Annotated in this window: 103 protein-coding genes, 1 tRNA gene and 1 pseudogene (1 of these 105 only partly in view); 49 read left to right on the top strand and 56 right to left on the bottom strand. The window is 61.2% G+C overall.

Annotated elements, in window-relative coordinates; all coding sequences use genetic code 11:
* Positions 1–642: 642 nt before the first annotated feature.
* From NL123_RS28985 to NL123_RS28925, 13 genes are all read right to left on the bottom strand, one after another.
* On the bottom strand, positions 643–2,439 hold the full coding sequence (locus NL123_RS28985) for a DUF927 domain-containing protein (protein ID WP_177074525.1): 1,797 nt from the start codon (positions 2,437–2,439) through the stop codon (positions 643–645).
* Positions 2,426–3,307, bottom strand: a complete 882-nt coding sequence (locus tag NL123_RS28980) for a toprim domain-containing protein (RefSeq protein WP_494356834.1) — start codon at positions 3,305–3,307, stop codon at positions 2,426–2,428. Before NL123_RS28980 ends, NL123_RS28985 begins: the two co-directional genes overlap by 14 nt.
* A complete protein-coding gene (locus NL123_RS28975) occupies positions 3,304–3,522 on the bottom strand; it encodes a hypothetical protein (protein WP_494356833.1) in 219 nt (72 codons plus the stop codon). Before NL123_RS28975 ends, NL123_RS28980 begins: the two co-directional genes overlap by 4 nt.
* Before the next feature lie 302 nt (positions 3,523–3,824).
* A complete protein-coding gene (locus tag NL123_RS28970; protein WP_177074528.1) occupies positions 3,825–4,157 on the bottom strand; it encodes a hypothetical protein in 333 nt (110 codons plus the stop codon).
* Positions 4,154–4,459, bottom strand: coding sequence for a hypothetical protein (locus NL123_RS28965; protein WP_177074529.1), 306 nt, complete (start codon positions 4,457–4,459; stop codon positions 4,154–4,156). The genes NL123_RS28970 and NL123_RS28965 overlap by 4 nt, the downstream gene beginning before the upstream one ends.
* On the bottom strand, positions 4,437–4,769 hold the full coding sequence (locus NL123_RS28960; protein ID WP_494356832.1) for a hypothetical protein: 333 nt from the start codon (positions 4,767–4,769) through the stop codon (positions 4,437–4,439). The genes NL123_RS28965 and NL123_RS28960 overlap by 23 nt, the downstream gene beginning before the upstream one ends.
* A gap of 451 nt (positions 4,770–5,220) precedes the next feature.
* Positions 5,221–5,442, bottom strand: coding sequence for a helix-turn-helix transcriptional regulator (locus tag NL123_RS28955; protein WP_177074532.1), 222 nt, complete (start codon positions 5,440–5,442; stop codon positions 5,221–5,223).
* 115 nt (positions 5,443–5,557) lie between these two features.
* A complete protein-coding gene (locus NL123_RS28950) occupies positions 5,558–7,015 on the bottom strand; it encodes a hypothetical protein (protein WP_494356831.1) in 1,458 nt (485 codons plus the stop codon).
* Positions 7,012–8,223: a tyrosine-type recombinase/integrase gene (locus NL123_RS28945; protein ID WP_494356830.1), complete on the bottom strand. Its 1,212-nt coding sequence runs from the start codon at positions 8,221–8,223 to the stop codon at positions 7,012–7,014. Before NL123_RS28945 ends, NL123_RS28950 begins: the two co-directional genes overlap by 4 nt.
* A 209-nt stretch (positions 8,224–8,432) precedes the next feature.
* Positions 8,433–8,508, bottom strand: a tRNA-Phe gene (locus NL123_RS28940).
* A 103-nt stretch (positions 8,509–8,611) separates the two neighbouring features.
* A complete protein-coding gene (locus NL123_RS28935; protein ID WP_028615361.1) occupies positions 8,612–8,884 on the bottom strand; it encodes an oxidative damage protection protein in 273 nt (90 codons plus the stop codon).
* Positions 8,881–9,948, bottom strand: coding sequence for an A/G-specific adenine glycosylase (gene mutY / locus NL123_RS28930; protein ID WP_248485717.1), 1,068 nt, complete (start codon positions 9,946–9,948; stop codon positions 8,881–8,883). The genes NL123_RS28935 and mutY overlap by 4 nt, the downstream gene beginning before the upstream one ends.
* Complete coding sequence (locus NL123_RS28925; RefSeq protein ID WP_494356829.1) at positions 9,945–12,155, bottom strand: AsmA family protein; 2,211 nt, start codon at positions 12,153–12,155, stop codon at positions 9,945–9,947. The genes mutY and NL123_RS28925 overlap by 4 nt, the downstream gene beginning before the upstream one ends.
* A 325-nt stretch (positions 12,156–12,480) precedes the next feature.
* Here NL123_RS28925 and NL123_RS28920 point away from each other — a divergent pair, with 325 nt between their 5' ends.
* The 7 genes from NL123_RS28920 to NL123_RS28890 all read left to right on the top strand — a co-directional run bounded on the left by NL123_RS28920 (position 12,481) and on the right by NL123_RS28890 (position 18,317).
* On the top strand, positions 12,481–14,142 hold the full coding sequence (locus tag NL123_RS28920) for an OFA family MFS transporter (protein ID WP_248485719.1): 1,662 nt from the start codon (positions 12,481–12,483) through the stop codon (positions 14,140–14,142).
* Positions 14,143–14,448: 306 nt separating this feature from the next.
* Positions 14,449–15,042 carry an imidazoleglycerol-phosphate dehydratase HisB gene (hisB, locus tag NL123_RS28915; RefSeq protein WP_017849940.1) on the top strand — a complete coding sequence of 198 codons (594 nt, stop codon included), beginning with the start codon at positions 14,449–14,451 and terminating at the stop codon, positions 15,040–15,042.
* A complete protein-coding gene (gene hisH, locus NL123_RS28910; RefSeq protein WP_248485720.1) occupies positions 15,042–15,680 on the top strand; it encodes an imidazole glycerol phosphate synthase subunit HisH in 639 nt (212 codons plus the stop codon). Before hisB ends, hisH begins: the two co-directional genes overlap by 1 nt.
* Entirely contained in the window at positions 15,681–15,938 is a 258-nt protein-coding gene (locus NL123_RS28905) for a DUF2164 domain-containing protein (protein WP_012721747.1), read from the top strand.
* Between the two features lie 39 nt (positions 15,939–15,977).
* The gene (gene hisA, locus NL123_RS28900; protein WP_003187784.1) at positions 15,978–16,715 is read left to right on the top strand and encodes a 1-(5-phosphoribosyl)-5-[(5-phosphoribosylamino)methylideneamino]imidazole-4-carboxamide isomerase; all 738 of its coding nucleotides are present in this window, start codon (positions 15,978–15,980) and stop codon (positions 16,713–16,715) included.
* Positions 16,716–16,724: 9 nt separating this feature from the next.
* Positions 16,725–17,495: an imidazole glycerol phosphate synthase subunit HisF gene (hisF, locus tag NL123_RS28895; RefSeq protein WP_003171107.1), complete on the top strand. Its 771-nt coding sequence runs from the start codon at positions 16,725–16,727 to the stop codon at positions 17,493–17,495.
* 66 nt (positions 17,496–17,561) lie between these two features.
* Positions 17,562–18,317 carry a substrate-binding periplasmic protein gene (locus tag NL123_RS28890; RefSeq protein ID WP_248485722.1) on the top strand — a complete coding sequence of 252 codons (756 nt, stop codon included), beginning with the start codon at positions 17,562–17,564 and terminating at the stop codon, positions 18,315–18,317.
* A gap of 3 nt (positions 18,318–18,320) precedes the next feature.
* On the opposite strand, the gene NL123_RS28885 is transcribed toward NL123_RS28890, so the two are convergent.
* The 5 genes from NL123_RS28885 to gpmI all read right to left on the bottom strand — a co-directional run bounded on the left by NL123_RS28885 (position 18,321) and on the right by gpmI (position 25,187).
* Positions 18,321–19,907 (bottom strand): serine protease, encoded by a 1,587-nt coding sequence (locus tag NL123_RS28885; RefSeq protein ID WP_494356828.1) that lies wholly within the window; start codon positions 19,905–19,907, stop codon positions 18,321–18,323.
* Positions 19,908–19,972: 65 nt separating this feature from the next.
* A complete protein-coding gene (locus tag NL123_RS28880; RefSeq protein ID WP_494356827.1) occupies positions 19,973–20,758 on the bottom strand; it encodes a divergent polysaccharide deacetylase family protein in 786 nt (261 codons plus the stop codon).
* 1 nt (position 20,759) lies between these two features.
* On the bottom strand, positions 20,760–22,076 hold the full coding sequence (locus NL123_RS28875; RefSeq protein ID WP_248485725.1) for a S41 family peptidase: 1,317 nt from the start codon (positions 22,074–22,076) through the stop codon (positions 20,760–20,762).
* 30 nt (positions 22,077–22,106) lie between these two features.
* Positions 22,107–23,402: a murein hydrolase activator EnvC family protein gene (locus NL123_RS28870; protein ID WP_494356826.1), complete on the bottom strand. Its 1,296-nt coding sequence runs from the start codon at positions 23,400–23,402 to the stop codon at positions 22,107–22,109.
* Between the two features lie 258 nt (positions 23,403–23,660).
* Positions 23,661–25,187, bottom strand: coding sequence for a 2,3-bisphosphoglycerate-independent phosphoglycerate mutase (gene gpmI, locus NL123_RS28865; protein WP_494356825.1), 1,527 nt, complete (start codon positions 25,185–25,187; stop codon positions 23,661–23,663).
* A 151-nt stretch (positions 25,188–25,338) separates the two neighbouring features.
* Here gpmI and NL123_RS28860 point away from each other — a divergent pair, with 151 nt between their 5' ends.
* From NL123_RS28860 to secB, 3 genes are read left to right on the top strand one after another with little or no spacing between them, the layout of a single operon-like run.
* Complete coding sequence (locus NL123_RS28860) at positions 25,339–25,752, top strand: rhodanese-like domain-containing protein (RefSeq protein WP_010213877.1); 414 nt, start codon at positions 25,339–25,341, stop codon at positions 25,750–25,752.
* Position 25,753: 1 nt separating this feature from the next.
* Positions 25,754–26,008, top strand: a complete 255-nt coding sequence (grxC, locus tag NL123_RS28855; RefSeq protein WP_494356824.1) for a glutaredoxin 3 — start codon at positions 25,754–25,756, stop codon at positions 26,006–26,008.
* Positions 26,009–26,050: 42 nt separating this feature from the next.
* On the top strand, positions 26,051–26,530 hold the full coding sequence (secB, locus tag NL123_RS28850; RefSeq protein WP_071497058.1) for a protein-export chaperone SecB: 480 nt from the start codon (positions 26,051–26,053) through the stop codon (positions 26,528–26,530).
* Between the two features lie 126 nt (positions 26,531–26,656).
* On the opposite strand, the gene NL123_RS28845 is transcribed toward secB, so the two are convergent.
* Positions 26,657–27,112: a tRNA (cytidine(34)-2'-O)-methyltransferase gene (locus NL123_RS28845; RefSeq protein WP_003171120.1), complete on the bottom strand. Its 456-nt coding sequence runs from the start codon at positions 27,110–27,112 to the stop codon at positions 26,657–26,659.
* On the opposite strand from NL123_RS28845, the gene NL123_RS28840 reads away from it, so the two are divergent.
* Positions 27,111–27,551, top strand: a complete 441-nt coding sequence (locus NL123_RS28840; protein ID WP_248485729.1) for a hypothetical protein — start codon at positions 27,111–27,113, stop codon at positions 27,549–27,551. The genes NL123_RS28845 and NL123_RS28840 overlap by 2 nt on opposite strands.
* Positions 27,552–27,946: 395 nt before the next feature.
* On the opposite strand, the gene ntrC is transcribed toward NL123_RS28840, so the two are convergent.
* The 4 genes from ntrC to NL123_RS28820 form a co-directional block, all read right to left on the bottom strand.
* Positions 27,947–29,383: a nitrogen regulation protein NR(I) gene (ntrC, locus tag NL123_RS28835; RefSeq protein ID WP_248485730.1), complete on the bottom strand. Its 1,437-nt coding sequence runs from the start codon at positions 29,381–29,383 to the stop codon at positions 27,947–27,949.
* On the bottom strand, positions 29,380–30,465 hold the full coding sequence (glnL, locus tag NL123_RS28830; RefSeq protein WP_056860661.1) for a nitrogen regulation protein NR(II): 1,086 nt from the start codon (positions 30,463–30,465) through the stop codon (positions 29,380–29,382). Before glnL ends, ntrC begins: the two co-directional genes overlap by 4 nt.
* Before the next feature lie 286 nt (positions 30,466–30,751).
* Positions 30,752–31,177 carry a cupin domain-containing protein gene (locus NL123_RS28825; RefSeq protein ID WP_248485731.1) on the bottom strand — a complete coding sequence of 142 codons (426 nt, stop codon included), beginning with the start codon at positions 31,175–31,177 and terminating at the stop codon, positions 30,752–30,754.
* 77 nt (positions 31,178–31,254) lie between these two features.
* Positions 31,255–31,791: a chorismate mutase gene (locus NL123_RS28820; RefSeq protein WP_248485732.1), complete on the bottom strand. Its 537-nt coding sequence runs from the start codon at positions 31,789–31,791 to the stop codon at positions 31,255–31,257.
* Positions 31,792–32,217: 426 nt separating this feature from the next.
* Here NL123_RS28820 and NL123_RS28815 point away from each other — a divergent pair, with 426 nt between their 5' ends.
* Positions 32,218–32,457, top strand: coding sequence for a DUF6124 family protein (locus NL123_RS28815; RefSeq protein ID WP_033897708.1), 240 nt, complete (start codon positions 32,218–32,220; stop codon positions 32,455–32,457).
* Positions 32,458–32,533: 76 nt separating this feature from the next.
* On the opposite strand, the gene glnA is transcribed toward NL123_RS28815, so the two are convergent.
* Complete coding sequence (glnA, locus tag NL123_RS28810; RefSeq protein WP_236411277.1) at positions 32,534–33,940, bottom strand: type I glutamate--ammonia ligase; 1,407 nt, start codon at positions 33,938–33,940, stop codon at positions 32,534–32,536.
* A 334-nt stretch (positions 33,941–34,274) separates the two neighbouring features.
* Here glnA and thiI point away from each other — a divergent pair, with 334 nt between their 5' ends.
* Complete coding sequence (gene thiI / locus NL123_RS28805; RefSeq protein WP_494356823.1) at positions 34,275–35,729, top strand: tRNA uracil 4-sulfurtransferase ThiI; 1,455 nt, start codon at positions 34,275–34,277, stop codon at positions 35,727–35,729.
* Between the two features lie 139 nt (positions 35,730–35,868).
* Positions 35,869–37,689, top strand: a complete 1,821-nt coding sequence (gene typA, locus NL123_RS28800) for a translational GTPase TypA (protein ID WP_058423717.1) — start codon at positions 35,869–35,871, stop codon at positions 37,687–37,689.
* Between the two features lie 193 nt (positions 37,690–37,882).
* Here the strand turns inward: typA and NL123_RS28795 are convergent, their stop codons facing one another.
* A complete protein-coding gene (locus NL123_RS28795) occupies positions 37,883–38,317 on the bottom strand; it encodes a YkgJ family cysteine cluster protein (RefSeq protein ID WP_017529542.1) in 435 nt (144 codons plus the stop codon).
* 228 nt (positions 38,318–38,545) lie between these two features.
* Between NL123_RS28795 and NL123_RS28790 the strand changes: the two genes are divergently transcribed.
* From NL123_RS28790 to NL123_RS28765, 6 genes are all read left to right on the top strand, one after another.
* The gene (locus NL123_RS28790; protein WP_494356822.1) at positions 38,546–40,996 is read left to right on the top strand and encodes a glycogen/starch/alpha-glucan phosphorylase; all 2,451 of its coding nucleotides are present in this window, start codon (positions 38,546–38,548) and stop codon (positions 40,994–40,996) included.
* Between the two features lie 159 nt (positions 40,997–41,155).
* Entirely contained in the window at positions 41,156–44,674 is a 3,519-nt protein-coding gene (locus NL123_RS28785; protein ID WP_494356821.1) for a DUF2339 domain-containing protein, read from the top strand.
* Positions 44,674–46,026 (top strand): DUF3999 domain-containing protein, encoded by a 1,353-nt coding sequence (locus NL123_RS28780; protein ID WP_494358352.1) that lies wholly within the window; start codon positions 44,674–44,676, stop codon positions 46,024–46,026. Before NL123_RS28785 ends, NL123_RS28780 begins: the two co-directional genes overlap by 1 nt.
* Before the next feature lie 109 nt (positions 46,027–46,135).
* A complete protein-coding gene (locus NL123_RS28775) occupies positions 46,136–47,146 on the top strand; it encodes a class 1 fructose-bisphosphatase (RefSeq protein WP_071497067.1) in 1,011 nt (336 codons plus the stop codon).
* A gap of 176 nt (positions 47,147–47,322) precedes the next feature.
* Positions 47,323–47,577, top strand: coding sequence for a lipoprotein (locus tag NL123_RS28770; RefSeq protein ID WP_033897714.1), 255 nt, complete (start codon positions 47,323–47,325; stop codon positions 47,575–47,577).
* A 30-nt stretch (positions 47,578–47,607) separates the two neighbouring features.
* Entirely contained in the window at positions 47,608–48,177 is a 570-nt protein-coding gene (locus NL123_RS28765; protein WP_058423714.1) for a lipocalin family protein, read from the top strand.
* A gap of 116 nt (positions 48,178–48,293) precedes the next feature.
* Here NL123_RS28765 and NL123_RS28760 read toward each other — a convergent pair whose 3' ends face one another.
* Positions 48,294–49,658 (bottom strand): formimidoylglutamate deiminase, encoded by a 1,365-nt coding sequence (locus tag NL123_RS28760; protein WP_494356820.1) that lies wholly within the window; start codon positions 49,656–49,658, stop codon positions 48,294–48,296.
* A 147-nt stretch (positions 49,659–49,805) separates the two neighbouring features.
* Here NL123_RS28760 and hutC point away from each other — a divergent pair, with 147 nt between their 5' ends.
* The 22 genes from hutC to NL123_RS28650 all read left to right on the top strand — a co-directional run bounded on the left by hutC (position 49,806) and on the right by NL123_RS28650 (position 76,117).
* Complete coding sequence (gene hutC, locus NL123_RS28755) at positions 49,806–50,516, top strand: histidine utilization transcriptional repressor HutC (RefSeq protein WP_248842640.1); 711 nt, start codon at positions 49,806–49,808, stop codon at positions 50,514–50,516.
* Positions 50,513–51,070, top strand: coding sequence for a HutD/Ves family protein (locus NL123_RS28750; protein WP_494356819.1), 558 nt, complete (start codon positions 50,513–50,515; stop codon positions 51,068–51,070). Before hutC ends, NL123_RS28750 begins: the two co-directional genes overlap by 4 nt.
* Positions 51,071–51,360: 290 nt before the next feature.
* Positions 51,361–53,031 carry a urocanate hydratase gene (gene hutU / locus NL123_RS28745; RefSeq protein ID WP_101265623.1) on the top strand — a complete coding sequence of 557 codons (1,671 nt, stop codon included), beginning with the start codon at positions 51,361–51,363 and terminating at the stop codon, positions 53,029–53,031.
* A 42-nt stretch (positions 53,032–53,073) separates the two neighbouring features.
* Complete coding sequence (locus NL123_RS28740) at positions 53,074–54,519, top strand: purine-cytosine permease family protein (RefSeq protein ID WP_494356818.1); 1,446 nt, start codon at positions 53,074–53,076, stop codon at positions 54,517–54,519.
* A gap of 69 nt (positions 54,520–54,588) precedes the next feature.
* Positions 54,589–55,554, top strand: a complete 966-nt coding sequence (locus NL123_RS28735; RefSeq protein ID WP_248485743.1) for an ABC transporter substrate-binding protein — start codon at positions 54,589–54,591, stop codon at positions 55,552–55,554.
* Between the two features lie 71 nt (positions 55,555–55,625).
* The gene (locus NL123_RS28730) at positions 55,626–56,477 is read left to right on the top strand and encodes an ABC transporter permease (protein WP_494356817.1); all 852 of its coding nucleotides are present in this window, start codon (positions 55,626–55,628) and stop codon (positions 56,475–56,477) included.
* Positions 56,474–57,298, top strand: a complete 825-nt coding sequence (locus tag NL123_RS28725; RefSeq protein ID WP_050572407.1) for a quaternary amine ABC transporter ATP-binding protein — start codon at positions 56,474–56,476, stop codon at positions 57,296–57,298. Before NL123_RS28730 ends, NL123_RS28725 begins: the two co-directional genes overlap by 4 nt.
* A 136-nt stretch (positions 57,299–57,434) precedes the next feature.
* Positions 57,435–58,946, top strand: a complete 1,512-nt coding sequence (gene hutH / locus NL123_RS28720) for a histidine ammonia-lyase (protein WP_494356816.1) — start codon at positions 57,435–57,437, stop codon at positions 58,944–58,946.
* A gap of 20 nt (positions 58,947–58,966) precedes the next feature.
* Positions 58,967–60,505, top strand: coding sequence for a histidine ammonia-lyase (gene hutH / locus NL123_RS28715; protein WP_494356815.1), 1,539 nt, complete (start codon positions 58,967–58,969; stop codon positions 60,503–60,505).
* A gap of 202 nt (positions 60,506–60,707) precedes the next feature.
* Positions 60,708–62,117, top strand: a complete 1,410-nt coding sequence (locus NL123_RS28710) for an amino acid permease (RefSeq protein WP_071497071.1) — start codon at positions 60,708–60,710, stop codon at positions 62,115–62,117.
* 15 nt (positions 62,118–62,132) lie between these two features.
* Positions 62,133–63,338 carry an imidazolonepropionase gene (hutI, locus tag NL123_RS28705; RefSeq protein WP_248485746.1) on the top strand — a complete coding sequence of 402 codons (1,206 nt, stop codon included), beginning with the start codon at positions 62,133–62,135 and terminating at the stop codon, positions 63,336–63,338.
* A 12-nt stretch (positions 63,339–63,350) separates the two neighbouring features.
* On the top strand, positions 63,351–64,151 hold the full coding sequence (hutG, locus tag NL123_RS28700; RefSeq protein WP_248485747.1) for an N-formylglutamate deformylase: 801 nt from the start codon (positions 63,351–63,353) through the stop codon (positions 64,149–64,151).
* Positions 64,152–64,355: 204 nt separating this feature from the next.
* Positions 64,356–65,288 (top strand): choline ABC transporter substrate-binding protein, encoded by a 933-nt coding sequence (locus NL123_RS28695; RefSeq protein ID WP_248485748.1) that lies wholly within the window; start codon positions 64,356–64,358, stop codon positions 65,286–65,288.
* A complete protein-coding gene (locus tag NL123_RS28690; RefSeq protein WP_494356814.1) occupies positions 65,285–66,220 on the top strand; it encodes an alpha/beta hydrolase in 936 nt (311 codons plus the stop codon). Before NL123_RS28695 ends, NL123_RS28690 begins: the two co-directional genes overlap by 4 nt.
* A gap of 103 nt (positions 66,221–66,323) precedes the next feature.
* On the top strand, positions 66,324–67,295 hold the full coding sequence (pip, locus tag NL123_RS28685; protein WP_494356813.1) for a prolyl aminopeptidase: 972 nt from the start codon (positions 66,324–66,326) through the stop codon (positions 67,293–67,295).
* Entirely contained in the window at positions 67,292–67,729 is a 438-nt protein-coding gene (gene dtd / locus NL123_RS28680) for a D-aminoacyl-tRNA deacylase (RefSeq protein ID WP_494356812.1), read from the top strand. The genes pip and dtd overlap by 4 nt, the downstream gene beginning before the upstream one ends.
* 267 nt (positions 67,730–67,996) lie before the next feature.
* Positions 67,997–69,733 carry a glucan biosynthesis protein G gene (locus NL123_RS28675; protein ID WP_071497236.1) on the top strand — a complete coding sequence of 579 codons (1,737 nt, stop codon included), beginning with the start codon at positions 67,997–67,999 and terminating at the stop codon, positions 69,731–69,733.
* Positions 69,726–72,296 (top strand): glucans biosynthesis glucosyltransferase MdoH, encoded by a 2,571-nt coding sequence (gene mdoH / locus NL123_RS28670; protein WP_494356811.1) that lies wholly within the window; start codon positions 69,726–69,728, stop codon positions 72,294–72,296. The genes NL123_RS28675 and mdoH overlap by 8 nt, the downstream gene beginning before the upstream one ends.
* A gap of 185 nt (positions 72,297–72,481) precedes the next feature.
* Positions 72,482–73,282: a transporter substrate-binding domain-containing protein gene (locus NL123_RS28665; protein ID WP_248485753.1), complete on the top strand. Its 801-nt coding sequence runs from the start codon at positions 72,482–72,484 to the stop codon at positions 73,280–73,282.
* 219 nt (positions 73,283–73,501) lie between these two features.
* Positions 73,502–74,299 (top strand): transporter substrate-binding domain-containing protein, encoded by a 798-nt coding sequence (locus tag NL123_RS28660; protein ID WP_058423699.1) that lies wholly within the window; start codon positions 73,502–73,504, stop codon positions 74,297–74,299.
* 131 nt (positions 74,300–74,430) lie between these two features.
* Positions 74,431–75,390, top strand: a complete 960-nt coding sequence (locus tag NL123_RS28655; protein WP_071492396.1) for an amino acid ABC transporter permease — start codon at positions 74,431–74,433, stop codon at positions 75,388–75,390.
* Positions 75,383–76,117, top strand: a complete 735-nt coding sequence (locus NL123_RS28650; protein WP_057724449.1) for an amino acid ABC transporter ATP-binding protein — start codon at positions 75,383–75,385, stop codon at positions 76,115–76,117. The genes NL123_RS28655 and NL123_RS28650 overlap by 8 nt, the downstream gene beginning before the upstream one ends.
* A gap of 3 nt (positions 76,118–76,120) precedes the next feature.
* Here NL123_RS28650 and NL123_RS28645 read toward each other — a convergent pair whose 3' ends face one another.
* The 12 genes and pseudogenes from NL123_RS28645 to ubiE all read right to left on the bottom strand — a co-directional run bounded on the left by NL123_RS28645 (position 76,121) and on the right by ubiE (position 86,213).
* Positions 76,121–78,028, bottom strand: coding sequence for a methyl-accepting chemotaxis protein (locus NL123_RS28645; protein WP_248485754.1), 1,908 nt, complete (start codon positions 78,026–78,028; stop codon positions 76,121–76,123).
* Between the two features lie 106 nt (positions 78,029–78,134).
* Positions 78,135–78,839, bottom strand: a complete 705-nt coding sequence (locus NL123_RS28640) for a methyl-accepting chemotaxis protein (RefSeq protein ID WP_494358351.1) — start codon at positions 78,837–78,839, stop codon at positions 78,135–78,137.
* Between the two features lie 201 nt (positions 78,840–79,040).
* Positions 79,041–79,961 (bottom strand): annotated as a pseudogene (locus NL123_RS28635) (methyl-accepting chemotaxis protein); the annotation flags it as partial.
* Positions 79,962–80,240: 279 nt separating this feature from the next.
* The gene (locus tag NL123_RS28630; protein WP_248485756.1) at positions 80,241–80,948 is read right to left on the bottom strand and encodes a 16S rRNA (uracil(1498)-N(3))-methyltransferase; all 708 of its coding nucleotides are present in this window, start codon (positions 80,946–80,948) and stop codon (positions 80,241–80,243) included.
* The gene (tatC, locus tag NL123_RS28625; RefSeq protein WP_494356810.1) at positions 80,945–81,733 is read right to left on the bottom strand and encodes a twin-arginine translocase subunit TatC; all 789 of its coding nucleotides are present in this window, start codon (positions 81,731–81,733) and stop codon (positions 80,945–80,947) included. Before tatC ends, NL123_RS28630 begins: the two co-directional genes overlap by 4 nt.
* Positions 81,730–82,134 carry a Sec-independent protein translocase protein TatB gene (gene tatB / locus NL123_RS28620; RefSeq protein WP_494356809.1) on the bottom strand — a complete coding sequence of 135 codons (405 nt, stop codon included), beginning with the start codon at positions 82,132–82,134 and terminating at the stop codon, positions 81,730–81,732. Before tatB ends, tatC begins: the two co-directional genes overlap by 4 nt.
* A 10-nt stretch (positions 82,135–82,144) precedes the next feature.
* Positions 82,145–82,423 carry a twin-arginine translocase TatA/TatE family subunit gene (locus tag NL123_RS28615; protein ID WP_016979166.1) on the bottom strand — a complete coding sequence of 93 codons (279 nt, stop codon included), beginning with the start codon at positions 82,421–82,423 and terminating at the stop codon, positions 82,145–82,147.
* Positions 82,424–82,449: 26 nt separating this feature from the next.
* Positions 82,450–82,782, bottom strand: coding sequence for a phosphoribosyl-ATP diphosphatase (locus NL123_RS28610; RefSeq protein ID WP_058423691.1), 333 nt, complete (start codon positions 82,780–82,782; stop codon positions 82,450–82,452).
* Positions 82,783–82,784: 2 nt separating this feature from the next.
* The gene (gene hisI, locus NL123_RS28605; RefSeq protein ID WP_058423690.1) at positions 82,785–83,177 is read right to left on the bottom strand and encodes a phosphoribosyl-AMP cyclohydrolase; all 393 of its coding nucleotides are present in this window, start codon (positions 83,175–83,177) and stop codon (positions 82,785–82,787) included.
* A gap of 41 nt (positions 83,178–83,218) precedes the next feature.
* Entirely contained in the window at positions 83,219–84,823 is a 1,605-nt protein-coding gene (ubiB, locus tag NL123_RS28600) for a ubiquinone biosynthesis regulatory protein kinase UbiB (RefSeq protein ID WP_248485759.1), read from the bottom strand.
* Complete coding sequence (locus tag NL123_RS28595) at positions 84,820–85,443, bottom strand: ubiquinone biosynthesis accessory factor UbiJ (protein ID WP_248485760.1); 624 nt, start codon at positions 85,441–85,443, stop codon at positions 84,820–84,822. The genes ubiB and NL123_RS28595 overlap by 4 nt, the downstream gene beginning before the upstream one ends.
* Complete coding sequence (ubiE, locus tag NL123_RS28590) at positions 85,443–86,213, bottom strand: bifunctional demethylmenaquinone methyltransferase/2-methoxy-6-polyprenyl-1,4-benzoquinol methylase UbiE (RefSeq protein ID WP_003171186.1); 771 nt, start codon at positions 86,211–86,213, stop codon at positions 85,443–85,445. Before ubiE ends, NL123_RS28595 begins: the two co-directional genes overlap by 1 nt.
* A gap of 144 nt (positions 86,214–86,357) precedes the next feature.
* Between ubiE and NL123_RS28585 the strand changes: the two genes are divergently transcribed.
* The 3 genes from NL123_RS28585 to NL123_RS28575 all read left to right on the top strand — a co-directional run bounded on the left by NL123_RS28585 (position 86,358) and on the right by NL123_RS28575 (position 88,148).
* Entirely contained in the window at positions 86,358–86,633 is a 276-nt protein-coding gene (locus NL123_RS28585; RefSeq protein ID WP_078046488.1) for a polyhydroxyalkanoic acid system family protein, read from the top strand.
* A gap of 105 nt (positions 86,634–86,738) precedes the next feature.
* A complete protein-coding gene (locus NL123_RS28580) occupies positions 86,739–87,161 on the top strand; it encodes a phasin family protein (RefSeq protein ID WP_248485761.1) in 423 nt (140 codons plus the stop codon).
* Positions 87,162–87,173: 12 nt separating this feature from the next.
* The gene (locus NL123_RS28575; protein WP_494356808.1) at positions 87,174–88,148 is read left to right on the top strand and encodes a phasin family protein; all 975 of its coding nucleotides are present in this window, start codon (positions 87,174–87,176) and stop codon (positions 88,146–88,148) included.
* Positions 88,149–88,216: 68 nt separating this feature from the next.
* Here the strand turns inward: NL123_RS28575 and NL123_RS28570 are convergent, their stop codons facing one another.
* The 7 genes from NL123_RS28570 to NL123_RS28540 form a co-directional block, all read right to left on the bottom strand.
* On the bottom strand, positions 88,217–88,750 hold the full coding sequence (locus NL123_RS28570; protein ID WP_248485763.1) for a fimbrial protein: 534 nt from the start codon (positions 88,748–88,750) through the stop codon (positions 88,217–88,219).
* An 18-nt stretch (positions 88,751–88,768) separates the two neighbouring features.
* Positions 88,769–89,698, bottom strand: a complete 930-nt coding sequence (locus NL123_RS28565; protein ID WP_494356807.1) for a fimbrial protein — start codon at positions 89,696–89,698, stop codon at positions 88,769–88,771.
* Positions 89,699–89,765: 67 nt separating this feature from the next.
* Complete coding sequence (locus NL123_RS28560) at positions 89,766–90,665, bottom strand: fimbrial protein (protein ID WP_494356806.1); 900 nt, start codon at positions 90,663–90,665, stop codon at positions 89,766–89,768.
* Positions 90,666–90,773: 108 nt separating this feature from the next.
* Positions 90,774–93,341 (bottom strand): fimbria/pilus outer membrane usher protein, encoded by a 2,568-nt coding sequence (locus NL123_RS28555; RefSeq protein WP_494356805.1) that lies wholly within the window; start codon positions 93,339–93,341, stop codon positions 90,774–90,776.
* Between the two features lie 146 nt (positions 93,342–93,487).
* Complete coding sequence (locus tag NL123_RS28550; RefSeq protein WP_248485766.1) at positions 93,488–94,252, bottom strand: fimbrial biogenesis chaperone; 765 nt, start codon at positions 94,250–94,252, stop codon at positions 93,488–93,490.
* Positions 94,253–94,260: 8 nt separating this feature from the next.
* Entirely contained in the window at positions 94,261–95,037 is a 777-nt protein-coding gene (locus NL123_RS28545) for a fimbrial biogenesis chaperone (protein ID WP_248485767.1), read from the bottom strand.
* A 93-nt stretch (positions 95,038–95,130) separates the two neighbouring features.
* The gene (locus tag NL123_RS28540; RefSeq protein WP_248485768.1) at positions 95,131–95,712 is read right to left on the bottom strand and encodes a fimbrial protein; all 582 of its coding nucleotides are present in this window, start codon (positions 95,710–95,712) and stop codon (positions 95,131–95,133) included.
* Between the two features lie 336 nt (positions 95,713–96,048).
* Here NL123_RS28540 and NL123_RS28535 point away from each other — a divergent pair, with 336 nt between their 5' ends.
* Positions 96,049–96,744 carry a response regulator transcription factor gene (locus tag NL123_RS28535; RefSeq protein WP_248485769.1) on the top strand — a complete coding sequence of 232 codons (696 nt, stop codon included), beginning with the start codon at positions 96,049–96,051 and terminating at the stop codon, positions 96,742–96,744.
* A gap of 37 nt (positions 96,745–96,781) precedes the next feature.
* Here NL123_RS28535 and NL123_RS28530 read toward each other — a convergent pair whose 3' ends face one another.
* From NL123_RS28530 to NL123_RS28485, 10 genes are all read right to left on the bottom strand, one after another.
* On the bottom strand, positions 96,782–97,402 hold the full coding sequence (locus tag NL123_RS28530) for a TetR/AcrR family transcriptional regulator (RefSeq protein ID WP_248485770.1): 621 nt from the start codon (positions 97,400–97,402) through the stop codon (positions 96,782–96,784).
* Between the two features lie 27 nt (positions 97,403–97,429).
* Positions 97,430–99,112: a class II poly(R)-hydroxyalkanoic acid synthase gene (gene phaC, locus NL123_RS28525; protein WP_494356804.1), complete on the bottom strand. Its 1,683-nt coding sequence runs from the start codon at positions 99,110–99,112 to the stop codon at positions 97,430–97,432.
* An 89-nt stretch (positions 99,113–99,201) separates the two neighbouring features.
* Positions 99,202–100,047, bottom strand: coding sequence for a poly(3-hydroxyalkanoate) depolymerase (phaZ, locus tag NL123_RS28520; RefSeq protein ID WP_016979176.1), 846 nt, complete (start codon positions 100,045–100,047; stop codon positions 99,202–99,204).
* An 81-nt stretch (positions 100,048–100,128) separates the two neighbouring features.
* A complete protein-coding gene (phaC, locus tag NL123_RS28515; protein ID WP_071492375.1) occupies positions 100,129–101,808 on the bottom strand; it encodes a class II poly(R)-hydroxyalkanoic acid synthase in 1,680 nt (559 codons plus the stop codon).
* A 249-nt stretch (positions 101,809–102,057) separates the two neighbouring features.
* Positions 102,058–102,435 (bottom strand): gamma-butyrobetaine hydroxylase family protein, encoded by a 378-nt coding sequence (locus NL123_RS28510; RefSeq protein WP_248485772.1) that lies wholly within the window; start codon positions 102,433–102,435, stop codon positions 102,058–102,060.
* Between the two features lie 148 nt (positions 102,436–102,583).
* The gene (hslU, locus tag NL123_RS28505) at positions 102,584–103,921 is read right to left on the bottom strand and encodes an ATP-dependent protease ATPase subunit HslU (RefSeq protein ID WP_248485773.1); all 1,338 of its coding nucleotides are present in this window, start codon (positions 103,919–103,921) and stop codon (positions 102,584–102,586) included.
* Positions 103,922–103,958: 37 nt separating this feature from the next.
* Positions 103,959–104,489: an ATP-dependent protease subunit HslV gene (gene hslV / locus NL123_RS28500; RefSeq protein ID WP_010563201.1), complete on the bottom strand. Its 531-nt coding sequence runs from the start codon at positions 104,487–104,489 to the stop codon at positions 103,959–103,961.
* A 258-nt stretch (positions 104,490–104,747) separates the two neighbouring features.
* On the bottom strand, positions 104,748–105,449 hold the full coding sequence (locus NL123_RS28495; protein ID WP_025858692.1) for an SPOR domain-containing protein: 702 nt from the start codon (positions 105,447–105,449) through the stop codon (positions 104,748–104,750).
* 1 nt (position 105,450) lies between these two features.
* On the bottom strand, positions 105,451–107,187 hold the full coding sequence (gene argS / locus NL123_RS28490; RefSeq protein ID WP_248485774.1) for an arginine--tRNA ligase: 1,737 nt from the start codon (positions 107,185–107,187) through the stop codon (positions 105,451–105,453).
* Between the two features lie 110 nt (positions 107,188–107,297).
* The gene (locus NL123_RS28485; protein WP_248485775.1) at positions 107,298–109,517 is read right to left on the bottom strand and encodes a primosomal protein N'; all 2,220 of its coding nucleotides are present in this window, start codon (positions 109,515–109,517) and stop codon (positions 107,298–107,300) included.
* 215 nt (positions 109,518–109,732) lie between these two features.
* Here NL123_RS28485 and rpmE point away from each other — a divergent pair, with 215 nt between their 5' ends.
* From rpmE to NL123_RS28470, 3 genes are all read left to right on the top strand, one after another.
* Positions 109,733–109,966, top strand: a complete 234-nt coding sequence (rpmE, locus tag NL123_RS28480; protein WP_005784030.1) for a 50S ribosomal protein L31 — start codon at positions 109,733–109,735, stop codon at positions 109,964–109,966.
* Positions 109,967–109,980: 14 nt separating this feature from the next.
* Complete coding sequence (locus NL123_RS28475) at positions 109,981–110,787, top strand: thermonuclease family protein (protein WP_248485776.1); 807 nt, start codon at positions 109,981–109,983, stop codon at positions 110,785–110,787.
* Between the two features lie 181 nt (positions 110,788–110,968).
* Positions 110,969–112,237, top strand: a complete 1,269-nt coding sequence (locus NL123_RS28470; protein ID WP_058423669.1) for a malic enzyme-like NAD(P)-binding protein — start codon at positions 110,969–110,971, stop codon at positions 112,235–112,237.
* A 111-nt stretch (positions 112,238–112,348) separates the two neighbouring features.
* Here NL123_RS28470 and NL123_RS28465 read toward each other — a convergent pair whose 3' ends face one another.
* A protein-coding gene (locus tag NL123_RS28465; RefSeq protein ID WP_371858609.1) for a penicillin-binding protein 1A crosses the window boundary here: on the bottom strand, positions 112,349–114,455 show its 3' portion. 353 nt of this gene lie beyond the right edge of the window; the window shows 2,107 of its 2,460 coding nt (coding positions 354–2,460); the start codon falls outside the window, past its right edge; the stop codon is at positions 112,349–112,351.

Here is a 114,455-nt window from a genome sequence, read left to right as displayed (position 1 = left end):
ACTTGTGGTTGAGGACGAGAGCTTGGCGTGAGTGGTGAGACGGGGCCTGGATCCGGTCGGATAACCTCGGCGTCTGGCCAGCGGTACCGGACTTCTTCCAAGGCCTGGGCTTCTGTCATGGGCTCTCCGATCATGCTGCAGAGCACTTTCCCGTCTCGAACCACGCACCAATGGGAATGGCTTGGCTCTATTGGCTCTGCGTATGCATCGGGCTGTATTTCGAGGTTTGGCTGTGTTTGTTCTGGCGGCGCCGCCGCACTCAACCGCTCAAACATGCCGCGCAGGACTGTCATGGCCGGTTCTCCAGAACAGATGTGTGTTCCCACCTGTTCACACTTCTTTGTTTTAGTGGGAACGCTCGCAGCCCACGGCCGCTCTGGCTGTTCCCACCGTTCCCACTGTTCCCACCACTTTTTCCCTTTGCCCAATGCAGTAGCTCGAAAGCGTGGGGCGCGAATCGAGTCTTCTCAGCACGATCACCACAATGTGTTTCTGTGATTCTGAAAACGGTGGGAACAGTGGGAACCGGGGGAACGAGCCCGGCCAGTAAGGGCTCCAGGCGTTCACACTTGTTCCCACTATGAGAATTGGTGGGAACAGAGCTGCTGCACGAATTTGGCTGGATGGGGGGGCGAAGACTGGTCATTGGCCGAGTGCCTCGCGATCCATGGCCTCTGAGTCGACTACGTACAGGCCGCTAGTGCCCCCTCCTGGAAGTCGGTATTTCTTGGTATGGCGCTTCTTGTCGGAGTCGCGTTTGGCAAGGGCTCCCGCGCCTTCAAGAGCTTTGACGACGCGGCTCAGTCCATAACCGTGCGCTGCTTCGATCAACGCGGACTTGTTGAATAGGTAAAGCCGCTTGGTGCCGGACATTTCCCAATAGCCGGCACGGTTGGAAACCTTCACCTCTGACTGACCTTCGGCTACATCGGAGAATCGGCTGCTACCGTGGCGGTCAATGAAGTCCAGGATGCCGGACAAGATCTGGCGGTCTTCAGCGTTGCCACTACCAACTCTGTTAAGCCATTCGCGGTACAGCAGTTGGCAGTCCGCCAGGGCGCTACCTTCAGGCCATGGGAGCAGTTCGTAGGCGACTGCCATTTCGCAAGCCAACGCGATGACCGCAAAGCGGTCAGCCACTCGTCCGGCTTGTGCATTGTCTTCCGCGAATGTGGCGCGCACCTTGGCGAAGTCTTCCAGTAACCCTGGACGATCATCGTTAGCCAGTAGCCGTTCAACGAACGCCGGCCCGACGTGGCCATGACTGCGAGTGACAGCGACAGTCAGTTGGCGGTGGAAGTCCGCACCCTCAAGTCCGTGCAGTTCGTCAAAGGCACGGTGGGTGCGAGTGCCCGCGTTCACGTCGACCATGCGCAACTCGGCACCGGCGTGGGCGGCATTGCCCGAGATCGCAGCGTGCTCGGACAGAGACCGCTCGCCGCTTGAGAGTGCAAGCAGGCGCCAATTCAGCCTGGCCCTGCCTTCACGCTCCCGGGTCATCGTGCCTTTGCCTTGCCCGTTCGCCAGTGCATAGGCCATTTCTTGAACGCGCTTGGGATCGGCGCGCTTGATTTCATCCAATGGAAGGAGGGTGTCGTTTCGTGATGACGCCTCAATTTCCAAACCACCCTTGGTCATGTCCCACGATGCCGCGAAGACACCGGGGTCACCCCATACTGATGATCCAACCAACTGAACCAATGACTTACCGCTTGAGCTGTCACCTACGAGGTGAACGCCACCGCCGAGTACGCCGACCAGGCTCAGCAGTGGCCCAGCAAGCGCGCAGCCGATGGAAAGTGTCAGTACCGGGTTGCCGGCACACTTGGCCGCGACTTCCAGTTGCCAGGTGGCCAGGTCGCCCTTCGTCTTGAACAGATTTTGCGCTTGGCTGCTGGCTTGGTAGCGAACCTTGTCACTCCCGATAGTTCGTCCAGGCAAAACAAACGCCCCCGACTCATGCCAGCCTGGCCGGCTCGTGGTGACGAAAACTTCGGTCGGGTGCTGCTCAAGCAGGTATTCCATGAAGTGGCTGCGCTTCTTGAGGGAAATGATCACCCCCATAGAAAACAGAGCTCGCCTGGCTTCCTCACCGCTACCGCCGAACACCTCCATGGCAATAATCCAGTCCTTCACCCCGTTGTCGGTGACCATGCGGAGCAAGCGGCCCTCACTACCGTCATCACTGTTGGTAGTGCGAGCTACGACTTTGACGGGGCTAGAGATCCACTCATCGGTGATTGCTCGGTCATCGCTGGCGCCATCAACGTCGTCCTGATCTGAGTCGCGCTTGAAGCCGTGCCAGTAAACGCCAGGCTTGAGCTTGCGGCCTTTCTCGTTGGTGACCCATTGGTCGTACACCGCCCAGCAGGGACGATTAGGCGCAATTACTGCTGCATCAGGCCGAAGGTTGATCACGTTGGTATCAGGCTTGGCCATTTGTGAGCTTCCAGTTGGCGAGGTCGTTGAAGTCTGTGAGGTCATCGGGTGCACCTTCCGGCCACTCTGGGAATGCCACTTGGCCGCCTACAGCCGCCGCCGCCGCATTTGCTGCTGAGCGACCTGGGTTGCCGTTTGTGAGTCGGTCGTCGTCGCCGGCTATAACGATTGGCTGGCCTGGGTAACGGGCGCGCAGCCCCATAGCTGCCGGGATCAAGTTCCCCGCGTTCATGGCTGCGGCGACGACGTAGCCACCGTGCTGGTGGAGACTGGCTGCCGTAGCCCATCCCTCGCAGATGCAGAGAACTGAACCTGGCTCGATGATGCCCAGCGGCGAATAGGTGCCCTTCACGCGGCCGCCAGGTAGGAAACGCTTGGCTCCGTCCGGGGCGATCCTTTGCAGGTTGATCAGGCGACCATCCAAGTACAGAGGGATGAGCAGGTCAGCACCTCGCTGGCGCAGGCCATGAGGGCGCACTGACTTGGCGGCCAGGTATGGATGATCTGGGTTAGCGCGCCGTGCATTTCGCCACCAACGGTCGGCGAGTTCTGTTGCCTTCTGCTGGCGCTGGAGTTGCTCTGCTTTGCGTTGGCGTCGTGCCTGGTCAACTCGCTCGCGGATCTGTGCGGCTTCGCGAGCGTCCACAGGCTCACGACTGCACCAGGTGCTGGCGCCGCCGGACTTCCAGCTACCGAATGCACCGGAAGCGATACCGTCCAGGTACAGGACATACCAACCGTTGAGAGTGCCGGGCTTGTCCTCTGGAACGCGGAACCGGTGAATGGCACCGTCTGGCTCGGGAAGCCAATCAAGTTGCCCATAGGTGGCTTGGAGTGCGTCACGGAATAGGACGATTGCGTCAGTCATGCGGCACCCATTGGTGGGGTGTGCCGTTCGACGACTGCGGTCAGCAATTCCACCATGCCTTCCAAGCAATGTTTGCCCAAAGGATCCTGCTCGCGATCACGCAGCTTGATCAGATGATTCAGGCCCACGTTGACCATGCTCAGGCTACGAGCGTCTATATGTGGGCGCTCTTTGGCTGACACGCTCATTGTCGGATCGAACGGGATCACGGACATGGCAGTGTCTCCACTGTGATTGGCTGTGAAGGTTCTGTGCCAGCGAACGTTCGGGCGATTGACCCATTGTTCATGCAGCGCCAATAGGTCGGCTCGTCCAAGGATTCAACCTGGCTCGATGTCACCAAGGCTCCAGGGCTACGCATAACTACGCGTCCACATTCGGCGTCAGACGCAGTCAGAAAGGGCCCCATGAGCGGTTTCGGTGCTTTGGGGTGCGTGACGAAAAACAGCTCAGTGACTTTTTTCAGGCAAGCCTTCGGCTTTCCCGCCAATTTGCAGGTTTGGTTGTTCATGATTGGTTAGGCCCCTTGAGACTTAGAGCGGTAGCCGATTAGGGTCAAGAACTCGTGTCCAGGCCTTTCCGCCTGCAATGAGGTCGCGAGCGCCTCCATCAACGCTGCATTGACTCGTTTCGCCTCGGGCAATTCTTTGAACTCAGCTGCCCACATGCTGATTCGTACCTTGGCTTCGGGGAACTCAGGAGCTATCAAGTTGGCCAGATCAATCGCCGCCGCCCTTTGTGTCAACTGAGCCACTTGGATGTTCAGGCCTGCCTCTGGTAAGTAGGCGTTTACTACATAGCGAACGAAACCACTGGGCACGTCGCTTGTGCAATGAGTGGCGCGGATCATTGGACGGCCCTCTTTGTTAGGTCTGTCAGCACTTCGGCGAGGTCGCCTCGAGCTTGGCAATAGAGCCAGTCCAGATCCTCAGCATTGTGATCGGCCGTGTATTGGGACGAGCCGATGCTTGATGTGCTGCCTGGATAGCGACGGTTCAAGAGTTCTACTGCCTCTGTTGCATCAGCCTCTGTCGCGAACGGGGCAATGATTCTGGCGATGAGGATGCCATTGCCTTGTTTAGCCGGCGTCATGACCATGAAGTAGCTGTCACCTCGTGCTGCCCCAGGATTAGTGATTGCGATGATCGACATTTGCCACCTCCTTGGCTTCCGCGAAGCGATCAGCCTCACGCCAGTGCTGAGCAAGGAAACCGGCCGAGTGAAGATGAATCTCGCCCAGCAGTGTTGTCAGTCGGACGCTCACCGGGTGGCGCGCACCTCCAATAGCAGGGAGAACAGCATCGGCAAGGAGCAGCCTTAATTCATCAAACATCGCTCGGGCATTACGCAGACCGATCAGCTCGGACGTAGAGAGCGAAACTGGGCCAATGACGGAGCCGTTAGCGTTTGTTGGGGCTTGGAGTTCACCATGCGTGATGGCGGTGGAGGCGACAGTGTTCATTGCGCACCTCCGAGATTATCTAGGGTGCGAGCGGCCGACATGTGGGCGTTGTAGCGATTCAAGCGAACAGCAAGGGACGAGTTTGCGCAGAGAGCGCTCAAGGCCAGACGGCGATGAACAAGGGCGCGAATTTTGGACGGAGTGAGGGCGTGCATAGGTGGAGCTCCTTCTGCTGAGGAGCTGCCACGATCCTTCCTACGGGATTGGGTGGCAGCTGTGTGCAGGGTAGGAATACCGGGGCAAAAGGAACCCGGCAGGGCCGAAGCCCTCCCACACACAGCCGCCATAAAACGATATTTCAGGCATAAAAAAACGCCTGAGATAGAGTTCTGGGCGCTGGGCGCCTTTTGCTTACTCGGGTTCCTACACCCGGCCACTGAATTTGCAGTGACAGGCGAACTGTAGTCGTCCTGAGAAGGCTTGGCAAGCGTCGGGAACTGCTGATAACGATTCATGCCGCTTCACCGCGACTCTCTGCAATGCGAGCATCTAGCCAGGCCAAAACCTCTGCCTCGATCCAGACAACGCACTTAGGGCCCAGGGTGACTTGCTTTGGGAATGTGCCGGCGGCAATACGCCGATAGACCTCAGACGTCGAAAGACTGGACAGCTCTTTGACGTGGATGATTTTGATGAACTTGCGGGACGGGGCTTGATTGGTTGCGCTTGCCATCGTCTGCGCCTCCTAGGGCGGTTTGGGTAATCGACGATGGCAATGTTGGGGTATGGGATATGGGTGTCAGCTAGGGGTGACATACTGACATGTCAGTATTCTTTTTTGATTTTGGTCAGTTTTTGGGCAGGTTGTCCGGTTTGATTGCATTGGCGAGCTCGGCGAGCTTCCTTGATTTATGTTTGGTTATGCTAGAGAGATAGTTCTGCACGTCTTTCTGAATTCCATAGGGTGCTGGTTTACTTGGATCATGGTTCTTCCAGTGCTTCACCGCTGCCTCGCGCATAGCCAGCAGAATCTTAGTTGGATATGGGAACACGACTTGCCCAGCAAACTCAGATACTTCTGTCACTCTGGCTGAAGCCTCATCCAGGAGCCGGGCCTGGGTTGCTACCAGTTCACGCAGTCTCGCAATCTCAGTTTCATCAGCTTGGCTGGCGCCATCCGTCCAATCAATGGGGTTGGCGGGCGCAGCGGCGGCCAAGGGAAGCAAGTTGGATCCTAGTTCGGCCAGAAGCTGGCCATCCTCGAACCTAACGCAGTAGCGAATTTGATCATGCAAATTATCGATTGTTATCTGCAGCTTCCCGAGGCGTTGAGCCAGTTCTGAGCCACTGTGTTCCGGGGCTTGCTCGCCAAACTGGTCGCACTCAATTTCCATGATCGGCGTTGTGCCCGACCAGCCGCCGCGCTCATTAACGATCTGGCCCATGTTCTCAATGTCAGATGGTCGGAAAAGCACATCGTAGTTTTCAAGGTTGTTTATCCACCAAGAGCGTTTTGGCACGACCTCCTGCAGACCATACATGTCGACGTGAATTGCAGGCCCACGGAGATGAAGAGGGGCGACCTCAGCTCTCACTGCGTTCATGATTTGGCAGATGCCCAGGCCGAACACCTTCCGGTGTTCATGTTCTCCTTCTGCTGCATGTGTCAGCCCCGAGACGGCTCGGCAGTCCATGAAGGCTCTACACATATTGAAGCCGATCATCCCCCAGAGCGTGTCCCATTCCACCTGGTGGCCAGATGTACGGCTCATCCAATCCAGCGCTTGATCTGCGGTCAGGTAATCAAGGTGGCGGTAAACCTCTTCAGGCTCGCCAAGTTGCAGGGTTGTAGGTGAGGGGATGGTGTCTGCCGGAACAAGGAAGCTCATTACAGGATCTGCAAGATGCTGGGCTTTGAGTCGAAGCTTCCGCTCATCCTCGAGCTGTTGCTCGAGTACCTTGATCCGGTCAGTAGCGCTTTCAGGGATTGGCCAGGGTGTGCCGGTGTCGCCGCACCAAGCTCTTAGTTTTTGGTGTGATAGTCGGTGGTGAAGTGGCTCCTTTTCGTTGTATCCAGACGGAGCGAGCAATTCATGAATGTTGGCTTTCAATGTGTCGACCCACTGGCTGATCGCAGCATTAGAGGCTGTATCTAAAGATCCAGGGTATTCCGGTTGCACATCCGCCAAAATGTAAGCCGCATCACAAAGCTCAAAAATGGATCGGTTAGCGTAAGACTCGTACCAGTCTGCGTCGGTATCGCCGCGTAGTGCCCAGGTGTTGAATTTTTTGGCTTGGTGAGTCATTGAGCACCTCGTCGCTGAATACTTACCACGTTCGCGCCTGCACACAGTGCGTCGATAGAATCGGCCCAGGCCTGCATCATTTCCCTGCGTTGTGGAACGTAAGCCGCATGGTTGTAAGTCCCGCGGATCTCATCGGTGTCACCGTGAGCGAGTTGCCGTTCGATCCAGTCCTTGTTGTAGCCGCGCCCGTTCAATTCGGTGCTGAGCAAGTGGCGGAATCCGTGGCCGGTCTGTCGCCCTTCGTAGCCCATCTGGCGCAAAGCCTTGTTGACTGTGTTTTCGCTCATGGGTCTTTCGGGATTGGCGCCAGCGAATACCAGTGAATAACGTCCTGTGATCTCTTGGAGTTGGCGCAGGATGGATACCGCTTGGCCGGGCAGAGGGACGATGTGAGGGCGCCGGGCCTTCATCCGCTCTTTCGGGATTGTCCAGGTGGCGTTGTCCAGATCGAACTCAGCCCATGGCGCTTGACGCAGTTCACCCGGACGAACAGCGGTTAGTACCAGAAGTTTGATCGCGTGGCGGGTAAGGGTGTGAATGTTCGCGGCTTCGCACTTGCTCAAAAGCTCGGGCAGCTCAGCGAAAGGGACGTGTGGATGGTGCCGAGCTGCCTTGGCTGGCGCTGCAACCACACTCAGATCGGTGGCAGGGTTCGCATCAACGACGCCCTTGGCCAGGCCATAGCGGAAGATCTGGTGAAGCCACTGGCGAATCTTGCCGGCGGCATTCAACGTGCCTCTAGCTTCGACCTTGCGAACAAGATCTACCAGTTCTGGTCGGGTAATGGATTTCAGAGCCCGTGATCCAATGCCGGGGATCAGATCATTCTCCAGATAAAGCTTGGCTTTGTAGGTGGTGCTTTCTGCCCAGCGCGGCGCGTTATAGGCGAACCACTCACGTGCGAGTGTCTCGAATGTGATCCCTTCGACCTTCTGCGCTTGCTTGGTGGCTTTCTTCTGCTCGCCGGGGTCAATGCCTTCAATCAGCATCTGACGGCTCTCATCGCGCATCTGGCGAGCTTTGAGCAGCGTTACAGCTGGGTACGTGCCGAGAGCCAGCATCTTCGCGCTACCGTTGAAGCGGTAGCGGTAGCGCCAGAGTTTTGAGCCCGTAGGGGTGACTTCAAGGCATAGACCGTTGGCATCGGTCAGGCGATAAAGCTTGTCCTTGGGCTTGGCGGTACGGATGGTGGTATCTGACAGTGGCAAAGCAGCCCCCTTGCAGGCCGCACCAGGCGGGCGTTCTGCCGGCGTGGTGTGAGTAGATTTTTAGACCGAACTGGATCTACTCACGAATCTACTCACATCTGTTTGGGCTTACAAGGGAACGGTGGGGAACCATAGAAAGCAAAAAGCCCGCACGAGGCGGGCTTCTTGTGTGTTTCCGGGTGTGCTTGGCATCACCTGAAAACGAAAGGTGGTGCCCAGAGACGGAATCGAACCGCCGACACGGGGATTTTCAATCCCCTGCTCTACCGACTGAGCTATCTGGGCAACGGGGCGCATTAAACGGGTTTTTCAGGGGGTCGTCAAGCAAGTTTTCGAAAAATATTTAATTATTACCGTCGCTTACGTGCTGACCCCGGTTTTTGATCAATTATTGAGCAGGCGGCACGTAGCCGTCGGCCTTGGCGTATTCCTCGCCGGAAAAGAACTTGTCCATCTCGCCCGCCAGGTATTTACGATCTTCGGCGTTCATCATGTTCAGGCGTTTTTCGTTGATCAGCAGGGTCTGGTGTTTCAACCAATCGCCCCAGGCTTTGGCGGAGACATGTTCGAAAATGTCCTGGCCCTTGGCGCCCGGATACGGAGGGCGTTCCAGGCCGGGCAATTCTTCTTTGTACTTGCGGCACATGATGGTGCGGGTCATGACGACACTCCTGCATTCAATACGTCGGCCGCGCGCTTCAGCAGTTTTTTCACCGGGGCGGCAAGGCCCAGGCGCGGCGGGGTGGCGAGGTTATACCAGAGCCAGTCGGCCTCGGCCACGTGATGGGCGGTTTCCTCGACCTGGATCAACCAGGGTTCGATGGCGAGCTGGAAGTGGCTGAAGGTGTGGATCAATCCCGGCAGTTCCTGTTGGTTGCCCAGTTCCAGCGCGTGCTGGTGGGCCAGGTGTTCCAGGTCTTGCAGGTCATCCAGCTCCGGCAAACTCCACAGGCCGCCCCACAGGCCGGTGGAAGGGCGACGGTAAAGCAGGATCGCGCCCTCGGCATTCGCCAGCATCGGCATCAGCGTGCGCTTCTGCGGGATGGTCTTGCGCGGCTTGGGGATCGGGTAGCGCGTCTCCAGGCCGAGCATGTGGGCTTCGCAGCCTTTTTCCAGCGGGCACAGCAGGCAGCTGGGTTTGCTGCGGGTGCAGAGGGTGGCGCCCATGTCCATCATCGCCTGGGTGTAGGCGTTGACGCGGGTCTGGGGCGTGAAGCGCTCTGCGGTGGCCCACAGCTGCTTGGCCACCTTGGGCTCGCCGGGGTAGCCCTCCTGCGCGGTAAAACGCGCTAGCACGCGTTTGACGTTGCCGTCGAGGATCGGCGCACGCAGGCCCATGCTCAGGCTGGCAATCGCGCCGGCGGTGGACAGGCCAATACCAGGCAGCTCGGTGAGCTTTTCGACATCGCGGGGGAACTCGCCGCCGTACTCGGCCACGACAATCTTCGCGGTCTTTTGCAGGTTGCGCGCCCGGGTGTAGTAACCCAGGCCGGTCCAAAGGTGCAGCACTTCATCTTCCGGCGCGGCGGCCAGGGCCTCCACCGTTGGCAATGAGGCCATGAACCGGTCGAAGTAATTGAGCACCGTGCTCACTTGGGTCTGTTGTAGCATGATCTCCGAGACCCACACCCGGTAGGGCGTGATGCCCTGTTGCCAGGGCAGGTCATGGCGACCGTGGCGGTCGTACCAATTGAGCACGGCCTCTGAAAACTGCTCGTTTCTCATCGCTTGAACAGGCCCTTCAACGCGTCTTTAAGCTGCGGGTTTACCTTGTCGAGTTTCTCTTCCAGCTTGTCGCTGAGCTTGTTGCCGGCCGCCTTGATAGCGACCTGGGTCAAGCCGTCCTTGTCCAGGCGGCAGGCCTTGGCACCCAGTTCCAGCGGGCCACGGCAGCGCAGCGGCACTTCGATGCCCTGGAAGTTGGAGCCGACCTGGCAGGCAGGGTCCGGCGTTTCACGCTGGTCACCCTCGACAATGATGCCGACGCGGTAGTCCATGCCCAGCACGCGCAAGTCCACATCACCGTTACCGTTGACGGTCAAGCCCGGGATGCGCACTTTGAGGTCCGGGTTGCTGGCCACACCGTTGCGGAAGGTCAGGTTGCCTTTCAGCTCCTGGAACGGCGTGTCCTTGCCTGGCGGCGTGCTGCTCAGGGTCTTGCGGTTGAGCAGGGCAATGCCGGTGCACAGTTGTTGCTCAAGGTTGGCGTTGAGCAGCACGCCGTTGTTGATCACAAAGCTGGCGGTGCCGTTGAGGCTGTCGATCAGGGCTTTCTGGCTGTTGCCGCGGCCTGTGAGGTTGCTGTCCAGGGTGATCTGGCCCTTCACCGGCGGGTTCTGCCCTTGGGCTTGCAGGATGCGTTCGACCGGCACCTGCTTGATCCGGCTTTGCAGCGCCAGCACCGGAATGTCCTGACGCACATCGAGGCTGCCGTTGGCCTGGAAGGAGCCGTTGTAGAGGCCGCCGCTCAAGGTGTCGAGCTTGAGTTGGCCATCGACGCCGGACGCCTTGAGCGCCGCATTCTGGATCGGCAATTTGCTCAGGGTCAGTTGGCCGAAGGCGAGGTCGGCGTCCACGTCCAGCGTGCGCAGGCGCGTCAATGGCAGCAGCTTGTCGGTGCTCCAGGCGCCTTTGGTCGGCGCGTCGGGCAGTGGTGTGGTGCCGCCGGCGGCCATGGCGCCGGCTTCGCTGTTCTGCACCTCGGCCTGGCGTGCGGCGCTGGCGCCCTTGGCGGACTCGGACTTGGCCGGCAAGTAGTTGTCGGCGTTGAACGTATCGCCCTTGAGCTGCACACGCAGGGACTGCTTGGCGAAATCGTCCACCGCCAGACGGCCGGTGAAGGTGCTGCCGTCGAGTTTCAGGTTCAGGTCTTCCAGCGCCAGGCTGGTCGGGGTGCCCTTGAGGCGGCTGACCAGTTCGACCTTGCCCAGGCTGCCCTCGGCCATCGGTGGCAGGGGGTGGCCGACGCTGTCGAGGAACTTGGCCAGGTCGAACTGGGCAATGGACAGTGCGCCGCTAAGCTGCGGGGTCTTGTCCAGGTCGTTGACCTTCAGCTCGCCCAGGGCGCGCAACTGGTTGGCCGAGAGTTTCAGGTTGGTCCATTCGGCGATATTGGCCGCCTGGTCCACCAGCAATTGGCCCTGGGTGGAGAAGGTCACGGTCTTGCCTTGCAGCGGCTCGCCCGTGGCTTCGCCGGTGATCTTCATGTCTTCCAGCTCATAACGCTTGAGGGCGCGCTGGATGCGCAGGTTGCCATTGAGCTCGGTCTTGACGCGCATCACCGGCTGGTTGGTGCCGAAGAAGGCAGTGAGTTTCACCGGGATACTGGCACCTTCGTGCACAGCGCCGGCGCTCAGCTGGATGCTTTCGGCGCTGAACTGCTTGCCGGTCTGCTCGTCGTTGTATTCGATGCGGGCGTTGTTAATGGTCAGGCTGTCGATGTCCAGCCGGATAGGTTTCGAGGGTTTCTCCGGCTCGGGCTCGGCGGCCTGTTCCACGGCAGCGGGTGCGCTAGCGCTCGGCTCATTGGCGTTCTTGCCGATGTCTTCCCAATCGCCGTGGCCTTGTTTGTCGCGGTTCAGGCGCAGGTTGAGGCCTTCGACACGCACATCGCTCATCTGCACTTCACGACGCAGCAGCGGTAAAACCCGTACCGACAGGCCGAGCATCTGCAAGTCGGCGAACGGTTTGGTTGGGTTGGTCAGGGTCGCCACGCTGGCTTCGTGCAGTTCCAGCCCGAGCCAGGGGAACAAGCTCCAGCCGATATCGCCATTGAGCGTCAGCTCGATGTGGGCCTTGTCGCGGGCAATCTGGCGGATCTCGTCTTTATAGTCGTTGGGATCGAAGAGGTGGGTCAGGGCAAAGCCCAGGGCCACAATGATCAGCAACAGCCCGAGAAGTACCAGACCCAGGATTTTGCCGAACGCTTTCATGGGCGAGTCCTTGTATGTCGATTTCAAAATTTAGCCGCAGAGTATAACGCCCGACGGCCTGCGTCAGTGCCCCGATCGTTACATTGTATCCAGGGGGCGGGAAACGGGTTTTTGACGTCAAACAAAGCAGATTTCCTGAAAAAGGTGATGGCAGTTTGGTTTTTCTGTCATGCACAGATGCTAATCTCTGCATGTTCGTCCGCCTTCTGCGACTTAACGTCGCGCCTAAAACGGAGCTTCACTCAACAAAACGGCCACGCTTTGCGTGCAAGGCCGAGGGAGAGAGCGCCTGACGGACACATACTAACAACTGGGGGAAACACCAATGAGCACTAGCACTGCGGCAGCTTCATCTGCCGCGCAGCCTGCGTTCCTGTCCAAGGAACGCATTATCGCCAAGCCCGGCTTCAACCGCTGGCTGGTTCCGCCGGCCGCCTTGGCCATCCACCTGTGCATCGGCATGGCCTACGGCTTCTCGGTGTTCTGGCTGCCACTGTCCAAAGCGCTGGGTATCACCAAACCGGTCGCCTGCGCGCCGGACATGAGCTTTATCGCTCAAGTCTTTTCGTCCCAATGCGACTGGCCCATCTCCATGCTGGGCTGGATCTACACCCTGTTCTTCATCTTCCTGGGCTGCTCGGCAGCGATCTGGGGCGGCTGGCTGGAACATGCCGGGCCACGCAAGGCGGGCGTTGTTTCGGCGCTGTGCTGGTGTGGCGGCCTGTTGATTTCGGCGTTGGGGATCTATACCCACCAGATCTGGCTGATGTGGATCGGCTCCGGGGTCATTGGCGGTATCGGCCTGGGCCTGGGCTATATCTCGCCCGTGTCGACCCTGATCAAATGGTTCCCGGACAAGCGTGGCATGGCCACCGGCATGGCGATCATGGGCTTCGGCGGTGGCGCGATGGTCGGTGCTCCGTTGGCAGCGGCATTGATGGGCCACTTCGCCACGCCTACCAGCGTGGGTGTGTGGCAGAGCTTCCTGGTGATGGCCGCGATCTACTTCGTGTTCATGATCGGTGGCGCCTTGTCCTACCGCGTTCCGCCGACCGGCTGGAAGCCTGAGGGCTGGACCGCACCGGCGAAAAAAGCCAGCAACGCCATGATCACCCACCGTCACGTGCACGTGAACGTGGCGTGGAAAACCCCGCAATTCCGCCTGGTATGGCTGGTGCTGTGCCTGAACGTCTCCGCCGGTATCGGCATCCTCGGCATGGCTTCGCCCCTGCTGCAGGAAGTGTTCGGCGGCAAGTTGCTGGGCCTGGATGTGCCGTTCGGCCAACTGGACGCCGGGCAACTGGCCTCCATCGCTGCCATTGCGGCGGGCTTCACTGGCCTGCTGAGCCTGTTCAACATCGGTGGCCGGTTCTTCTGGGCGTCGTTCTCCGACTACCTGGGCCGTAAAAACACCTACTTTGTGTTCTTCGCCCTGGGCTTTGCCCTGTACGCGCTGATCCCGAACCTGGGGCACCTGGGCAACGTGGCGCTGTTCGTGGCGGCGTTCTGCATCATCCTGTCGATGTACGGCGGTGGTTTTGCGACCGTCCCGGCCTACCTGGCCGACCTGTTCGGTACGCAAATGGTCGGCGCGATCCACGGTCGCCTGTTGACTGCCTGGGCAGCGGCTGGCGTGTTGGGTCCGGTGCTGGTGAACTACCTGCGTGAGTATCAGCTGAGCATCGGCGTTGAACGCGCTGCGGCCTATGACATCACCTTGTACATCCTCGCTGGCCTGCTGGTGCTGGGCTTCATCTGCAACCTGCTGGTGCGCCCGGTGGCGGACAAGTACTTCATGACCGACGCCGAACTGGCCGCCGAACAGGCGCTGGGCCATGACAAAGGCGCGGATGCGACCACCTCCCTGGAGTGGAAAGCAGCCCCAGGTACCGTGCCGTTGGCGATTGCCGCCTGGCTGGTAGTGGGTATTCCGTTGGCGTGGGGTGTGTGGGTGACCCTGCAGAAAACGGCGGTACTGTTCCACTGATGCAATACCTGTAGGGACCCGCTTTTTGTGGCGAGCGGGCTTGCCCCGCGTCGGGTCGCGAAGCGACCCCAATGAGGCCAACGCGTTTTCTCGGTTAAAACGCGCTGGCTGGTTTTGGGGCTGCTACGCAGCCCAACGCGGGGCAAGCCCGCTCGCCACATAAGCGGGTACCCACATGTATGCACATGTCTATCCCCGACATTCCTCCCTCCAACTCGTCAGTCTTATCCCCTTCGATGTTTCTGTTTAGCGCCCGCGCCCCTATAATGGCTGCCTTTTTCGCCCAATGATTTTGCGGAGCTGGTGATGGCCGAACGTAAGGCGTCCGTCGAGCGCGACACTCTGGAAACCCAGATCAAAGCCTCGATCAACCTGGATGGCACCGGAAAGGCCCGATTTGATATCGGTGTACCTTTTCTTGAGCACATGCTGGACCAGATCGCCCGTCACGGGCTGATCGACCTGGATATCGTCAGCAAGGGCGACCTGCATATCGACGACCACCACACGGTGGAAGACGTTGGCATCACGTTGGGCCAGGCATTTGCCAAGGCCATCGGCGACAAGAAAGGCATCCGTCGCTACGGCCATGCCTATGTCCCGCTGGACGAAGCGCTGTCGCGTGTGGTCATCGACTTCTCCGGCCGTCCAGGCCTGCAGATGCACGTGCCCTACACCCGCGCCACCGTGGGCGGCTTCGACGTCGACCTGTTCCAGGAATTCTTCCAGGGGTTCGTCAACCACGCGCTTGTCAGCCTGCACATCGACAACCTGCGCGGCACCAACACCCACCACCAGATCGAAACCGTGTTCAAGGCTTTCGGCCGCGCCCTGCGCATGGCGGTGGAGCTGGATGAGCGCATGGCCGGGCAAATGCCTTCGACCAAGGGCGTCCTGTAATGCAGACGGTCGCGGTTATCGATTACGGCATGGGTAACCTGCACTCGGTGGCCAAGGCCCTCGAGCACGTAGGGGCCGGCAAGGTGCTGATCACCAGCGAGGCCAACGTGATTCGCGAAGCCGACCGGGTGGTGTTTCCCGGCGTCGGCGCGATTCGCGACTGCATGGCCGAGATCCGCCGCCTGGGCTTTGACAGCCTGGTGCGCGAAGTCAGCCAGGACCGCCCGTTCCTCGGCATCTGCGTGGGCATGCAAGCCTTGCTCGACCGCAGTGAAGAGAACGACGGCGTCGATTGCATCGGCCTGTTCCCTGGGCAAGTGAAGTTCTTCGGCAAGGACCTGCATGAAGACGGCGCCCACCTGAAAGTCCCGCACATGGGCTGGAACCAGGTCAGCCAGACCGTGGATCACCCGCTGTGGCACGACATTCCGGACCTGGCGCGCTTCTACTTCGTGCACAGCTATTACATCGCCGCCGGCAAACCGGGCCAGGTGGTGGGTGGCGGGCACTACGGCGTCGACTTCGCCGCTGCGCTGGCCGAAGGCTCGCGGTTTGCCGTGCAGTTCCACCCGGAGAAGAGCCATACCCATGGCCTGCAATTGCTGCAGAACTTCGCCGCCTGGGACGGGCGCTGGTAAATGGCCCGGAAGCCGAAGCAGCCGGTCTTGAACCTCACGCCTGAACAGGAGAGTGAGGCTACCCTCAAGATCAAGCGTTTCATGGAAGATCGCTTCGAGCTCAAGCTGGGGTCGTTCGAGGTCGCCGAGATCCTTGAACTGTTCACCACCGAAGTGGCTCCGCACTATTACAACAGGGCGATTTTCGACACGCAGACGCTCCTTAAAGAAAGGTTCGAAAGCATCGAAAGCGACCTGTGGTCGCTTGAGAAACCCTGATTTCCCAAGCATTGCTGAATATCGAATAAGGTTTGCCAGATGCTGATTATCCCCGCTATCGATCTCAAGGACGGTGCCTGCGTACGTCTGCGCCAAGGCCGCATGGAAGACTCCACCGTATTCTCCGATGACCCGGTGAGCATGGCCGCCAAATGGGTGGAAGGGGGCTGCCGTCGTCTGCATCTGGTGGACTTGAACGGCGCCTTCGAAGGCCAGCCAGTGAACGGTGAAGTGGTCACCGCCATTGCCAAGCGTTACCCGAACCTGCCGATCCAGATCGGTGGCGGTATCCGCTCCCTGGAAACCATCGAGCACTACGTCAAGGCTGGCGTGAGCTACGTGATCATCGGCACCAAGGCAGTGAAGGATCCGGCGTTCGTCGCCGAGGCCTGCCGCGCGTTCCCGGGCAAAGTGATCGTGGGCCTGGACGCCAAGGACGGTTTCGTCGCCACCGACGGCTGGGCTGAAATCAGCACGGTGCAGGTGATCGACCTGGCCAAGCAGTTCGAAGCCGACGGCGTCTCCGCCATCGTTTATACCGACATCGCCAAAGATGGCATGATGCAGGGCTGCAATGTGCCGTTCACCGCTGCGCTGGCGGCCGCGACGAAGATCCCGGTGATCGCTTCCGGCGGCATCCACAACCTGGGTGACATCAAGTCGCTGCTGGATGCCAAGGCACCCGGCATCATCGGCGCCATCACCGGCCGTGCGATCTACGAAGGTACCCTGGACGTCGCCGAAGCCCAGGCTTACTGCGATGCCTACAACGGCTGAGGACTGACCATGGCGCTGGCCAAACGCATCATCCCTTGCCTGGACGTCGACAACGGTCGCGTGGTCAAGGGCGTGAAGTTCGAGAACATCCGTGACGCCGGTGACCCGGTGGAAATTGCCCGTCGCTACGATGAGCAAGGTGCCGACGAGATTACCTTTCTCGACATCACCGCTAGCGTCGACGGCCGCGACACCACCTTGCATACCGTCGAGCGCATGGCCAGCCAGGTGTTCATCCCGCTGACCGTGGGCGGTGGCGTGCGTACTGTGCAAGACATCCGCAACCTGCTCAATGCTGGCGCGGACAAGGTCTCGATCAACACCGCAGCGGTGTTCAACCCTGAGTTCGTCGGCGAAGCCGCGCAACACTTCGGTTCGCAGTGCATCGTGGTCGCCATCGACGCGAAGAAAGTCTCCGGCCCGGGCGAAACCCCGCGCTGGGAGATCTTCACCCATGGCGGCCGCAAGCCCACCGGCCTGGACGCGGTGGAGTGGGCGATGAAGATGGAAGGCCTGGGTGCCGGTGAAATCCTGCTGACCAGCATGGACCAGGATGGCATGAAAAACGGCTTCGACCTGGGCGTGACCCGTGCCATCAGCGATGCGCTGGGCATCCCGGTGATCGCCTCGGGCGGCGTCGGCAACCTGCAGCACCTGGCTGACGGCGTGATCGAAGGCCACGCCAGTGCGGTGCTGGCAGCGAGTATTTTCCACTTTGGCGAATACACCGTTCCCGAGGCCAAGGCCTACATGGCGGCGCGCGGTATCGTCGTGCGCTAAACGCTGCTGGACAGCATGGCAGGCCAGAGGCACTCTCTGCGCTTGCCATGGATTCCGGTAACTTTCATGTTCAAGCACCTGCTGCTCGCCCTCGCCAGTACGTCCCTCCTGTTGACCGCTCCGGCCCACGCCGAAGAACCGTCCGACGCCTCCCTGGTGTTGCTGACGGAAAATTTCCCGCCCTACAACATGGCTAAAAACGGCAAGAACTTCGCCAAGGACGAGAACATTGAAGGCATCGCCGTGGACATCGTGCGCGAAACCTTCAAGCGGGCGGGCATCTCCTACAACCTCACCCTGCGTTTTCCCTGGGAGCGCATCTATAAGCTCGCCCTGGAGAAACCAGGCTACGGTGTGTTCGTGATGGCGCGCCTGCCGGACCGTGAAGCGCTGTTCAAATGGGTCGGCCCCATCGGTCCGGACGATTGGGTGCTGCTGGCCAAGGCTGACAGCAAGATCCAACTGGACGACCTCGAACACGCGCGCCGCTACAAGATCGGCGCCTACAAGGGCGATGCCATCGCCGAGACCCTGGAGAAGCAGGGACTCAACCCGGTCGTCGTGCTGCGCGACCAGGACAACGCGCAAAAGCTGCTGGATGGCCAGATCGACCTGTGGGCCACCGGCGACCCGGCCGGGCGCTATCTGGCCCGTCAGGTCGGTATCAGCGGGCTCAAGACTGTTTTGCGTTTCAATAGCGCCCAGCTTTACCTGGCCCTCAACAAGGCGGTGCCGGATGACCAGGTGGCGAAGTTGCAGGCGGCGCTCGACCAGTTGCGCAACGACGGCGTGATTGACGAAATCATGGCGCGCTATCTCTAGCCATCAGCGCGGCTTGAGCAAATCGACCCGTAGCGTGGAAGGTTGGTCGGCCTGGTCGTAGGCATACGTACAGATTTTATAAGGCGTGTCCCTGGCGGTAATCAGGCGTAGATATTTCTCCAGCGGCATGTCGGGGTGGTCATTGAGGGGATGCACGATATCGATGATGTCGTCGTCATCTTCCGGTGGCGTGGGCGCTGGTGGAATGGGCAGGTAGCCGACTGGCCGCAGGCAATCGGTGGTGGCGGCCGGCCCGAATTTGTAGGTGTAGCGATGCATGAATGGAGAGGCCAGGTTCCAGATCACCGTGTAGGCTGCCAAGCCTTGCTTGTCCAGGTTGATCGTCAGGTTCGGCGTACGCGCCGGGCCGGGTTCGGCAAGCTCGACCGCCAGGGTCAGGGCGTTTCTCATCATGCCGTCGGTGACCCGTTGCTCAGCGGAGTCTACGCCGACAATGCACAGCATATGCATGCCCGTTTGCGGGCCGATGGCGTCGTTTACAAAGGCGTTGTCGGCCTTGATCGGCGAACTGTAGTGCACCGGGTTTTCGCAGTCGATGGCGCGTCGAGTGGTCTTGTAGCGGTAAAACGGCGTGTTGGTTGTGAACTTCAGGTTCCAGCGCGGCACGATGTCTTTGCCTTTCCCGTCTCCCTTGCGGGTGAAATATTGCTGGATAGGTTCCGGACTGGTGAACGTGATGGTCGTAGTGGGGTAGAGGTTGCAATTCTCACTATCGGCTTGCAGCACGCCTCGCACAAAGCACTGGTTAAGGAATGTGACCGGGCTGCCGTAGTTGGTCTCGGCATGCCAGACAGGTATGCCGCTATTGACCTCGCAGGGTGCATCGCGCTGGCATTTGCGTTCCTCGGGCTGGCCGGTGGTGCTGGTGCTGAGAACGCCGAAAAGCGTGTTGGTGGCTCTGTCCAGCAAAGGTCCCCCAAAACCGCCGAGACCGACGCCTTGGCACTGGTTCTTCATGGTGACGCGCCACACGAACGGCTGTTCCACCAACTCGCGTGAGGCTTGATGGGTGCAGGCGGACAGATGCAGGGTGTCCCACTCGGGGGCTGTTACAGCGAGAATGTCGTTGCCGTCGGCAGGTATTTCTTCAGCCAGCTTCAATGGCGTGATACCGGCCTTGATCAAGTCTGCCAGCGAGGCTTTCAACTCGATAATTGCCAGGTCGACGCCCTGGCTGCTGCCCCACTTTAGGGTTTTAAGGGGGTAGGTCTTGAGCGCTTCCAAGGTGTCATCAAAGTAGTTGAAGCTGACACTGCCCTTGATCGGCAAGTCTTTTTGTACCGAACCGTTGAGGCGGTGCAGGCAATGGCTGCTGGTCACTACGTAGGCGGGGCCCGACCGGCCGGCGTCGTCCCGGGTGTCGAGCAGGCTCGCGGTGCACAATGTCTGGGCCTGGTTCCTGATCCGGCCGATGCCGTTCCAGTGGTCGTGTTGATGGTTGGCGTTGGTCAGCGTGCGTGCGGGGCTGGCGTTGGCCAGGCCTTCGCCGAAATCTCGGGGGGCTGCAGCGAGCGGGCCCGCCAGGCTGCCGAGCAACAGGCCGGAAACAGCGATGTGGATGATGTTCATGTAACGTCCTGTAAGAGTGAACCGAAAGCTCACTATTCAGGAATGGGAATAGGTGGGGGCAGTACTTATCTAGAGGCCGGTCGGTAGGTGCCGTCCTTGCCGTGCCCTGCCATTGCCTGGTTACTGCGCACGCTGATCATCAACTTGATATCGATCCAGTCGATGCCCTGGGCCTTGAGCTTGGGCAACTCGCGTTCCAGCACCGCCAGTGTCTGTGGATACGGGTGGCCGATCATCACCGCCGAACCCTGTTTGTGCGCCAGCTTGATTGCAGTCTGCAACTGCGTGGTAATCGCCGCTTCGGTGCGTTCGTCGTCCAGGAAGACGTCCCGCGAGACGCTGGCCAGGCCGATCTTCTGCGCCTCTGCGGCGGCGACCGTCTTGGCGCTGGTGCGGCTGTCGACAAAGAACTTGTTGCGTCGTTGCAACTCGCCCATCAACCAGGCCATGGCTTGGGGCTGCGCGGTCATGCGGCTGCCCATGTGGTTGTTGATGCCGGCGGTATAGGGCACTGCCTTGAAGGCAGCGTCCAGGCGCCTGCCGAGTTCTTCGATGGGCAGCTCCGGGTGCCAGGCGAAAGGGCCGGTGGCCGGGTCCATGGGCATGTGCAGGATCACGATCTTGCCGGCTTTGTGCGCTTCGCGGGCGAATTCGGCGGCGTGGGGCGTGTCGGGCATGATCGCCGTGGTCACTGGCCCGGGCAGGGCCAGCACGCGACGATCCCTGGGCAGGTTTTGCCCGAGGTCGTCGATGATGAGGGTCAGGTAGGCTTTTTGAGGCTCGCCGGCCGGGGTCGCATGGGCGACCCCGGCCAGGCTGCACAGCACAGCGATGATCAGGGCAAAACGCATATCAACGGCTGCGCGTGATGCTCAAGCCCTTGAGCAGGCTCAGCGCCTGGGCGAGTTGGTAGTCATCGTCCTGCGGCATCGGCTTGGCTTTCTTGCCGCTGCCGGTGGGCTGGTCGGCGCCGCCGTTGCCATTGCCCAGGTGGCCTTGCAGGTCGGCCTCCTTGTAGTACTCGCTGTCGATCTCGTTGGTGATCTTGGCTTTGCGCACCTCGATGTCCGGCACGATGCCCTGGGCCTGGATCGAGCGACCATTTGGCGTGTAGTACAGCGCCGTGGTGATCTTCAGCGCACGTTCGTTGTTCAGCGGCAACACGGTTTGCACCGAGCCTTTGCCGAAGCTGGTGGTGCCCATCAGCACACCGCGCTTCTGGTCTTGCAGGGCGCCGGCGACGATCTCGGAAGCCGAGGCGCTGCCGCCGTTGATCAGCACGGCCAATGGCACGTTTTCGCTGAGGTCGTTGCCGGTGGCCGAGAAGCGCAGCTCGGAATTGGCGATGCGGCCCTTGGTGTACACGATCAGGCCTTTGGTGATGAAGTGGTCGACCACTTCCACCGCCGCCTGCAACACGCCGCCCGGGTTGTTGCGCAGGTCGAGCACGATACCGCTGAGCTTCTTGCCGTTGTCCTTGCGCAGCTTGGCCAGGGCCTTGGCGACTTCGTCGCCGGTCTTGACCTGGAACTGGGTGATGCGGATGTAGCCGTAGCCCGACTCCAGCAGTTGGCTCTTAACGCTCTTGACCACAATGGTCGCGCGGGTCAGCGTCACGTCGAACGGGTTGCCGCCGTCGCGTACCAGGGTCAGGGTGATTTTCTGGCCGATCTTGCCGCGCATCTTGTCGACGGCTTCGGTCATGGTCTGGCCGCGAGTCGGCTGGCCGTTGATCTTGACGATGAAGTCACCGGCCTGGATGCCGGCCTTGGACGCCGGGGTGTCATCGATCGGCGAGACCACCTTGATGTTGCCGTCTTCGGCGCCGACTTCGATGCCCAGGCCGCCGAACTCACCGCTGGTGCTTTCCTGCAGCTCGGCGAAGTCTTCAGGACCCAGGTAGGCGGAGTGCGGGTCGAGGTTGCTGAGCATGCCCTTGATGGCATTTTCAAGCAGGGTCTTGTCGTCTACGGGTTCGACATACGCGGCCTTGATGCGGTCCATGACCTCGGCAAAGGTGCGCAGCTCGTCCAGCGGCAGCGGCGCCTTGGTGGTCGCGGCCGTGCTGGCCGGGGCCGCCGGGGCAGCCTGGTCGGCGAAAGCCAGGGGCGCACCGATCACCAGGGCGATCGTCAGGGCCAGCGATGTGAGGCGGGACAAATGCAGCATGTCGAACGAACTCCTAATGTAGATGCGGCCCTATCCTTGGGAACGGCACCATTGTGCGGGATCGCTTGGGCGACCCTGCTGACGAATAGCGAAGTACAGCGCCGGGGTGTCCTGGCCACCACTGTTACCCACAGTGGAGATGGATTCACCGGCTTTTACAACATCACCTGCCGACTTGAGTAATGTCTGATTGTGGCCGTAAAGGCTCAAATAGCCATTACCGTGGTCGAGAATCACCAATAAACCGGCGCCCCGCAGCCAATCGGCAAACACCACACGCCCACCGTGGACGGCGTGGACCTGGCTGCCAGCGGAGGCGCTGATCATCACCCCATCCCACTTGGCGCGGGTGTCATCGCCACGGGTTTCCCCAAAGCGTGCCAGCAATCGACCATCAACTGGCCATGGAAGTTTGCCGCGGGCTGAAGCAAAAGGGCCACCGAACGACTCGCCGGCGCTGGAAACCAGTGGGCCAGGCGCTGCATGCGCCGGTTTGCGCGGTGCCGGCGCATCCGTAGTGGCGGCCAGTTCGGCCTCACGCTGGCGCTTTTTTTCGGCTTCCTGCTGGGCGATCAGCGCTTTCTGCCGCGCTTCTTCGGCCTCGCGTGCCTGGCGTGCCAGGGTTTCCTCGATGGTTTTAAGCACTTTGGCCAGGTCGGCCTGGTCCTGCTCGCGGGCCTGGAGCTTGGCGTCGCGGGCCTTCACATCCTCATTGAGCTTGGCCAGGGCCAGTTGGCGCTCCTTGCGGACCTTGTCCAACTCGCTGCGCTGGGTGTCGAGGGCGACCTTCTGGTCTTGCAGCTGGGATTGTTGATTGGCGATTTCCTGCTCGACATTGACCAACTGGCGCAGGGTTTCGTTGAAGCTTTTGAGTTGCTCCAGCCGGGCCTTGCTCAGGTAGTCGTAGTAGGTGAGGGTGCGCGCGAATTTCTCGGGGTTCTGCTGGTTGAGCAGCAGCTTGAGGTATTCCTGGCGGCCGTTCTGGTAGGCGGCACGGGCCTGGATCGCGATCAGGCGTTGCTGTTCAACGCGTGCGCTCTGGAGTTTTTTTTTCTCAGCGTCGAGTCGCTCCAGTTCCGACTCGCTCTTCTTTAATTCTTTTTGTAGCTCCTGGACCTGCTTCTCCAGCTTGCCCATCTCGGTTTCCGTGCCGCGCAGGTCTTTCTGCACCCCGGATTTCTCTTCCTGGAGCTTGCCGAGCAGCTTTTTCAGCTCGGTAATGTCCTGACGCGTAGCGTCCAACTGTTGTTGGGTTTGTGCACGCTCGTCGGCAAACGCCGGTTGGAGCAGGCAGACAAGAGCAAGGGTAATCAAGGCGCGAAGCATAGAGGCGGGCGACACCAGGGAAATGGACGGCCTAGTATGCCCGCCAAGCGCGGCAAAAAAAACGCCCAATTCGGGCTGTAGCGCAAGATAGGTGCCGAGTGGCAGTGGTATGGCAAAAAGACATGTTCCAAACTGCGCAGATCCAATGTGGGAGGGGGCTTGCCCCCGATTGCAGTGTGTCAGCCACATAGGTGTCAGCTGATCTACCGTAATCGGGGGCAAGCCCCCTCCCACATTGTTTTTCGGTGAAGCTGGAAATCAGACCAGAATCGAAGTCCCGGTCATCTCCACCGGCTTCTCCAGCCCCATCAACATCAGCATGGTCGGCGCCACATCCGCCAGCACGCCACCGCTACGTACCTTGAAATCACGCTTGCCGACATAGATGAACGGCACTGGCTCGGTGGTGTGCGCGGTATGGGCCTGGCCGGTGGATTCGTCGGACATCTGCTCGCAGTTGCCGTGGTCGGCGGTGATCAACGCTTCGCCGCCAACCTTTTCCAGCGCGTCGACGATACGGCCGACGCACTGGTCCAGGCATTCCACGGCCTTGGTTGCAGCTTCCAGGTTGCCGCTGTGGCCGACCATGTCACCGTTGGCGTAGTTGACCACGATCACGTCGTAACGCTGGTGGTCGATGGCGTCGACGATCTTGTCGGTGACTTCCGGCGCGCTCATTTCCGGTTGCAGGTCGTAGGTGGCGACCTTTGGCGAAGGGATCAAAATGCGTTCTTCGCCCGGGAACGGCTCTTCACGGCCGCCGGAGAAGAAGAAGGTCACGTGGGCGTATTTTTCGGTTTCGGCAATGCGCAGCTGGGTCTTGCCGTTTTTTGCCAGGTAGTCGCCCAGCACGTTGTCCAGGCTGCTGGCGGCAAAGGCGGCGGGGGCCGGGATGCTGGCGGCGTATTGGGTCAGGCCCACGTACTGCACCTTCGGCTGGCGGGAGCGCTCGAATTCCTTGAAGCCGTCTTCGACAAACACGCGGCTCAGCTCGCGGGCGCGGTCGGCGCGGAAGTTCATGAACACCACGGCGTCGCCGTCTTCGACCTTGACCGGCTCACCGATGGTGGTGGCTTTGACGAACTCGTCGCTTTCGCCACGGGCGTAGGCAGCTTCAAGGCCTTCCTGGGCGGTGGCGGCATTGAATTCGGCCTGGCCGTCGACAATCAGGTTGTAGGCCTGGGAGACGCGGTCCCAACGGTTGTCACGGTCCATGGCGAAGTAACGGCCCACCAGGCTGGCGATGCGGCCTTTGCCGAGGGCGGCGAAGGTGGTGTCGAGCAGTTCGATGGACGACTGCGCGCTTTTCGGCGGGGTGTCGCGGCCGTCGAGGAAGGCGTGCAGGTAGATCTTGTCGGCGCCGCGCTTGAAGGCCAGCTCGGCCATGGCGACCAGGTGGTCCTGGTGGCTGTGGACGCCGCCATCGGACAGCAGGCCCATGAAGTGCACGGCCTTACCGGCAGCCACTGCTTTATCGACTGCCGCGCAGATGGTCGGGTTCTCGAAGAACTCGCCATCGCGGATCGCTTTGGTCACACGGGTGAAGTCCTGGTATACCACTCGTCCGGCGCCGAGGTTCATGTGGCCGACTTCCGAATTGCCCATCTGGCCGTCCGGCAGACCCACGTCCATGCCCGAGCCGGAGATCAGGCCGTTGGGTACGGTGGCGGTCAGGCGGTCGAGTACAGGCTTCTTGGCCGCGTATACCGCGTTGTCGTGGTGGCTTTCACTGTGTCCGAAGCCATCGAGAATTATCAGGACCAAAGGTTTAGGCGTAGTAGTCATAGATCCTCTCGTGGCGGTAATAAAGGAAGACAATTGAAAAGGGAGTGGCAGTTTAAAGCGAAGTTCCGACCACGTCACCGCTTTACGGGGGTTGGCCCCCCCTGACGGCTGTGTATACTTACCGCCATTTTAACGCCCTGGAACCTCCTTGATGGTTGATCACCTGATTGCATTTGCCACTGCCCACTATCTGCTCGTGGGTGCCTTCGTCATCCTGCTGGCGCTGTTGATCGCTCACGAATTGAGCCGCGGTGGCCGCAGCCTGAGCACGGCGGAGCTGACCGCGCTGGTCAACAAGGATGAGGCCGTTGTCGTGGACATCCGTCCGGCCAAGGATTTCGCCACCGGCCATATCGTCGGCGCCCTGAACATTCCGCAGGACAAGCTGATCGCGCGCCTGGCCGAGCTGGAAAAGCACAAGGCCAAGACCATCATCCTGGTCGACGCCCAAGGCCAGCACGCCGGCACCCACGCCCGCGAAATGCTCAAGACCGGTTTCACCGCCGCCAAGTTGTCCGGTGGCATCAGCAGCTGGCGCGCCGATAACCTGCCGCTGGTGAAGTGATATGAGTCAGGTTGTCGTGTATTCCAGCGATTGGTGCCCTTACTGCATGCGGGCCAAGGCCTTGCTGGAGAAAAAGGGCGTCGCCTTCGAAGAGATCAAGGTCGACGGCAAACCCCATGTGCGCGCCGAAATGGCCCAGAAGGCGGGGCGCACGTCCGTGCCGCAGATCTGGGTCGGCGCCAGGCACATCGGTGGCTGCGACGACCTGTTCGCCCTGGAGCGCGCCGGTAAACTCGATGCGCTGCTGCTCGTCTGACTCCTTAAACCCTAAAAGACCCCAAGATCACAAGGATCTGAGATGACTGACCAACAGAACACCGAAGCAGCAGAAGCCCCAGCTCCACAGTTCTCGCTGCAGCGCATCTACGTGCGTGACCTGTCGTTTGAAGCGCCGAAAAGCCCGGCCATCTTCCGTCAGGAATGGACCCCAAGCGTTGCGCTGGACCTGAACACCCGCCAGAAGGCGCTGGAAAGCGACTTCCACGAAGTGGTGCTGACCCTGTCCGTGACCGTCAAGAACGGCGAAGAAGTGGCCTTCATCGCAGAAGTGCAACAGGCTGGTATCTTCCTGATCCAGGGCCTGGACGAAGCCTCCATGAGCCACACCCTGGGCGCGTTCTGCCCGAACATCCTGTTCCCGTACGCCCGTGAGACCCTGGACAGCCTGGTCACCCGTGGCTCGTTCCCCGCGCTGATGCTGGCGCCGGTGAACTTCGATGCCCTGTACGCCCAAGAGCTGCAGCGCATGCAACAGGAAGGCTCGTCGACGGTTCAGTAATCTCGAACCCGGTGCAGGACCCCATGTGGGAGGGGGCTTGCCCCCGATAGCGGTAGATCAGTCACATAGATGTCGACTGACACTCCGTCATCGGGGGCAAGCCCCCTCCCACATTTGTTATGTGTGTTACTTGAAGCCGAGCTGGCGCCAGCCTTCATAGACGGCCACGGCCACGGTGTTGGACAGGTTCAAGCTGCGGCACCCCTCGCGCATCGGCAAGCGCAGGCGATGGCCGTCGGGCAGGGCGTCGAGTACCTCGGCCGGCAGGCCCCTGCTTTCGGGGCCGAACAGGAAGGCATCGCCCTCGGCAAAACTGGCATCATGGAACGGCCGCGAACCCTTGGTGGTGAACGCGAACAGCCGTGGGTGGCCCAGGCTTTCCAGGCAACTGGCCAGATCGGCGTGGCGCTTGAGCGTGGCGTACTCGTGGTAATCCAGCCCGGCACGGCGCAGGCGCTTGTCGTCCATGTCGAAGCCCAGCGGCTCGATCAAATGCAGGTGGCAGCCACTGTTGGCGCACAGCCTGATAACGTTGCCGGTATTCGGCGGAATTTCTGGTTGAAAAAGGATGACGTGAAACATGCACGGCTCCGAAGGCAAAGATGCGCTGCATTCTACCCTCGAAGAGGACCCGAGGCCGAAGCTTATGCCGAGGGTCATGGGTTCTTTGGCGATTGTCGGCATGATGGTCGGCCTGATGATCGGTCGCCTGACCACCCCGGACCCGGTCGAACTGCAACAGGTCGAGACCGCAGCGGACGGCGTGGTGGTGTGGTTCAACAGCGAACCCAAGCTGCACGGTGAGCATATCGATGGCACCGTGGCGCTGTTGTTCGACGCCCAGGGCAAGGCTGCGGCTGGGCGACTCAAGGTCAATGACAAGGACGTGAACTGGCGCGTACGCAAGACCGATGGCGGCCTGTTGCTGAACCTGGTGGCGGCTCGGCCGTTGCGTGGGGAGTGGAAGGGCGAGAAGGCCGATGGCCGCTGGCGGCTGGAGATCCATCTCCAGGAGGAATAAAAGAGGGAGTTCCCGGCCTGCCTGTACCAGGGCTCCCAAAACGGGGTGAAGCCTCGAAAGGCTTCGGTGTTAAAGAGGGAATCCCCGGCCTGCCTGTACCGAGGTTCCCGAAACGGTGTGGAGCGCGATGCGATTCGCATCCAGCGCCCCGGGTGTAAAGAGGGGATTCTCGGCCTGCCTGTACCAAGGTCCCCGAAACTGGGTAGTACAGGGGTTATTGCAGGGCGCGTGCCAGAGTGGCCAGGTTGTGCCAAAAAAAATCTGTATAAAACGCAAAGCCCCGGAATACGGGGCTTTGGTGCTTTTGGTTTTCAGGGTTTTTTCAGCAGCGCTGGAGTTTTCGGTATTGGATCCGTGCCCGATGCTAGTTCATGGTGCATTGAAGCGGTGCACCTTTAGCCCTCGTCGGCCTCGTCATCATCCCCGCCATCAACCTTCATCCCCAATTCCTTGATCTTGCGGGTCAAGGTATTACGCCCCCAGCCCAGCAATACCGCAGCATCGCGACGGCGGCCTGCGGTGTGCTTCAAGGCAGTCTCGATCATGATCCGCTCAAAGGCCGGTACGGCGCTGTCCAGCAGGCTCGACTGGCCGCGTGCCAGGGCCTGGTCGGCCCACTGGCGCAGCGCCTGTTCCCAGTTGGTCACGGGTGCAGAGTCCTGTGGCAGGCTCAACAGCTCCGGCGGCAGGTCGCTGATATGCACTTCGCGCCCGGACGCCATCACGGTGATCCAGCGGCAGGTGTTCTCCAGCTGGCGAACGTTGCCCGGCCACGGCAGGTTCTTCAGGTATTCCTCGGTCTCGCTTTTCAGCAGCTTCGGCTCGACGGCCAACTCCTGGGCCGCGCGGCTGAGGAAGTGGCGGGCGAGGGTCGGGATGTCTTCGCGACGGTCCGACATGCGTGGAATGTGGATGCGGATCACGTTGAGGCGATGGAACAAGTCCTCACGGAATTTGCCGGCGTGTACCAGGGTTTCCAGGTTCTGGTGGGTTGCCGCGATGATGCGTACGTCGACCTTGACCGGCGTGTGCCCGCCAACGCGATAGAACTCACCGTCAGCCAGTACCCGCAGCAGGCGGGTCTGGGTGTCGGCCGGCATGTCGCCGATCTCATCGAGGAACAGCGTACCGCCGTCAGCCTGTTCAAAGCGCCCGCGCCGCAGGTTGGCTGCGCCGGTGAACGCGCCTTTTTCATGGCCGAACAGCTCGGACTCCATCAAGTCCTTGGGAATCGCCGCCATGTTCAGCGCGATGAACGGCGAAGCCGCCCGCGGGCTGTGACGGTGCAGCGCGTGGGCGACAAGCTCTTTACCGGTGCCGGACTCGCCGTTGATCAGCACGGTGATGTTGGAGTGGCTCAAACGCCCGATGGCGCGAAACACTTCCTGCATCGCCGGCGCTTCGCCGATGATTTCCGGGGTGCGGGTCAGGGCCGGAGGGGCTTCCTGGTTCTGCTGTTCCTGGGCGTGCTGGTTGGCGCGCTTGACCAGCGCCACCGCCTCGTCCACGTCGAACGGCTTGGGCAGGTACTCAAAGGCGCCGCCCTGGTAGGACGCGACAGCGCTGTCCAGGTCCGAATGCGCAGTCATGATGATCACCGGCAGGCGCGGGTGCTGCTCGCGAATCCGCGCCAGCAGGTCCAGGCCACTGGCGCCGGGCATGCGGATGTCGGAGATGATCACGTCGGGCTGCTGGCGCGCCAGTCGGCTCATCACCCCATCGGCGCTGTCGAAGCTCTGGGTGGTCATGCCTTCCTGTTGCAAGGCTTTCTCGAGGACCCAGCGGATAGAACGGTCGTCATCGACGATCCAGACAGTTTCACTACGGCTCATGTCGATGGGGCTCCTTGTTCCAGGGGCAGAAAGATCGAGAAGGTGGTGTGGCCGGGATGGCTCTCACATTCGATCAGACCCTGGTGCTGGCTGATGATGTTCTGGGTAATGGCCAGGCCCAGCCCGGTACCGTCCGGGCGGCCACTGACCATGGGAAAGAAAATGGTTTCCTGGAGTTCCGCAGGAATCCCCGGGCCGTTGTCGATGATCTCGACCTTGGTCACCAGGCGGTGGCGCACGTGGCCGATGGTGAACTGGCGCAGGGCGCGGGTGCGCAGGCTGATGCGACCCAGGCGCAGCTCATTCTGGCTGCTGATGGCCTGCATCGCGTTGCGCACGATGTTGAGCACCGCCTGGATCATCTGTTCGCGGTCGATCAGAACGTCAGGGATGCTCGGGTCGTAGTCACGCACCAAGGTGATGCAGCCCTGGCTTTCGGCCTCGACCAGTTGGCAGACGCGCTCAAGCACTTCGTGCACGTTGGTCATCGCCAGGGACGGCAACTTGTTGGAGCCGAGCATGCGGTCCACCAGGTTACGCAGGCGATCGGCCTCTTCAATGATGACGTTGGTGTAGTCCTTGAGGTGTTCCTCTGGCAGCTCGCGGGCCAGCAGTTGCGCGGCGCCGCGAATACCGCCCAGCGGGTTCTTGATCTCATGGGCCAGGCCGCGTACCAGCATCTTGCTGGTTTCCTGCTTGGACAGTTGCGCTTCTTCCTTGGTGATGCGCAGCAGGCGATCACGCGGATGCACTTCCAGCAGTAGCAAGGTCGCGCCGTTGCTCAGGATCGGCGTCACGGCATAGTCGACGGTCAGCGTCTGGCCGGTCAGGGCGGTGAGCATCGCTTCGCGTTTGGTGAACGGGTGTGCCTGCTCCACTGCCTGGCGCAATGAACTCAGGGCCTCGGCCGACTCGGTGAACAATTCGCTGATGAACTGCCCATGGCTGCGCTGGCCGCTGATGGCCAGGAGCATCTCCGCCGCCGGGTTCATGTACTCAAGACGCAAGTCGTCATTGAGCAGAATGGTCGCGGTGGTCAGGTTGTCGAGTAGCAAACGGTGCAGTGCATCGCTGATGGTCATCAGGACCTCTTTTGGAGCAAGGCGCGGGCTTGAGGCACACGCTGATACAAGGAAAATGCAAAAACCAAACCAAGGCTCCGAAAAGAAGCGTGAAAGCCCTGAAATGGGGGTTTAAGGCGCGAAACTGTGGCGTTCTGCCAGCTTGCTCGGGAAGTTTCGAACCAAAATGGGCTGGACAGCTGGGAAGGGTGCAGTCTATCGCACCAATATAGTGCGGTTTTGTGAAGGTTGTTCAGGAAGTGGTGAACGGACCGTTTCCAGCGCGAGTGAAAATGATCCGGGAGGGTCAGTGCTGCTCTGACAGCGGCATGTCCTGTGTGCCCGCGTAAAACACCAAAAGCTCCACCGGGGTGTCTCCGGTGACGCCGCGATGTTCGGTACTCACCATCTCGGCCAGGGTTTGGCCTTGCCTCAAGGTGCGCGTAGCCCCACTGCTGCGGGCCTCGACGGTCAGCTCACCTGAAACGATGTAGGCGGCGTTGGGCATGGGGTGGGTGTGCCAGGGCAATTGGGTGTGCGCAGGGATCTTCAGGCGAATCAGCGTGAGCTGCGGCGGGCCGGAGGGGTAGGCTTTGTAGGGTGTGCCATCCCACGACTCGCTGCGTTCAAGCAAAACCTCTTTCTCGATCTGTGCCGTATCCTTTGCCTGCGTGCCGCAGCCCAGCAACGACAAGCCTACCGCAGCAGCGATCAAGCACTTGAAGGTGTCCATGGTTCCATCCTGTTCATTGAGTGAACGCTCAGGCTATGGCTGTCGGCCCAGGTGACGATGCAGGACGGTTCCTCAAATCAGGTAGGTCGAACGCAGAGCTCGGCCGTGGCACGGATCATCGCCAGTTGACGCAGCGGATCATTCAGCGGCTCATGCACGGCTTCGGCCAGCCATTGTGGGCACTGCGGATCGGTGCGCTGCGGGGTGAAGTCAGCCAATTGCTGTAGCAGGCGTTTTTGCAGTTCGTCCAACTGCGGGCGGATCTGTTTCACCAGGTCCGGGCGCGGATCGTTAGGTGCCTTGCCCTGGAACTGCCAGTCTGACAGACGGGTGTACTGCACCAGCTTGTTCGCCTCGATCTGCGCCGCGAAAAACTGCTCAACGGCGGCAGGTGCCAAGTTGTAGCCCGGTGCCTGGGCGACAACGCTGGCGATCACTTCTTGTTCGCGCTTTTTGTCCTCTACCGGCTTGTGGCTGTCCCATTTGCTGAGGGCTACCTGGTCGGCGATCTCCAGGCGTTCGGCGACGCTGTTGAGAAGGGGCTCCAGAGTGGGCGGCGCAGCACTCGCACTGACGCTGACAAATAACAGAGCGAACACAAATCGATGTTTCAAAGGCGATCTCCTGTGGGAGCTGGCTTGCCTGCGATGCGGGCAACTCGATGCATCAGGTATACCTAGCTGATGCCATCGCAGGCAAGCCAGCTCCCACATTTTAATGGGGTTTGCAGGTCTACAGCGGCGTCAGTCAGAGGCTACCTTAACTTGCGTGCTTGCCTACAGTTACGCCAGAATCCGCCGGCTTGTACGGCTGGCTTGTCGTCTCTAAGGTTGCTCGGTCGCTGCTCATCAGCGATCAGGTTTAGTAGCCTGAGGGTTAAGTTAAGCTCGTACCGCACCGTTCTTTATGGTGGCTGTGTGTAGGGCATCTTCGGGTGCGCCGGCTTTTGCTTAACTTCCCCGGTCTACTAACCTGCGCACAGCCGCCACCCTAACGTTTAGTAGCGAGTCGATGGCGGCCTCACTTGAGGAAGTTAAGACATGTTCAAGCCAACCCCCAATCCACCACCCTCTGTCTTCACCATCGCCGCCGATATCGACGACGAAGCCTTGATGATCAATACCTTCGAAACCCTCACCTCGGTCAGCGCCCTGTTGCTGGATTTATCCGAGGACTTGGGCGGCAAGCACCGTGACACCACCTTGGCCATTCACCAACTGAGTGCGTTGGGCACGCAGATGGTCGGCCAGATGCTCGACCGCCATGCCCCGACCCGCTAAATCCCAGGCAAAAAAAAGACCTCCCGAGGGAGGTCTTTTTTCGTCACGCCGCTCTTAAGGACGCAGCGCTACCGGATCAGCAGCTGTAGTACAGCTCGTATTCCAGTGGGTGTACGAAGGTACGCACCTTGATTTCTTCTTCGCTTTTCAGGCCGATGTAAGCGTCGATGAAGTCGTCGCTGAACACGCCGCCTTTGGTCAGGAACGCACGGCCCTTGTCCAGTTCTTCCAGGGCTTCTTTCAGGCTGCCGCACACTTGTGGGATCTCTTTGGCCTCTTCAGGCGGCAGGTCGTACAAGTTTTTGTCGGCGGCATCGCCAGGGTGGATCTTGTTCTGGATACCATCCAGGCCGGCCATGACCAAGGCAGCGAAGGCCAGGTATGGGTTGGCTGCTGGGTCCGGGAAGCGGGCTTCGATACGGCGAGCACGCGGGCTGGACACGTAAGGAATACGGATCGAAGCGGAACGGTTGCGAGCCGAGTAGGCCAGCATTACCGGTGCTTCGAAACCTGGGACCAGACGCTTGTAGGAGTTGGTCGACGGGTTGGTGAAGCCGTTCAGGGCCTTACCGTGCTTGATGATGCCGCCGATGAAGTACAGGGCGGTGTCGGACAGGCCGGCATAACCTTCGCCAGCGAAGGTGTTCTTGCCATCTTTGGCGATGGACAGGTGAACGTGCATACCCGAACCGTTATCGCCGTAAAGAGGCTTAGGCATGAAGGTAGCGGTACGGCCGTAAGCCACGGCAGTGTTGTGTACGCAGTACTTCAGGGTTTGTACTTCGTCAGCCTTGGCAACCAGGGTGTTGAACTTCACACCGATTTCGTTCTGACCGGCAGTGGCCACTTCGTGGTGGTGCACTTCGATGACCAGGCCCATGTCTTCCATGGCGTTGCACATGGAGGTACGGATTTCGTGGTCGTGGTCGAACGGCGGAACCGGGAAGTAGCCACCTTTGATACCTGGGCGGTGGCCATGGTTGCCGCCTTCAACGTCCTGGTCGGACATCCAGGAGCCTTGTTCGGAGTAGATCTTGAACATGGAACCGGAGATGTCGGACTTGAACTTCACTTGGTCGAAGATGAAGAATTCTGGCTCTGGGCCCACGAATACGGTGTCACCGATACCGGTGGACTTCAGGTATTCCTCGGCACGCTTGGCGATCGCACGTGGGTCGCGGTCGTAGCCTTGCATGGTCGAAGGCTCGATCACGTCGCACACCAGGATCAGGGTGGCTTCTTCGGTGAACGGGTCGAGCACGGCAGTGCTGTCGTCCGGCATCAGGATCATGTCGGAGGCTTCGATGCCTTTCCAGCCGGCGATGGAGGAACCGTCGAACATTTTGCCTTCTTCGAAGAAAGCTTCATCCAGCGCGTCGCGAGCCGGCATGGTCACGTGGTGCTGAGTGCCTTTGGTGTCCGTGAAGCGCAGATCAATCCATTTAACGTCATGATCTTTGATGAGTTGAACCGACTTCGACATAGTGTCCTCCGGGTGGCTTCGGGCTGGGGTAGTGGAGTTAGCCCTTAGAATGTGGGTGATGCCGGCGCGGATACTCCGCCATGGCAACCTGCCTCACAAGAGAGCAAATTGCATGCCAGTGCGCCAACATGGGTTTTCTGCTCCAAAAACGCCCCTATAAAGGTGCATTGCGACAAAAGCCCAAAAATAGCGCACCGCAATGTAGCGCAAGGACGCGTAAATGCACCTCTTTAGTGCGTTGCGCTTGCGATGCATATTAACTGGTTAAACCTTGAGCGATTTCCGCTATAATCCGCGCCCCCCTTTTTCAGCAGGCCCGGCGCGCGCTGTTTCCATGAAATTAATCGTTAAAGTCTTCCCCGAGATCACCATCAAAAGCCGACCGGTACGGACGCGTTTCATCCGTCAGTTGGCCAAGAACATCCGTGCCGTGCTCCGTGACTTGGACCCGGCTGTGGTGGTGAACGGTGTGTGGGACAACCTCGAGCTGGAAACCCGTGTCACCGAGCCCAAAGCCTTGAAGGACATGACCGAGCGCCTGAGTTGCATGCCGGGCATCGCGCATTTCCTGCAGGTCGATGAGTACCCGTTGGGCGACTTCGACGACATCACCGAGAAGTGCAAACAGCACTATGGCAGTGAGCTCGAAGGCAAGATCTTTTCGGTGCGCTGCAAGCGTGCCGGAAAGCACAGCTTCAGCTCCATGGATGTCGAGAAATACGTCGGCAGCAAGCTGCGTCGCGAGTGCGGCGCCGCCGGAATTTCCCTGAAAGCACCGCAAATTGAAGTGCGCATGGAAATTCGCGACCAACGGTTGTTTGTGATCCACAGCCAGCACAACAGCATCGGCGGTTACCCGCTGGGCGCCCTGGAACAGACCCTGGTACTGATGTCCGGCGGTTTCGATTCCACGGTGGCGGCCTACCAGATCATGCGTCGCGGCCTGATGAGCCACTTCTGCTTCTTTAACCTGGGCGGGCGTGCACACGAATTGGGCGTGATGGAAGTTGCGCACTTTATCTGGAAGAAGTACGGCAGCTCCCAGCGCGTGCTATTTGTGAGCGTACCGTTCGAGGAAGTGCTGGGCGAAATTCTCGGCAAAGTCGATAACGGTCATATGGGCGTGGTATTGAAGCGTATGATGTTGCGCGCTGCCTCGCGGATCGCCGACCAGTTGCAGATCGACGCGCTGGTCACCGGTGAAGCGATCTCCCAGGTATCGAGCCAGACGCTGCCGAACCTGTCGATCATCGATTGCGTTACCGAGAAGCTGGTACTGCGCCCACTGATCGCCAGCCACAAGCAGGACATCATCGACCTGGCAGAGCAGATCGGCACCGCCGACTTTGCCAAGCACATGCCTGAGTACTGCGGGGTCATCTCGGTGAACCCCAAGACCCACGCCAAGCGTCACCGCGTGGAGCATGAAGAGAAAGAATTCGACATGGCGATTCTGGAGCGTGCGCTCGAGAACGCCAAGCTGGTCCCGATCGATCGCGTGATCGACGAACTGGGCCAGGACATCAAGATCGAAGAAGTCAGCGAAGCCCTGGCCGGCCAGATCGTCATCGATATCCGTCACCCGGATGCCGCTGAGGATGAGCCGCTGGAAATCGCCGGCATCGACGTACAAACGCTGCCGTTCTATGCATTGAACGCGCGTTTCAAGGAACTGGATAACAGCCGTCAGTACCTGCTGTATTGCGACAAAGGCGTGATGAGTCGCCTGCATGCCCACCATTTGCTCAGTGAGGGGCATGCCAATGTGCGCGTTTATCGACCGAGCTAAGAGCCCGGGGCTGTTTGCCTGTGGCCTGCGTCACCGGCCCCCCGACTCTGCCGTCAAGCTGTAACGGCAAGGCCTGACTCTACTGTTAATCGCTGCCACGACCTGTCAGCACACCGAATCCTCTGATCGAGATACACAAGTGATCGAAAATCTACGTAACATCGCCATCATTGCTCACGTTGACCATGGTAAAACCACCCTGGTAGACAAACTCCTGCGTCAATCCGGCACCCTGGAGCGCAACGAGCTCAACGACGAGCGCGTGATGGACTCCAACGACCAGGAAAAAGAGCGCGGCATTACCATCCTGGCGAAAAACACCGCCATCAACTGGAACGGCTACCACATCAACATCGTGGACACCCCGGGCCACGCCGACTTCGGCGGCGAAGTAGAACGCGTAATGTCGATGGTTGACTCCGTTCTGCTGCTGGTTGACGCTCAAGACGGCCCTATGCCGCAAACCCGTTTCGTGACCAAGAAGGCTTTCGAAGCCGGCCTGCGTCCGATCGTGTGCATCAACAAGGTTGACCGTCCAGGCGCGCGTCCGGACTGGGTTCTGGACCAGATCTTCGACCTGTTCGATAACCTGGGTGCCACCGAAGAACAGCTGGATTTTAAAGTCGTCTACGCCTCGGCCCTGAACGGTATTGCCGGTCTGGACCACACCGACATGGCTGAAGACATGACCCCGCTGTACCAGTCGATTGTCGACAACGTACCTGCGCCGGCTGTTGACCGTGACGGTCCGTTCCAGATGCAAATCTCGGCACTGGACTACAACAGCTTCCTGGGTGTTATCGGCGTTGGCCGTATCGCCCGTGGTCGCGTCAAGCCGAACACCCCGGTTGTCGCTATCGGCGCCGACGGCAAGAAGCGCAACGGTCGTATCCTGAAGCTGATGGGTCACCACGGCCTGCACCGCATCGACGTTGAAGAAGCAGCAGCTGGCGACATCGTGTGCATCAGCGGTATGGACTCGCTGTTCATCTCCGACACCCTGTGCCACCCGGACGCGGTAGAAGCGATGAAGCCTCTGACCGTTGACGAGCCAACCGTTTCCATGACCTTCCAGGTAAACGACTCGCCTTTCTGCGGTAAAGAAGGCAAGTTCGTGACTTCCCGTAACATCAAGGAACGTCTGGACAAAGAGCTGCTGTACAACGTTGCACTGCGCGTTGAAGAAGGCGACTCGGCTGACAAGTTCAAGGTTTCCGGCCGTGGTGAGCTGCACCTCTCGGTACTGATCGAAACCATGCGTCGCGAAGGCTTCGAAATGGGCGTTGGTCGTCCGGAAGTGATCATCCGTCAGGTTGACGGCGTGAAGCAGGAACCGTTCGAAAACGTCACCATCGACACCCCTGAAGAATCCCAGGGCAAGGTCATGGAAGAGATGGGCCTGCGTAAGGGCGACCTGACCAACATGGTGCCGGATGGCAAGGGCCGTGTACGTCTGGAATACAACATCCCTGCGCGTGGTCTGATCGGTTTCCGTAACCAGTTCCTGACCCTGACCAACGGTGCTGGCATCCTGACCTCGATCTTCGATCGCTACGACACCATGAAGTCCGGCGACATGTCCGGCCGTCAGAACGGTGTTCTGGTATCGGTAGAAACCGGCAAGGCGCTGACCTACTCCCTGGAAACCCTCCAGGCGCGTGGCAAGCTGTTCGTTGAACACGGCCAAGAGATCTACAACGGTCAGATCGTTGGTCTGAACAGCCGTGACAACGACATGGGCGTCAACCCAACCAAAGGCAAGAAGCTCGACAACATGCGTGCTTCGGGTAAAGACGAAACCATCGCTCTGGTTCCACCTGTTCGCTTCACCCTGGAACAGGCCCTGGAATTCATCCAGGACGACGAGCTGTGCGAAGTGACGCCTAAGTCGATCCGCCTGCGTAAGAAGATCCTGGACGAAGGCGAGCGTACCCGCGCTGCCAAGAAAGCCAAGAACTGAGTTAACTCAGGCTGAATGAAAAACGCCCCCGGTCGAAAGGCCGGGGGCGTTTTTTTATGCCTGCAGGTTTTGTGGTGACTGTGCCGGCCCTATCGGGGGCAAGCCCCCTCCCACATTTTGAACTGTGAACACTTTCAAGTGTGGGAGGGGGCTTGCCCCCGATGAGGCCCTTGAGAGCCCCACAAAGCCCGGATCAGAACTTGTCGAGGGTCTTGAACTTGGTCTCGCGCACCACTTCCTTCGGTTTATAAGCGCAATACCCAGGACGCGGCCCGATTTTCGGGTGGTTGCGGCAGGTATCCGGGCGCTTGTCATAAATAGTGCAGAAGCGCGTCTTACGATCCAGGTACAGGCAATCGTTGTTGCTCATGCGCTGCAAGGTAAAAATTTCGGATTTGGAATTGAAGCGCTCGACGATGCCTTCCTTCTGCAAGCGCTTGGCGATGTTCTTCGGCGGGTCGCCGCGCTCGAATTCATCGACGATGCCAATGCGGATCAGGTCCTTGATCTTCACTTCGACCGGCAGCGTGCAGCAGCTGGACACGCAACCACCGCACATATGCGCGGAATATTTCTGCCACGTTTCAAGACGGTCGAGTTCCGCGGCGGCGATCAATTGAGGCTTCATCAGGGTTCCAAAAGGTGGGGCTGTATCCGGGCGCGCGATCATACCGGGATTGGTGATTTTTTGAACAATATTTTCTGGGTTTCAGCTCAAAGGCTGATTGGGCACGACCCCTGCATCTAATTCACGCAACGGTGAATGAGTTAAAAAACTGCCGAACCAGCGCGTCTACCGTCTGTCAGACCGTCTAGGCTCTAGCAACTCCTTCTATCTCGCCCGAGGTCGCAATTGATGTCTCAGGAACCACTTGCACGAGAAGCAGAGGTAGCCGCATTCCGCGATGCCGTCTTGACCAAACTCACCTACGCGGTGGGCAAGGACCCGGATCACGCCTTCGACCACGACTGGTTCGAAGCCATTGCCCTGGCCGCCCGCGACCAGATGGTCGACCACTGGATGGACCATACGCGGCGTATCTACCGCAAAGGCCAGAAACGCGTTTACTACCTCTCCCTGGAATTCCTGATCGGCCGCCTGCTCTACGACAGCCTGAGCAACCTCGGCGTGCTGGAGATTGCGCGCGAAGCGCTGTCCGAGCTGGGCGTCGACCTGGAGCGCATTCGCCTGCTGGAGCCCGACGCGGCGCTTGGCAACGGTGGCCTGGGCCGTCTGGCGGCGTGTTTCATGGAAAGCATGTCGACCCTGGGCATTGCCGGCCATGGCTATGGCATCCGCTATGAACACGGCCTGTTCCGCCAGGCGATAGTCGATGGCTGGCAGCAGGAGCAGACCGAGCGCTGGCTGGATTTCGGCAACCCGTGGGAGTTCGAGCGGGCCGAAGTGATTTACCCGATCGGCTTTGGCGGCAGCGTCGAAACCCTGGCGGACGCCTCCGGCAAGATGATCCAGGTGTGGTCGCCCAACGAAACCGTGCGGGCCGTGGCCTATGACACGCCGGTGGTCGGCTGGCGTGGCGCCAGCGTCAACACCCTGCGCCTGTGGCGCGCCCGTGCCGTGGAAGACCTGCACCTGGAGCGCTTCAACGCCGGCGACCACCTGGGCGCTGTCGCCGAAGTGGCCCGTGCCGAAAGCATCTCCCGGGTGCTTTACCCGGCCGACAGCACCGAAGCGGGGCAGGAACTGCGCCTGCGCCAGGAATACTTCTTCGTCTCCGCCTCGTTGCAAGACTTGCTGCGCCGTCACAAGAACATGCACGGCTCGGTGCTGAGCCTGGGCGAACACGCGGCGATCCAGCTCAACGACACTCACCCGTCCATCGCCGTGGCCGAGTTGATGCGCCAGTTGGTGGACTTGCACGACATTCCGTGGGAGGCGGCTTGGGACGTCACTGTTGAAACCCTTTCCTACACCAACCACACGCTGTTGCCTGAAGCATTGGAAACCTGGCCTGTAGGTCTGATGGAGCGCATGCTGCCCCGGCACATGCAGATCATTTACCTGATCAACGCCCAGCACATCGATTCGCTGCGCGCCAAAGGTATCCACGATTTCGATGTGCTGCGCGCCGTCTCACTGATCGAAGAAGACAACGGCCGCCGTGTGCGCATGGGTAACCTGGCGTTCCTCGGCTCCCACAGCGTCAATGGTGTATCAGGCTTGCACACCCAACTGATGCGCAGCACGGTGTTCTCCGAACTGCACAAGCTGTACCCGGAACGCATCAACAACAAAACCAACGGCATTACCTTCCGCCGCTGGTTGTACCAGGCCAACCCCAAGCTCACGTCCATGCTGGTGGAGGCGCTCGGTCCGGACATTCTCGACAAGCCCGAGCAGCGATTGGTGGAGCTGGAGCCGTTTGCCGAGAAACAGACGTTCCGCAAGGCGTTTGCCGATCAACGCTTGCACAGCAAGCGTGCACTGGCCGACATCATCCACGAGCGCCTGGGCATTGCGGTCAACCCGGCGGCGATGTTCGACGTGCAGGTCAAGCGTATCCACGAGTACAAGCGCCAACTGCTCAACCTGCTGCACACCGTGGCGCTGTACCAGGCGATCCGTGCCGAACCGGGCACCGACTGGGTGCCGCGCGTGAAGATCTTTGCGGGCAAGGCGGCCGCCAGTTACCACCAGGCCAAGTTGATCATCAAACTGACCAATGACATCGCCCGCACGGTCAATAACGACCCGACCGTGCGCGGTCTGCTCAAGGTGGTGTTCCTGCCCAACTACAACGTCAGCCTGGCGGAAAGCATCATTCCGGCGGCGGATTTGTCGGAGCAGATCTCTACCGCCGGCTTTGAGGCTTCGGGCACCAGCAACATGAAGTTCGGCCTCAACGGCGCGCTGACCATCGGCACCATGGACGGCGCCAACGTGGAGATGCACGAGCGTGTCGGGGCCGAGCACATGTTTATCTTCGGCCTTAGCGCGCAGCAGGTGGAAGCTCGCAAGCACGCCGGTGAATTCAATGCCGGGCCGGACATTGCGGCGTCCCATCGGTTGAACGATGTGCTGCAAGCGATCCGGGGCGGGGTGTTCTCGCCGGATGATCCGGGGCGCTATGTGGGGTTGATCGACGGGTTGGTCGATTACGACCGTTTCCTGGTATGTGCTGACTTCGATTCGTACTGGGACGCCCAGGCACGGGTCGAGGCGCATTGGCATGATTCCAAGGCGTGGTGGCGTTCGGCAGTGCTGAATACGGCGCGGATGGGTTGGTTCAGCTCGGACCGGACCATCAGGGAGTACGCGACCGAGATCTGGAAAGCCCTCGAGTAAACATCGCTGATCCAAAAATGTGGGAGGGGGCTTGCCCCCGATAGCAGCCTGTCAGTTTGCAGATATGTCGACTGGTGCACCGCTATCGGGAGCAAGCTCCCTCCCACATTGGTTCTGCATTGATATACTGGGCGCCGGTTTGCCTAGGGAATATCGACCATGCAATGGATGTTCATGCTGATTGGCCTGGTGCTCGGGTGGACGCTCGATGAGACGTTCAGCGATGCGGGCATCGGTGCGCTGTTGGGGCTGGGTATTGGCCAGGCGATCCGCCTGGCGAAGCTGTCAGCCCAGGCGGACCAACAGGCGCGTCAGTTGGAAACCACGCAGAAGGCGCTGATAGCGCTGGGTGAGCGCCTGCGGCAACTGGAAGTGCCCACGCCGCCGAGCACTACCGTCGTCGAAGCCCCAATCCCTGAACCCACACCTGTTGCCAAGGCGCCCGAGCTGGTTTGGGAGCTGCCGGCTGAATTGGCGCCGGTTGCCATCGTTGCCGAGCCGAGCCAACCGCTGCCGTCTGATACATGGGCGCCCAGCCCAACAGCAAAGCCCAAAGAACCTGCCGCCCCGCGTGGCCCCAACTTGATCGAGCGCGCCCTCAGCGGCGCACGCAATTGGCTGTTTGGCGGCAACACCGTGCTGCGCGTCGGCGTGGTGCTGCTGTTCCTCGGCCTGGCATTCCTGCTGCGCTACGCCACCGAAGGCATGGTGGTGCCGATCGAGTTGCGTTATGCCGGCGTAGCCGCGGCGGCGTTGGGCCTGCTGGGCCTGGGCTGGTGGTTGCGGCTGCGCAACAGCAACTACGGGTTGATGCTGCAGGGCACCGGGATTGCCGTGCTGTACCTCACGGTGTTTGCTGCGATGCGCCTGCATCCGTTGATCGACCCCGGTGCCGCACTCGGCCTGCTGGTTGCAGTCACCGTGTTCTCGGCGATCCTGGCGATTACCCAGGATGCGCTTGGGCTGGCCTGCGCGGCGGCGCTGGGTGGGTTTGCCGCGCCGATCCTGACGTCAACAGGCGCTGGCAACCATGTGGCGCTGTTCAGCTATTTTGCCCTGCTCAATGCCGGCATTCTCGCCATCGCCTGGTTCAAGGCCTGGCGCCTGCTCAACCTGATCGGCTTTGTCGGCACCTTTGGGATCGGTTTCGCGTGGGGCATGCGTTCCTACACGACTGAGCTGTTATGGAGTACTGAACCGTTCCTGATCCTGTTTTTCCTGATGTACCTGGCCATCGGCTTGCTGTTCGCCCGGCGCAAATTGCTGGAGATGCGCGATGCTCCAGAGGATGACAGCCGTGGTGCGTTGCTGCGCTGGTCGGCGGCCAAGGGGGATTATGTCGACGGCAGCATGCTGTTCGGCCCGCCGCTGGTGGGCTTTGGCTTGCAGTTTGCGCTGGTGCAGCACCTGGAGTTCGCAGCGGCGTTCAGCGCCCTCGGCCTGGGCATTATTTATATGGGGTTGGCGCGACTGTTGAGCGGCGGTCGCGCCTTGCTGCTGGCGGAGACGTGCCTGGCCCTGGGCGTGATTTTCGCCAGCCTGGCGATCCCGCTGGGCCTCGATGCGCGCTGGACCGCTGCCGCCTGGGCCGTGGAGGGCGCCGGGATCTTCTGGCTCGGTTTGCGTCAACAGCGACCGTTGGCACGCGCCTTCGGTTTGTTATTGCAACTGGGCTCGGCGCTGGCGTTCCTCAGTGAGCTGCGCATCGGTGAGCACACCTTGCTGGATGGCGCACCGTTGGGCGCGTTGTTGCTGGGCGCGGCGCTGCTGTTCAGCTTCGATCAACTGCGCAAGGCATCCACCGAGCAGGCGGCGGACAGGGAGCGTCGAGGCTTGCCGGTACTGGCGGCCCTGGGCTTGGGCTTTCTGTATCTGCTTGCCCCGTTGCTGCTGGATACCCAAGGCACTGCCGTCAGTTGGGCAATCGCCGGGCTGGCGACGTTGTTCGTCGGGCTGCGCATTGGTTCGCGCACCTTCCTGTTTACCGCGTTCGCCGTGCAATTGCTGGGCGGCGCGTTGTTCCTGCTGCGTTTGCAAGGTGGCGACGGAGCGGCGGTGTTCAGCACAGGCTGGAGCGGTTTGCTCACAGCGTCACTGATCGGCCTGGCCTTGATCGGCGGCATGCTGCTGGCGGCGCGTGACGACCTGGTGCGCAGTGACGTGCGGCTGTTGCGCGGGTTGTCGGTGGTGCTGCTGGCGGGCCTGGTGCTGATCAACCTCGCGGTGCTGTTCGTGCTGCCGTGGGAAAGCGCCAGCGGTGTGTGGGCGGCCAGTGGTTTGCTGATCATCTGGCTGAGCCTGTACCTGCAGCAGCGCGTCAGCTTTGTGTTCGGCCTGCTGCTGCAAGTGGTCGGCGGCGGCTCGTTCCTGCTGGCGGTGCCCGAGTTGCTGGGGCCGTTGTCTGGCGAGGGGTTGCGCCCGTTGGCCCACAGCGGTTTCTGGACACCCATGGTGCTGGGCCTGGCGGCAATGGTCGGCGCCTGGCGCTTGCAGCGCGAACCCCATGCGCCGGTGTTTGCCGTGTTGAAGCTGCAGCGGCTGTCCGACGTGCTGTTGGTGTGGGGCGCGGCGTGGTGGACGTTGGCGCTGGCCGGCGAAGTGTTGCGGTTTATACCGCAGGAATTGCTGGGTGCGTTCCTGCTGGGGTGCGCGGCGATCAGCGTGGCAATCTGGATGCTGCTGGCTGCGCGCCTGAAGTGGGTGTCGCTGGGCGTGCTGTGTACGTTGCTGATGCCGGCGGTGGGCGTGGTGCTGCTGGTATGCGCGCATACCTATTACCACCCGGCGGCGCAGTATGGCTGGCTGGCGTGGCCGGCGGTCTTTGTGGTGCATTTCATCTCGTTGCGGCGTTTGGCGACAATCGTTCCCGCCAAGGCGCTGAGCGTGGCCCACGTGCTCGGCTGCTGGATGTTGATCGGCATGCTGGCGCTGGAGTTGCGTTACGGTCTGCTCAGGTTCTCTGCCGAATACAACGCCTGGCGCTGGCTGGGCTGGGCGATCCTGCCAAGTCTCTACCTTATGCTGGCTGCCGCGCCGCGCCATTGGCCATGGCCGGTCTCGGCGTACCCAAGGGAATATCGAGTGTTGGCGGCCGTGCCATTGGCGGTGCTGATGCTCGGTTGGTTCTGGCTGGCGAACAGCTTCAGCGATGGCACCGCCAGGCCGCTGCCCTATGTGCCGCTGATCAACCCGCTGGACCTGGGCCTGCTGTTCGCGCTGCTGGGCGTGTATGTGTGCGCACGAAGTGTCGCGCCGCTACGCGGGCCGCGTGCCGAGCTGATCGCACAAGGCGTCGCTGGGCTTTCGCTGTTTGCCTTCTTTACCGCGTTGGTGATGCGCACGGCCCACCATTGGGGCGGTGTGCCGTTTCAATTGGATGCGTTGCTGGAGTCGATGCTGGTGCAGGCCGGCCTGTCGATCGTCTGGACCCTGATCGCCCTCGGCCTGATGATCGGCGGCCACCTGCGCCATCGCCGCGAAGTGTGGCTGATCGGCGCGGTGCTGATTGCGGTGGTGGTGGCCAAGCTGTTCTTTGTCGAATTGAGTAACCGCGGCGGCTTGGCGCGGATCGTGTCGTTTATCGGCGTGGGCGGGTTGTTGCTGGTGGTGGGCTACTTTGCGCCGCTTCCGCCCAAACGCGCCGAAGCGGTGTTGGAAACTGAAGGAGCATCCTCTTGATCGGTAAGTTGAGCGTGGCCGTGCTGGGCCTGTGTACGACCTTGTCCGTGTGGGCGCAGGAAACGCCCGCCGACTTCACCACCCAGGTGCCGCTGAGCGTCAGTGGCAACGGCCCTTGGTATCGCCTGGAGTTGCCACTGGCGGTGCAATTGAACGCGCGCCAGGCGGATCTCGCCGATGTGCGGGTGTTCAACGCCGCCGGCGAGCCCCAGGCCTATGCGTTGTCGCGCCAGGCGTCGCAGCGCACCGAAAGCCGCGAAGTTACCGATGTGAAGTGGTTCCCGCTGTACGCCGCCGACACCCAGCAAGCCCTGCCCGACGTGGTGATGAAAGCCACCACCACCGGCACCCTGGTGGAAATCAAGCCGTCCACCGCACCCAAACCCGGCAAGCAAGTACTGCGTGGCTGGGTGTTGGACGCCAGTGCGATCAAGGCGCCCTTGCAGCAATTGAGCCTGGACTGGAGCCGCGAGCAGGAGGGCTTCCAGCGTTTCAGCATCGAGGCCAGTGATGACTTGCAGCATTGGGACGCCTGGGGCGATGGGCAGATGGCGCGCTTATCGTTTGCCGATGAGCGGGTCGAGCAGCATGACGTGAACTTGCCCGGGCAATCGGCGCGCTACCTGCGGCTGGTCTGGCAGGGCCAGGCGGCGCCGTTGCTGACCTCGGCCAAGCTGGTGAGCGCTACCCGCAGCAGCGTGCCGCTGCCGTTGGTGTGGTCGCAGCCGCTGGCGGGTAAGCGGCTCAGCGCCGGGGAATACAGTTGGCAGTTGCCTGCGGGGCTGAGTCTCGAACGCTTGCGCATCGAGCTCAAGCAACCCAATACGCTGGCGCCCGTGACGTTATCCGGTCGAAGGGACAGCAAGCAGGCTTGGCAACCATTGAGCAATGGCTTGCTGTATCGCCTGACCCAGAATGGCCAGGACGTGGTGCAGGATGAACTGCAGTTGCCGGGGCAAACGGTGGCCGAGCTCAAATTGCAGGTGGATGAGCGCGGTGGCGGCCTGGGCGTCGAAGCGCCCGCCCTGCGCTTTGCGGTGCGCGCCACGCAGTTGGTGTTCCTGGCGCGGGGTGAGGCACCGTTTACGCTGGCGCTGGGCAATGCGTCGGCCAAGGCGGCAAGCCTGCCGCTGTCGACCCTGATCCCGGACTACAAACCCGAGCGCTTCAAGACGCTGGGGCAGGCCAAGGTCGCCGGGGAAGTCGCGGTCACGCCGGTTGCGGTGGTAGGCGCTGCCGATGCCGGGACGAACTGGAAAAAGCTCGGGCTCTGGGCCGTGCTGCTGCTCGGCGTGGCGGCACTGGGCGCCATGGCCTACAGTTTGCTGCGCAAGCCGCCGGCGGCACGTTAAATAAAGTCCATGAACTCTATTGGGTTTAAATCCTCTGATAGGAGGAAATACGCCCCGACTCGCGTTAAACTGCGCGGGTTTTCAAGCCCCCCATTCTCCGGAGCCTTACATGTCCCGCGTTACCTTGAGTCGCTATTTGATCGAGCAGACCCGCAGCAACAACACGCCTGCCGATCTGCGCTTCCTTATCGAAGTGGTGGCGCGTGCTTGCAAGGAAATCAGCCACGCCGTGTCCAAAGGCGCACTGGGTGGTGTCCTGGGCAGCATGGGCACTGAAAACGTGCAGGGCGAAGTGCAGAAGAAGCTCGACGTCCTGTCCAACGAGATCCTGCTCGAAGCCAACGAATGGGGCGGTCACCTGGCCGGCATGGCGTCCGAAGAAATGGACAATGCCTACCAGATCCCCGGCAAATACCCGAAAGGCGCGTACCTGCTGGTATTCGACCCGCTGGACGGTTCGTCCAACATCGACATCAACGCACCGGTTGGCACCATCTTCTCGGTACTGCGTTGCCCGAACGAATACCTGAGCCAGAACGAAGCGCTGAACGAAAAGGCCTTCCTGCAGCCAGGCACCGAGCAGGTGGCTGCCGGCTACGCCATCTACGGCCCGCAGACCATGCTGGTGCTGACCCTGGGCGACGGCGTCAAGGGCTTCACCCTGGACCGTGAAATGGGCAGCTTCGTACTGACCCACGAGGACATCACCATTCCTGCGTCGACCCAGGAATTCGCGATCAACATGTCCAACCAGCGCCACTGGGAAGAACCGGTCACTCGTTACGTAGGCGAGTTGATGGCAGGCGAAGAAGGCCCGCTGAAGAAAAACTTCAACATGCGCTGGGTGGCCGCGATGGTCGCCGACGTGCACCGCATCCTGACCCGTGGTGGCTTGTTCATGTACCCACGCGACAGCCGCGAGCCATCCAAGCCGGGCAAACTGCGCCTGATGTACGAAGCCAACCCGATGTCGTTCCTGGTGGAGCAGGCAGGCGGTGCGTCCACTGACGGCCACCAGCGCATCCTCGACATCCAGCCGGAAGGCCTGCACCAGCGTGTGGCGGTGTTCCTGGGTTCGAAGGAAGAAGTTGAGCGCGTGACCGCTTACCACAAGAAGTAAGCTGCGGCGACAAGTGACCGGCGTTGTTGTGAGCCGGTTCACCCTTGAAGAAGCCCCGAAACGTTTCAGCGTTTTCGGGGCTTTTTTGTTTTTGCTCATCGGGAACCAGACACCTCTTTTCCCTTCTAAGCTTCTGGCAGATACCCACGCTGCTTTGTCCCTCCAGGAGTGTTTCCATGTCGTTACGCCGTCTCGCGTTGCTGGCTTTTTGCGTGCTGTTGGCCGCTTGCAGCAAGGTCAACCAAGAAAACTATCAAAAATTGTCGGCTGGCATGGCCAAGGCTGAGGTGGAGTCATTGTTGGGCAAGCCGACCGATTGTTCCGGCGCACTGGGTATGTCCAGTTGCACCTGGGGCGATAAAAACAGCTTTATCAGCGTTCAATATGCCGGTGACAAGGTTCTGATGTTTTCCGGGCAAGGCCTGAAGTAAACCGGGGCGCAAGCCTGCGGGAGAAGAAGAATGATGCGTTTTGTTTTGTTCCTTTGTGCCAGCCTGTTTTTGGCGGGCTGTGCCAGCCATTCTGGCGATGATCTGCAACCCAAGACAGCGAGCAACGTCAACCTCAAGCGTTACCAGGGCACCTGGTATGAGTTGGCCCGATTGCCGATGTACTTCCAGCGCAACTGTGCGCAGTCCGAAGCCCGTTACACCCTGTTGCCTGACGGCGACATGTCGGTGTTCAACCGCTGCCTGACGACCGAGTGGAAGTGGGAAGAAGCCAAGGGCACCGCCACCCCGCAAGTGCCGGGCAAGACCGACAAGCTCTGGGTGGAATTCAATAACTGGTTCACCTCGCTGCTGCCGGGTGTCGCCAAGGGCGACTACTGGGTGCTGTATGTCAGCGATGACTACAAGACCGCCATTGTGGGCAGCCCGAGCCGACGCTACATGTGGATCCTGTCGCGCACGCCGACGGTCAATGCGGACACCCGCGAAGACCTGCTGAGCAGGGCGCGGCAACAGGGGTATGACACCACACGGTTGATCTGGCGTACGTCGGACAAGCAGATGGCGAAGACTTCGCAATAACTCTGGATCACCACCGATTCAATTGTGGGAGGGGGCTTGCCCCCGATTGCAGTGTGTCAGTCAGCACATCTGATTCTGATACATCGCTATCGGGGGCAAGCCCCCTCCCACCGTTTTTAACCGAGTAAATCCCTCAAGACCTTTGTGAACGCTCGGCTGCTTTCTTCTTCGCCGGCATGACGCCCATCACGCACCACCCACTTGCCGTTGACCCACACATCCCGCACCTGCCGATCACCGCCGGCAAACAACCAGCGATTCAGAATCCCGTCCTCGGTCGCCGTCGCCAGGTACGGATCATTGCCGTCCAGCACAATCCAATCCGCGCGCTTGCCCACTTCCAATCGGCCAATCGGCTGGCCCAGTGCCTGGGCACCACCGTCCAGCGCGGCATCGAACAGCGTGCGTCCAACCATCGGCTGGTCACTGCGATACAAGCGGTTGCGCCGTTGATCACGCAGGCGCTGGCCGTACTCGAGCCAGCGCAATTCTTCCACCACACTCAATGACACATGGCTGTCGGACCCGATCCCCATGCGCCCGCCCTGGGCGAGAAAGTCCACCGCTGGGAAAATCCCATCACCCAGGTTGGCCTCGGTGGTCAGGCACAAACCGGCAATCGCCCGGCTCTTGGCCATGCGCGATACCTCATCGGCATCGGCATGGGTGGCATGCACCAGGCACCAGCGTTCATTGACGTCGACATTGTCATACAGCCATTGCAGCGGGCGCTTGCCGCTCCAGGCCAGGCAGTCGTCGACTTCCTTCTGCTGCTCGGCGATGTGGATATGCACCGGGCAGGTCTGGTCGCTGGTGGCCAGCACTTGGTGGATTTGTTGCGGGGTGACGGCGCGCAGGGAGTGAAAGCACAGGCCCAATTGCTGCGCCGGTTGCGCGGCCAGAATTGGCTGCAGGCGCGCTTGCAGGTCCAGGTAATTTTCAGTGCTGTTGATAAAGCGTCGCTGGCCTTCATTCGGCGCCTGGCCGCCAAACCCTGAGTGGGTATAGAGCACCGGCAACAACGTCAGGCCGATCCCACTGCTGGCCGCCGCCTGGCTGATCTGCCGCGACAATTCCGTGCGATCGGCATAGGGCTGGCCGCTGACGTCATGGTGCACATAATGAAATTCGGCCACCGAGGTGTAGCCGGCCTTGAGCATCTCGATATACAACTGGCACGCGATCACCTGCAATTGGTCCGGGTTGATCTTGCCGACCATTCGGTACATCAGGTCGCGCCAGGTCCAGAAACTGTCATTCGGGTTGCCGGCCACTTCGGCCAAACCGGCCATGGCACGCTGGAATGCGTGGGAATGCAGGTTCGGCATACCCGCCAACACCGGGCCTCTCAGCCGTTCGGCAGCCTCTGCGCTGGCATTGGCCTCAACGCTGGTCAGCAAGCCATCGGCGCTGACTTCAAGACGTACATCATTGGCCCATCCATTAGGCAGCAGCGCGCGTTCGGCAAAGAAAGCGGACATGATCAAGGCACCCCGGTCGTGTGTTTATTTGTATATACATATACAGACGTTTGCCTGCTCGGTAAACTCCGGCAATCTATGCATCTTTTCCCCCTGCAAGGATTCCCTGTGCCGACTCCGCCCGCCAACTCTTCGCTGGCTGCCCACATGGACGAAAGTCCGGCGCCCTTGTACGCCCGCGTCAAACAGATGATCAGCCAGCAGATTCTCAACGGCAACTGGCCGCCCCATTACCGCGTGCCTTCGGAGAGCGAACTGGTCAGCCAGCTGGGTTTCAGCCGCATGACCATCAACCGCGCCCTGCGCGAGCTCACCGCCGAAGGGTTGTTGGTGCGCATGCAAGGCGTCGGCACATTTGTCGCCGAACCCAAGAGCCAGTCGGCGCTGTTCGAGGTGCACAACATTGCCGATGAGATTGCCTCCCGTGGTCATCGGCATACCTGCCAGGTCATCACCCTGGGTGAAGAGGCTGCCGGTTCCGAGCGCGCCGTTGCCCTGGAGATGCGTGAAGGCGGGCGGGTGTTTCACTCGCTGATCGTGCACTTCGAAAACGATATTCCCGTGCAAATCGAAGACCGTTTCGTCAACGCCCTGGTCGCGCCGGAATACCTGCAACAGGATTTCACCCAGCAAACGCCCTACGCCTACCTGAACCAGGTGGCGCCGCTGACCGAAGGCGAGCATGTGGTCGAAGCCATCCTCGCCGATGCGGCCGAGTGCAAACTGCTGCAGATCGAACCCGGCGAGCCGTGCCTGTTGATTCGCCGGCGCACCTGGTCGGGTCGCCAGCCGGTGACCGCCGCGCGTTTGATCCACCCCGGTTCCCGTCACAGCCTGGAAGGACGCTTCAGCAAATGAGCAGCGTAAAAGTCTGGCGCGCCGCCGAGTACGTACGCATGCCGTGGAAAAACGGCGGTGGTAGTACCGAAGAAATCACCCGTGATGCAGGTGCAGGGCTGGATGGCTTTGGCTGGCGCTTGTCGATTGCGGATATCGCTGAGTCGGGTGGCTTTTCCACCTTTGCCGGTTACCAGCGTGTCATCACCGTGATCCAGGGCGCCGGCATGGTGCTGACCGTGGATGGCGAAGAGCAGCGCGGGTTGTTACCGCTGCAACCCTTTGCGTTCAAGGGTGACAGCCAGGTGGCATGCCGCTTGATCATCGGGCCGATCCGCGACTTCAACCTGATCTACTCGCCACAGCGTTACCACGCGAGGCTGCAATGGGTGGACGGTGTGCAGCGGTTCTTCAGTACCGCGCAGACCGTGCTGGTGTTCAGCGTTGCTGATGAAGTGAAGGTGCTGGACCACAAGCTCGGCCATCACGACTGCCTGCAGATCGACGGTAACACCGGCCTGCTGGATATCTGCGTAGCGGGACGCAGCTGCATCATCGAACTGACTGCCCGCTAAAACTGTTCCCAACCAGCGCACCACTTTGTTACCGAATGCCCCAGCGTGGCGCAAAACCACGCTGTCGTGACAAACCTCCCTCGCCGTAAACCTTCGTCCCAAGAAATTTCATCACGCCTCTACACCTTGATTTTCAAGGCTCGCACGCGCTTTCAAAAAAAATCCAAACGCCTCGCCGAAAAAGTTGGCCGCTCGATTGCATATGCTTGTATGTACAAGTAAAGATGTGTGCGTAAGACTCTCCTTCGCACCATCCATGTTCGCGCATCGATCGCCGAGGAGTCCTAGCAGTGACCAAGCCTACAAAATACCGTGACGTCGAAATCCGTGCCGCCCACGGTAACAAGCTCACCGCCAAAAGCTGGCTGACTGAAGCGCCGCTGCGCATGCTGATGAACAACCTTGACCCACAAGTGGCCGAGAACCCGAAAGAACTGGTGGTGTACGGCGGTATTGGCCGTGCAGCACGCAACTGGGAGTGCTACGACCAGATCGTCGAGAGCCTCACTAACCTGAATGACGACGAAACCCTGCTGGTGCAATCCGGCAAACCGGTCGGCGTGTTCAAGACCCACAGCAACGCCCCGCGTGTACTGATCGCCAACTCCAACCTGGTGCCGCACTGGGCCAGCTGGGAACACTTCAACGAACTGGATGCCAAGGGCCTGGCCATGTACGGTCAGATGACCGCCGGCAGCTGGATCTACATCGGCAGCCAGGGCATCGTCCAGGGCACCTACGAAACCTTCGTCGAAGCCGGTCGCCAGCACTACAACAGTGACCTTAAAGGCCGTTGGGTACTGACTGCCGGCCTCGGCGGCATGGGCGGCGCCCAGCCGCTGGCGGCCACCCTGGCCGGCGCCTGCTCGCTGAACATCGAGTGCCAGCAGGTCAGCATCGACTTCCGCCTGAACAGCCGCTATGTCGACGAACAAGCCACCGACCTCGACGACGCCCTGGCGCGTATCGCCAAGTACACCAAGGAAGGCAAGGCCATCTCCATCGCCCTGCTGGGCAACGCCGCCGAAATCCTGCCGGAACTGGTCAAGCGTGGCGTACGCCCGGACATGGTCACCGACCAGACCAGCGCCCACGACCCCCTCAACGGTTACCTGCCGGCGGGCTGGACCTGGGACGAATACCGCGCCCGCGCCAAGACCGAGCCCGCTGCCGTGATCAAGGCCGCCAAGCAGTCCATGGCCGTGCACGTCAAAGCCATGCTCGAGTTCCAGAAACAAGGCATCCCGACTTTCGACTACGGCAACAACATCCGCCAGATGGCCCAGGAAGAAGGCGTGGAAAACGCTTTCGATTTCCCGGGTTTCGTCCCGGCCTACATCCGCCCGCTGTTCTGCCGTGGCATCGGCCCGTTCCGCTGGGCGGCGCTGTCCGGTGACCCGCAGGACATCTACAAGACCGACGCCAAAGTCAAAGAGCTGATCCCGGACGACGCGCACTTGCATAACTGGCTGGACATGGCCCGCGAACGCATCAGCTTCCAGGGCTTGCCGGCACGTATCTGCTGGGTTGGCCTGGGCCAGCGCGCCAAGCTCGGCCTGGCGTTCAACGAAATGGTGCGCAGCGGCGAGTTGTCGGCACCGGTGGTGATCGGCCGCGACCACCTCGACTCCGGCTCGGTCGCCAGCCCGAACCGCGAAACCGAAGCCATGCAGGACGGTTCCGACGCCGTGTCCGACTGGCCGCTGCTCAACGCCCTGCTCAACACTGCGAGCGGCGCGACCTGGGTATCGCTGCACCACGGCGGCGGCGTGGGCATGGGCTTCTCCCAGCACTCCGGGATGGTCATCGTCTGCGACGGCACCGACGAAGCGGCTGAGCGGATCGCCCGTGTGTTGCACAACGACCCGGCCACCGGTGTGATGCGCCATGCGGATGCCGGTTACCAGATCGCGATTGATTGCGCCAAGGAGCAGGGCTTGAACCTGCCGATGATCAAGTAAGCCAGTACCACCCTGAAACAATCCATCAGAGGTTGAACCGACATGGCTGCAAATGACACCACCCCGTTGATCGAAAGGCGTTCGATCGACTACATCCCGGAAACCGAAAGACACGGTCGTCTGTTCAGCCAGTTCACCCTGTGGATGGGCGCCAACCTGCAGATCACCGCGATTGTCACCGGGGCCTTGGCCGTGGTGCTGGGCGGCGATGTGTTCTGGTCGTTGATCGGTCTGTTGATCGGTCAGCTGATCGGCGGTGGGGTCATGGCGTTGCATGCGGCGCAAGGGCCCAAGCTGGGCCTGCCGCAGATGATTTCCAGTCGGGTGCAGTTCGGTGTGTATGGCGCGGCCATCCCTATTGTGCTGGTGTGCCTGATGTACCTGGGCTTCACCGCCACTGGCACCGTGCTTTCGGGGCAGGCGCTGGGCCAGTTGTTCGGGGTCAGCGACAGCGTCGGCATCCTGATTTTCGCCAGCGTCATCGTGCTGGTCACGGTGCTCGGCTACCGGGTGATCCATTTCATCGGGCGTGTCGCCAGCGTGATTGGCGTGATTGCCTTTGTGTACCTGTTCAGCCGTCTGATGAGCCAGACCGATGTGGGCGCGCTCCTGCAGATCCGCCACTTCAGCTGGAGCAGTTTCCTGCTGGCGGTGTCGCTTGCGGCCTCCTGGCAGATAGCCTTCGGCCCGTACGTGGCGGACTATTCGCGTTACCTGCCGAGCAAGACCTCGTCGGTGAAAACCTTTTTCGCCGCCGGTGCAGGTTCGGTGGTGGGCGCGCAGGTGGCGATGGTGCTCGGCGTGTTTGCCGCGGCCATGTCCAACGGTCAGTTCGCCGGGCATGAAGTGGCCTACATCGTGGGCCTGAGCGGCACCGGCGCTACCGCTGCGCTGCTGTACTTCAGCATCGCGTTCGGCAAGGTCACCATTTCGACGCTGAACTCCTACGGCAGCTTCATGTGCATCGCGACCATCGTCAGCGGCTTTCGTGGCCGCCTGGAGGTCACGCGCCTGCAACGCCTGGTGTTCGTGCTGGCGATTGTCGGTACGGCGACCCTGATCGCATTGCTCGGCCAGCACTCGTTCCTGGGGGCGTTCAAGTCCTTCATCCTGTTCCTGCTGGCGTTCTTCACGCCCTGGAGCGCGATCAACCTGGTGGACTACTACTGCATCACCCGCGAGCGCTATGACGTACCAGCGCTGGCCGACCCGAACGGTCGCTACGGGCGCTGGAACCTGCTGGGGATCAGCGTGTATGTGTTCGGCGTGCTGGTGCAGTTGCCGTTCATCTCCACCAAGTTCTACACAGGTCCCTTGGTGGCCGCGCTGGGTGATGTGGATATCTCCTGGATCATCGGCCTGGTACTGCCCGCAGCGCTGTATTACCTGTGTGCGAAAAAATGGCACGGCACCGTGCCCGATCAACTGATCCTGCCAACAGAGCAGGGCGCTATACCCACAACAAACGGGCTGGCTGCACAGGCCTGATGGGACGTGGACAGGGCAGGATGCCTACTGACTGCCGTAATCCATTTCAAGATTGGGAGCGTCACAACAATGAAAATGCATAAGACCCTGATGGCTACCTTGCTCTCTGCAGGCTTGCTGGCCAGCGCTGGCGCCCAGGCAGCCGGTTGGTGCGAATCCGGCAAGCCGGTGAAATTCGCCGGCCTGAACTGGGAGAGCGGCATGTTGCTCACCGACATCCTGCAAACCGTGCTGGAAAAAGGCTACGACTGCAAAACCGACAGCTTGCCGGGCAACTCCATCACCATGGAAAACGCCCTGAGCAGCAACGACATCCAGGTGTTTGCCGAAGAGTGGGTCGGCCGCAGTGAAGTCTGGAACAAGGCCGAGAAGGCCGGCAAAGTCGTCGGCGTCGGCGCCCCGGTTGTGGGCGCTATCGAAGGCTGGTACGTGCCGCGTTATGTGATCGAAGGCGATGCCAAGCGCAAGCTGGAGCCCAAGGCCCCGGAGCTGAAAACCATCGCCGACCTGGCCAAGTACGCCTCGGTGTTCAAGGACCAGGAAGAGCCCTCCAAGGGCCGCTTCTACAATTGCCCGGCCGGCTGGACTTGCGAGCTGGACAACAGCGAGATGCTGAAAAGCTACGGCCTGGAAAGCACCTACACCAACTTCCGCCCAGGCACCGGCCCGGCGCTGGATGCGGCGGTGCTGTCGAGCTACAAGCGTGGCGAGCCGATCCTGTTCTACTACTGGTCGCCCACGCCGCTGATGGGCCAGGTCGACCTGGTCAAGCTGGAAGAAAAACCCGGCGTGGATAAAAGCGTGAGCATCAAGGTCGGCCTGTCCAAGACCTTCCACGAGCAAGCTCCAGAACTGGTGGCCGTGCTGGAAAAGGTCAACCTGCCCATCGACCTGCTGAACCAGAACCTGGGCCGCATGGCCAAGGAGCGAATTGAGTCGCCAAAACTGGCGAAAATTTTCCTCAAGGAACATCCTGAAGTCTGGCACGCCTGGGTGAGCGACGACGCAGCCAAGAAAATCGACGCGGCCTTGTAGGTCAAGCGTGCCCGGCTACCCTGAGGGGCAGCCGGGCGCCTGGCCACAACCCACTGGATCGAGAGCACGATATGTTTCCTGAGAGTTTTACGTTTTCCATCGCCGACTGGGTCAACGGTTGGGTGGACTCACTGGTCACCAACTACGGTGATGTGTTCCGGCACATTTCCGACACCCTGCTGTGGGCCATCGTCAACCTGGAAGGGTTGCTGCGCGCAGCGCCGTGGTGGCTGATGCTGGCCATTGTCGGCGCCGTCGCCTGGCACGCTACCCGCAAGGTGGCGACCACGGCAGTGATCGTCGGCCTGCTGTTCCTGGTGGGCGCGGTTGGCCTGTGGGACAAGCTGATGCAGACCCTGGCCTTGATGATGGTCGCCACGGTGATCTCGGTGCTGATCGGCATTCCGCTGGGCATTCTGTCCGCACGCAGCAATCGCCTGCGTTCGGTGCTGATGCCGCTGCTCGACATCATGCAGACCATGCCGAGTTTCGTGTACCTGATCCCGGTGCTGATGCTGTTCGGCCTGGGCAAGGTCCCGGCGATTTTCGCCACGGTGATCTACGCCGCGCCACCGCTGATTCGCCTCACAGACCTGGGCATTCGCCAGGTCGACGGCGAAGTCATGGAAGCCATCAACGCCTTCGGTGCCAACCGTTGGCAGCAACTGTTCGGCGTGCAACTGCCACTGGCGTTGCCGAGCATCATGGCCGGTATCAACCAGACCACCATGATGGCGCTGTCAATGGTGGTGATCGCCTCGATGATCGGCGCCCGTGGCCTGGGTGAAGATGTGCTCGTCGGCATCCAGACCCTCAACGTCGGGCGTGGCCTTGAAGCCGGCCTGGCGATCGTGATTCTCGCAGTGGTCATCGACCGCATTACCCAGGCCTATGGTCGTCCACGGCATGAGGCGAGCAAATGACTACTGTCAGCAAAATCGAAGTCAAAAACGTCTTCAAGATCTTCGGCGCCCGCTCCAAGGATGCGCTGTCGTTGATCGGCCAGGGCAAGACCAAGGACCAGGTGCTGGCCGAAACCGGCTGCGTGGTCGGTGTGAACGACCTGTCCCTGAGCATCGGCACTGGCGAGATCTTCGTGATCATGGGCCTATCGGGTTCCGGCAAGTCCACTCTGGTGCGCCACTTCAACCGCCTGATCGACCCCACCAGCGGCGCGATCCTGGTGGACGGTGAAGACATCCTGCAACTGGACATGGAAGCCCTGCGCCAATTCCGTCGGCACAAGATCAGCATGGTGTTCCAGAGCTTCGGCCTGTTGCCCCACAAGAGCGTGCTCGACAACGTCGCCTATGGCCTGAAGGTGCGTGGCGAAACCAAGCAGGTCTGCGCCGAGCGCGCCTTGCACTGGATCGAAACCGTGGGCCTCAAGGGCTACGAAAACAAATACCCGCACCAGCTTTCCGGCGGCATGCGCCAGCGTGTCGGCCTGGCCCGTGCGTTAGCGGCCGACACCGACATCATCCTGATGGACGAAGCCTTCAGCGCCCTCGACCCACTGATCCGCGCCGAGATGCAGGACCAGTTGCTGGAGCTGCAAAAGACCCTGCACAAAACCATCGTGTTCATCACCCACGACCTCGACGAGGCCGTGCGCATCGGCAACCGCATTGCAATCCTCAAGGACGGCAAGTTGATCCAGGTCGGCACGCCGCGGGAGATCCTGCATTCGCCGGCGGATGAGTATGTGGATCGGTTTGTCCAGCGGCGGGCGGCGGTGGTCTGAGCTGGAATTGTTGGTGAGGCTGATGGCCTCATCGGGGGCAAGCCCCCTCCCACAGGGGAATGCATTCCAAATGTGGGAGGGGGCTTGCCCCCGATAAGGCCGGTAAGGCTGCACAAGAATTGAAGAGAGTATGAACATGCCCCAGGCAACAAAAGTCACCATCGCCGACACCCCACTGCGCTGGCAGGACGTCGTCGCCGTCGCCCGCCACGGCGCGGTGCTCGAACTCTCGGGCCAGGCCTGGGCGCGCATCGACAATGCCCAGGCCATCGTGCAGCGCATCGTCACCAGCGGTGAGCGCGCCTATGGCGTGAACACCGGCCTGGGCGCGCTGTGCAATGTGTCGCTCAAGGGCGAGCAACTCAGCCAACTCTCGCGCAACACCTTGCTCAGCCACGCCTGTGGCGTCGGCCCGGTGTTGAGCGACGAACAGACCCGCGCGATCATCTGCGCCGCCATCATCAACTACAGCCACGGCAAATCCGGCCTGCATCCGCAGGTGGTGCATTCGCTGCTGGCGCTGCTCAACCACGGCATCACGCCGCAAGTGCCGTCCCAGGGTTCGGTGGGTTACCTGACCCATATGGCCCATGTTGGCGTGGCGCTGCTGGGTGTGGGCAATGTGAGTTACCAAGGTCGGATCGTTCCGGCTCAAGAGGCATTGAACGCGGAAGGTCTGCAGCCGGTGGTGCTCGGCGCCAAGGACGGTCTGTGCCTGGTCAACGGCACGCCGTGCATGACTGGCCTGAGCTGTCTGGCCCTGGCCGACGCGCATCACTTGCTGCAATGGGCCGACGTGATCGGCGCCATGAGTTTCGAAGCCCAGCGTGGTCAGATCGATGCCTTCGATGAAGAAATCATCGCCCTCAAGCCGCACCCCGGCATGCAGCAAGTGGGTATCAACCTGCGCGCCCTGCTTGATGGCAGCGAAGTGATCGCCAGCAGCAAGGGCATTCGCACACAGGATGCGTTAAGCATTCGCTCGATCCCGCAGATCCACGGCGCGGCACGCGACCAGGTAGAGCACGCCACGCGCCAGATCGAGACTGAACTCAACAGCGCCACCGACAACCCGCTGGTTCTCGGCACGCCGGAACACTACCGCGTGGTGTCCCAGGCCAACCCGCATGGGCAGTCCGTGGCGTTGGCGGCCGATATGCTGGCGATTGCCATGGCCGAAATCGGCGCGGTGGCCGAACGTCGCCTGGACCGCCTGATCAACCCGCACGTCAGCGGCTTGCCGGCGTTCCTGGTCAGCAACCCTGGGGTCAACTCCGGGATGATGATCGTGCAGTACGTCGCCGCCTCGCTGTGCGGGCAAAACCGCCAATTGGCGCAACCGGCGGTGCTCGACAACTTCGTCACCTCGGGCCTGCAGGAAGACCACCTGAGCATGGGCACCAATGCGGCGCTCAAGCTGCACCAGGTGCTGGCCAACGTGACCCAGATTCTCGCCATCGAGTACTTGTTGGCGGCCCAGGCGTTCGAGTTTCTCAAGGAACAACGTTTCGGCGTCGGCACCGAACGTGCCTGGCGTCTGCTGCGCGACGTCGTGCCGGCCTATGAACAGGACCGTTGGCTGGCGCCGGACATTGCCGCCGCCGCTCAACTGCTGAAAAACACCGATTTACCGAATGTGCACTTTTAAAAGAACAATTCAGAAGGAGTATGAATGTGACTGCGCTAAACCTGATTCCAGGCCAACTGAGCCTTGCCCAACTGCGAGCCATCTACCAGCAGCCGGTAACCCTCAGTCTGGATGACAGCGCCACGGCGCAGATCGAAGCCAGTGTGGCCTGCGTGGAGCAGATTCTCGCCGAGAACCGCACCGCCTACGGTATCAACACCGGTTTCGGCCTGCTGGCCTCGACCCGCATCGCCAGCGAAGACCTGGAAAACCTTCAGCGTTCGCTGGTGCTGTCCCACGCCGCTGGCGTCGGTGAGCCGATCAGCGATGCGCTGGTGCGGTTGGTCATGGTGCTCAAGGTCAACAGCCTGAGCCGTGGGTTCTCCGGCATTCGTCGACAGGTGATCGACGCACTGATTGCGCTGATCAACGCCGAGGTGTACCCGCATATTCCGCTGAAAGGTTCGGTGGGTGCCTCCGGCGACCTGGCGCCGTTGGCGCACATGTCCCTGGTGCTGCTGGGCGAAGGCAAGGCACGCTACAAAGGCGAGTGGCTGGAAGCGACTGACGCGCTGAAAGTCGCCGGCCTCACGCCGCTGACCCTTGCCGCCAAAGAAGGCCTGGCGCTGCTCAACGGCACCCAGGTGTCGACTGCTTATGCACTGCGCGGCCTGTTCGAAGGTGAAGACCTGTTCGCCGGCGCCCTGGCCTGCGGCGGCCTCACTGTGGAAGCGGTGTTGGGTTCGCGTTCGCCATTCGATGCGCGCATCCATGCGGCACGCGGCCAGCGCGGGCAGATCGATTCGGCGGCAGCCTACCGTGACCTGCTCGGCGACAGCAGCCAGGTGTCCCAGTCGCACCAGAACTGCGACAAGGTGCAAGACCCGTACTCGCTGCGCTGCCAGCCACAAGTCATGGGCGCCTGCCTGACCCAGTTCCGCCAGGCCGCTGAAGTGCTGGTGGTCGAGGCCAACGCCGTGTCGGACAACCCGCTGGTGTTTGCCGCTGAAGGCGACGTGATCTCCGGTGGCAACTTCCACGCCGAACCGGTGGCCATGGCGGCCGACAACATGGCGCTGGCCATCGCCGAAATCGGCTCGCTGAGTGAGCGCCGTATCTCGCTGATGATGGACAAGCACATGTCGCAACTGCCGCCGTTCCTGGTGGGCAATGGCGGCGTGAACTCCGGCTTCATGATCGCCCAGGTGACCGCTGCCGCGCTCGCCAGCGAGAACAAGGCGCTGGCCCATCCCCATAGCGTCGACAGCCTGCCGACCTCCGCCAACCAGGAAGACCACGTGTCGATGGCCCCGGCTGCGGGCAAACGCCTGTGGGAAATGGCTGAGAACACCCGTGGCATTCTCGCGGTTGAGTGGCTGGCCGCGTGCCAGGGCCTGGACCTGCGCGAAGGCCTGAAAACTTCGCCGAAGCTGGAAAAGGCGCGTGGCATCCTGCGCAGCAAAGTGGCGTTCTACGACAAGGACCGCTTTTTCGCGCCGGACATCAACGCCGCCAGCGAACTGCTCGCCACTCGCTGCCTGAATGAGCTGGTGCCGGCCAAGCTGCTGCCGAGCCTGTAACCGCCACACCCTGTAGTGAGCGGGCTTGCCCCGCGCTGGGCTGCGCAGCAGCCCCAAAAAACTGCCGCCGCGTTCTGTCTGAAGAAATGCGGTGGCAACTTCAGGGCCGCTTCGCAGCCCAGCGCGGGGCAAGCCCGCTCACTACAGTTGTCAGGCAACTGGCTCTAAATTTTCTCAGGATAAAAATAATTAAGGACGAGAAATGCACCAGCAAGAAAAAGGTTTGAAACGCGGGCTCAGCGCCCGACATATTCGCTTCATGGCACTCGGTTCCGCGATCGGTACCGGGTTGTTCTATGGCTCCGCCTCGGCTATCCAGATGGCTGGCCCCGCTGTGCTGCTGGCCTACCTGATCGGCGGCGCCGCCGTGTTCATGGTGATGCGTGCCCTCGGTGAAATGGCCGTGCACAACCCGGTCGCCGGTTCCTTTGGCCAGTACGCCAGCACCTACCTGGGTCCCATGGCCGGGTTTATCCTCGGTTGGACCTACGCGTTTGAAATGATCATCGTGTGCCTGGCCGACGTCACCGCCTTCGGCATCTACATGGGCTTCTGGTTTCCCGAGGTCGCGCGTTGGGTCTGGGTGCTCGGCATCGTGTTTCTGATCGGCGGCCTGAACCTGTGCAACGTCAAAGTGTTTGGCGAAATGGAGTTCTGGCTGTCGCTGCTCAAGGTCGGCGCCATCGTGGCGATGATCCTCGGCGGCTTCGGCATCATGCTGTTCGGCATCCACTCGGCCGGTGAGACCCAGGCCAGTGGCCTCAGCAACCTGTGGGCCCACGGTGGCTTCATGCCTAATGGTATCGGCGGCCTGATCGCTTCGTTTGCGGTGGTGATGTTTGCCTTCGGCGGCATCGAAATCATCGGCATCACCGCCGGCGAAGCCAAGGACCCGCAGCGCGTGATCCCCAAGGCGATCAACGCGGTGCCGCTGCGTATCCTGTTGTTCTACGTGCTGACCCTGTTCGTGCTGATGGCCATCTACCCATGGCCGCAGATCGGCAGCCAGGGCAGCCCGTTCGTGCAGATCTTCAGCAACCTGGGCATTGGCTCGGCGGCGACCATCCTCAATATCGTGGTGATCTCGGCCGCTGTTTCGGCCATCAACAGCGACATCTTCGGCGCCGGCCGCATGATGTACGGCCTGGCCCAGCAGGGGCAGGCACCCAAGGGCTTCGCGCAACTGTCGAAACACGGTGTGCCGTGGATGACTGTGGTGGTGATGGGCGCAGCCTTGCTGGGTGGCGTGGTGCTCAACTACCTGATCCCGGAAAACGTATTCCTGCTGATCGCCTCGATTGCCACCTTCGCCACCGTTTGGGTGTGGCTGATGATCCTGTTCACCCAGGTCGCCATGCGCCGCTCAATGACCAAGGAGCAGGTCGCCGAATTGAAATTCCCGGTGCCGTTCTGGCCCTATGCGCCGGCGGCCGCCATCGTATTCATGCTGTTCGTGTTTGGTGTGCTGGGTTACTTCCCGGACACCCAGGCTGCCTTGCTGGTCGGTGCCGTATGGATCGTGCTGTTGGTGGTGGCCTACCTGCTGTGGGTCAAACCCGCTGCCGGGCAAGCGGCCAAGGTCCATTACGACCCGGCTTTGTCTCATCGTTAATCTAGGGAGGCGTTGATGAAAACGCTTTGGCAACACTGCCACGTCGCAACCATGGCCCAGGGCAAGTACTCGATCATCGAGGATGCCGCCATGGTCACCGCGGGTTCGCTCATCGAGTGGATCGGCCCCCGCAGCCAGGCACCCACGGCGGATTACGCCCAGGTGCATGACCTGCACGGCGCGTGGGTCACCCCCGGGCTGATCGACTGCCACACCCACACGGTGTTCGGCGGTAATCGCAGCGGCGAATTCGAGCAACGCCTCGAAGGCGTCAGCTACGCCGAGATCGCGGCCAAGGGCGGTGGTATTGCCAGCACGGTGCGCGCCACTCGCGCCGCAACCGAAGATGAGCTGTTTGCCAGTGCTGAAAAACGCCTGCGCAGTCTGCTGCGTGATGGCGTCACCACCGTGGAGATCAAGTCCGGCTACGGCCTGGACCTGGCCAACGAACGCAAGATGCTGCGTGTGGCCCGTCGCCTCGGTGAAGCGCTGCCGGTCAGCGTGCGCGCCACGTGCCTGGCGGCCCATGCGTTGCCGCCGGAGTACAAGGACCGCGCCGACGACTACATCGACCATATCTGCGCCGACATGCTGCCGGCCCTGGCGGCGGAAGGGCTGGTGGACGCGGTGGATGCGTTCTGTGAGTACCTGGCGTTCTCCACCGAACAAGTGGAGCGCGTGTTCAAAGTTGCCCAGCAACTCGGCCTGCCGGTGAAACTGCACGCCGAGCAGCTCTCTTCGTTGCACGGTTCCAGCCTGGCCGCGCGTTACCAGGCATTGTCGGCGGATCACCTGGAATTCATGACCGAAGAAGATGCCATCGCCATGGCCGCTTCCGGCACCGTCGCGGTGTTGCTGCCGGGCGCCTTCTACTTCCTGCGCGAAACCCAATTGCCGCCGATGGAGGCCCTGCGCAAGCACGGCGTGAAAATTGCCATCGCCAGCGACCTCAACCCCGGTACTTCGCCGGCGTTGTCGGTACGCCTGATGCTGAACATGGCCTGCACCCTGTTCCGCATGACCCCGGAAGAAGCCCTGGCCGGTGCCACGCAACATGCGGCTACCGCATTAGGCATGGGCGACACCCACGGTTCGCTGGAGGTGGGCAAGGTCGCGGATTTTGTCGCTTGGCAGATTGATCGTCCCGCCGACCTGGCGTACTGGCTGGGTGGCGAGCTGGATAAACGCGTCGTGCGCCATGGCGTCGACGCCACTGTATGAGGAGTACTGCTTGTGGATAAGGTTCTGAACTTCAAACAAGGCCGCGTGCCGCTGCTGATCAGCATGCCCCATGCCGGCCTGCGCGTGACGCCTGCGGTCGAAGCCGGGTTGATCCCCGAGGCGCAAAGCCTGCCGGATACCGATTGGCACATTCCTGCGCTGTATGACTTCGCCGAAGAGCTGGGCGCCAGCACCCTGGCCGCCGAATACTCGCGGTTTGTCATCGACCTGAACCGGCCGTCCGACGACAAGCCGTTGTACGCCGGTGCGACCACCGGGCTGTACCCGGCGACGCTGTTCGACGGCGTGCCGTTGTTCCGCGAAGGGCTGGAGCCGTCCCAGGAGGAACGCGTCAGCTATCTGCAGAAAATCTGGGGGCCGTACCACCGTGCCCTGCAAGAAGAGCTGGCACGCCTCAAGGCCGAATTCGGCTACGCCTTGCTGTTCGATGCACACTCGATCCGCTCGGTGATCCCGCACCTGTTCGACGGAAAGTTGCCGGACTTTAACCTTGGTACGTTCAATGGCGCCGCGTGTGATCCCGAATTGGCCAGCCAATTGGAAGCCATTTGCGCCGCGCATCCGCAGTACTCCCATGTATTGAACGGACGCTTCAAGGGCGGCCACATCACTCGGCATTACGGCGACCCGGCGCAGGATATCCACGCGGTGCAGTTGGAGTTGTGCCAGAGCACTTATATGGAAGAGGTTGAGCCGTTCCGATATCGCCCTGATTTGGCCGAGCCGACGCGGGTGGTGCTGAAGCAATTGCTGGAAGGGCTATTGGCCTGGGGGCAAGCGCGTTATCGGTGAATTGCGGGGCTGCTGGAATAGCTATCGGGGGCAAGCCCCCTCCCACCTTTTGATTTATGAACCCAGTCAAATGTGGGAGGGGGCTTGCCCCCGATGGCGGTCTCACCGTCGCCCCAGTGCAACTGCCGGTCGCCACAGTTCGTGTTGAATGCATTTTCACTGCGTAAGGTTGTTGAATAAAAACAGCCGAGTGAGCGCTCATCCATGAAAAAACTGTTGTTGCCCCTCACCTGTGTCGCACTGCTCAGTGCACACGCCATGGCCGCCGAACCGGCCTCCTGCAAAAGCATCCGCATGGGCGTGGTCAGCTGGACCGATGTGATCGCCACCTCCGGCATGGCCGACGTGCTGCTCAATGGCCTGGGCTACGACAGCAAACAGACCAGCGCGGTGCAGCAGATCATCTTCGCCGGCATCCGCGACAAGCGCCTGGACATCTTCCTCGGCTACTGGAAACCCGCGATGGACAACAACATCGCGCCGTTCCTGGCGGCCAGGCAGGTCAAGGTCTTCGACACCCCGAGCCTCGCCGACGCCCAGGCCACCCTGGCCGTGCCGCAATATGTGGCCGACGCGGGCTTGAAGACCTTTGCCGACATCGCCCGCTTCAAGGACAAGCTCGGCGGCAAGATCTATGGCATCGAGCCGGGCAGCGGCGCGAACACCGATATCCAGAAAATGATCGACACCAACCGCTTCGGCCTGGGTGGCTTCAAGCTGGTGGCCTCGGGTGAGGCGGGCATGCTCGCCGCCGTGCAGCGCGCGGTGAATCGCAAGGAGTTCGTGGTGTTCGTCGGTTGGACCCCGCACCCGATGAACATCAACATGAAAATGGCCTACCTCACCGGCAGCGAAGACGTGTTCGGCCCCGACGAAGGCCGTGCCACCGTGTCCACCGTCACCGCGCCAGACTTCGCCGAGCGCTGCCCCAACGCCAACCGCCTGTTGGAGAACCTTACCTTCACCGCCGCCCAGGAAAGCCAGTTGATGGTACCGATCATGGAGCGCCAGTCGCCGCAGGAGGTGGCCAGGCAATGGTTGCGTGATCATCCCGAGGATTTGCAGCGCTGGTTGGCTGGGGTAAAGGCATTTGATGGCGGCGATGGTGTAGCGGCGGTGCAGGCGAGCCTTAAATGAACCCATACCCGATTTCGCCCGAACTGGCAGCGTTCGTAGCGAAGACCGAGTCGTTCACCAGCGACGACACGTCGCTGGCTGGGTTGCGCCACGGCTACGACCGCATGTGCCAGGCGTTTACCCCGCCGGTGCCCGACGGGCTGGCGATGACGGATTTTTCCCTGGCTGGCGTGAGTGTGCGCAGTTATCTGCCCGCTGCCCCCGCGCCCTTGGCTGGCTGGCCGTGCCTTCTTTATATGCACGGCGGTGGTTGGGTGGTCGGCGGGCTGGATTCCCACGACTTCATCTGCTTCGAATTGGCCACGGCCTTGCAGGTGCTGGTAATCGCCATTGATTACCGCTTGGCGCCCGAGCATCCGTTTCCGGCGGCCTATGAGGATTGCCGCGCCGTGTGGCAGGCGATCCAGGCGGGGCAGGGGCCGCATGCCATCAACCTGCAACGCCTGGTGGTGATCGGCGACAGCGCGGGCGGCAACCTGGCCGCGGCGGTGTGCCTGGGGTTGCGCGACGACCGGCAGCCACTGCCGCTGGCCCAGGTGCTGATTTACCCGGGGCTGGGCGGCCCACCTGAACTGCCGTCGCGGCGCGACTGTGCGGATGCGCCCTTGCTCAGCAGCGCCGACACTGAGAGTTACCTGGCGCTGTACCTGCAGGGCAGCGGCAAGCCCACGGCGTATGCCATGCCGCTGCTGGTCGACGACTTCAGCGGTTTGCCCAAGGCATTCATTGCCGTGGCCCAGTTCGACCCGCTGCGTGATGACGGCATGCTTTACGCCGAGCGCCTGCAAGCGGCGGGTGTGAGCAGCGTGCTGTATCCCGGCAAAGGCCTGGTGCACGGTTGCCTGAGGGCCCGGCGGCACGTACCGGAGGTGGACCGGCTCTACGATTTCCTGCTGGATTACCTGGGGAGCGAAGGGCTGACACAGGTCTAAGCGCTCTAGGACATGCTCATTGCACAATTCGGGTTTATAGTGCCAGACGGCAAAATAAAAGACGTCCCCCCAGGGATGAACCCGACCCCTTACGGAGCGCGCAATGCAGACTTGGTACCCGCAGATCAAACCCTACGCCCGGCACGATCTGGCAGTCGATGACATCCACACGCTGTACGTCGATGAAAGTGGCTCCCCCGAAGGCTTGCCCGTCGTATTCATCCATGGTGGCCCTGGTTCCGGTTGTGATGCGCAGAGCCGCTGCTACTTCGATCCCAACCTGTACCGCATCGTCACCTTTGACCAGCGCGGCTGCGGGCGCTCCACCCCGCGCGCCAGCCTGGAAAACAACACCACCTGGGACCTGGTCGCCGACCTTGAGCGCATCCGCGAGCACCTGGGCATCGAAAAATGGGTGTTGTTCGGCGGTTCCTGGGGCTCGACCCTGTCCCTGGCCTACGCGCAAACCCACCCGGAGCACGTGCATGGCCTGATCGTGCGCGGCATCTTCCTGGCCCGCCCGCAGGACATTCATTGGTTCTACCAGGAGGGCGCGAGCCGCCTGTTCCCGGATTACTGGCAGGACTACATCGCGCCGATCCCGGTGGAAGAGCGCCACGACATGATCGCGGCCTACCACAAGCGCCTCACCGGCAACGACCAGATCGCCCAGATGCACGCGGCCAAGGCCTGGTCCGGTTGGGAAGGGCGCATGTTGGGCCTGTGCCCGAGCCCGGCGCATGTGGAGCGCTTCTCCGAGCCGCAACGTGCCCTGTCCATCGCGCGGATCGAGTGCCACTACTTCACCAACAACTCGTTCCTGGAGCCGAACCAGCTGATCCGCGATATGCACAAGATCGCCCATCTGCCTGGCGTAATCATCCACGGGCGCTACGATATGATCTGCCCTTTGGATAACGCCTGGGAGTTGCACCAGGCGTGGCCCAACAGTGAGCTGCAGGTGATTCGCGAAGCCGGCCATGCGGCGTCCGAACCCGGCATCACCGATGCCTTGGTACGTGCGACCAGCGAAATGGCACGACGCTTGCTCGATCTGCCGCCTGAAGAAGCATGAAGGGCCTGTTGCAACGGGTGCGCGGCGCCCGGGTCGAGGTCGCGGGCGAAATCGTCGGCGCCATCGACCAGGGTTTGCTGGTGCTGGTGGCCGTCGAGCCTGCGGATACGCCGGAAAGTGCCGATAAGCTGCTGCACAAGCTGCTGAACTACCGGGTGTTCAGCGATGACGGAGGCAAGATGAACCTGTCGTTGAAGGATATCGACGGCGGTTTGTTGCTGGTGTCGCAGTTCACCCTGGCGGCGGATACCAAGAGCGGGCTGCGGCCGAGCTTCTCCACAGCGGCGCCGCCGGCCCTGGGAGCGGCGCTTTTTGATCACTTGCTGTTACAAGCGCAACAATTGCATGGCAAGGTGGCGTCGGGCCGTTTTGGCGCGGATATGCAGGTGCATTTGGTCAATGATGGCCCTGTGACCTTCCTCTTGCAGACGTGAATGTATTAAAAACGACTTTTAATGCCTAAAAACGCAGGGTTTCGCTACAAATACTTCGTTGTCCCTGATGCGTTGTCTCGCGGGCTACTAGATAATCGCGCGCTACGGGGATCAGCGTTGTTTGGTCCATTTTTGACTTAGGTAGAGACTTGTCCGATAGCCAATGGGGAATCATTTTGCCCCAGGGGAGTCGGAACAATGCTCGCCAACCTGGCATATAGATAGCTGGCCGTTGGTTTTTTGATCTGTTTTCGGCGAGGGTTGCTCGTGATTGTTAGTCCCTGTAATGCACCAAAATTGTCTGCCAAACGGTTACGAAACGCACTGGTGACGGGCTCCGCCCTGTTTTGCCTGTTCGGCGCGGGTCAACTGTGGGCATTCAGTCTGGATGATGTGTCGGCCAAGGCAAAAGAGCTGGCCGGGCAGAAATACGAAGCTCCGCGCAGCAATCTGCCGAACGAATTCCGCGAAATGAAATTCGCGGACTACCAGAAGATTCGTTTCCGCAACGAAAAAGCCGAGTGGGCTGATCAGAACACCCCGTTCAAGCTGTCCTTCTATCACCAGGGTATGCACTTCGATACACCGGTGAAAATCAATGAAGTCACTGCCGACAGCGTCCAGGAAATCAAGTACGACCCGACGCGCTTCGATTTTGGTGATGTGAAGTTTGATCCCAAAGCCACCGAACAGCTGGGTTATGCCGGCTTCCGTGTGCTGTACCCGATCAACAAGGCCGACAAGCAAGACGAAATCATGACCATGCTGGGCGCGAGCTACTTCCGCGTGGTCGGCAAGGGCCAGGCCTACGGTTTGTCCGCCCGTGGCATGGCAATCGACACGGCACTGCCGTCCGGCGAAGAATTCCCGCGTTTCACCGAGTTCTGGATCGAGCGTCCGAAACCGGGTGAGAAACAACTGGTGATCTTTGCCCTGCTGGACTCGCCGCGCGCTACCGGTGCTTACCGGCTGATCCTGCGTCCGGGCACCGACACCATTGTCGACGTGAAATCCCAGATGTTCCTGCGCGACAAGGTCAGCAAACTGGGTGTTGCCCCGTTGACCAGCATGTACCTGTTCGGCGCGAACCAGCCGTCCAAGGTGCTGAACTACCGCCGTGAGCTGCACGATTCCAGCGGCCTGTCGATCCATGCCGGCAACGGCGAGTGGATCTGGCGCCCACTGAACAACCCTAAACACCTGTCGGTCAGCAACTTCACCGTCGAGAACCCGCGTGGTTTCGGCCTGCTGCAACGCGGCCGCGACTTCAGCCACTACGAAGACCTGGACGACAACTACGACAAGCGCCCAAGCGCCTGGATCGAGCCTGAAGGCGACTGGGGCAAGGGCACCGTCAATCTGGTAGAGATTCCGACCGCCGATGAAACCAACGACAACATCGTTGCGTTCTGGAGCCCGGAAAAACTGCCGGAAGTGGGGCAGCCGCTGGACGTTTCCTACCGCCTGCACTGGACCATGGACGAAAAATCCCTGCACCCGGCCGACAGCGCCTGGGTCAAGCAGACCCTGCGTTCCACCGGTGATGTGAAGCAATCCAACCTGATCCGTCAGCCTGACGGCAGCGTGGCGTACCTGGTGGACTTCGAGGGCCCGTCCCTCAAGGCCCTGCCATCGGATGCCGCGGTACGCAGCCAGGTGAGTGTCAGCGACAACGCCGAACTGGTTGAAAACAGCGTGCGCTACAACGAGCACACCAAAGGCTGGCGCCTGACCCTGCGCATGAAGATCAAGGACGCAGGCAAGCCGACCGAAATGCGTGCGGCGCTGGTGCAGGACGTTCCGCCTCCGGCCCCTGAGCAGGACACGAGCCATGTGCTCAAGGCCGACAAGGTCCTGGCCAAGCAACACGAGAAACAGGCCAAGAAAGACGCAAAAGACAAGGAAGCCAAGCAGCCAGAAGCTGCCCCAGCCACGCCGGAGCCGATCAAGACCGAACAAGTCCTGACCGAAACCTGGAGCTATCAGTTGCCTGCCGATGAGTAATTCTCAAATCCAGCCGGAGACTCTGTCCGAGTACCTGGCGCATCTACCGATGACCGCTGAGCAGCGCGCCGAACTGGCGGGCTGCTCATCCTTCAGCGAGTTGCACGAGCGTTTGTCGTCGAAGACCTTCGACGCGCCCATCGACGCCGCCCAGGCGTCGGTTGGCACGCGGTTGACCCTCAGCACCGCCGAAGAGCTGCAGGACGCCGAAATGCTGGCCCTCGACGCCGAGGGCCGCGTGTGCCTCAAGGCTACGCCGCCGATCCGTCGCACTCGTGTGGTCCCGGAGCCGTGGCGCACCAATATCCTGGTGCGCGGCTGGCGCCGGATCACCGGGCGCAGCAACCCGCCGGCCCCGCCGAAAGATGAGCGCGTATTGCCGGCTGCCCGCTGGCGTACCGTCGGTTCGATCCGCCGCTACATCCTGCTGGTGCTGATGATCGGCCAGACCCTCGTGGCCGGCTGGTACATGAAAGGCATCATGCCGTACCAGGGCTGGTCGCTGGTCGACTTCGACGAGATCCGCAACCAGACCCTGCTGCAAACCGCGACCCAGGTACTGCCCTACGCCCTGCAAACCAGCATCCTGATCATGTTCGGGATCTTGTTCTGCTGGGTATCGGCCGGTTTCTGGACCGCGTTGATGGGCTTCCTGGAGTTGCTCACCGGTCACGATAAATACCGCATCTCCGGTAAAAGCGCCGGCGACGAGCCGATCCCGAAAGACGCCCGCACCGCGCTGGTGATGCCGATCTGCAACGAAGACGTGCCCCGGGTGTTTGCCGGTTTGCGTGCGACGTTCGAGTCGGTCGCCGCCACCGGTGACCTGGATCGCTTCGACTTCTTCGTGCTCAGCGACAGTAACGAGGCCGACATCTGCATCGCCGAACAGCAAGCCTGGCTTGACGTGTGCCGCGAAGCCGGTGGTTTCGGCAAGATCTTCTATCGTCGTCGTCGCCGTCGCGTGAAGCGTAAGAGCGGCAACCTCGACGACTTCTGCCGTCGCTGGGGCGGTGACTATAAATACATGGTCGTACTCGACGCCGACAGCGTGATGAGCGGCGAATGCCTGACCAGCCTGGTGCGCCTGATGGAAGCCACGCCGGATGCGGGGATTATCCAGACCGCGCCGCGTGCGTCGGGCATGGACACCCTGTATGCGCGCATGCAGCAGTTCGCTACTCGTGTGTACGGCCCGCTGTTCACCGCCGGCCTGCACTTCTGGCAGCTGGGTGAATCCCACTACTGGGGTCACAACGCGATCATCCGCATGAAACCGTTCATCGAGCATTGCGCCCTGGCGCCGTTGCCGGGCAAGGGCGCGTTCGCCGGTTCCATCCTGTCCCACGACTTCGTTGAAGCCGCGCTGATGCGCCGTGCCGGCTGGGGCGTGTGGATTGCCTACGACCTGCCGGGCAGCTATGAAGAGCTGCCGCCGAACCTGCTGGATGAACTCAAGCGTGACCGTCGCTGGTGCCACGGTAACCTGATGAACTTCCGCCTGTTCCTGGTCAAAGGCATGCACCCGGTGCACCGTGCGGTGTTCCTGACGGGTGTGATGTCCTACCTGTCGGCGCCGTTGTGGTTCCTGTTCCTGGTGCTGTCCACGGCCTTGCTGGCGGTGAACACCCTGATGGAACCGCAGTACTTCATGGCACCCCGCCAGTTGTACCCGCTGTGGCCGCAATGGCATCCGGACAAGGCGGTGGCGCTGTTCTCCACCACCATCGTGCTGCTGTTCCTGCCGAAACTGCTGAGCATCATCCTGATCTGGGCCAAGGGCGCCAAAGAGTTCGGTGGCAAGTTCAAGGTGACCTTGTCGATGCTGCTGGAGATGCTGTTCTCCATGCTGCTGGCGCCGGTGCGGATGATCTTCCACACCCGCTTCGTCCTCGCCGCGTTCCTCGGCTGGGCCGCGACCTGGAACTCACCGCAGCGTGACGACGACTCCACCCCGTGGAGCGAGGCCGTCAAGCGTCATGGTCCGCAAACCGTGCTGGGCTTCCTGTGGGCGCTGTTGGTGGTGTGGTTGAACCCGAGCTTCCTGTGGTGGCTGGTGCCGATCGTCGGTTCGTTGATGCTGTCGATCCCGGTGTCGGTGATTTCCAGCCGTGTCGGGCTGGGCCTCAAGTCTCGCGACGAGAGCCTGTTCCTGATCCCTGAGGAATACAACCCGCCGCAAGCGCTGCTGTCTACCGACAAGTACACCCACGAAAACCGCTGGCACGCGCTGAATGACGGCTTTGTGCGCTCGGTGGTCGATCCGCAGCAGAACGCTTTGGCTTGCGCCCTGGCAACCTCGCGTCACGCCCAGGCCGAGCCGATCGAGTACCTGCGTACCGAACGTGTGCGCCACGCGTTGAAAGTCGGCCCTGCCGGCCTCAACAACGGCGAGCGCCTGGCGTTGCTCAGTGACCCGGTCGCCTTGGCTCGCCTGCACGAGCAGGTCTGGAGCGAAGGTCACGCCGAGTGGCTCGCCGCCTGGCGGGACTCGATCAAGGCAGATCCGCATGCACCGTTGCTGCCGCTGAAACCGCTGTCGTCCCAGGCCCAACCGGCCTGATTCAGGCACCCCCGAGGGCTCGCCTCGGGGGTGTTCGCAGCGCTGGTCCTACAGCGTTTCCCGCGTTTTCTCTGTTGTGCCAACACCTTGTTATTTCGAAACAAAAGACCCTCGCTTGAGGCGTATTGCCGTGCCCGTGGCTGAGTTAGCATCGCCCCCGCATTTGACTTGGCACGGGGGGATTCATGATCAAACGGTATGTTTTGGCGCTGCTCATAGGCGCTGTCGCTTTCATTCACATGGGCCTGGCCCAGGCCGGCGCGATTGATGACGCCGTTCGGCGCGGCGTGCTGAAAGTCGGCACCACACCCACTTACGTGCCCTTCGAAATGACCGATAAACAGGGGCGCATCGTCGGGTTTGAAATCGACCTGCTCAAGGTCATGAGCCAAGCCCTCGGGGTCGAACTTGAGTTGGTCGTGGTGCCCTACACCGAACTGGTGGCGGGGCTCTTGGCGAAGAAGTTCGACCTGATCGGCAGCGGCATGACCGTCACCCAGGAACGCAACCTCAAGCTGAATTTCAGCGATTCGTTCATCGTCGTTGGCCAGTCGGTGTTGTTGCACCCAAGCCTTGCGGGCAAGGTCACCAGTGTCGAAGACCTCGATGATCCCGGCTACCGAATTGCCGCCACCGAAGGCACCACCGGCGAGTCATCGGCCCGACGTTTTCTGGGGGCGGCGCGACTCAGCAGTTTTGCCACGCCGGAGGAAGGCGTACGCCAGGTGGTGCAGGGCAAGGCTGACGCCTTTATTCATGACGCCCCCTACAACCTGATCGCCCTGAACCGCCCGGAAAACAGCGCGCTGTTGGCGTTGGAACAACCCTTCACCTTCGAACCCCTGGCGTTCGGCTTGAAAAAAGGTGATTTCGACAGCCTCAACTGGATCAACCATTTCCTCAATCAGGTGGCGCAGGACGGGACCTATGATCGCTTGCACGACAAGTGGTTTAAAGACACCGACTGGCTGGTGGAAATCGACTGAAAGTCATAACTGCTTACACATCAAGCCGTTGCCCGAGCTGCCTGAGCAAGTGTCTACCCCTGCGGTTTGCTGCAGCGTTGTGGGGCTTTTCCGACATACGCCGACAACAAATAGCCGTGAAACCTTTGTGGCGGCAGGCGAGTGGGTTAGGATCGCACCCCGAAATGGTGCAGCCCTTTTGCGCGCCGACCTCATAAGAATGGTTCAGGGGACTTGATGATGAAAAAGTATCTTTCGATGCTGCTGCTCGGCGTCACCGCGCTGGTCGCGGCCAATGCGGCCCAGGCCGGTGCGATTGACGATGCAGTCAAGCGCGGCACGCTGAAGGTCGGCATGGACCCGACCTACATGCCGTTCGAAATGACAGACAAACGCGGTGAAATCATCGGTTTCGAAGTCGACATCCTCAAGGCCATGGCCAAGTCCATGGGCGTCAAGCTGGAGCTGGTCTCCACCGGCTACGACGGCATCATCCCGGCCTTCCTGACCGGCAAGTTCGACATGATCGGCAGCGGCATGACCCTGACCCAGGAACGCAACCTGCGCCTGAACTTCAGCGAACCGTTCATCGTGGTCGGCCAGACCCTGCTGATTCGCAAGGAGCTGGAAGGCACCATCAAGTCCTACAAAGACCTGAACGACGAGAAATACCGCCTGACTTCCAAGCTGGGCACCACGGGTGAAATGGTCGCCAAGAAGCTGATCTCCAAGGCCAAGTACCACGGCTACGACAACGAGCAGGAAGGTGTGCTGGACGTGGTCAACGGCAAGGCCGATGCCTTCGTGTATGACGCGCCGTACAACGTGGTTGCCGAGAAGAAAGTCGGCAACGGCAAGCTGGTGTTCCTGGAAGAACCCTTCACCTTCGAACCCCTGGCGTTTGGTTTGAAGAAGGGCGACTACGACAGCATCAACTTCATCAACAACTTCCTGCACCAGATCCGCAACGACGGCACCTACGATCGCATCCATGACAAGTGGTTCAAGAGCTCCGAGTGGCTCAAGGACATGGAATAACGCTTCAGACCGAGTTGCCTGTATCGCAGGCAAGCCAGCTCCCACATTTGACGGTGTTCACACATCAACATGTGGGAGGGGGCTTGCCCGCGATGGCGGCCTCACAGGCAACACAAATCGCGGAAAGTGAAATGAAACAGAAAAAAGCCCAATGGCCCTGGCACCTGCTGACCGTGGTCGTGCTGGTCGGCCTGGCCGGCGCGTTGTACTACGCCACCTCGTTGATGTCCTACGAGTGGCGCTGGAACCGCGTGCCGCAGTACTTCGCTTACCAGGCGGAAACATCCCAGCGTGCCGCTGACATCTCCACCGTGGTCGAGCTGGTACGCAAAGGCGATGTGGCCGAAGTCACCCTGCGCAACGATGCAGGCGCCGAGCAAAAGCTGACCGTGGCCGACAACAGCCTGCAAGTGGCGCGTGGCGACGATGTGGCCGAAGGCGACGTGGTGGGCGTGACCCGGCAGTGGGCGTTGGGCCCGTTGATGTGGGGCTTGTGGACCACGCTGTGGTTGTCGGTGGTGTCCGGCATCCTCGGTTTGGCGATCGGGCTGGCGACGGGTTTGTGTCGCTTGTCCAGCAACCCGACCCTGCGGGATCTGTCGACGATCTACGTCGAACTGGTGCGTGGTACACCACTATTGGTGCAGATCTTCATTTTCTATTTCTTTATCGGCACGGTGCTTAACCTGTCGCGGGAATTTGCCGGGATCGCCGCACTGTCACTGTTCACCGGGGCCTATGTGGCGGAAATCGTCCGCGCCGGCGTGCAGTCCATCACCCGTGGCCAGAACGAAGCCGCCCGCTCCCTGGGCCTGAGTGCCAGCCAGTCGATGCGCCACGTGGTGTTGCCGCAGGCGTTCAAGCGTGTGCTGCCGCCGTTGGCCGGGCAATTTATCAGCCTGGTGAAGGACACGTCCCTGGTGTCGGTGATCGCGATTACCGAGCTGCTCAAGAGCGGTCGTGAAGTCATCACCACCTCGTTCTCACCGTTTGAAATCCTGTTCTGTGTCGCAGGCCTGTACCTGCTGATCAACCTGCCGCTGTCGAAAATGGCCAGCCGGCTTGAGCGGAGGCTCGCGCAAAGTGATTGAAGTCCGCGATCTGGTAAAAGTCTTCGACACCCGTGGCCATGTGGTCCGCGCGGTGGACCACGTCACCACGCAGGTGGCGAAGGGCGAAGTGCTGGTGGTCATCGGCCCGTCCGGCTCCGGCAAGTCCACCTTCCTGCGTTGCCTTAACGGCCTGGAGGAATTCGACTCCGGCTCGGTGAGCATCGACGGCCTGCAACTGGCTGACCCGAAGACCGATGTGAACGCCTACCGCCGCGAAGTCGGCATGGTGTTCCAGCACTTCAACCTGTTCCCCCACATGACTGTGCTGGAGAACCTGTGCCTGGCGCAGAAAGTCGTGCGCAAGCGCGGCAAGCAGGAGCGTGAGGCCAAAGCCCTGGCGCTGCTGGAGAAGGTTGGCATCGCCCAGAAAGCCAACGAGTTTCCGTCGCGCCTGTCTGGCGGGCAGCAGCAACGGGTTGCGATTGCCCGGGCCCTGGCGATGGAGCCCAAGGTGATGCTGTTCGATGAACCCACCTCCGCGCTGGACCCGGAAATGGTCGGCGAAGTGCTGGATGTGATGAAGACCTTGGCCCTGGAAGGCATGACCATGGTCTGCGTCACCCACGAAATGGGCTTTGCCCGCGAAGTGGCTGATCGCGTGCTGTTCTTCGACCATGGCAAGTTGCTCGAAGATGCCGCCCCGGCCGAGTTCTTTGATGCACCGAAAGACCCACGAGCCCAGGCTTTCCTGCGCCAGGTCCTGTAAGGCTCAGAGCCTGAATTTGCCGACCAGCGTCTGCAAATCCAGGCTCAGTTTGGTCAGTTGGACGCTCGCCGCCGCTGTTTCCTCGCTGGCGGCGGCGGTCTGTTCCGACACATCCCGCACCTTCAACACGCTGCGATTGATCTCTTCGGCCACCGCACTTTGCTGTTCGGCCGCGGCGGCAATCTGCGGGTTCATTTCCTGGATCACCGAGACCGTGCGCGCAATCGCCGCCAGGGCGTCACCTGCGTCGCGGGTCAGCTCGACACTGTCGTCGGTCAGGCTGCGGCTGCTGTCCATGATGTCGGCGACTTGCTGGGTGCCGGTCTGCAACCCCTGGATCAGTCCTTCGATTTCTTCGGCCGATTCCTGGGTGCGCTGTGCAAGGCTGCGTACTTCATCGGCCACCACCGCAAAGCCTTCGCCGGCCGTGCCCGCGCGTGCGGCTTCGATTGCGGCGTTCAGCGCCAGCAGGTTGGTCTGCTGGGACACCGATTTGATCACATCCAGCACGCTGCCGATCTTCTGGCTTTCTTGCTGTAACGCCAGCATCGCCCGGCCCGCGAGGGCCATCTCATCTGCCAGTTGGCTTATCTGCTCAACGGCCTGGGTCACCACTTTCTCCCCGGCGCTGGCTTGCAGATCGGCTTCGTTCGCCGCGACCGAGGCTTGCTCGGCGTGCCGGGCAACTTCCTGTGTGGTGGCGAGCATTTCGTTCATGGCGGTTGCCACTTGATCGGTTTCGTCTTTTTGGTGGTTGATGCCGGTGTGACTGTGTTCGGTAACGGCCGACAGCTGTGTGGCGGCGCTGGCGACCTGGCGGGCGCTGTCGCCGATGCCGCTGATCAGGCTGCGCAGGTTGCGGTTCATGTCACTGATAGTTCGCAGCAATTGCCCCAACTCATCGCGGCGTTCCACTTGGATGTCATGGCTGAGATCGCCCTGGGAGATGCGGTTGGCAGACACCAGCACCTGGCGTAGCGGCACGGCGATCTGGCGAGCGATCCACCAGGCTGCAAGGGCACCGAGCAGCAGGGCAGCCACCGTGACGCTGATGAGCAGTGTCCGGGTGTTGTCGGCTTCCTTGCCGCGCTTGAGAATCTGGCCATTGCTCACCGCTTCGCTTTGTTCAAGCAACTGGTTGAGCTGCGTTTCAAACCGCCCCTGCGCAGTTTCGGTGGTGAGCTGAGCGTCCTTGAGCTTGATCAACTGCGCGCGATAGTTCGCCAGGTCGGTTTTAAGCAAGGTTGAATCGATCGGCAGGTCTGTCACGGCCGCTTGGGCAATGTCCAGGGCATCGAGGGCCTGGCCGACGGCTTCGGCATAGGCTTGCAGCGACTCCTCCGCCCAGGCGGGGCTTCGGGCGCGGTCCTCGGCTTGCTCCATAGCCTGGCGCAGGTTCTCGATGGCATCGAGTGCCTGCTGGTCCTGCTGGTCAGGCAGTTCGCTGGCGAGTTGTGCGAGCGTGTCGCTGGCCTGGAGTGCTGTGGCGTGGAGGGGGGAGCGCAAGTTCTCGCGCGCCTGGATCAACGGCGGCAGCTCCACCAGCGCCGCCTTGAAGCTGGCCGACAGGCGTTCCGCTTCCTGGACGCGCTGCAAGTCGGCTGGGTCTTTCAGATGGGTTGACAGGAAGCGGAGGTGCTCATCGATCTGAACGACTTGCCTCTTCATTTTGTCCAGGCTGGCCGTGTCCGCCAGGGTCCGGTACACGATACGGTCCGCACGCATGGCTTCAGCAACAACCGACAGTTGGCTCAAGGCAGTCAGGTTGCCTGAGCGGAACAACACCGCATTCAGGGCTTGCCAGCCGGCCACGGCGATGGCGAAGCTGAGCATGAGCACCTGGCCAAACCCCAGGGCGAGCTTGAGGCGGACGCTGGCATTGACCAGCCAACGGGTCAGTAGAGGAAGCATGATGAACCTCCAAATCTGAAAAAGCGTTTCGCGACAAAAGAAACGCTAATTCGATTCGGAGTATTGCTGGGCTGATAACTGCGTAGGAAATTTCACAAGGTGCTGATTAGATGCGGAAGCGCCCCACCAGTGTCTGCAGGTAAATGCCCAGGCGTGCGAGCTCGGCACTGGAGGCGGCGGTTTCTTCACTGGCCGAAGAGGTTTGTTCCGACACATCGCGCACGTTCAATACGCTGCGGTTGATCTCCTCAGCCACCGCACTTTGCTGTTCTGCGGCAGTGGCAATCTGCGAGTTCATCGCCTGGATGGTCGAGACCGTGCGCGTGATGCTCGCCAACGCGCTGCCGGCGCGACGGGTCAACTCGACGCTGCTGTCGGTGAGGCCACGGCTGTTGTCCATGATGGTCGCGACCTGCTGGGTGCCGCTTTGCAGGCCGACGATCAGTTCTTCGATCTCTTCAGTGGACTTCTGCGTGCGCTGGGCCAGGCTGCGCACCTCATCCGCCACCACGGCGAAACCTCGTCCGGCTTCCCCGGCACGTGCGGCCTCAATCGCGGCGTTGAGGGCCAGCAGGTTGGTTTGTTGCGCTACGGACTTGATCACATCAAGCACACTGCCGATCTTGTCGCTTTCGCGCTTCAGGTCACCCATGGCGACGGTGGAATTGCCCACCTCGGTGGCCAGGCGTTCGATCTGGGCGATGGCTTCGCCCACCACCTTGTCACCCTCGCGGGCCTGCTGATCGGCGGCCACGGCGGCCTCAGAGGCTTCCTCGGCGTTACGCGCCACTTCCTGCACGGTAGCCGCCATCTCGTTCATGGCGGTGGCGACCTGGTCGGTCTCGACCTTCTGGCTGTTGACGCCGGCGCTGGTTTGTTCGGTCACGGCCGACAGCTGCTCGGCGGCGCTGGCGATCTGGGTGACGCCGTCGCTGATCCCGCCGATCAGCTCACGCAAGCCGACGGTCATGCTTTGCATGGCGCGTTGCAACTGGCCCAGTTCATCCTGGCGCAAGGAAGTGAGGTTGTGGCTCAGGTCGCCGGAGGCTACGCGTTCTGCCACCTGCAGCGTCTGGTTCAGCGGAATGATGATCTGGCGGGTGATGGCCCAGGCGGCCACCAGACCGAAGATCAGCGCCAGCACGGTCGCCAGCAGCAACAGTTGTTTGGCCCGCGCGGCGTCGGCGTCGCGTACCACGGTTTGCGAGGTGGTGAGTTTTTCGCTGTGGTTCTGCAGGGTCTCGCCTTGGGCGCTCATGATTTTCAGCGCGTCGGCGGCGGCCGTCTGGGAGTCACGGTACTGGCTGACGGCCGCGCGGTAGGCTTGCAGTGAAGTGCTGGCCTCCTGCAGGTTGGCCTGGTACTGCGCAGGCAATTGGCCCTCCAGCGCGGTGATTTTCTTCACGGCGTTATCAATCGCGTCGAGGGCCGGCTGCTCCGCCTCGACCTTGGCACTGTAGGTGTAGCCGCGTACCTGGAAGCGTGCCTGCTGGATCAGTTTGCTCAGGTCGACCACGCTGTTGAACTGCGTGACGCTATCGCCTTGCAGCAGGGACTTTTCCACTTCATTGATCTTGGCCACGGCGTTGTCGGCGGTGTCGCCCAGCTTGCTGCGCGCACCTTCACGCTTGAGCCCGGCCTGGACCATGGCGCCGAAGGCTTTTTTGTATTGGTTCAAGGCGTCCTGTTGCTGTTCCACCAAGGCCTTGTCGTCGGGTTGCTCGATCAGGTCGGCGGCGGTCTTGAGGCCGCTGTCCAGTTTGGCGATCAGGCCGTTGACCGCGTCCGTGCCTTGTTCGCCGCGACGCATTTCGAAGTCCAGGCGCGCCAGGCGCAAGTCCTTGGTCAGTCCGTTGAGGCTGGAGATATAGCCCAGCTTGTCACCGCGACTGGTGACATCCCCCAAGCCGGTCCAACCGGTGAAGGTGATCATCAACGTGAGCAGCAATACCAGGCCGAAGCCCACGCCAAGTTTGGTTTTGACGCTGACATTCCCCAGCTTTTCGGCTAACCAACGATACATGCTGCGAACTCCCCTGGAACAAGGCTTGGACTTATCCAGAGGATATCGGCCAGCACGCGCAATTCTGTAGCGAAGCTGTACCCATGTGGGAGGGGGCTTGCCCCCGATTGCAGTGGTTCAGCAATGGATAAGCTGGATGACACACCGCTATCGGGGGCAAGCCCCCTCCCACCGGGTTGCTTAGGGAAGTTAGAAGAGTCGGGCCAGCAGGGCGGTGACGGCGGTTTCGACGCGCAGGATGCGGGCGCCCAGTTGCACCGGCTGCAAGCCGGCCTTGGCCAGCAGGTCCACTTCGTAGGGAATCCAGCCACCTTCCGGGCCGATGGCCAGGGTCACCGGCTCATCCAGCCCGCGGGGGCAGGCTGGATAGTCGCCAGGATGACCGACCAGGCCCAGGGTGCCTTCAGTCATCGCCGGCAGGCGGTCCTCGACGAACGGCTTGAAGCGCTTCTCGATAATGATCTCGGGCAGTACCGTATCCCGCGCCTGTTCCAGGCCGAGGATCAGTTGCTCGCGAATCGCCTCGGGTTCCAGGAACGGCGTTTGCCAGAAGCTCTTTTCCACCCGGTAACTGTTGACCAGCACCACCTTGGGCACGCCCATGGCCGCCACGGTCTGCAGCACCCGGCGCAGCATCTTCGGGCGCGGCAGGGCCAGCAGCAGGGTCAGCGGCAGTTTGGCCGGCGGCGGTTGGTCGAAGCTCACATGCAACTCGGCTTCACTGGCCTCCAGGCGCAACAGTTGGGCATTGCCCATCAAGCCACCCATGCGGCCGACGCGCAGGCTGTCGCCTACGGCGGCGCGGTGGACTTCCTGCATGTGCACCAGGCGCCGATCACGCAACACCACGCGGTCGGCCGCGATGAAATCGGCCTCCTCCAGCAGCAGCAGGTTCACGGCTGGGTCGCTGGCGGCTGGTCGTCGTCGCGCTGGTCATCCGGGTGTTCGCCGCGCTTGCTGATCAGGTTGCTGAACAGGATGCCGATCTCGAACAGCATCCACATCGGCACGGCCAGCAGGGTCTGGGAGAAGATGTCCGGCGGCGTGAGGATCATGCCGACCACGAAGCAGCCGATGATCACGTACGGGCGGATCTTCTTCAGGTACGCCACGTTGACCACGCCGATCCATACCAGCAGCACCACGGCCACCGGGATTTCGAAGGCCACGCCAAAGGCGAAGAACAGCGTCATCACGAAGTCGAGGTAGCTGGTGATGTCGGTCATCATTTCCACACCGGCCGGGGTGGCGGCGGCGAAGAACTTGAAGATCAGCGGGAACACCAGGAAGTAGGCGAACGCCATGCCGGTGTAGAACAGCAGGATGCTCGACACCAGCAACGGCACCGCGATGCGTTTCTCGTGCTTGTACAGGCCCGGCGCGATGAAGCCCCAGATCTGGTGCAGGATTACCGGGATCGCCAGGAACAGCGAAACCATCATGGTCAGCTTCAGCGGCGTGAGGAACGGCGACGACACGTCGGTGGCGATCATCGTCGCGCCGGCCGGCAGGTACTGGCGCAGCGGCGTGGAGACGAAGGTGTAGATCTGCTGGGTAAAGGCGAACAGCCCGGCAAAGATGATGAAGATGGCCGCTACGCAGCGCAGCAGGCGGGTACGCAGCTCGGTGAGGTGCGAGACCAGCGGCATATGCTGGTCGTTTTCCGGTTTATCAGCGCTCATGGGGCTCGCGGCGGCAATGTAGGGTCATGGGGCGCGGGCGACGCGGCAGGCGTCGGCGCAGGCTCGGTTGGGGCGGTCGGTGCGACGGGGGCGGCTTCAACGGTCGGCGCGATGCTGTTTTCAACCGTAGGCTCCACCGGTTTGGCAGGCTCCTGCACGGGCGACAGAATCTTGCGGGCTTCCTGCTCCAACGAGAGGATGTGCTCGTTGTGCAGTTGCCGGCGGATCTCGTCGGCGCCGATTTCCCGTTCAACTTCCTGTTTGATCGCATTGAAACTGCGTTTCAGGCGCCCGATCCACAGGCCGGCCGTACGCGCGGCACCGGGCAGGCGTTCCGGCCCCAATACCAGCAGGGCCACGAGGCCGACGAGCAGCAGTTCAGAGAAGCTGATACCAAACATTAGTCAGTGCTCACGAGTCTTTGCGGGTCGGCTCTTCGACTTTCTCAGCCTGTACGTCGAAGGTACGACGCTCAGTGATTGGCTGGGTAGCCTGCGGGTGCACAGGCTGCGCCGGAGGCACGGGGTTGACGGCAGGGTCGGCCGGCTTTTCGTCGTCGTTCATGGCTTTACGGAAGCCTTTGATCGACTCGCCCACATCGGTGCCCAGGTTCTTGAGTTTCTTGGTGCCGAATACCAGTACCACCACCACCAGAATGACGATCCAGTGTTTCCAGTCAAAAATGCCCATGCTGCGTATCCTCTAGTCTTGGTTATTCAGGCGGACGGGCGCGAGGCCTTCTCGGCGTGCCCGGACAAGCCGAAGCGACGGTCCAGTTCATCCAGCACAGCCTGTGGGTGCTGCCCCAGTTGGGCGAGCATGACCAGGCTATGGAACCACAGGTCGGCGGTCTCGTAGATGACATCGCTGTAATCGCCGCTGAGCTGCGCATCCTTGGCGGCGATGATGGTCTCGATGGACTCTTCGCCGAGTTTTTCCAGAATTTTGTTCAGGCCCTTGTGGTACAGGCTGGCGACGTAGGAGCTGTCGGCGTCCGCGCCTTTGCGGTCTTCCAGCACCTGGGCCACACGGTTCAGGGTATCGCTCATGTCTAGTGTCCTGCCGAGTAGATGGCGTGCGGGTCTTTGAGCACCGGTTCCACGACTTTCCATTCGCCGTTCTCGAACACGCGATAGAAGCAGCTGTGACGGCCGGTGTGGCAGGCGATATCGCCGATCTGCTCGACCATCAGGATCACCACGTCGGCGTCGCAGTCGATGCGCATCTCGTGCAGGGTCTGCACGTGCCCGGACTCTTCGCCCTTGCGCCACAGTTTGCCACGCGAGCGTGACCAGTAGATGGCGCGCTGCTCAGTGGCGGTGAGGCTCAGGGCCTCGCGGTTCATCCAGGCCATCATCAGCACGCGCCCGGTCTTGTAGTCTTGGGCAATGGCCGGCACCAGGCCGTCACTGTCCCACTTGATCTCGTCCAGCCAGTCTTTCATGTTCGGCTCCGGCAATTTGCGACAGTGTATAACCGGATTGGCTACCGACGCACGATCAGATAAACACCCACGGCGACCATGATGCCGGCCGGCCAGTGGCCCAGTGGGTTCAGCGGGCCACCGATGGTCAGCATCACGCCGCCGACCAGGTGTGCGGCGCCCAGCAGGCGCAGGAACCAGTCGTCCTTGCGCTTGTGCCACGGCGGCGCCGGGTCCTTGGCGTGGGGCTGGGACATGCGCTCCAGCAGGTCGCGGGTCATGTTGGCCAGGTGCGGCAGTTGTTCCATCTGGCTGTGCAGGTTGCCCAGCACGGTTTTCGGGCTCATCCGCTCGCGCATCCAGCGTTCGAGGAACGGTTGCGCGGTGTTCCACAGGTCGAGGTCCGGGTACAGCTGGCGGCCCAGGCCTTCGATGTTCAGCAGGGTTTTTTGCAGCAGTACCAGCTGCGGCTGCACTTCCATATTGAAGCGCCGCGCGGTCTGGAACAGGCGCATCAGCACCTGGCCGAAGGAAATATCTTTTAACGGTTTTTCGAAGATCGGCTCGCACACCGTGCGGATCGCCGCTTCGAACTCGTTGAGCTTGGTTTCCGCCGGAACCCAACCTGAGTCGATGTGCAATTGCGCCACGCGGCGGTAGTCGCGCTTGAAGAAGGCGAACAGGTTGCGCGCCAGGTAATCCTGGTCTTCCGGGGTGAGGCTGCCGACGATGCCGCAGTCGATCGCGATGTACTGCGGGCTCCACGGGTTGACGGTGCTGACGAAGATGTTGCCCGGGTGCATGTCGGCGTGGAAGAAACTGTCGCGGAACACCTGGGTGAAAAAGATCTCCACGCCGCGCTCGGCGAGCATCTTCATGTCGGTGCGCTGGTCGGCCAGGGTCGCGAGGTCGGTGACCTGCACGCCGTAGATGCGCTCCATCACCAGCACTTTGGGGCGGCACCAGTCCCAATACACTTGCGGCACGTACAGCAGCGGCGAGCCTTCGAAGTTGCGTTTGAGCTGGCTGGCGTTGGCCGCCTCGCGCAGCAGGTCGAGTTCGTCGTAGATGGTTTTTTCGTAGTCGGCGACCACGTCCACCGGGTGCAGCAGGCGTGCATCGGCGCTGAAGCGTTCGGCAGCGCGGGCGAGGATGAACAGCCACGCCAGGTCCTGGCCGATGATCGGCTTGAGGCCGGGGCGGATCACCTTCACCACCACTTCTTCGCCGGTCTTGAGCTGCGCGGCGTGCACCTGGGCGACCGAGGCCGAGGCCAGCGGGTCGACGTCGAAGCGGCTGAACACGTCGCTGATCTTCTTGCCCAGTTGCTCTTCGATGAGCTTCATCGATTGCTGAGAGTCGAACGGCGGCACGCGGTCCTGCAACAGCATCAGCTCGTCGGCGATGTCTTCGGGCAGCAGGTCGCGGCGCGTCGAGAGGATCTGCCCGAACTTGATGAAGATCGGCCCCAGGTCCTGCAAGGCCAGGCGCAGGCGCGCGCCTCTGCTGAGTTCCAGCTGTTTGCGTGGGAACCAGCGCCACGGCAGCACATAGCGCACGGCGAGCAGGAACCACGGCAGGGGCAGGGCGAACAGCAGGTCATCGAGGCGGTAGCGGATTACGACGCGCTGGATACGAAACAAACGGCGGACGGCGAGCAGCTTCATGCGTTATCGCTTGGATCAAGGGAACGGCTCAGGCGCTCGAAGCGCGCCTCAAGGCGTTCCAGGTCGATTTTGGCCTTGTCGAGTTCACGAAAGCGCGCTTGCGCTTCCCGCTCCCCGACCAGGGTGCGCGATTCTTCGCTCAGGTATTCGGCGAGGTTCTGGTTGAGGCTGGCGAACCCTTGCTGGTACCAGCGCGAACGGCTGCGCAGGTGCCCGCTGATCAACTGGGTGGCGACGGGGCCGATCCAGCGCGACAGTTCGTATTCCCAGTCCAGTTCCAGGTCCTGCAGCACGGCGGCGAGGTCCATCAGCACCGAACTGTCGCCTTCCAACTCCACTTCGGCGCTGTGCAGGATGGCGGTCTTGTTGCGGCTCAGGGCCAAGTGCAACAGGCTCGATGCCGGCGCACGCAGGGTGCAGTCGGATTCGGCGGCCCATTGGGTCGCGAGCATCAGGCCTTCTTCGCTGGGCAGGATAAACAGCTGCAAGGTGGGGCTGCGGCAATCGACGGCAATCACTTTGCCGTTGAGGTGCGCAAGCCGCGCCAGGGCGGTGCTGTCCAGGCGCAGTACACGGTTGAGGCCGTGTTCTGCGCTGGCGAGAAGACCTTTGATCAGCATCAGGGCTTGATACCGCGGTGCAGGGCGACGATGCCCGACGTCATGTTGTGGTAGGTCACGCGGTCGAAACCGGCCTCTACCATCATCGACTTCAGGGTTTCCTGGTCGGGGTGCATGCGGATCGATTCGGCCAGGTAGCGATAGCTCTCGGCGTCATTGGTGATCAGCTTGCCCATCAACGGCATGAAGGCAAACGAGTAGGTGTCGTAGACCTTGGACATCAGCGCGTTGGTCGGCTTGGAGAACTCCAGCACCAACAGGCGGCCACCCGGCTTGAGCACGCGCAGCATGGAGCGGATCGCGTCTTCCTTGTGGGTGACGTTACGCAGGCCAAAGGCGATGGTCACGCAATCGAAATGGTTGTCCGGGAACGGCAGCTTCTCGGCATCCGCCTGGACGAACTCGATATTGCCGGCCACGCCTTTGTCCAGCAGGCGATCACGACCGACCTTGAGCATCGAACCATTGATGTCGGCCAGCACGACCTGGCCGGTTGGGCCAACGAGCTTGGAGAACTTGGCTGCCAAATCGCCTGTGCCGCCGGCGATGTCCAGCACGCGGTTGCCGGTGCGCACGCCCGACAACTCGATGGTGAAGCGCTTCCACAGGCGGTGCATGCCGCCTGACAGCACGTCGTTCATCAGGTCGTACTTGGCCGCGACGGAGTGGAACACCTCGGCGACTTTTTCCGCCTTTTGGCTTTCCGGGACGTTCTTGAAGCCGAAGTGAGTGGTGGGTTCGGCATCGCTGCCTTTGCGCTGATCAGTCATATCGCTGTCACCAAAAGAGAATGCGGGACATGATAATCCCCAAGGCCTGCTTTGTCTTGGCAAGGCTGAAGGTAAGATGGGCGGTCAGCGAGACCTTTTGCCGCATCGAAGGTATCCAAGTCCCTATAAAGAGGAGTCATTGCAATGGCCCGTATAACTGTTGAGCGTGCACATTCCCTGGGTAAAGAGGGCGCGCGGGCAAAGGCCGACAAGTTGGCGCACAAACTCAAGGAGCAATACGGCCTGGAGCCGTCGTGGTCCGGCGATACCTTGAACCTCAAGCGTTCGGGGGTTAAAGGCACAGTGGTAGTGGCCGAAGATTCGCTGCGTATTGATGTGGAGCTGGGTCTGTTGATGTCAGCCATGAGTGGCACCATCAAGTCCGAAATCGAAAAGGCGTTGGACAAGGCGTTGGCGTGATCCCATTGTTCTTAGGGTGCCGATTCTAATTTTCCCGCCTACTTTGTGCCCAAGCCCTCAACTCCTGTGGGCCGTTCCTCCCCCCTATTCTGCGTGAGGTGCACCATGGCCAAAGTTATCCTGAAGAAAAAAATCGACGCCCAGACCACCACCCTGAGCGAGGTTAAGTCCTACGCCCGCAAGATTTGGTTGGCCGGTCTGGGTGCTTACGCCAAAGTCGGAAGCGAGGGCGGCGAGTACTTCAAAGAGCTGGTTAAAACCGGTCAACATGTTGAAAGCAAAGGCAAAAAAGTTGCAGTTGAACAACTTGAAGCCGCCAACAGTCAGATTGACCAAGTAAAGAGTAATGTCTCCACGGTCAAAGGTCTGGTAGAAGTTCAGCTGGATAAAGTTGAAAAAGCTTTTGATACTCGCGTTGCCAGTGCCTTGAATCGAATCGGCATTGCGTCTAAACATGACGTTGAGACACTCTCTGCTAAGCTCGAAGAGCTGACGACATTGCTAGAACGTGTCGCGCGTAAACACTAAGGAGACATCGGGATGGCTGTTAAAAAGACTACTCAGAAAGAAGGCAGCTCGTGGGTCGGGGAAGTTGAAAAATATTCCCGTAAGATCTGGCTTGCTGGTTTAGGCGTGTACTCGAAGGTTAGCACTGACGGCGGTAAATACTTCGAGACTTTGGTCAAGGACGGCGAGAAAGCCGAGAAGTTGACCAAAACCACGGTTGGAAAAAAAGTTGAAGCGGCCAAGGCAACTGCCGGCTCCGCCAAATCCAGCATTGCTGACACTTGGGAGAAGTTGGAACAGACTTTCGACAAGCGTCTCGCCAGTGCTGTTTCGCGACTGGGCGTGCCGAGCAAGGCTGAACTGAAAACGCTGCACAGCAAGGTCGATACCCTGACCAAGCAAATTGAAAAACTCACCGGCGCTAAAGTGGCTCCCGTGAAAGCGGCCGCTGCAAAACCGGCTGCCAAGCCGGCGGCTAAAACTGCTGCGGCCAAACCCGCTGCGAAACCTGCGGCCAAGCCTCTGGTAAAAGCCGCCGCCAAGCCTGCGGCAAAACCTGCGGCAAAACCTGCGGCAAAACCTGCGGCTAAAGCTGCTGCCAAGCCAGCCGCCAAGACCGCAGCCGCAAAACCGGCCGCTAAACCAGTGGCCGCCAAGGCTGCTGCCAAGCCGGCCGCTAAACCTGCTGCAAAACCAGCGGCCAAAGCCGCGGCAAAACCGGCTGCCAAACCAGCCGCTAAAACCGCAGCCGCCAAGCCTGCTGCCAAGCCGGCAGCCGCGAAACCAGCCGCCAAGCCAGCAGTTGCAAAACCTGCGGCGAAACCCGCTGCCAAGCCTGCGGCAAAACCCGCCGCCGCCAAGAAGCCAGCGGCCGCGAAGAAACCCGCCGCCGCCAAGCCTGCAACAGCGCCAGTCGCTTCGACAGCCAACTCGGTGTCCGCGCCAACGCCAGCACCTGCTACCCCGACTGCAACGCCGGCAACACCGACGCCATCCAGTCAGTCCTGATTTTCCGGGGCACACAAAAATGCCCGGCCTGCGAAGGTCGGGCATTTTTTTGCCTGAGTCTCAGAGCGTCAGTTGTAGGTGATCGACACGGTCACGTTGGTGACCAGCGTCCCTTGAGTGACATCCGCAGCGGTGTGGCTGACAGCGTAGTAGCCCGACAGTGGCAGCACGGCTTTCCGGTTGCTGGTTGGCACCGTACGGGTACGTTGGGCGGGGGTTCCGTTGGCCGGGATGGTCACCGCGGAAGGCGTGCGATGCACCAGCCATAAGCCCGTGCCCTTGGATGTGCCTGTGTTGGCAAACAACCCGGCGTTTCCACCCGAAGGGGTGCCTGTGAACAGGAAGTGCACGTTGCGGATATCGGACTCACAGTCGGCGGTAACGTCAAACTGCCGTTCGCCGGTGTAGGTGATGTTGTCAAAGTCTGAAATCTTGATGGTCGGCAATACGATGCTGCGGCTCACATCGCCAGCCGCCAGGTTGCACGTACCGGCATTGACCTGGCCGGTGAATCTCAGTGTTCCGGTGGTCGCGGCCTGCACCGCATGGGTGGCCAGGCTTGCAGTGATTGCCAGCAGGAGAGGCAGGGTTTGGATCTTCATCAGGTGGTCCTTTGGGGGTCAGTTGTAGGTGATGTTGACGGTGGTGGTGCTGGCGAGCGTGCCTTGGCGAACCGTGCCGTTTTTGTAGTAGGCCGCGCCCAGCGGCAAGACCGCACGATTGCCCGAGACGGCGACCGTACGTGTACCGTTGTTGCTGATGGTCTGGTTTGCCCCACTGGTGCGCGAGTACAGCCACAGGGCGATACCGCCAGCAGTGCCGGTATTGCTGAAGAGCGAGGTGTTCCCGGGGGCGGGAGTTCCGGTAAAGCGGAAGGTGACGCTGGATGCATTGCTGCAAGTGGCCGACAGCTCGAAGTTGCTCGCACCTGCGCTGTTAGCGTTGTTGAACGCGCTCACCCGCACGGTCGGCAGTGGGATGGTGCGGTTGACGTCGCCTGTCGCTAGGTCGCAGGTGGCGGCAGGCCTTACGAAACGTACGGCGCTGCCCATTTGCAGGCGGAAAGTGTTCGAGGATTTCAGCCATTTCTGTTCGAAGAAGTAACCTGGAGGCACTGTCCCGCTGGTGACGGGACCGATTTTGTAGAAGGTCGCCTCTGCCGAAGTGAAGCTTGAGACCGGCCCGGTAATATTGACCCGGGGGGTGTTATGAAGCGTAAAAATTGCGTTGAGTCCGCTATTTGTTGTCATCCTGACGGCCACGCCAACGCCTGGAACTTCGGTTGGGTGCAGGCCCTGGTTATGATTATTGGGGTAGCGCCCGTTGATCCACTGGGTTGCCAGTACGCAGAACGTGTTCCAGCCGGGAGCCGCACCATTGAATGCCTGGCGAATGATCACACCGTTGACGGGCAGGCTGTCAGGTACAGGGATAGTCGCCGGCAGATTGAGGGTTAGTGTGTCGTTCTGATACTTGGGGCAACTTGCTTGGGCGGCGATTGGCATCCCGATCCACAGCATTAGCGAAACAAGTTTTATTGTTGGTTTCATTTTCCTCGGTTTCCCCATGACAGAGAGGCCCGCTCTACTCGGAGGCGGTGGCGGCCTGCCTGCGTGCTCAGTTGTAAGTGATGTTGACGGTGGTGGTAGTGGCGAGCGTGCCTTGGCGAACCGTGCCGTTTTTGTGATAAGCCGCGCCCAGCGGCAAGACCGCACGATTGCCGGAAACGGCGACCGTACGCGTACCGTTGTTACTGATGGTCTGGTTCGCGCCACTGGTGCGCGAGTACAGCCACAGGGCCACACCGCCGGCGGTGCCGGTGTTGCTGAAGAGCGAGGCGTTCCCGGGGGCAGGAGCGCCCGTAAAGCGGAACGTGACGCTGGACGCGTTGCTGCACGTGGCCGTCAGCTCGAAATTGCTCGCGCCTGCGCTATCGGCATTGTCGAACGCGCTCACTCGCACGGTCGGCAAAGGGATAGTGCGGTTGACGTCGCCTGCAGCCAGGTCGCAGGTGGAGGCCGGGTTCACAAAGCGGATGGAGTTGTTCAGCACCATCCGGTAATGGCCCTTGCCGCCATCCCAATTGTTGTGCTGGATCTCGCCGCTGGGCAGGGTGCCGGTGGTGACCGGGCCCAACTTGTAGAACTCCGCCACCAACCTTGTCGCCCCCCAGAGGATTCGCCCAGGCGCCGATACGAGGCTTTCCGTCTTGAGTTTCGCGGAGTAGGGCGCACCGGAAGTCAGCGTGACCATGACGCGCATGCCGATACCGGGAACGTTGGTGTGATAAATCAGCCCGCCCGGCGCCGATTGGGCTGACGTAAATCGCCCGGTGAGAAACGTCGGTGTCGCGGTGGGGCACCACATATAGAACGTCGGATACGGCCCTGCGAACGTCTGGCTGGTGATCAGTTGGCCTACGCCAAGGTTTTCCGGGACGGAGATGGTGTTGGGGAAGGTCACGCTGTGTTGCATGTTGGGGTACCGATCACACGCCGCGTGGGCGGCAATCGGCATGCCCAGGGCCAGCAGTATCGAAATGAATGTGATGGAGATGTTTCATCTTCAGTCCCGTCATGAGAAAGGGTGTTTAAGGGCGAGGAGCGACGCGCCCCTCACCCTCGATCAACCGCCTGTACCGGCCCGGCAGGTGCCAGCGTCCAGTTGGCGCAGGCGCTTGCCACCCTCGGCCCCAGGCTCCTTGTCCAGGCGGTAGTTCAGTTGGCAGGTGGCATTGGCATTAGGGCCCCACCTGACGTTCAACGCCCCTTGATCATGTGCAACCCGCACAAAGGCTTTGCCGCCCTGGCCGACCACGCCGACGCTCGCACCGCTTTCATCGAACACATCCGAACCGAACGGCAGCAGGCTGCCATCCTCACGCCGTGCGGTGATCAGGATCGCCTGGCCGCTGACGGTCTCGAATTGCAGCTTCACTACCGAGCCTGCACGAGGTGCAACGTTTTGTGCGGCCGTCTTGAGCTCGACATCGACGGACAGGTCCTTGGGGTCCAGTTCGACGACGTTCTGGCGGTATGGCGTGAGGTGGGGCACCACGGCGTAACCGCTCGTACCGACCTGGGCGCTGTGGTTGCCGTTGATGCGTGCGCCCTGTGCATCGGGGGCCTGGACCAGGCCAATGGTGTCGCCCAGTTCCGGGGCGAAGGTCACGCCGCCTGCGTGGGCGACCACACCGCCGGTCATGCCGAGGGACGCTGTACGGTAGGTGTTGCTTTGCCCATAACTGGCGGACAGCACGCCCTGACTGGCTTGGTACTTGATGTCGGCACTGGCGGAACTGCCACCGCCCTGGGTATGGCTGCCACCCACGCCGTAGGTGAATTCGTTGCGGTCGCCCAGGCTGCCACCGAGGTTGGCGCGCTCGCCGCTGCTTCGATTGCCGCGATACGCCGTGGTGGTCAGGGTTGGCGAGCGAGGGCTGCTGCCCAGCGGGAAGCTCAGGCTCAGCTCGATTTGCTTGTCGACGCGGTCACTCAGCAAGTCTTTGGTGCGCTGGGCGCTGAGGGTGTAGTGCAGGCCGTTCCAGCTGCCGGTGTAGCCCGTGGTGAAGGTCAGGTTGCCGCTTCTGCGGTTCCAGTAGTTCTGTGAGGAACCGGTCAGGTACACCGAGCCGTTGCCCAGGCTCTGGTTGAGGCTGATGTCCATCCGGTCGCGCAGGCGTGAAAGGTTGTCCAGGCTGCGGTCGTCGATGGCGAGGTCGCGCACCCGTGCGGCGTCGGCCACGCTCAGGAAGCCCTCCGTGGAGTAGCGGTAGGCGCCGAGGGCAAAGTGGGTGCCGGTGTCGGTAAAGTTCTTGCTATAGCGCAACTGCACGCTTCGCCCGTCACGGGAGTCGTGGCCTGGAAGCTTCGCGGAAGAGTTGGTCAGGTCAAGTGACAGCGCGCCGAAAGGCGTGTTGAAAGCCGCCCCCAGCAACTGCGATTGATAGTCTTCGCCCATCACCACGCCGGTGTAGCCGGTCAGCAGGTTGCTGAGGCCGTGCTGGTAAGTGGCTTGCATCAAGGTCGGCGGGTAGCGCAGCCCGATTTCATCCAGCTTGCCGACACTCAATGAGTAGCGGCTGTAGCCGGCGCGCAACAGGTTGGCGTTGGCGGCAAAGGGAACAATGAACTCACGCTTGCGGCCATCGGCCTCGGTAATCGTGACGGTCAGGTCACCGCCATAGCCCGTGGCAAACAGGTCGTTGAGCACAAACGGGCCGGGAGCCACGGACACTTCATCGAGCAGCACACCGCGCTGGCGCACGGTGACCCGCGCGTTGGTTTCGGCGATGCCACGTACGACCGGTGCGAAGCCAGTCATAGAGTCAGGCAGCATCCGGTCGTCACTGAACAGGCTGGCGCCCCGTAAGCGTACGCTGTCAAACAGCTCGCCCGAGGTAAAGATCTCACCCGCCACCAATTGAGAGCGCAGCGGGGCCAGTTCGCGCTGCACGTAGGTGCTGCTGCTTTGATAGCCGGCACTGCTATCGTTGCGGCTGAAACTGCCGTTGTGTCGCCAGTGCCATTCACCCAGGTTGAGGCCGGTGTTCAAGCCCAGGTAGTGGGAATCGATGGTGCGGCCATTGGTCTGTGTCGCGAAGGAGTTGACGTTGTAGCGCACAAAGGCGGCATCGATGCCGCTGTCCCAGTGCTTGGGGTCGACATAACCCCTTGCCTGGCGCAGCAGATAGATCTGCGGCACCTGCAGTTCCAGGCGGTTCTCGCCCGAGTCGAACTGGCTGCTGCTGCCGGGCAGGTAGGTGGCGATGTCATCGCAACGGGAAAACTCCGGCGCCGACGGCTGGCCGGCTTCGGCGGGTTGATTCTTCGGCGCGTCCAGGTCGATGCCAAAGCGGACAAGCGCGTCGCGCTCAAGGCACATCTGCGCGGAGTCCTGGCCTTCAACGGCGACGAAGACCAGGGTTTCACGCCCGATCCACTGGCCGTTGAGGTAGACATCGGTGCGGTAAGTACCGGGCAGCACGATGTTGCCGCGGCTGAATTTTGAAATATCGACCTGCTGGTCGACCGCCCGATCCGGAAAGAAGGCGGGGTTGAACTCGACATTCTCGGCACCGTAGGCGGCCATGGCATTGGCGCTACTGAGCAGCAACAGGCAGCGCGCCATGAGCATCGATTGACGACGTGACAGGGATCCGGCGCTTACGCTGGCAGGCGTGTTGGAACTCATGTTTACCATTCTCAAAAATAAGGACTGTCCGAATTCGGGCAAAGGGAACCCCTGCCCAAAAAAAGAGGCATCAACCGAATGTGTGTAACGAAGTGGATAGCGTTGCCAGCGGCTGGACGGATGTCGCCGCTGGCGTATTCAGGCCGTCATTTGGCGAGCTTGGCGCGGTGAGGGATGGCTACCCCAAAGTCGTCGAGCGTCTGGAACTCCACGGTTTGCGAGGGGTTCGGCGGTGACTTGAGGCTGGGCAGCTCGAAGCGGTTGCGTCCTCCCGGCACCACCATGTTGTCCGTGCCGGACGCCACTGCCTTGCGGGCATGGCGTTGCTGTGACTCCAGCACATCGACCTGGTCGAACGTCACGTGATACGGGGTGGGGTTATAGACTTCGAGGACCTGGCCCTGCTCGGTGGATTCGCGCCGCCACTGCAGTTTGCCTGGCGCCTCCTCCACGCTATAAGGCAAATTCGGCGGACGGAAAAACAGCTTGATCCGCGAGCGAAAAGCCAGCTGCAACTGATTATTCTGCGGGGAACCTTGCGCCTGGGAAGGCACCTCCAGCACGTTGAACCAGAACAGGCTTTCCTGTTTCGACGGCAGGGCTTCCCCCGTATACGCCAGGCGCACGACCTGCTGTTTGCCGGGCTCCATGCGGAAGATCGGCGGTGTGGTCACGAAGGGTACGCCCGCCAGATCCGGCGTCGAGTACTCGTCGCCATTGTCCAGCCAGGCCTGGATCAGCACCGGCGCCTGATTCTTGCTTTCAAGCCGAACCGTGACTTCTTTGTCGTTCTGCGGGTAGACAATGCGGGTGTTGCCGATGACAACACTCGCGTGTGCGACGGCAGTGCCGAACAGCGCGAAGGCGACTGCGATGAACCTGGGCAGGTGTGTGAGAGACATTACGTTCATGGCGGTGCTCATCTCACGGCTGAAGGGCTAAGGCTCGCCGAGTGGCGAACGCGGGCGCCGAAGTCGCTGACGCTGGTGAATTCGACTTTGGGCGTGCCGCTGGGGCGATCGCGCAACTGCGGCAGCGCAAACAGTTTCACATCGCCGGACGGCATCAACAGACCGTCATTGGGGTCTTGGTTCGCGGCTTTGCTGAACCGTTTGCCTTGGCTCAGCAGGTCAACCGATGTCAGCGAAATATGGTAAGGCGTCGGGTTGGTCGCTTGCAGTGCGTAGCCGTTATTGTGAGGTACCAGCTGCCATTGCAGTTTCGAAGGGGCGCTGGCCACCGGGTAGGGCAACGATTGAGGGCGCAGGAACACACGCAAGCGGGTCCGAAACGCCAACTCGATCTGATTGTTCTGCTCGGCGCCCGCTGTCACCGGTGGCACCTCCAACACGTTCAGCCAGTACAGGCTTTCCCGGTCGGTGGGGGCGGGCTCGCCGGAGTAGCGCAAGCGCAATGCCTGCTGTTGATGAGGCTCAATGCGAAAGATCGGTGGTGACAACGTAAACGGTGTTTGCGCCGTCGCGGGTGTTGAGCGGATGTCACCCGTATCCAGCCAGGCTTGCACCAGTGCGGGTCGGTCCCCTCTATTCTCCAGCCGCACGACGACCTCTTGATGTTCGGCCGGGAAGATCACGCGGGTCCCATAGATAATCACCCCTGCATGGGCCGGCATCGCTTTGAGCGACAGCAACCCAACGGCACAGGTGGCAAGCGCAAGGCGAGCCATTTTTTTCATAGTGTCGCAACTCTTCGAATCGGGGGGATGGACCTGCCTGACTGCGGCAGGCCCGTTTCATGCGAGGCCTGCTGGCGCAGGCCCATTGGTCCCTTAATCGGCGTACACGACCATGAAGCCAACGCGAGTCTTGACCGTGCCCTCTGTGGCGGGAGCGGTGGCGTACATTTGCGCGGCCAGTGGAATCACTGCCTGGTTGTCGGCGATCACCACGCCTTCCGATTTCTCGGTGTACACGTGGATTGGCGTGCCATCGCGGTTGGTCACTTCAACCTGGACGTTCTTGGCGTTGGCGGTGTCGTCCGGGTCATCGTAGCCATCGATGTTCAAGCGGCCGGTCGCCACGTCAATGGCGGGGCTGGTAGGGTCGAACGCAACCATGGCGGTGCGACCGTTGGTGCAACTGCCTTCACCTGGCGCACCAATGCGAATGGTGAAACCGGTCAGGTTGGCGCGATCACCCGGCCTGGCCAGGCGTGCTGCCGAAACGCCACCCAGGTTGACGTCCTTGACCACTGCCCCGGTGCCCGGTGCCGAACCTTCAACCGTGCAGGTCACATCGTTCACTAATCCAGTGAAATTGATGGTGCCGTCATTGGCAGCGTGTGCGGTTTGCGATGCAGCAGCGGCCAGGGCAATAGCGGCCGCGAGGGTAGAGAGCGTGTTGAATTTCATAGTATTCCCACTTCGTGAATTATCTTTTTGATCCGCCACAGGCAGCGATCGCTGCACCGGGTTTTATCCAAGTGGCGGAGCACATAATGTGTCGTGGAAAGAGTATGTTGCCTATAGAGAAGTCTCTAGATTTGCCTCGTGATTATTCGAAAATCTCCTGGCTGATTCAAAGTAGTTGTATTTACTTTTTTTGTAAGAGGTGGATGTAAGACGCAGCTGAAAGAAAAGGACTTATTATTGTTGCGTGTTGATACCTGCGTGTAGCTGGGATATACCGTGCTCGAACTAAAGAGAGAATGTTCGTAATGAGCGGTAATCACTTGAGCGGGTTTCTTGATGCCTACTTCCACATCCAATATGCACACCATCATGTTGCTTGATGATCATGAGATGGTTCGACAGGGGATCGAGCTGGGGTTGGGCAATGAGGCAGACCTTGCGGTGATCGGCTCTTTCGGCACGGGCAAGGAGTTGCTGGAGGCTTTGGCGCTGAGGCCGGCGGATGTGGTGGTGATGGACTTCATCCTCGGCCCTTCCGACCTGGACGGCCTTGGCTTGATCCAGACGTTGAGTCGACGCTTCAGGCAATGCAGGCCGATTGTCGTATCCTCGCACTACACCCCGGCGACCGTTTCATTGGCGTTGAAGGCGGGCAGTTGGGGAGTCTTGGGCAAGACCCAGAAACTGACGGAGTTAATCACGGCTATCCGAACGGTCGCCCAAGGCCGTATCTACTTGCAGCCTTGTATGCTGTCGGCCATCCAGGGCATGCAGCCTGTTTCTGAGATGGGCAACATGAAATCGAAAATGGACCCATCAAGTTCATTACGGCTGAACACCAGCCTCACACCCAAGGAGCAAGAAGTATTGCGCTGTTTCCTCGATGGGATGTCAGTGAGTTCAATTGCGGCAAAGTTTTCGCGCAGCGCGAGTACGATCAGCACGCAGAAGCAATCAGCCTATCGGAAGTTGGGTATCAAGACCGACAGTGAACTTTTCAAGTTCACTCAGCAGTTTGACGTACTTGAATAGTGAAAAGGCTGTAAGAAAGTTTTCTTGCGCTCGAAAGTTAATTCGCGTTATCCAGGTAACTTAGCGCTAATTGTTCAATAGCCTGTCGCGCCGGCGACAACAAGTGCGGCGCGACCAGCATCATGACCTGGTAGACCGCCACTCGCACTTCGCCCTCCCGGTCGAGAATGCGCTGGTAATCCAGGGAGAACAGCAAGGTCATGGTGATCTGTTCCACCAATTGCCCCAGTGCCTGGGTGTCGCTGGCCAACTGGCCGGCGGCCTTCAATCGCGCGAGCAGGGACGCCAGGGTGCGCTTTAGCGCCGTGAGCAGGTTGCGGATGCCCTTGGCCAATTTCGGCAGGCGTCCCGCCAGGTTTGACAGGTCCTGGAACAGGAACCGGTAATGCGCCATGCGCTCGACGATCAGGTGCAGGAACAGCCAGTAATCCTGTGGTTCCAGTTGCGCGTCTGCCGGTGGGTCGAGCAAGGGCGTCAGTTCATTCTGGAAGCGCTCGAACAGCCCGAGCACCAAGGGCTCCTTGCCATGGAAATGGTAGTAGAGGTTGCCGGGGCTGATCCCCATTTCATTGGCCACCTCCATGGTCGACACGTTGGGTTCGCCCTTCTGGTTGAACAATTGCAGGGCACATTCAAGGATACGGTCGCGGGTCTTCATCCAGTCTTCTTAATGTGATCGTTGAGCTCAGCGTACGCGCACGTAAGTGCCCGGTGCCGCTTCCATCGGTGGGTAATTCTGGTTGCCCAGGGCGGTGAGGGTTTCGCGTTGCACGCCGGAACGCTGCTGGATCCACTCCAGCCACCGCGGCCACCAGCTGCCTTCGACATGGTCGGCGTCGTAGTACCAGGCACGTGGGTCGCTGCTCAGCTTGAGGTTCTCGACGTAGTTGGCCTTGGGGTTGCCCGGCGGGTTGAGAATGCTCTGGATATGCCCGCTGTTGGACAGCACGAAGCGCCGCTCACCGCCCAGCAATTGGGTGGAGCGGTACACCGCATCCCACGGCGTGATGTGGTCGTTGATGCCGGCCACGCTGAAACTGTCCACTGTGACCTTCTGCAAATCGATGGGCGTGCCACAGACTTCCAGGCCGCCGGGATGGCTCAGCGGGTTGTGCTTGAAGAAGTCCAGCAGGTCGCCATGCAGGGCGGCGGGCAGGCGCGTGTTGTCATTGTTCCAGTACAGGATGTCGAAGGCCGGCGGTTCCTTGCCCAGCAGGTAATTGTTGATCCAGTAGTTCCAGATCAGGTCATTGGGGCGCATCCAGGCGAACACCTTGGCCATGTCACGGCCGTCGAGCACGCCTTGCTGGTAGGAGCGGCGCTTGGCGGCTTCCAGGGTCTGCTCGTCGGCGAACAGGGTGGCGGGGCTGTCGATCTGGCTGTCCAGCAGGCTCACCAGGTAGCTCGCGCTGGAGATGCGGCGCAGCTGGCGCTTGGCTTGCAGGTGGCCTTGCAGCGCGGCGATGGTCAGGCCGCCGGCGCAGGCGCCCATCAGGTTGACCTCGCGGGCGCCAGTGATCGCGCGGCAGACGTTAAGCGCTTCCTCCAGCGCGGCGACATAGGTGGAGAGGCCCCATTCGCGATGCCGCACATCCGGGTTGCGCCAGCTGACCATGAAGGTCTGCAGGCCGTTTTTCAGGGCGTACTGCACAAAGCTGTTGGCCGGGCTCAGGTCGAAGATGTAGTACTTGTTGATCTGCGGCGGCACCACCAGCAGCGGCTTGGCATACTGTTTTTCGCTCATGGGCTTGTACTGGATCAGCTCCAGCAGCTCATTGCGAAACACCACTGAGCCAGGGGTGGTGGCGACCGTCTTGCCCACTTCGAAGGCGTGCTTGCTGACTTGGCGCGGCAGGCCATTGTTGTGCAGCAGGTCCTCGAACAGGTTGCTCACCCCGCGCACCACGCTGTTGCCGCCGGAGTTGAGCAGCTCCTTGATCGCCAACGGGTTGAGCAAGGTGTTGGACGGCGAGACCGCATCGTTGAGCAACGAGAAGGCAAAGTGCGCACGGGCTCGGTCATCGGCGCTGAGGGTGCTGTCATCGATCCAGTGGCGTGTCTGCTTCTGCCAGCTCAAATAGGCCTGCAGGCTGCGCCGGTACAGGGGATTTAGCTTCCAGGTGGGGTCGTTGAAGCGGCTGTCGTTGGGGTTGGGTTCGTGCACGGTTTCACCGAGCAGCACGCGCCCCAGTTGCCCGCTCAGCGCCCAGGCATGCCGAACGGTATGCACCGGGTTGCGCAAGCCATGGGCAGCCACGCTGCGCAGCGTCGACAGCAAATCCCGGCCGCGCAGGCCGGTGATCGCATTTTGCGCGTTGATGAACGCGGCGGGTGTGGGCGCCGGGTTCGTCACGGGTCTTTCTCGCATGAGCCAACACTCCTTCGTCAAGCCATCAAACGGGCACGCCAATTCAGAACCATAGTCGGTTCCTGGCAAGTTGCGCGGCAGTGTGGTCCTTACACGGCCGGTCGCGGATGAATCACCGCGCGCATGCGCTCCTCTTCAAGAAACTTCATGATGATCGGCGCCACGGCTTCGGCCCGGGTGATCAGGAACAGGTGGCCGTCATCGATGATGTGCAACTGTGCATTGGGAATGCGCCAGGCGAGCATGCGCATGTTGATCAGCGGGATCAGCGGGTCATCGTCCCCCGCCAGCACCAGGGTGGGCTGGCGGATCTTGTGCAGCCAGTGGATGCTGGTCCAGCCCAACCCGGCGAACAGTTGCCAGTAGTAGCCGAGCTTGCCGGCCGAACGCACTTTGCTGGCGTGTTCGGCGGCCAGTTTCGAATCGCGGCGGAACGAACCGCCGTAGATCATCGGCGCGATGCGCACCACGTGGGACGGCTGGATGTAGCGGCGCGGGCTGGCCATCAGCCACAGTACCTTCGGCTTGCCCGGCACCATCACCGCACCCGCCGCCGTGGCTGCGAGGATCAACTTCTTGCACCGCTCCGGGTAGTCATAGGCAAACTGCTGCGCCAGCGCGCCGCCCCAGGACACGCCCACCGCATTCACCTGGCCATAGTCCAGGTAATCGAGCATACGCGCGGTGAGTTTGGCCAAACCGGGAAAGCGGTACGGCCGATTGGGCGTCGACGAACCGCCGACGCCGGGCACGTCGAAGGCGATCACTTCCAGGTCCGGGTCCAGTGCCTGGACGAACGGAAACACCAGCTCAAGGTTGGCGCCGATGCCATTGAAGATCAGCAACGGCGTCAAGTGAGGCTTGCCGGGGCGTACCGCCGTGCGGATGGTCTGGCCATCCAGGTCGATGGTACGGAAGATGAACGGTTGCGGCATGCTCAAACCCTGTGAAGTGTTACAGCCGGAATGCGCCAAATGTGGGAGGGGGCCCCCTCCCGCATTTGAATGCATTTCAATTTAGCGTTCGTGTACGTAGGTGCCTGGCGCCGCCTCTGCTGCGGCATAGGTTTTATTTCCCAAACTCGTCGGCGCTTTCTTCAACTTACCCGCTCGCTCCGCCTGCCACGCCTGCCAATGCAGCCACCACGAATCCGTATGCTTGGTCGCATTCTCCTGCCACTCAAGCGGCTTGCCCGCCAGGCCATCGCTGGTCTGGTAGCGCGCCTTGGGGTTGCCCGGCGGGTTGAGGATGCTCTGGATATGCCCGCTGCTGGACAGCACGAACTCGACCTTGCCACCAAACAGCTGCGCCGACTTGTAGCAGGATTGCCACGGCGTGATGTGGTCGTTGGTGCCGGCCAGTGAATAGATATCGGCGGTGACCTGCTTGAGGTCGATGGGCGTGCCGCACACTTCCAGGGCGTTGGCGCGTACCAATGGGTTGTTTTTGAACAGCTCGATCAGGTCGCCATGGAACGCTGCCGGCAAGCGCGTGGTGTCATTGTTCCAGAACAGGATGTCGAACACCGGCGGCTCGTTGCCCAGCAGGTAGTTGTTCACCCAGTAGTTCCAGATCAGGTCGTTGGGGCGCATCCAGGCGAAAACCTTGGCCATATCGCGGCCTTCGAGCACGCCGGCCTGGTAGGAATGGCGCTTGGCCGCCTCCAGGGTCTGCTCGTCGACGAACAGCGCCACCTGGGTGTCCAGCGTGGTGTCCAGCACGCTCACCAGCAGGGTCAGGGCGTTGACCTTCTTCTCCCCCAGCGCCGCGTAATGGCCCAAGAGGGCGGTGCAGGTGATGCCGCCGGAGCAGGCGCCGAGCATATTCACGTCTTTGCTGCCGGTGATCGCGGTGACCACATCGACGGCTTCTTTCAGCGCTTCGATATAGGTCGACAGGCCCCATTCGCGCTGGGCCTTGGTCGGGTTGCGCCAGCTGACAATGAACGTCTGCTGGCCATTGCGCAGGCAAAAGCGCGCCAGGCTCTTCTCCGGGCTCAGGTCGAATACATAGAATTTGTTGATCTGCGGCGGCACCACCAGCAGCGGGCGTTCGTGCACCTGTTCGGTGATCGGCTTGTACTGGATCAACTCCAGCACGTCATTGCGAAACACCACCGCGCCTTCGGTGGTGCCCAGGGTCTTGCCTACTTCAAAGGCACCCATGTTGACCTGGCTGGGCATGCCGCCGTTGTGCACCATGTCCTTGGCCAGGTGGGACAGGCCGTCGAGCAGGCTCTTGCCGCCGGTTTCAAAGAAACGCTTGACCGCCGCCGGGTTGGCCGCGCTGTTGGTAGGCGCCATGGCTTCGGTCATCAGGTTGATCACGAAGTGGCCGCGGCTGATGTCCTGTTCCGACAGGTTGCTGTCGCCGATCCAGTCGTGCAGTTCCTTGCGCCACGCCAGGTAGGTTTGCAGGTAGCGCTTGTAGAGCGGGTTCTGGCTCCAGGCCGGGTCGGTGAAACGACGGTCATCGCTTTCCGGCACCAGCGCGGATTTGCCAAACATCACATTCTTCAGTTCGACGCCAAAATGGGCGACGTGCTTGACGCTGTGCAACGGTTGCTTGATGGCTTGGGTCAGCACCATCTTCGCCGAAGCGAGTAAATCCTTTTTACGTAACGCGATGATCGGGTTGAGCCCCAGAGTGTTTTCCGAGGCCTGGCGTTTCAAGTCATCGTTGTTCTTGTTACTCATCTACGACGCTCCATTGTCCGAAAGACGAGTACCGGGGACCGCTGCGCACCCAGTTTCGATACACAACTCAAGCCTGGTACTGCGACTCGGGTGACCGTTGATACCGCATCGTCAAATGCAGGGAACTTGCCAGTTCCATTGGTTACCCGAGTTTAATTTTTTTCGCAAGCGGGCCAATCGTTGGCCACGCGACAGGGCATTCAAGCAGATGAAATTAGAAAATGCGCTCTAAAGAGCAAGAGGCCTGAGCTAGAGCATCAGCCGTACGACCGACTGGCTCGGGTCGCGGGTTTTGCCGGCGGCTTTGAGTTCGGCAAGATAGTCGGCCCACAGTGCGTCCTGACGCACGGCCAACTGGTAGAGGTAGTCCCAGGTGAACAGTCCGCTGTCATGCCCATCGTCGAAGGTCAGTTTCAGTGCGTACTGGCCGGCCGGTTCGATCTTGACCAACTTCACGTGGAGCTTGCCGAATTGCAGGATCGGCTTACCGTGGCCCTGGACCTCGGCGGAAGGCGAGTGGGTGCGCAGCAGTTCGGCAGGAAGCTGGTACACCTCGTCGGGCCCGTAAGTGAGGCTGAGGGTGTTGGAGGTTTTGTGCAGGTTTACTGCAGTAGGAAATTTGGTCATTGATGATCATCCTGAACGAACCGACATCAAAATGTGGGAGGGGGCTTGCCCCCGATAGCAGTGTGTCAGTCAGCCCATCTGGTACTGATACACCGCTATCGGGGGCAAGCCCCCTCCCACAATAAAGCAAAGCAGTTCTGAGTGAGGCTTACAGAATGTAGCGCGACAAGTCTTCGTTCTGCGCCAATTCGCCCAAGTGGCTGTTGACGTATTCAGCGTCAATCTTGATCACGTCGCCATTCTGCGCCCCAGCCAGGTCGCCAGCACTGAAGGACACTTCCTCCAGCAGCCGCTCCAGCAAGGTGTGCAGGCGACGCGCACCGATATTCTCGGTCTTCTCGTTGACCTGCCACGCGATCTCCGCCAGGCGCTTGATGCCGTCTGGCTGGAACTCGATGCCCAGACCTTCGGTTTTCAGCAGTTCACGGTACTGCTCGGTGAGGGACGCGTGCGGTTCGCTGAGGATACGTTCGAAGTCGCCCGGGGTCAGCGCCTTGAGCTCCACGCGAATCGGCAGGCGGCCTTGCAGCTCCGGCACCAGGTCGCTTGGCTTGCTCAGGTGGAACGCACCGGAGGCGATAAACAGGATGTGGTCGGTCTTGACCATGCCCAGCTTGGTGTTCACGGTGCAACCTTCGATCAGCGGCAGCAGGTCGCGCTGTACGCCTTCACGGGACACATCGACGCCGCCGGAGTTACCGCGCTTGGCCACCTTGTCGATCTCGTCGATAAACACGATGCCGTGCTGCTCGACCGCCTCCAGGGCCTTGGCCTTGAGTTCTTCCTCATTCACCAGGCGCCCGGCTTCTTCGTCGCGCACCAGTTTCAGCGCTTCCTTCACCTTGAGCTTGCGGCTTTTCTTCTTGCCCTTGCCCATGTTGGCGAACAGGTTCTGCAATTGGCTGGTCATTTCTTCCATGCCAGGCGGAGCTGAGATGTCGACGCCGGACACTTCAGCGACTTCGATCTCGATTTCCTTGTCGTCCAACTGGCCTTCACGCAGGCGCTTGCGGAACAGCTGGCGGGTGTTGGAATCCGAAGCCGGTGCGGCGTCTTCGTTGAAGCCCATGCGTGCCGGTGGCAGCAAGGCGTCGAGGATACGTTCTTCAGCGGCGTCTTCGGCGCGATGGCTGACCTTGGTCATTTCCTGTTCGCGCAGCATCTTCAAGGCAGCGTCAGCCAGGTCACGGATGATCGACTCGACGTCACGGCCCACATAGCCCACTTCGGTGAACTTGGTAGCTTCGACCTTGATGAACGGCGCGTTGGCCAGCTTGGCCAGGCGGCGGGCGATCTCGGTTTTACCGACGCCTGTAGGGCCGATCATCAGGATGTTCTTCGGCGTTACTTCAACGCGCAATTCTTCGGGCAGTTGCATCCGGCGCCAGCGGTTACGCAGCGCGATGGCTACGGCGCGCTTGGCATCGTCCTGGCCGATGATATGGCGATTGAGTTCATGGACGATTTCGCGGGGAGTCATGGACATAGTGTTTGGCGGCCTCAAGCGGGAATAAGCCTACGGCTTACTCGGCGAGGTCCTGCTCCTCAATGGTGAAGTTGTGGTTGGTGAACACGCAGATATCGCCGGCGATACCCAGGGCGGTCTCGACGATTTCGCGGGCCGACAGGTCGGTTTTCTTCAACAGTGCGCTGGCTGCCGCCTGGGCATAGCCACCGCCGGAACCCATGGCGATCAGGCCATGTTCGGGCTCAACCACATCGCCGTTACCGGTGATGATCAGGGACGCGTCTTTGTTGGCGACGGCCAGCATGGCTTCCAGGCGGCTGAGGGAACGGTCGGTGCGCCATTCTTTGGCGAGTTCGACGGCGGCGCGCACGAGGTGGCCCTGGTGTTTTTCCAACTGGCCTTCGAAACGTTCGAACAGGGTGAAGGCGTCGGCGGTAGCGCCGGCAAAGCCCGCGAGAACCTGGCCGTGGTACAGGCGACGCACTTTCTTGGCGTTGCCTTTCATCACGGTATTGCCCAGGGAAACCTGGCCGTCGCCGCCCATGACGACTTTGCCGTGGCGACGTACTGAAACGATGGTGGTCAAGGGGAGAGTCTCCACGCAGCGGGGCGAAAATGCCCTGATGGAAACTCATATGGGGGTGGCGGGGGGGATTTCAACCGTAGGGGGGTATGGCGGACGAGTGGTGGTCACGGGTCTGACACCCACTCCAGAAAGCTGCAAAACCAAATGTGGGAGGGGGCTTGCCCCCGATGGCAGTGTGTCAGTCACCGAAAATGTTGACTGATCTACTGCTATCGGGGGCAAGCCCCCTCCCACATTCTGATCGGTGTTGAGCTTGAATCAGCGGCTCTGGCGTTGTTGTAACAACAGGTTGCTAAAGCCCGCACCAGCCAGTTGCTTCTGCGCCACAGTCAGTTGTTCACGGTTGCTGAACGGACCCACCAGTACGCGATACCAGGTCGCATCCTTCACCGTGCCGGACTCCACCGTCACCGACTGGCCCAGCAGAATGATCTGCGCCCGTACGCGATCCGCATCTGCCTGTTTGGGGAACGAGCCCGCTTGCAGGAAGAACTTGGTTACCGGCGCGGCCTTGGTCTCGGCCACCGGCGGGGCTGGCGGCGGGGTGATCCCGGCCAATGCGGCTTGGGCACGCGCCGTGTCGATCTTCGCGGCTTCCGCCGGGGTGACCGGGGTGGTCGGCACTTGCGGCGTCGGCAGGGTTTTCTCCGGCACGGCGTCCGGCGGCACGATCACTTCCGATTCCGGCAACAGCGTGTAGAAGTCGTACTTCGGCTTCACCGGGGCGGTCGGGCTCGGCGCAGTCTTGTTGGCTTCGGCCATTTTCGTAGCCTTCTGCTGCTCCTGCTTGACCCGTTTGACGTCATCGCCCTTGCCCGGATCCAGTTTCATCAGGAACACGATAAACGCGCCGACGGTGAGGCCGATCGCCATCCACAACCAGCCCGGGATCGGCTTCTTCGCCGGGGCCTGGTAGCGGCTGGCGCCGCGCTTGGGTGCTGGTTTTTTCTTGGCAGCCAACTTACATACGCTCCAGTGTTTCCAGACCCAACAGTTCCAGGCCTTGCTTGAGGGTCCGTCCGGCCAGGGCGGCGAGGCGCAGGCGGCTTTGCTTCTGGGCTTCGTCGTCGGCGGTCAGGATCGGGCAGTTCTCATAGAAGCTGGAGAACAGGCCGGCGACTTCATACAGGTAGGTGCACAGGATGTGCGGCGTACCTTTCTCACCGACGCTGTTCAGCACTTCGCCGAATTGCGCCAGCTTGGCAGCCAGTTCCTGCTCGTGCGGGGCGTCCAGCACGATGTGCCCTTCAACTTCGCTGAAGTCCTTGCCCAGCTTGCGGAACACGCCGGCCACACGGGTATAGGCGTACAGCAGGTACGGTGCGGTGTTGCCTTCGAAATTGAGCATCAGCTCGAAGTTGAAGCTGTAGTCGCTGGTGCGGTGCTTGGACAGGTCGGCATATTTCACCGCGCCAATACCCACCACGCGGGCGATGTTGCGCAGGTCGGCCTCGGCCAACTCCGGGTTCTTTTCCTTCACCAGGTTGTAGGCACGTTCCTGGGCTTCGGTCAGCAGGTCGATCAGCTTCACGGTGCCGCCGTCACGGGTCTTGAACGGACGGCCATCGGCGCCGTTCATGGTGCCGAAGCCCATGTGCTCCATGTGCATCGGGTGGGTGACAAAACCTGCTCGACGCGCCACTTCGAAGACTTGTTGGAAGTGCAGGGCCTGGCGCTGGTCGACGAAATACAGCGCACGGTCCGCCTTGAGCACGCCACTGCGGTAGCGCACGGCCGCGAGGTCGGTGGTGGCATACAGGTAGCCGCCATCGGCCTTGACGATGATCACCGGCAGCGGCTCGCCATCGGCGGTCTTGAACTCTTCGAGGAACACGCACTGCGCGCCGTTGCTTTCCACCAGCAGGCCTTTGGCCTTGAGGTCGTTGACCACGTTGATCAGGTCGTCGTTGTAGGCGCTTTCGCCCATCACGTCGGCCATGGTCAGCTTGACGTTGAGCAGCTCGTAGATTTCCTGGCAGTGCGACAGCGAGATCTCACGGAAGCGGTTCCACAGCGCCAGGCATTCCTGATCGCCGGCTTGCAGCTTGACCACCAGGCCACGGGCGCGGTCGGCGAACTCTTCGGATTCGTCGAAGCGCTTCTTGGCGGCGCGGTAGAAGTTTTCCAGGTCCGACAGCTCGTTGCTGGTGATCGGGTTCTCTTGCAGGTAAGCCATCAGCATGCCGAACTGGGTGCCCCAGTCGCCCACGTGGTTCTGGCGGACCACGGTGTCGCCGAGGAACTCTAGCACCCGTGCCACGCCGTCGCCGATGATGGTGGAGCGCAGGTGGCCCACGTGCATCTCTTTGGCCAGGTTCGGTGCCGACAGGTCGATGACCACGCGCTGCAGTGGGCCGGCCTTGCGCACGCCGATCCTGGCGTCGGCCAGGGCTGCATCCAGGCGCGAAGCAAGGGCCTGGGTATTCTGGAAGAAGTTGATAAAACCGGGGCCGGCGATTTCGGCCTTGGTGACGCTTTCGTCGGCAGGCAGCGCGGCGATGATTTTTTCCGCCAGGTCGCGCGGTTTCATGCCGGCCGGCTTGGACAGCATCATCGCAATGTTGCTGGCGAAGTCACCGTGGGTCTTGTCGCGGGTGTTTTCCACCTGGATCGCCGGCGACAGGCCTTCAGGCAACACACCTTCGTTGACGAGTTGGGTGAGGGCTTGTTGGATCAGCTGGCGAATGGTGTCTTTCATGGTGTTCTCTTTCGACCGCAAGCGGCGGCGCGCGATGCGCAGGTGGAAAAACTGGGCATTATCCGTGGCGAGGGCGGGCTTGCCAACCTTCGCGGGACCTGTGGCCAGGGTTAATACAAATCTACCGGGTCTACGTCCAACGACCATCGCACTTGCCGGCCGCTGGGCATTTGCTCCAGGGCAAGCAACCAGCTACTTAATAGGCGGTGCAGCGGCGCACGGGAGGTTGCCTGCAAAAGTAGCTGAGCGCGATAGCGCCCGGCACGGCGCTCCATGGGTGCAGGCACCGGGCCGAGCAGTTCGATGCCGCTCAGACCCAGTTCGCCCAGCAAACGTTCGGCGGCGCTGCACGCTTCATCCAGGAAGCTCTCGGCCTGCCCTGGTTTGTGCGCCTCGGCGCGCAGTAATGCAAGGTGGGAAAACGGCGGCAGGCCGGCGGCGCGACGTTCGCTCAGGGCCTGTTCGGCGAAGGCGAAGTAGCCTTGCTCGGTCAGTTGGATCAGCAGCGGATGGTCGGCCAGGTGCGTCTGGATAATCACCCGGCCAGGCTCCTCGGCACGGCCCGCACGGCCCGCGACCTGTACGATCAACTGCGCCATGCGCTCGCTGGCGCGGAAATCCCCGGAGAATAGCCCGCCGTCCGCATCGAGGATCGACACCAGGGTCACCCGTGGAAAGTGATGTCCCTTGGCAAGCATCTGCGTGCCGATGAGGATGCACGGCTGGCCTTTCTGGATGGTGGCGAACAGCTGGTTCATCGCGTCTTTGCGCGACGTGCTGTCGCGGTCCACCCGCAGCACGGGGTAATCCGGGAACAGGATGCCCAGGCGCTCTTCGGCGCGCTCGGTGCCTGCGCCTACCGGTCGCAGGTCGACTTTGCCGCACTGCGGGCAATGGCGTGGCACCCGCTCCACATGGCCGCAGTGGTGGCAGCGCAGTTCGCCGTGGCGCTGGTGCACAGTCATGCGTGCGTCGCAGCGTTCGCACTCGGACATCCAGCCGCAGTCATGGCACAGCAGGGTCGGCGCAAAACCCCGGCGATTGAGGAACACCAGCACCTGTTGACCGGCGGCGAGGGTCTGGCCGATGGCTTGTTGCATCGGCCCGGAAATGCCGCTGTCCAGCGGGCGGCTTTTGACGTCCAGGCGCAGGAAACGTGGTTGCTTGGCACCGCCCGCCCGCTCGTTGAGGCGTAGGAGGCCGTAACGACCGGTGTAGGCGTTGTGCAGGCTTTCCAGGGACGGCGTGGCCGAGCCCAGCACAATCGGGATGTCTTCCTGGCGCGCGCGCACCAGCGCCAGGTCGCGGGCGTGGTAGCGCAGGCCTTCCTGCTGTTTATAAGAGCCGTCGTGTTCCTCGTCGATGATGATCAGCCCGGGGTTTTTCATCGGGGTGAACAGCGCCGAACGGGTGCCGATAATAATGTCGGCCTCGCCGTCCCGCGCCGCCAGCCATGACTCCAGGCGCTCGCGGTCGTTGACCGCCGAGTGCACCAGGGCGATGCGCGCATTGAAACGCTGCTCGAAGCGCGCCAGGGTCTGCGGGCCGAGGTTGATCTCGGGGATCAGCACCAGCGCCTGTTTGCCGGCTTGCAGGGTCTCGCGGATCAACTGCAAATAGACTTCGGTCTTGCCGCTGCCCGTGACGCCGGCCAGCAGGAACGCGTGGAAGCTGTCGAAGCCTGCGCGAATCGCCTCGTAGGCGGCGCGTTGCTCGGGGTTCAGCGGCAATTCCGGCTGGGCCAGCCAGTGTTCGTGGCGGGCGTCGGGGGCGTGCTTGCGAATTTCCACCTGCACCAGGCCTTTGGCGAGCAGCAGGTCGAGGCTGTCTTTGCTCAGCATCAGCTTGCTCAGCAGCTGATGCGCCACGCCATGGGGATGCTGCGCCAGCGTGGCCAGGGCCTCGCGCTGGCGCGGCGCGCGGGCGATACGCGGGTCGTCGAGGCGCGCGCCGGGCACCATCGACCAGAAGCGTTCCTGGCGCGCTTCGGCCAGTTCGCCCTGGCGCAGCAGCACCGGCAACGCCCAGCTCAAGGTGTCGCCCAGGCTGTGCTGGTAATACTGGGCGGTCCACAGGCACAGCTTGAACAGCGCGGGCGGCAGTGGTGGGGTGGCGTCGAGGATGGCCAGCGCGGGCTTGAGCTTCTCGGCCGGTACTTCGCTGTGATCGGTGACTTCAACCAGAATGCCGATCATCTCTCGGCGCCCGAACGGCACGCGCACACGCATGCCCGGTTGCAACTGCGCCCGCAGTACGCCGGCCGGCGCCCGGTAATCGAACAGGCGGCGCAGGGGCGAGGGCAGGGCTAGGCGCAGAATGGCGTCGGGCACGCGGGGAGTCTCATATAAAGGCAGGCGGTGGCGCAGGGGCGGGAGCCTAGCAGACAGGGGAGGGCTTGGGTATGCCACGGTTTTCTGATGAAAGGAGGTTTTCAGCCGGATGTGCGGCTTGCGCGATTGAAAAGGTCTGGTAGAATCCGCGGCCTAATTACGTGCGGTATTCGACAATAGTGTCGAGTGGCGGCACGCTAGCCCGAGGAAGTGCCATGAAAGCCGATATCCATCCAGCGTACGAAACCATCGAAGTCACCTGCAGCTGCGGCAACAAGTTCGAAACCCGTTCGAACCTGTGCAAGCCACTGGGTACTGACGTATGCAACGAGTGCCACCCGTTCTACACCGGTAAGCAGAAAACTCTGGACACCGGCGGCCGTGTACAGCGCTTCGCAGATCGCTTTGGTGCTTTCGGCAAGAAGCCTGCTGCTACTCCAGCAGAGTAAGGCTCAAAAGCCTTATGGGCTTTTGCCAGCTGTTGAAAAAGGCGTCCCTTGTGGGCGCCTTTTTTGTGCCTGGGATTTGGCCTTCAGTCGCACAGGCCGACGTGTTTTGCCCCGCACCGGCCGCCCTGGCCCGGGTGGATGTGCAGCGTGTGGTGGATGGCGACACCGTGCGCCTGAAGGATGGCCGCAGTCTGCGGATGATCGGCCTCAATGCGCCTGAAACCGGCAAGAAAGGCCGCTCCGACGAGCCCTATGCCGTTGCGGCCCGCCAGCGTTTGCAGGCGTTGGTTGAGGCCAGTGGCGGCCGGGTTGGCTTGGTATTGGGGCGCGAGAGCAAAGACCGTTACGGCCGTACCTTGGCCCACCTTTACGGCGCTGATGGCGAGAACCTTGAGGCGCAACTGCTGGCCGAGGGGCTGGGGTTCCAAGTGGGCGTCGCGCCCAACGTCGATCTGGTCACCTGTCAGCAGGCTGCTGAAAACAGCGCCCGTCAGGCGCGATTGGGCCTGTGGCGCAAATCACCCGTGCTAAGCGTGGCACAACTCAAGCAGTCCGGCTTCGCCTTGGTCAGCGGCCGAGTGAGCAAGATCGAACGCAATCGCGGCGGAATCTGGATCGAATTGCAGGGCTCACTGGTATTACGCATTGCACCCGAACTCACTCGCCACTTCGACTCCGCATTGCTCAGTGGTCTGCAAGGCAGGACAATCGAAGCCCGTGGCTGGGTGCAGGATCGATCCAAACGGGGTGGCCGGAAAAACGGTCAGGCACGTTGGTTGCTGCCACTGACCGACCTCAGCATGCTCAAATCGACTGATTAATAAAAAATTGTAGACATTTTTTTATTCGATTGTGAACAGTTAAGCCCTTGTATCCCGTGGCCTTAGACCAAAGTACGGCGCTTTGGGGCCTTGACACCTGTGACTACCCAGTCTTGTAGGGACTTTGCGACACGCGTATCCTCGGCGGTCCGTCGACCAACAGTAAAAGCGGAATGCCGATATGTCTGATTTGAAAACTGCCGCTCTCGAATATCATGCCCATCCTCGTCCAGGAAAGCTGAGTGTAGAGCTCACCAAGGCCACTGCCACCGCCCGCGACCTGTCGCTGGCCTACAGCCCTGGTGTTGCCGAGCCCGTACGTGAAATCGCCCGCGACCCCGAACTGGCGTACAAGTACACCGGCAAAGGCAACCTGGTTGCAGTGATTTCCGATGGCACCGCGATTCTCGGCCTGGGTAACCTCGGCCCATTGGCTTCCAAGCCAGTCATGGAGGGTAAAGGCGTGCTGTTCAAGCGCTTTGCCGGCATCGACGTTTTCGACATCGAAGTCGACTCCGAAAGCCCGCAGGCGTTCATCGACACGGTCAAGCGCATTTCCATCACTTTCGGTGGCATCAACCTGGAAGACATCAAGGCACCTGAGTGCTTCGAGATCGAAAAGGCCCTGATCGAACAGTGCGACATTCCGGTATTCCACGATGACCAGCACGGCACCGCGATCGTTACCGCTGCCGGCATGATCAACGCCCTGGAAATCGCTGGCAAGACCCTGGCTGACGCGCAGATCGTCTGCCTGGGCGCCGGCGCTGCGGCCATCTCCTGCATGAAGTTGCTGGTGAGCATGGGCGCCAAGCTGGAAAACATCTTCATGGTCGACAGCAAGGGCGTGGTCCAGTCCGAGCGTACCGACCTGAACCAGTACAAGGCGATGTTTGCCCACGCCACCGACAAGCGCACCCTGGCTGACGCCCTCGACGGTGCAGACGTGTTCGTCGGCCTCTCGGGCCCGAACCTGCTGAGCGCCGAAGGCCTCAAGTCCATGGCGGCCAACCCGATCGTGTTCGCCTGCTCCAACCCGGACCCAGAGATCTCGCCGGAACTGGCGCACGCCACCCGCAACGACGTGATCATGGCTACCGGCCGTTCGGACTACCCGAACCAGGTCAACAACGTACTGGGCTTCCCGTTCATCTTCCGTGGCGCCCTGGACGTTCGCGCCAAGCGCATCAACGAAGAGATGAAAGTAGCCGCCGCCAATGCCCTGCGTGAACTGGCCAAGCTGCCGGTGCCTCAGGACGTGTGCGACGCCTACGGTGGCGCCAAGCTGGAATTCGGTCGTGAGTACATCATCCCGAAACCAATGGACAAGCGCCTGATCACCCTGATCTCCGATGCCGTGGCCAAGGCCGCCATCGAGACCGGCGTGGCCACCCTGCCGTATCCGAAGCACTACCCGCTGCAAAGCGTGGATGATGTGTTCAACGGCTAAGCCGTTGTAGCGCACCAACAAAAAGCCCCGGTTCTTGCGAGTCGGGGCTTTTTGCTGTGTGGTGTTCGCCGATGGCCTTTGTAGTGAGCGGGCAAGCCCGCTCACTACAGGTCAGAACAGATCGATCGGCGCCGCTTCATCTGCCGGCAGCGGGCTACCCGGTGCAACGCCATTGCCCAGCTCGTTGACCGACGGCGGCGTGTCTTCGCTCTTGAACAGTTCGAAGTACGCGTTCGGCGTGCTTGGCGACGCTGCACGGCCGCTGATCGGGTCGATGCGCAGGCTGAGGATGCCTTCCGGCTCCGGCTGGGTGTGCGGCGGCTTGTCCTTCAAGGCTGCGCCCATGTAGCTCATCCAGATCGGCAGCGCAACGGTGCCACCGAACTCGCGGCGGCCCAGGCTTTCCGGCTGGTCATAGCCGGTCCACACGGTGGTCACGTAGTCGGCGTTGTAGCCGGAGAACCAGGCATCCTTGGATTCGTTGGTGGTACCGGTCTTGCCGGCGATGTCCGGCCGGTTCAGCGCCAGAGCGCGGCGGCCGGTACCCTTCTTGATCACATCTTCCAGGATGCTGTTGAGAATATAAGTGGTACGGCCGTCGACAATACGCTCGGCAACTGCCGGCGCCTGTGGCTCCGCCGGGGTACCGTTGGCGGCTGGCGTGGTGCCTGGGGTCGGCTCGATGGTGATACCGCCATTGCTCGGCGCTGCCAGCCCATCGGTGGCGGCCACGCCGTTGACCACGTCGCCTGGCACGCGTGGCGGGTTGGCGGTGAACAGGGTGTCGCCGTTGCGGCTTTCGATCTTGTCGATCAGGTACGGCGTGATCTTGTACCCGCCGTTGGCAAAGGTGCTCCAGCCGGTGGCGATTTCCATCGGTGTGAGGGTCGCAGTGCCCAGGGCCAGGGAGAGGTTGGGCGGCAGGTCTGACTTGGCGAAACCGAAGCGCGTCATGTAATCGATGGTCTTGCCCACGCCCATTGCCTGCAGCAAGCGGATCGACACCAGGTTACGCGACTTGTACAGCGCTTCGCGGATGCGGATCGGGCCAAGGAAGGTGTTGGTGTCGTTCTTCGGGCGCCAGACCTTGTCCAGGTACTCGTCGACAAACACGATCGGCGCATCGTTGACCAGGCTGGCGGCGGTGTAGCCGTTGTCCAGCGCGGCACTGTAGATGAACGGCTTGAAGCTAGAGCCCGGTTGGCGCTTGGCTTGGGTGGCGCGGTTGTAGTTGCTCTGCTCGAACGCGAAACCACCGACCAGGGCGCGGATTGCGCCGTTCTGTGGGTCCAGCGACACCAGTGCGCCCTGGGCCAACGGCACCTGGCTGAACTTGAGGCTGTCGTCCTTCTGACGTTGCACGCGGATTAAGTCACCTACCTGCGCTACGTCCGACGGCTGCTTGGGCATCGGGCCCATGCTGTTGGTGTTCAGGAACGGGCGCGCCCATTTCATGCTGTCCCACGCCACATGGGCTTCGCCGGTGCGGGTCAGGACCTGTACGCCATCTTTCTTGACCTGGGTGACGATGGCCGGCTCCAGGCCGCTGATCGCACGTTGTTTGCCCAGTTCGGTGGTCCAGGCACTCAGGGTCTTGCCCGGCAGGCGTGATTCGGGGCCGCGGTAGCCGTGACGCTGGTCGTAGGTGATCAGGCCGGAATGCACCGAATTATTGGCGATGTCCTGCAAGTCGCTCGGCACGGTGGTAGTCACGCGGAAACCTTCGGTATACGCCTCGCTGCCATAGCGGCCGACCATCTCGGCGCGGGCCATTTCGGCGATGTAAGGGGCGTTCACTTCCGGGGTTGGTACGTGGTAGCTGGCGTTCAACGGCTCGGCGATGGCGCTTTCGTAAGCGGCCTGGTCGATCTTGCCCAGCTTGTACATGCGTCCCAGGATCCAGTCGCGGCGCTCTTTGCTGCGCGCCGGGTTGGCCAGCGGGTTGAAGCGTGATGGCGCCTTGGGCAGGCCGGCGATCATGGCCATCTGCGCCAGGCTGGCATCACGGATGGACTTGCCATAGTAGACCTGCGAGGCCGCCTCGATCCCGTAGGCGCGGTTGCCCAGGTAGATCTTGTTCACGTACAGCTCAAGGATCTCATCCTTGGTCAACTGGCGTTCGATCTGCAACGCCAGGAGGATCTCGGTGGCCTTGCGCGAAAAGCTGCGCTCGCTGGTGAGGAAGAAGTTCTTCGCCACCTGCATGGTGATGGTGCTG

This window comes from Pseudomonas sp. FBCC-B1565, assembly GCF_059133265.1.
This window is presented reverse-complemented; position numbering and strand designations above follow the sequence as displayed.

What these genes read in the sequence shown, in the direction of transcription:
- tatB (WP_494356809.1), bottom strand. Translation starts at nt 82,134, where the DNA reads ATGTTTGGTATCAGCTTCTCTGAACTGCTGCTCGTCGGCCTCGTGGCC.
- NL123_RS28535 (WP_248485769.1), top strand. Translation starts at nt 96,049, where the DNA reads ATGCCTACTTCCACATCCAATATGCACACCATCATGTTGCTTGATGAT.
- NL123_RS28470 (WP_058423669.1), top strand. Translation starts at nt 110,969, where the DNA reads ATGTCTGATTTGAAAACTGCCGCTCTCGAATATCATGCCCATCCTCGT.
- NL123_RS28905 (WP_012721747.1), top strand. Translation starts at nt 15,681, where the DNA reads ATGGCCCGGAAGCCGAAGCAGCCGGTCTTGAACCTCACGCCTGAACAG.
- thiI (WP_494356823.1), top strand. Translation starts at nt 34,275, where the DNA reads ATGAAATTAATCGTTAAAGTCTTCCCCGAGATCACCATCAAAAGCCGA.
- NL123_RS28775 (WP_071497067.1), top strand. Translation starts at nt 46,136, where the DNA reads ATGTCCCGCGTTACCTTGAGTCGCTATTTGATCGAGCAGACCCGCAGC.
- NL123_RS28555 (WP_494356805.1), bottom strand. Translation starts at nt 93,341, where the DNA reads ATGAGTTCCAACACGCCTGCCAGCGTAAGCGCCGGATCCCTGTCACGT.
- NL123_RS28785 (WP_494356821.1), top strand. Translation starts at nt 41,156, where the DNA reads ATGCAATGGATGTTCATGCTGATTGGCCTGGTGCTCGGGTGGACGCTC.
- NL123_RS28655 (WP_071492396.1), top strand. Translation starts at nt 74,431, where the DNA reads ATGAAACAGAAAAAAGCCCAATGGCCCTGGCACCTGCTGACCGTGGTC.
- NL123_RS28615 (WP_016979166.1), bottom strand. Translation starts at nt 82,423, where the DNA reads ATGGGCATTTTTGACTGGAAACACTGGATCGTCATTCTGGTGGTGGTG.
- ntrC (WP_248485730.1), bottom strand. Translation starts at nt 29,383, where the DNA reads ATGAGCCGTAGTGAAACTGTCTGGATCGTCGATGACGACCGTTCTATC.
- NL123_RS28795 (WP_017529542.1), bottom strand. Translation starts at nt 38,317, where the DNA reads ATGAAGCCTCAATTGATCGCCGCCGCGGAACTCGACCGTCTTGAAACG.
- NL123_RS28610 (WP_058423691.1), bottom strand. Translation starts at nt 82,782, where the DNA reads ATGAGCGATACCCTGAACCGTGTGGCCCAGGTGCTGGAAGACCGCAAA.
- hutH (WP_494356816.1), top strand. Translation starts at nt 57,435, where the DNA reads ATGCCCCAGGCAACAAAAGTCACCATCGCCGACACCCCACTGCGCTGG.
- NL123_RS28560 (WP_494356806.1), bottom strand. Translation starts at nt 90,665, where the DNA reads ATGCCGATTGCCGCCCACGCGGCGTGTGATCGGTACCCCAACATGCAA.
- NL123_RS28765 (WP_058423714.1), top strand. Translation starts at nt 47,608, where the DNA reads ATGATGCGTTTTGTTTTGTTCCTTTGTGCCAGCCTGTTTTTGGCGGGC.
- phaZ (WP_016979176.1), bottom strand. Translation starts at nt 100,047, where the DNA reads ATGCCGCAACCGTTCATCTTCCGTACCATCGACCTGGATGGCCAGACC.
- hisH (WP_248485720.1), top strand. Translation starts at nt 15,042, where the DNA reads ATGCAGACGGTCGCGGTTATCGATTACGGCATGGGTAACCTGCACTCG.
- NL123_RS28870 (WP_494356826.1), bottom strand. Translation starts at nt 23,402, where the DNA reads ATGCTTCGCGCCTTGATTACCCTTGCTCTTGTCTGCCTGCTCCAACCG.
- NL123_RS28960 (WP_494356832.1), bottom strand. Translation starts at nt 4,769, where the DNA reads ATGAACACTGTCGCCTCCACCGCCATCACGCATGGTGAACTCCAAGCC.
- NL123_RS28975 (WP_494356833.1), bottom strand. Translation starts at nt 3,522, where the DNA reads ATGTCCGTGATCCCGTTCGATCCGACAATGAGCGTGTCAGCCAAAGAG.
- NL123_RS28760 (WP_494356820.1), bottom strand. Translation starts at nt 49,658, where the DNA reads ATGTCCGCTTTCTTTGCCGAACGCGCGCTGCTGCCTAATGGATGGGCC.
- NL123_RS28955 (WP_177074532.1), bottom strand. Translation starts at nt 5,442, where the DNA reads ATGGCAAGCGCAACCAATCAAGCCCCGTCCCGCAAGTTCATCAAAATC.
- NL123_RS28565 (WP_494356807.1), bottom strand. Translation starts at nt 89,698, where the DNA reads ATGAAACCAACAATAAAACTTGTTTCGCTAATGCTGTGGATCGGGATG.
- NL123_RS28585 (WP_078046488.1), top strand. Translation starts at nt 86,358, where the DNA reads ATGGCCCGTATAACTGTTGAGCGTGCACATTCCCTGGGTAAAGAGGGC.
- NL123_RS28770 (WP_033897714.1), top strand. Translation starts at nt 47,323, where the DNA reads ATGTCGTTACGCCGTCTCGCGTTGCTGGCTTTTTGCGTGCTGTTGGCC.
- NL123_RS28550 (WP_248485766.1), bottom strand. Translation starts at nt 94,252, where the DNA reads ATGAACGTAATGTCTCTCACACACCTGCCCAGGTTCATCGCAGTCGCC.
- hutC (WP_248842640.1), top strand. Translation starts at nt 49,806, where the DNA reads ATGGACGAAAGTCCGGCGCCCTTGTACGCCCGCGTCAAACAGATGATC.
- grxC (WP_494356824.1), top strand. Translation starts at nt 25,754, where the DNA reads ATGAGTCAGGTTGTCGTGTATTCCAGCGATTGGTGCCCTTACTGCATG.
- mdoH (WP_494356811.1), top strand. Translation starts at nt 69,726, where the DNA reads ATGAGTAATTCTCAAATCCAGCCGGAGACTCTGTCCGAGTACCTGGCG.
- NL123_RS28815 (WP_033897708.1), top strand. Translation starts at nt 32,218, where the DNA reads ATGTTCAAGCCAACCCCCAATCCACCACCCTCTGTCTTCACCATCGCC.
- hisA (WP_003187784.1), top strand. Translation starts at nt 15,978, where the DNA reads ATGCTGATTATCCCCGCTATCGATCTCAAGGACGGTGCCTGCGTACGT.
- NL123_RS28575 (WP_494356808.1), top strand. Translation starts at nt 87,174, where the DNA reads ATGGCTGTTAAAAAGACTACTCAGAAAGAAGGCAGCTCGTGGGTCGGG.
- hisI (WP_058423690.1), bottom strand. Translation starts at nt 83,177, where the DNA reads ATGAAAGACTGGCTGGACGAGATCAAGTGGGACAGTGACGGCCTGGTG.
- NL123_RS28570 (WP_248485763.1), bottom strand. Translation starts at nt 88,750, where the DNA reads ATGAAGATCCAAACCCTGCCTCTCCTGCTGGCAATCACTGCAAGCCTG.
- pip (WP_494356813.1), top strand. Translation starts at nt 66,324, where the DNA reads ATGCAGACTTGGTACCCGCAGATCAAACCCTACGCCCGGCACGATCTG.
- glnA (WP_236411277.1), bottom strand. Translation starts at nt 33,940, where the DNA reads ATGTCGAAGTCGGTTCAACTCATCAAAGATCATGACGTTAAATGGATT.
- NL123_RS28790 (WP_494356822.1), top strand. Translation starts at nt 38,546, where the DNA reads ATGTCTCAGGAACCACTTGCACGAGAAGCAGAGGTAGCCGCATTCCGC.
- NL123_RS28980 (WP_494356834.1), bottom strand. Translation starts at nt 3,307, where the DNA reads ATGACTGACGCAATCGTCCTATTCCGTGACGCACTCCAAGCCACCTAT.
- secB (WP_071497058.1), top strand. Translation starts at nt 26,051, where the DNA reads ATGACTGACCAACAGAACACCGAAGCAGCAGAAGCCCCAGCTCCACAG.
- NL123_RS28860 (WP_010213877.1), top strand. Translation starts at nt 25,339, where the DNA reads ATGGTTGATCACCTGATTGCATTTGCCACTGCCCACTATCTGCTCGTG.
- NL123_RS28750 (WP_494356819.1), top strand. Translation starts at nt 50,513, where the DNA reads ATGAGCAGCGTAAAAGTCTGGCGCGCCGCCGAGTACGTACGCATGCCG.
- NL123_RS28935 (WP_028615361.1), bottom strand. Translation starts at nt 8,884, where the DNA reads ATGACCCGCACCATCATGTGCCGCAAGTACAAAGAAGAATTGCCCGGC.
- NL123_RS28880 (WP_494356827.1), bottom strand. Translation starts at nt 20,758, where the DNA reads ATGCGTTTTGCCCTGATCATCGCTGTGCTGTGCAGCCTGGCCGGGGTC.
- phaC (WP_071492375.1), bottom strand. Translation starts at nt 101,808, where the DNA reads ATGAGTAACAAGAACAACGATGACTTGAAACGCCAGGCCTCGGAAAAC.
- NL123_RS28735 (WP_248485743.1), top strand. Translation starts at nt 54,589, where the DNA reads ATGAAAATGCATAAGACCCTGATGGCTACCTTGCTCTCTGCAGGCTTG.
- NL123_RS28690 (WP_494356814.1), top strand. Translation starts at nt 65,285, where the DNA reads ATGAACCCATACCCGATTTCGCCCGAACTGGCAGCGTTCGTAGCGAAG.
- NL123_RS28950 (WP_494356831.1), bottom strand. Translation starts at nt 7,015, where the DNA reads ATGACTCACCAAGCCAAAAAATTCAACACCTGGGCACTACGCGGCGAT.
- hisB (WP_017849940.1), top strand. Translation starts at nt 14,449, where the DNA reads ATGGCCGAACGTAAGGCGTCCGTCGAGCGCGACACTCTGGAAACCCAG.
- hslU (WP_248485773.1), bottom strand. Translation starts at nt 103,921, where the DNA reads ATGTCCATGACTCCCCGCGAAATCGTCCATGAACTCAATCGCCATATC.
- phaC (WP_494356804.1), bottom strand. Translation starts at nt 99,112, where the DNA reads ATGCGAGAAAGACCCGTGACGAACCCGGCGCCCACACCCGCCGCGTTC.
- NL123_RS28645 (WP_248485754.1), bottom strand. Translation starts at nt 78,028, where the DNA reads ATGCTTCCTCTACTGACCCGTTGGCTGGTCAATGCCAGCGTCCGCCTC.
- NL123_RS28885 (WP_494356828.1), bottom strand. Translation starts at nt 19,907, where the DNA reads ATGAACATCATCCACATCGCTGTTTCCGGCCTGTTGCTCGGCAGCCTG.
- hutI (WP_248485746.1), top strand. Translation starts at nt 62,133, where the DNA reads ATGAAAACGCTTTGGCAACACTGCCACGTCGCAACCATGGCCCAGGGC.
- NL123_RS28840 (WP_248485729.1), top strand. Translation starts at nt 27,111, where the DNA reads ATGCACGGCTCCGAAGGCAAAGATGCGCTGCATTCTACCCTCGAAGAG.
- glnL (WP_056860661.1), bottom strand. Translation starts at nt 30,465, where the DNA reads ATGACCATCAGCGATGCACTGCACCGTTTGCTACTCGACAACCTGACC.
- ubiE (WP_003171186.1), bottom strand. Translation starts at nt 86,213, where the DNA reads ATGACTGATCAGCGCAAAGGCAGCGATGCCGAACCCACCACTCACTTC.
- argS (WP_248485774.1), bottom strand. Translation starts at nt 107,187, where the DNA reads ATGAAAGACACCATTCGCCAGCTGATCCAACAAGCCCTCACCCAACTC.
- NL123_RS28725 (WP_050572407.1), top strand. Translation starts at nt 56,474, where the DNA reads ATGACTACTGTCAGCAAAATCGAAGTCAAAAACGTCTTCAAGATCTTC.
- NL123_RS28580 (WP_248485761.1), top strand. Translation starts at nt 86,739, where the DNA reads ATGGCCAAAGTTATCCTGAAGAAAAAAATCGACGCCCAGACCACCACC.
- ubiB (WP_248485759.1), bottom strand. Translation starts at nt 84,823, where the DNA reads ATGAAGCTGCTCGCCGTCCGCCGTTTGTTTCGTATCCAGCGCGTCGTA.
- NL123_RS28545 (WP_248485767.1), bottom strand. Translation starts at nt 95,037, where the DNA reads ATGAAAAAAATGGCTCGCCTTGCGCTTGCCACCTGTGCCGTTGGGTTG.
- NL123_RS28845 (WP_003171120.1), bottom strand. Translation starts at nt 27,112, where the DNA reads ATGTTTCACGTCATCCTTTTTCAACCAGAAATTCCGCCGAATACCGGC.
- NL123_RS28475 (WP_248485776.1), top strand. Translation starts at nt 109,981, where the DNA reads ATGGGCTTTTGCCAGCTGTTGAAAAAGGCGTCCCTTGTGGGCGCCTTT.
- dtd (WP_494356812.1), top strand. Translation starts at nt 67,292, where the DNA reads ATGAAGGGCCTGTTGCAACGGGTGCGCGGCGCCCGGGTCGAGGTCGCG.
- NL123_RS28890 (WP_248485722.1), top strand. Translation starts at nt 17,562, where the DNA reads ATGTTCAAGCACCTGCTGCTCGCCCTCGCCAGTACGTCCCTCCTGTTG.
- NL123_RS28640 (WP_494358351.1), bottom strand. Translation starts at nt 78,839, where the DNA reads ATGGCGGCTACCGTGCAGGAAGTGGCGCGTAACGCCGAGGAAGCCTCT.
- NL123_RS28920 (WP_248485719.1), top strand. Translation starts at nt 12,481, where the DNA reads ATGAGCACTAGCACTGCGGCAGCTTCATCTGCCGCGCAGCCTGCGTTC.
- NL123_RS28970 (WP_177074528.1), bottom strand. Translation starts at nt 4,157, where the DNA reads ATGATCCGCGCCACTCATTGCACAAGCGACGTGCCCAGTGGTTTCGTT.
- NL123_RS28530 (WP_248485770.1), bottom strand. Translation starts at nt 97,402, where the DNA reads ATGAAGACCCGCGACCGTATCCTTGAATGTGCCCTGCAATTGTTCAAC.
- NL123_RS28730 (WP_494356817.1), top strand. Translation starts at nt 55,626, where the DNA reads ATGTTTCCTGAGAGTTTTACGTTTTCCATCGCCGACTGGGTCAACGGT.
- mutY (WP_248485717.1), bottom strand. Translation starts at nt 9,948, where the DNA reads ATGAGAAACGAGCAGTTTTCAGAGGCCGTGCTCAATTGGTACGACCGC.
- gpmI (WP_494356825.1), bottom strand. Translation starts at nt 25,187, where the DNA reads ATGACTACTACGCCTAAACCTTTGGTCCTGATAATTCTCGATGGCTTC.
- NL123_RS28965 (WP_177074529.1), bottom strand. Translation starts at nt 4,459, where the DNA reads ATGTCGATCATCGCAATCACTAATCCTGGGGCAGCACGAGGTGACAGC.
- NL123_RS28825 (WP_248485731.1), bottom strand. Translation starts at nt 31,177, where the DNA reads ATGGACACCTTCAAGTGCTTGATCGCTGCTGCGGTAGGCTTGTCGTTG.
- hisF (WP_003171107.1), top strand. Translation starts at nt 16,725, where the DNA reads ATGGCGCTGGCCAAACGCATCATCCCTTGCCTGGACGTCGACAACGGT.
- NL123_RS28510 (WP_248485772.1), bottom strand. Translation starts at nt 102,435, where the DNA reads ATGACCAAATTTCCTACTGCAGTAAACCTGCACAAAACCTCCAACACC.
- NL123_RS28665 (WP_248485753.1), top strand. Translation starts at nt 72,482, where the DNA reads ATGATCAAACGGTATGTTTTGGCGCTGCTCATAGGCGCTGTCGCTTTC.
- NL123_RS28925 (WP_494356829.1), bottom strand. Translation starts at nt 12,155, where the DNA reads ATGAAAGCGTTCGGCAAAATCCTGGGTCTGGTACTTCTCGGGCTGTTG.
- NL123_RS28710 (WP_071497071.1), top strand. Translation starts at nt 60,708, where the DNA reads ATGCACCAGCAAGAAAAAGGTTTGAAACGCGGGCTCAGCGCCCGACAT.
- tatC (WP_494356810.1), bottom strand. Translation starts at nt 81,733, where the DNA reads ATGAGCGCTGATAAACCGGAAAACGACCAGCATATGCCGCTGGTCTCG.
- NL123_RS28695 (WP_248485748.1), top strand. Translation starts at nt 64,356, where the DNA reads ATGAAAAAACTGTTGTTGCCCCTCACCTGTGTCGCACTGCTCAGTGCA.
- NL123_RS28660 (WP_058423699.1), top strand. Translation starts at nt 73,502, where the DNA reads ATGAAAAAGTATCTTTCGATGCTGCTGCTCGGCGTCACCGCGCTGGTC.
- rpmE (WP_005784030.1), top strand. Translation starts at nt 109,733, where the DNA reads ATGAAAGCCGATATCCATCCAGCGTACGAAACCATCGAAGTCACCTGC.
- NL123_RS28740 (WP_494356818.1), top strand. Translation starts at nt 53,074, where the DNA reads ATGGCTGCAAATGACACCACCCCGTTGATCGAAAGGCGTTCGATCGAC.
- NL123_RS28985 (WP_177074525.1), bottom strand. Translation starts at nt 2,439, where the DNA reads ATGGCCAAGCCTGATACCAACGTGATCAACCTTCGGCCTGATGCAGCA.
- NL123_RS28875 (WP_248485725.1), bottom strand. Translation starts at nt 22,076, where the DNA reads ATGCTGCATTTGTCCCGCCTCACATCGCTGGCCCTGACGATCGCCCTG.
- NL123_RS28595 (WP_248485760.1), bottom strand. Translation starts at nt 85,443, where the DNA reads ATGCTGATCAAAGGTCTTCTCGCCAGCGCAGAACACGGCCTCAACCGT.
- NL123_RS28540 (WP_248485768.1), bottom strand. Translation starts at nt 95,712, where the DNA reads ATGAAATTCAACACGCTCTCTACCCTCGCGGCCGCTATTGCCCTGGCC.
- hutH (WP_494356815.1), top strand. Translation starts at nt 58,967, where the DNA reads ATGAATGTGACTGCGCTAAACCTGATTCCAGGCCAACTGAGCCTTGCC.